This window comes from Pseudomonas sp. NPDC089408, assembly GCF_044749445.1.
GTDB lineage: Bacteria > Pseudomonadota > Gammaproteobacteria > Pseudomonadales > Pseudomonadaceae > Aquipseudomonas.
The window spans coordinates 139,778-251,867 of sequence record NZ_JBIVHY010000004.1; the positions used below are offsets into that span (position 1 = coordinate 139,778).

102 protein-coding genes and 1 pseudogene (1 of these 103 only partly in view) are annotated in these 112,090 nt (G+C 62.9%); 46 read left to right on the forward strand and 57 right to left on the reverse strand.

What is annotated here, in order from left to right:
• The 4 genes in view from ACIP02_RS08770 to ACIP02_RS08785 are tightly spaced (at most 13 nt apart) and all read right to left on the reverse strand, a layout consistent with a single transcriptional unit that may run on beyond the window.
• A protein-coding gene (locus tag ACIP02_RS08770) for a betaine/proline/choline family ABC transporter ATP-binding protein (RefSeq protein ID WP_400615283.1) crosses the window boundary here: on the reverse strand, positions 1–923 show its 5' portion. Its footprint begins 235 nt before the window's first position; the window shows 923 of its 1,158 coding nt (coding positions 1–923); its start codon is at positions 921–923; the stop codon falls past the left edge of the window.
• Complete coding sequence (locus ACIP02_RS08775) at positions 920–1,573, reverse strand: ABC transporter permease (protein ID WP_400615285.1); 654 nt, start codon at positions 1,571–1,573, stop codon at positions 920–922. The genes ACIP02_RS08770 and ACIP02_RS08775 overlap by 4 nt, the downstream gene beginning before the upstream one ends.
• Positions 1,570–2,484, reverse strand: a complete 915-nt coding sequence (locus ACIP02_RS08780; RefSeq protein WP_400615288.1) for a glycine betaine ABC transporter substrate-binding protein — start codon at positions 2,482–2,484, stop codon at positions 1,570–1,572. The genes ACIP02_RS08775 and ACIP02_RS08780 overlap by 4 nt, the downstream gene beginning before the upstream one ends.
• A 13-nt stretch (positions 2,485–2,497) precedes the next feature.
• Positions 2,498–3,211, reverse strand: a complete 714-nt coding sequence (locus tag ACIP02_RS08785; protein ID WP_400615290.1) for an ABC transporter permease — start codon at positions 3,209–3,211, stop codon at positions 2,498–2,500.
• A 547-nt stretch (positions 3,212–3,758) separates the two neighbouring features.
• On the opposite strand from ACIP02_RS08785, the gene ACIP02_RS08790 reads away from it, so the two are divergent.
• The gene (locus ACIP02_RS08790; protein ID WP_400615293.1) at positions 3,759–5,342 is read left to right on the forward strand and encodes a peptide chain release factor 3; all 1,584 of its coding nucleotides are present in this window, start codon (positions 3,759–3,761) and stop codon (positions 5,340–5,342) included.
• A gap of 468 nt (positions 5,343–5,810) precedes the next feature.
• On the opposite strand, the gene ACIP02_RS08795 is transcribed toward ACIP02_RS08790, so the two are convergent.
• Positions 5,811–7,217: an NAD(P)/FAD-dependent oxidoreductase gene (locus tag ACIP02_RS08795; RefSeq protein WP_400615296.1), complete on the reverse strand. Its 1,407-nt coding sequence runs from the start codon at positions 7,215–7,217 to the stop codon at positions 5,811–5,813.
• Positions 7,218–7,281: 64 nt separating this feature from the next.
• Positions 7,282–8,082, reverse strand: coding sequence for a helix-turn-helix domain-containing protein (locus ACIP02_RS08800; RefSeq protein ID WP_400615298.1), 801 nt, complete (start codon positions 8,080–8,082; stop codon positions 7,282–7,284).
• Between ACIP02_RS08800 and ACIP02_RS08805 the strand changes: the two genes are divergently transcribed.
• The 3 genes from ACIP02_RS08805 to ACIP02_RS08815 all read left to right on the forward strand — a co-directional run bounded on the left by ACIP02_RS08805 (position 8,081) and on the right by ACIP02_RS08815 (position 9,412).
• Positions 8,081–8,221 carry a hypothetical protein gene (locus ACIP02_RS08805; protein WP_400615300.1) on the forward strand — a complete coding sequence of 47 codons (141 nt, stop codon included), beginning with the start codon at positions 8,081–8,083 and terminating at the stop codon, positions 8,219–8,221. The two genes, ACIP02_RS08800 and ACIP02_RS08805, sit on opposite strands and share 2 nt — an antisense overlap.
• Positions 8,222–8,294: 73 nt before the next feature.
• Entirely contained in the window at positions 8,295–9,194 is a 900-nt protein-coding gene (locus ACIP02_RS08810) for a hypothetical protein (RefSeq protein WP_400615302.1), read from the forward strand.
• Positions 9,195–9,226: 32 nt separating this feature from the next.
• A complete protein-coding gene (locus tag ACIP02_RS08815) occupies positions 9,227–9,412 on the forward strand; it encodes a hypothetical protein (RefSeq protein ID WP_400615304.1) in 186 nt (61 codons plus the stop codon).
• A 121-nt stretch (positions 9,413–9,533) separates the two neighbouring features.
• Here the strand turns inward: ACIP02_RS08815 and ACIP02_RS08820 are convergent, their stop codons facing one another.
• The 9 genes from ACIP02_RS08820 to ACIP02_RS08860 form a co-directional block, all read right to left on the reverse strand.
• Complete coding sequence (locus tag ACIP02_RS08820) at positions 9,534–10,502, reverse strand: peptide ABC transporter ATP-binding protein (RefSeq protein ID WP_400615307.1); 969 nt, start codon at positions 10,500–10,502, stop codon at positions 9,534–9,536.
• Positions 10,502–11,470 (reverse strand): ABC transporter ATP-binding protein, encoded by a 969-nt coding sequence (locus ACIP02_RS08825; RefSeq protein WP_400615309.1) that lies wholly within the window; start codon positions 11,468–11,470, stop codon positions 10,502–10,504. Before ACIP02_RS08825 ends, ACIP02_RS08820 begins: the two co-directional genes overlap by 1 nt.
• 10 nt (positions 11,471–11,480) lie before the next feature.
• Positions 11,481–12,407, reverse strand: a complete 927-nt coding sequence (locus ACIP02_RS08830; RefSeq protein ID WP_201198679.1) for an ABC transporter permease subunit — start codon at positions 12,405–12,407, stop codon at positions 11,481–11,483.
• A gap of 10 nt (positions 12,408–12,417) precedes the next feature.
• Positions 12,418–13,428 (reverse strand): ABC transporter permease subunit, encoded by a 1,011-nt coding sequence (locus tag ACIP02_RS08835; RefSeq protein ID WP_201198680.1) that lies wholly within the window; start codon positions 13,426–13,428, stop codon positions 12,418–12,420.
• Positions 13,429–13,519: 91 nt separating this feature from the next.
• The gene (locus ACIP02_RS08840) at positions 13,520–15,130 is read right to left on the reverse strand and encodes an ABC transporter substrate-binding protein (protein WP_400615313.1); all 1,611 of its coding nucleotides are present in this window, start codon (positions 15,128–15,130) and stop codon (positions 13,520–13,522) included.
• Positions 15,131–15,207: 77 nt separating this feature from the next.
• On the reverse strand, positions 15,208–16,587 hold the full coding sequence (locus ACIP02_RS08845; RefSeq protein WP_400615315.1) for an OprD family porin: 1,380 nt from the start codon (positions 16,585–16,587) through the stop codon (positions 15,208–15,210).
• Between the two features lie 230 nt (positions 16,588–16,817).
• Positions 16,818–18,410 carry an ABC transporter substrate-binding protein gene (locus ACIP02_RS08850; protein WP_400615317.1) on the reverse strand — a complete coding sequence of 531 codons (1,593 nt, stop codon included), beginning with the start codon at positions 18,408–18,410 and terminating at the stop codon, positions 16,818–16,820.
• Between the two features lie 146 nt (positions 18,411–18,556).
• Positions 18,557–20,182 carry an ABC transporter substrate-binding protein gene (locus ACIP02_RS08855; RefSeq protein ID WP_400615319.1) on the reverse strand — a complete coding sequence of 542 codons (1,626 nt, stop codon included), beginning with the start codon at positions 20,180–20,182 and terminating at the stop codon, positions 18,557–18,559.
• Between the two features lie 399 nt (positions 20,183–20,581).
• On the reverse strand, positions 20,582–21,298 hold the full coding sequence (locus ACIP02_RS08860) for an SIMPL domain-containing protein (protein ID WP_400615322.1): 717 nt from the start codon (positions 21,296–21,298) through the stop codon (positions 20,582–20,584).
• 202 nt (positions 21,299–21,500) lie between these two features.
• On the opposite strand from ACIP02_RS08860, the gene ACIP02_RS08865 reads away from it, so the two are divergent.
• The 4 genes from ACIP02_RS08865 (at position 21,501) to ACIP02_RS08880 (ending at position 25,909) form a co-directional block, all read left to right on the forward strand.
• Entirely contained in the window at positions 21,501–22,757 is a 1,257-nt protein-coding gene (locus tag ACIP02_RS08865) for an ATP-binding protein (RefSeq protein WP_400615324.1), read from the forward strand.
• Positions 22,757–23,317 (forward strand): response regulator transcription factor, encoded by a 561-nt coding sequence (locus ACIP02_RS08870; RefSeq protein WP_400615326.1) that lies wholly within the window; start codon positions 22,757–22,759, stop codon positions 23,315–23,317. Before ACIP02_RS08865 ends, ACIP02_RS08870 begins: the two co-directional genes overlap by 1 nt.
• A 232-nt stretch (positions 23,318–23,549) precedes the next feature.
• A complete protein-coding gene (locus ACIP02_RS08875; protein WP_201198706.1) occupies positions 23,550–24,491 on the forward strand; it encodes an AEC family transporter in 942 nt (313 codons plus the stop codon).
• Positions 24,492–24,547: 56 nt separating this feature from the next.
• Positions 24,548–25,909, forward strand: coding sequence for an amino acid permease (locus ACIP02_RS08880; protein ID WP_400615328.1), 1,362 nt, complete (start codon positions 24,548–24,550; stop codon positions 25,907–25,909).
• A 331-nt stretch (positions 25,910–26,240) separates the two neighbouring features.
• On the opposite strand, the gene ACIP02_RS08885 is transcribed toward ACIP02_RS08880, so the two are convergent.
• The 5 genes from ACIP02_RS08885 to gatC all read right to left on the reverse strand — a co-directional run bounded on the left by ACIP02_RS08885 (position 26,241) and on the right by gatC (position 31,058).
• Positions 26,241–27,284, reverse strand: coding sequence for a calcium/sodium antiporter (locus ACIP02_RS08885; protein WP_400615733.1), 1,044 nt, complete (start codon positions 27,282–27,284; stop codon positions 26,241–26,243).
• A 60-nt stretch (positions 27,285–27,344) separates the two neighbouring features.
• Positions 27,345–27,719, reverse strand: coding sequence for a septal ring lytic transglycosylase RlpA family protein (locus ACIP02_RS08890; protein ID WP_400615330.1), 375 nt, complete (start codon positions 27,717–27,719; stop codon positions 27,345–27,347).
• A 127-nt stretch (positions 27,720–27,846) separates the two neighbouring features.
• On the reverse strand, positions 27,847–29,292 hold the full coding sequence (gatB, locus tag ACIP02_RS08895) for an Asp-tRNA(Asn)/Glu-tRNA(Gln) amidotransferase subunit GatB (protein WP_400615333.1): 1,446 nt from the start codon (positions 29,290–29,292) through the stop codon (positions 27,847–27,849).
• A gap of 11 nt (positions 29,293–29,303) precedes the next feature.
• Positions 29,304–30,755 (reverse strand): Asp-tRNA(Asn)/Glu-tRNA(Gln) amidotransferase subunit GatA, encoded by a 1,452-nt coding sequence (gene gatA / locus ACIP02_RS08900; protein ID WP_400615335.1) that lies wholly within the window; start codon positions 30,753–30,755, stop codon positions 29,304–29,306.
• Positions 30,756–30,770: 15 nt separating this feature from the next.
• Entirely contained in the window at positions 30,771–31,058 is a 288-nt protein-coding gene (gatC, locus tag ACIP02_RS08905) for an Asp-tRNA(Asn)/Glu-tRNA(Gln) amidotransferase subunit GatC (protein WP_400615337.1), read from the reverse strand.
• A 205-nt stretch (positions 31,059–31,263) separates the two neighbouring features.
• On the opposite strand from gatC, the gene mreB reads away from it, so the two are divergent.
• The 8 genes from mreB to tldD all read left to right on the forward strand — a co-directional run bounded on the left by mreB (position 31,264) and on the right by tldD (position 42,403).
• Positions 31,264–32,301: a rod shape-determining protein MreB gene (gene mreB, locus ACIP02_RS08910; RefSeq protein WP_003255163.1), complete on the forward strand. Its 1,038-nt coding sequence runs from the start codon at positions 31,264–31,266 to the stop codon at positions 32,299–32,301.
• Positions 32,302–32,467: 166 nt separating this feature from the next.
• On the forward strand, positions 32,468–33,520 hold the full coding sequence (gene mreC, locus ACIP02_RS08915) for a rod shape-determining protein MreC (RefSeq protein ID WP_400615735.1): 1,053 nt from the start codon (positions 32,468–32,470) through the stop codon (positions 33,518–33,520).
• Entirely contained in the window at positions 33,520–34,008 is a 489-nt protein-coding gene (gene mreD, locus ACIP02_RS08920) for a rod shape-determining protein MreD (protein WP_400615340.1), read from the forward strand. Before mreC ends, mreD begins: the two co-directional genes overlap by 1 nt.
• A 32-nt stretch (positions 34,009–34,040) precedes the next feature.
• Positions 34,041–34,673 (forward strand): Maf family protein, encoded by a 633-nt coding sequence (locus ACIP02_RS08925; RefSeq protein WP_400615342.1) that lies wholly within the window; start codon positions 34,041–34,043, stop codon positions 34,671–34,673.
• Between the two features lie 54 nt (positions 34,674–34,727).
• Positions 34,728–36,185, forward strand: coding sequence for a ribonuclease G (rng, locus tag ACIP02_RS08930; protein WP_201198720.1), 1,458 nt, complete (start codon positions 34,728–34,730; stop codon positions 36,183–36,185).
• Positions 36,186–36,273: 88 nt separating this feature from the next.
• A complete protein-coding gene (locus tag ACIP02_RS08935; RefSeq protein ID WP_400615345.1) occupies positions 36,274–40,101 on the forward strand; it encodes a YhdP family protein in 3,828 nt (1,275 codons plus the stop codon).
• 8 nt (positions 40,102–40,109) lie between these two features.
• Positions 40,110–40,961 carry a carbon-nitrogen hydrolase family protein gene (locus ACIP02_RS08940; RefSeq protein ID WP_400615347.1) on the forward strand — a complete coding sequence of 284 codons (852 nt, stop codon included), beginning with the start codon at positions 40,110–40,112 and terminating at the stop codon, positions 40,959–40,961.
• Between the two features lie 2 nt (positions 40,962–40,963).
• Positions 40,964–42,403 carry a metalloprotease TldD gene (gene tldD / locus ACIP02_RS08945; protein ID WP_400615349.1) on the forward strand — a complete coding sequence of 480 codons (1,440 nt, stop codon included), beginning with the start codon at positions 40,964–40,966 and terminating at the stop codon, positions 42,401–42,403.
• 126 nt (positions 42,404–42,529) lie between these two features.
• Here tldD and yjgA read toward each other — a convergent pair whose 3' ends face one another.
• Positions 42,530–43,051, reverse strand: a complete 522-nt coding sequence (gene yjgA / locus ACIP02_RS08950) for a ribosome biogenesis factor YjgA (protein WP_400615351.1) — start codon at positions 43,049–43,051, stop codon at positions 42,530–42,532.
• Positions 43,052–43,303: 252 nt separating this feature from the next.
• On the opposite strand from yjgA, the gene pmbA reads away from it, so the two are divergent.
• The 6 genes from pmbA to ACIP02_RS08980 all read left to right on the forward strand — a co-directional run bounded on the left by pmbA (position 43,304) and on the right by ACIP02_RS08980 (position 48,701).
• Positions 43,304–44,650 (forward strand): metalloprotease PmbA, encoded by a 1,347-nt coding sequence (gene pmbA / locus ACIP02_RS08955; RefSeq protein ID WP_400615353.1) that lies wholly within the window; start codon positions 43,304–43,306, stop codon positions 44,648–44,650.
• A gap of 273 nt (positions 44,651–44,923) precedes the next feature.
• Positions 44,924–45,325 carry a FagA protein gene (locus ACIP02_RS08960; protein WP_400615355.1) on the forward strand — a complete coding sequence of 134 codons (402 nt, stop codon included), beginning with the start codon at positions 44,924–44,926 and terminating at the stop codon, positions 45,323–45,325.
• The gene (locus tag ACIP02_RS08965; protein WP_400615357.1) at positions 45,318–46,694 is read left to right on the forward strand and encodes a class II fumarate hydratase; all 1,377 of its coding nucleotides are present in this window, start codon (positions 45,318–45,320) and stop codon (positions 46,692–46,694) included. Before ACIP02_RS08960 ends, ACIP02_RS08965 begins: the two co-directional genes overlap by 8 nt.
• 27 nt (positions 46,695–46,721) lie before the next feature.
• Entirely contained in the window at positions 46,722–47,183 is a 462-nt protein-coding gene (locus ACIP02_RS08970; protein ID WP_400615359.1) for a hypothetical protein, read from the forward strand.
• A gap of 1 nt (position 47,184) precedes the next feature.
• Positions 47,185–47,796 carry a superoxide dismutase gene (locus ACIP02_RS08975; protein WP_400615362.1) on the forward strand — a complete coding sequence of 204 codons (612 nt, stop codon included), beginning with the start codon at positions 47,185–47,187 and terminating at the stop codon, positions 47,794–47,796.
• An 11-nt stretch (positions 47,797–47,807) separates the two neighbouring features.
• Complete coding sequence (locus tag ACIP02_RS08980) at positions 47,808–48,701, forward strand: ZIP family metal transporter (protein ID WP_400615738.1); 894 nt, start codon at positions 47,808–47,810, stop codon at positions 48,699–48,701.
• Positions 48,702–49,001: 300 nt separating this feature from the next.
• Here ACIP02_RS08980 and ACIP02_RS08985 read toward each other — a convergent pair whose 3' ends face one another.
• From ACIP02_RS08985 to ACIP02_RS09030, 10 genes are all read right to left on the reverse strand, one after another.
• Positions 49,002–49,274, reverse strand: coding sequence for an HPr family phosphocarrier protein (locus ACIP02_RS08985; protein WP_056795941.1), 273 nt, complete (start codon positions 49,272–49,274; stop codon positions 49,002–49,004).
• A 19-nt stretch (positions 49,275–49,293) separates the two neighbouring features.
• The gene (gene rapZ, locus ACIP02_RS08990) at positions 49,294–50,148 is read right to left on the reverse strand and encodes an RNase adapter RapZ (RefSeq protein ID WP_201198743.1); all 855 of its coding nucleotides are present in this window, start codon (positions 50,146–50,148) and stop codon (positions 49,294–49,296) included.
• Between the two features lie 2 nt (positions 50,149–50,150).
• On the reverse strand, positions 50,151–50,615 hold the full coding sequence (gene ptsN, locus ACIP02_RS08995) for a PTS IIA-like nitrogen regulatory protein PtsN (RefSeq protein WP_201198746.1): 465 nt from the start codon (positions 50,613–50,615) through the stop codon (positions 50,151–50,153).
• Between the two features lie 12 nt (positions 50,616–50,627).
• Entirely contained in the window at positions 50,628–50,936 is a 309-nt protein-coding gene (hpf, locus tag ACIP02_RS09000; protein WP_003255135.1) for a ribosome hibernation-promoting factor, HPF/YfiA family, read from the reverse strand.
• 79 nt (positions 50,937–51,015) lie between these two features.
• Positions 51,016–52,509: an RNA polymerase factor sigma-54 gene (locus ACIP02_RS09005; protein WP_201198748.1), complete on the reverse strand. Its 1,494-nt coding sequence runs from the start codon at positions 52,507–52,509 to the stop codon at positions 51,016–51,018.
• A gap of 174 nt (positions 52,510–52,683) precedes the next feature.
• Positions 52,684–53,409, reverse strand: a complete 726-nt coding sequence (gene lptB, locus ACIP02_RS09010) for an LPS export ABC transporter ATP-binding protein (protein ID WP_027595607.1) — start codon at positions 53,407–53,409, stop codon at positions 52,684–52,686.
• Positions 53,410–53,934 (reverse strand): lipopolysaccharide transport periplasmic protein LptA, encoded by a 525-nt coding sequence (gene lptA / locus ACIP02_RS09015; RefSeq protein ID WP_029887549.1) that lies wholly within the window; start codon positions 53,932–53,934, stop codon positions 53,410–53,412.
• Entirely contained in the window at positions 53,921–54,493 is a 573-nt protein-coding gene (gene lptC / locus ACIP02_RS09020) for an LPS export ABC transporter periplasmic protein LptC (RefSeq protein WP_400615367.1), read from the reverse strand. The genes lptA and lptC overlap by 14 nt, the downstream gene beginning before the upstream one ends.
• 8 nt (positions 54,494–54,501) lie before the next feature.
• Entirely contained in the window at positions 54,502–55,026 is a 525-nt protein-coding gene (locus tag ACIP02_RS09025; RefSeq protein WP_201198754.1) for an HAD family hydrolase, read from the reverse strand.
• Positions 55,026–56,000, reverse strand: a complete 975-nt coding sequence (locus ACIP02_RS09030; protein ID WP_400615369.1) for a KpsF/GutQ family sugar-phosphate isomerase — start codon at positions 55,998–56,000, stop codon at positions 55,026–55,028. The genes ACIP02_RS09025 and ACIP02_RS09030 overlap by 1 nt, the downstream gene beginning before the upstream one ends.
• A gap of 245 nt (positions 56,001–56,245) precedes the next feature.
• Between ACIP02_RS09030 and ACIP02_RS09035 the strand changes: the two genes are divergently transcribed.
• The 10 genes from ACIP02_RS09035 to hisC all read left to right on the forward strand — a co-directional run bounded on the left by ACIP02_RS09035 (position 56,246) and on the right by hisC (position 64,175).
• Complete coding sequence (locus tag ACIP02_RS09035; protein WP_085623991.1) at positions 56,246–57,055, forward strand: ATP-binding cassette domain-containing protein; 810 nt, start codon at positions 56,246–56,248, stop codon at positions 57,053–57,055.
• Positions 57,055–57,852, forward strand: a complete 798-nt coding sequence (mlaE, locus tag ACIP02_RS09040; RefSeq protein WP_201198760.1) for a lipid asymmetry maintenance ABC transporter permease subunit MlaE — start codon at positions 57,055–57,057, stop codon at positions 57,850–57,852. Before ACIP02_RS09035 ends, mlaE begins: the two co-directional genes overlap by 1 nt.
• Entirely contained in the window at positions 57,852–58,337 is a 486-nt protein-coding gene (gene mlaD, locus ACIP02_RS09045; RefSeq protein WP_201198762.1) for an outer membrane lipid asymmetry maintenance protein MlaD, read from the forward strand. Before mlaE ends, mlaD begins: the two co-directional genes overlap by 1 nt.
• 9 nt (positions 58,338–58,346) lie before the next feature.
• Positions 58,347–58,994 (forward strand): phospholipid-binding protein MlaC, encoded by a 648-nt coding sequence (locus tag ACIP02_RS09050; RefSeq protein ID WP_400615374.1) that lies wholly within the window; start codon positions 58,347–58,349, stop codon positions 58,992–58,994.
• Complete coding sequence (locus ACIP02_RS09055) at positions 58,991–59,293, forward strand: lipid asymmetry maintenance protein MlaB (protein WP_400615376.1); 303 nt, start codon at positions 58,991–58,993, stop codon at positions 59,291–59,293. The genes ACIP02_RS09050 and ACIP02_RS09055 overlap by 4 nt, the downstream gene beginning before the upstream one ends.
• A 117-nt stretch (positions 59,294–59,410) precedes the next feature.
• Positions 59,411–59,650 (forward strand): BolA family protein, encoded by a 240-nt coding sequence (locus tag ACIP02_RS09060; RefSeq protein WP_003255121.1) that lies wholly within the window; start codon positions 59,411–59,413, stop codon positions 59,648–59,650.
• A 23-nt stretch (positions 59,651–59,673) separates the two neighbouring features.
• The gene (gene murA, locus ACIP02_RS09065) at positions 59,674–60,939 is read left to right on the forward strand and encodes a UDP-N-acetylglucosamine 1-carboxyvinyltransferase (protein WP_400615380.1); all 1,266 of its coding nucleotides are present in this window, start codon (positions 59,674–59,676) and stop codon (positions 60,937–60,939) included.
• Between the two features lie 91 nt (positions 60,940–61,030).
• Positions 61,031–61,666, forward strand: a complete 636-nt coding sequence (gene hisG, locus ACIP02_RS09070) for an ATP phosphoribosyltransferase (protein WP_346644887.1) — start codon at positions 61,031–61,033, stop codon at positions 61,664–61,666.
• 134 nt (positions 61,667–61,800) lie between these two features.
• Positions 61,801–63,126, forward strand: coding sequence for a histidinol dehydrogenase (gene hisD, locus ACIP02_RS09075; protein WP_400615383.1), 1,326 nt, complete (start codon positions 61,801–61,803; stop codon positions 63,124–63,126).
• Between the two features lie 2 nt (positions 63,127–63,128).
• The gene (gene hisC / locus ACIP02_RS09080) at positions 63,129–64,175 is read left to right on the forward strand and encodes a histidinol-phosphate transaminase (protein ID WP_400615386.1); all 1,047 of its coding nucleotides are present in this window, start codon (positions 63,129–63,131) and stop codon (positions 64,173–64,175) included.
• Positions 64,176–64,352: 177 nt separating this feature from the next.
• Here hisC and ACIP02_RS09085 read toward each other — a convergent pair whose 3' ends face one another.
• On the reverse strand, positions 64,353–65,549 hold the full coding sequence (locus ACIP02_RS09085; protein ID WP_400615388.1) for an alkaline phosphatase family protein: 1,197 nt from the start codon (positions 65,547–65,549) through the stop codon (positions 64,353–64,355).
• Positions 65,550–65,687: 138 nt separating this feature from the next.
• Here ACIP02_RS09085 and ACIP02_RS09090 point away from each other — a divergent pair, with 138 nt between their 5' ends.
• The 4 genes from ACIP02_RS09090 to ACIP02_RS09105 all read left to right on the forward strand — a co-directional run bounded on the left by ACIP02_RS09090 (position 65,688) and on the right by ACIP02_RS09105 (position 68,571).
• On the forward strand, positions 65,688–66,338 hold the full coding sequence (locus tag ACIP02_RS09090) for a FadR/GntR family transcriptional regulator (RefSeq protein WP_400615390.1): 651 nt from the start codon (positions 65,688–65,690) through the stop codon (positions 66,336–66,338).
• A 13-nt stretch (positions 66,339–66,351) separates the two neighbouring features.
• Positions 66,352–67,632 carry a CynX/NimT family MFS transporter gene (locus ACIP02_RS09095; protein ID WP_400615392.1) on the forward strand — a complete coding sequence of 427 codons (1,281 nt, stop codon included), beginning with the start codon at positions 66,352–66,354 and terminating at the stop codon, positions 67,630–67,632.
• A gap of 179 nt (positions 67,633–67,811) precedes the next feature.
• A complete protein-coding gene (locus tag ACIP02_RS09100; protein ID WP_400615395.1) occupies positions 67,812–68,288 on the forward strand; it encodes a nuclear transport factor 2 family protein in 477 nt (158 codons plus the stop codon).
• Positions 68,281–68,571 (forward strand): GIY-YIG nuclease family protein, encoded by a 291-nt coding sequence (locus ACIP02_RS09105; RefSeq protein WP_400615398.1) that lies wholly within the window; start codon positions 68,281–68,283, stop codon positions 68,569–68,571. Before ACIP02_RS09100 ends, ACIP02_RS09105 begins: the two co-directional genes overlap by 8 nt.
• Positions 68,572–68,702: 131 nt before the next feature.
• Here ACIP02_RS09105 and yejK read toward each other — a convergent pair whose 3' ends face one another.
• Positions 68,703–69,710: a nucleoid-associated protein YejK gene (gene yejK, locus ACIP02_RS09110; RefSeq protein WP_400615400.1), complete on the reverse strand. Its 1,008-nt coding sequence runs from the start codon at positions 69,708–69,710 to the stop codon at positions 68,703–68,705.
• Positions 69,711–70,080: 370 nt separating this feature from the next.
• Here yejK and ACIP02_RS09115 point away from each other — a divergent pair, with 370 nt between their 5' ends.
• The gene (locus tag ACIP02_RS09115; RefSeq protein ID WP_003255106.1) at positions 70,081–70,362 is read left to right on the forward strand and encodes an HU family DNA-binding protein; all 282 of its coding nucleotides are present in this window, start codon (positions 70,081–70,083) and stop codon (positions 70,360–70,362) included.
• A gap of 50 nt (positions 70,363–70,412) precedes the next feature.
• Here ACIP02_RS09115 and rlmF read toward each other — a convergent pair whose 3' ends face one another.
• From rlmF to ACIP02_RS09140, 5 genes are all read right to left on the reverse strand, one after another.
• A complete protein-coding gene (gene rlmF, locus ACIP02_RS09120) occupies positions 70,413–71,363 on the reverse strand; it encodes a 23S rRNA (adenine(1618)-N(6))-methyltransferase RlmF (RefSeq protein WP_400615403.1) in 951 nt (316 codons plus the stop codon).
• Between the two features lie 163 nt (positions 71,364–71,526).
• Entirely contained in the window at positions 71,527–74,373 is a 2,847-nt protein-coding gene (locus tag ACIP02_RS09125; RefSeq protein WP_400615405.1) for a valine--tRNA ligase, read from the reverse strand.
• A gap of 185 nt (positions 74,374–74,558) precedes the next feature.
• A complete protein-coding gene (locus ACIP02_RS09130; protein ID WP_400615407.1) occupies positions 74,559–74,924 on the reverse strand; it encodes a DNA polymerase III subunit chi in 366 nt (121 codons plus the stop codon).
• Between the two features lie 5 nt (positions 74,925–74,929).
• The gene (locus ACIP02_RS09135; RefSeq protein WP_400615409.1) at positions 74,930–75,358 is read right to left on the reverse strand and encodes a DNA polymerase III subunit chi; all 429 of its coding nucleotides are present in this window, start codon (positions 75,356–75,358) and stop codon (positions 74,930–74,932) included.
• Between the two features lie 50 nt (positions 75,359–75,408).
• A complete protein-coding gene (locus tag ACIP02_RS09140) occupies positions 75,409–76,902 on the reverse strand; it encodes a leucyl aminopeptidase (protein ID WP_400615412.1) in 1,494 nt (497 codons plus the stop codon).
• 301 nt (positions 76,903–77,203) lie between these two features.
• On the opposite strand from ACIP02_RS09140, the gene lptF reads away from it, so the two are divergent.
• Positions 77,204–78,319, forward strand: a complete 1,116-nt coding sequence (gene lptF / locus ACIP02_RS09145; protein WP_400615414.1) for an LPS export ABC transporter permease LptF — start codon at positions 77,204–77,206, stop codon at positions 78,317–78,319.
• Entirely contained in the window at positions 78,312–79,373 is a 1,062-nt protein-coding gene (lptG, locus tag ACIP02_RS09150) for an LPS export ABC transporter permease LptG (RefSeq protein WP_201200085.1), read from the forward strand. The genes lptF and lptG overlap by 8 nt, the downstream gene beginning before the upstream one ends.
• A gap of 184 nt (positions 79,374–79,557) precedes the next feature.
• Here the strand turns inward: lptG and ACIP02_RS09155 are convergent, their stop codons facing one another.
• From ACIP02_RS09155 to arcD (ACIP02_RS09215), 13 genes are all read right to left on the reverse strand, one after another.
• Positions 79,558–80,046 (reverse strand): RDD family protein, encoded by a 489-nt coding sequence (locus tag ACIP02_RS09155; RefSeq protein WP_400615417.1) that lies wholly within the window; start codon positions 80,044–80,046, stop codon positions 79,558–79,560.
• A 98-nt stretch (positions 80,047–80,144) separates the two neighbouring features.
• Positions 80,145–80,357, reverse strand: coding sequence for a cold-shock protein (locus ACIP02_RS09160; RefSeq protein ID WP_086979009.1), 213 nt, complete (start codon positions 80,355–80,357; stop codon positions 80,145–80,147).
• Positions 80,358–80,715: 358 nt separating this feature from the next.
• On the reverse strand, positions 80,716–81,837 hold the full coding sequence (gcvT, locus tag ACIP02_RS09165; RefSeq protein ID WP_400615420.1) for a glycine cleavage system aminomethyltransferase GcvT: 1,122 nt from the start codon (positions 81,835–81,837) through the stop codon (positions 80,716–80,718).
• A 27-nt stretch (positions 81,838–81,864) separates the two neighbouring features.
• Positions 81,865–83,241, reverse strand: a complete 1,377-nt coding sequence (locus ACIP02_RS09170) for an L-serine ammonia-lyase (RefSeq protein WP_400615423.1) — start codon at positions 83,239–83,241, stop codon at positions 81,865–81,867.
• Positions 83,242–83,386: 145 nt separating this feature from the next.
• Complete coding sequence (gene gcvP / locus ACIP02_RS09175) at positions 83,387–86,242, reverse strand: aminomethyl-transferring glycine dehydrogenase (protein WP_400615425.1); 2,856 nt, start codon at positions 86,240–86,242, stop codon at positions 83,387–83,389.
• Positions 86,243–86,253: 11 nt separating this feature from the next.
• Positions 86,254–86,637: a glycine cleavage system protein GcvH gene (gene gcvH, locus ACIP02_RS09180; protein ID WP_201200091.1), complete on the reverse strand. Its 384-nt coding sequence runs from the start codon at positions 86,635–86,637 to the stop codon at positions 86,254–86,256.
• Between the two features lie 384 nt (positions 86,638–87,021).
• Complete coding sequence (gene gltS / locus ACIP02_RS09185; protein WP_400615429.1) at positions 87,022–88,227, reverse strand: sodium/glutamate symporter; 1,206 nt, start codon at positions 88,225–88,227, stop codon at positions 87,022–87,024.
• Positions 88,228–88,393: 166 nt separating this feature from the next.
• Complete coding sequence (locus ACIP02_RS09190) at positions 88,394–89,902, reverse strand: sigma-54-dependent transcriptional regulator (RefSeq protein WP_400615431.1); 1,509 nt, start codon at positions 89,900–89,902, stop codon at positions 88,394–88,396.
• Between the two features lie 157 nt (positions 89,903–90,059).
• Positions 90,060–90,428, reverse strand: coding sequence for a DUF5064 family protein (locus ACIP02_RS09195; RefSeq protein WP_400615433.1), 369 nt, complete (start codon positions 90,426–90,428; stop codon positions 90,060–90,062).
• A 57-nt stretch (positions 90,429–90,485) separates the two neighbouring features.
• Positions 90,486–91,415 carry a carbamate kinase gene (arcC, locus tag ACIP02_RS09200; RefSeq protein WP_400615435.1) on the reverse strand — a complete coding sequence of 310 codons (930 nt, stop codon included), beginning with the start codon at positions 91,413–91,415 and terminating at the stop codon, positions 90,486–90,488.
• Positions 91,416–91,599: 184 nt separating this feature from the next.
• Positions 91,600–92,610, reverse strand: coding sequence for an ornithine carbamoyltransferase (locus ACIP02_RS09205; RefSeq protein WP_400615437.1), 1,011 nt, complete (start codon positions 92,608–92,610; stop codon positions 91,600–91,602).
• Between the two features lie 69 nt (positions 92,611–92,679).
• Positions 92,680–93,933, reverse strand: a complete 1,254-nt coding sequence (arcA, locus tag ACIP02_RS09210) for an arginine deiminase (RefSeq protein WP_400615439.1) — start codon at positions 93,931–93,933, stop codon at positions 92,680–92,682.
• A 33-nt stretch (positions 93,934–93,966) separates the two neighbouring features.
• Positions 93,967–95,394 (reverse strand): arginine-ornithine antiporter, encoded by a 1,428-nt coding sequence (gene arcD / locus ACIP02_RS09215; RefSeq protein WP_400615441.1) that lies wholly within the window; start codon positions 95,392–95,394, stop codon positions 93,967–93,969.
• A gap of 434 nt (positions 95,395–95,828) precedes the next feature.
• Between arcD (ACIP02_RS09215) and arcD (ACIP02_RS09220) the strand changes: the two genes are divergently transcribed.
• The gene (arcD, locus tag ACIP02_RS09220; RefSeq protein WP_400615443.1) at positions 95,829–97,256 is read left to right on the forward strand and encodes an arginine-ornithine antiporter; all 1,428 of its coding nucleotides are present in this window, start codon (positions 95,829–95,831) and stop codon (positions 97,254–97,256) included.
• Here the strand turns inward: arcD (ACIP02_RS09220) and ACIP02_RS09225 are convergent.
• From ACIP02_RS09225 to gap, 6 genes are all read right to left on the reverse strand, one after another.
• Positions 97,236–97,649: a YbaN family protein gene (locus ACIP02_RS09225; protein ID WP_201200104.1), complete on the reverse strand. Its 414-nt coding sequence runs from the start codon at positions 97,647–97,649 to the stop codon at positions 97,236–97,238. The two genes, arcD (ACIP02_RS09220) and ACIP02_RS09225, sit on opposite strands and share 21 nt — an antisense overlap.
• 54 nt (positions 97,650–97,703) lie before the next feature.
• Positions 97,704–98,297: a biliverdin-producing heme oxygenase gene (locus ACIP02_RS09230; RefSeq protein WP_400615445.1), complete on the reverse strand. Its 594-nt coding sequence runs from the start codon at positions 98,295–98,297 to the stop codon at positions 97,704–97,706.
• A 398-nt stretch (positions 98,298–98,695) separates the two neighbouring features.
• The gene (locus ACIP02_RS09235) at positions 98,696–101,284 is read right to left on the reverse strand and encodes a TonB-dependent receptor (RefSeq protein WP_400615447.1); all 2,589 of its coding nucleotides are present in this window, start codon (positions 101,282–101,284) and stop codon (positions 98,696–98,698) included.
• Positions 101,285–101,542: 258 nt separating this feature from the next.
• The gene (locus tag ACIP02_RS09240) at positions 101,543–102,505 is read right to left on the reverse strand and encodes a FecR family protein (protein WP_400615449.1); all 963 of its coding nucleotides are present in this window, start codon (positions 102,503–102,505) and stop codon (positions 101,543–101,545) included.
• Positions 102,506–102,593: 88 nt separating this feature from the next.
• Positions 102,594–103,106 carry an RNA polymerase sigma factor gene (locus tag ACIP02_RS09245; RefSeq protein WP_400615451.1) on the reverse strand — a complete coding sequence of 171 codons (513 nt, stop codon included), beginning with the start codon at positions 103,104–103,106 and terminating at the stop codon, positions 102,594–102,596.
• 248 nt (positions 103,107–103,354) lie between these two features.
• Positions 103,355–104,356: a type I glyceraldehyde-3-phosphate dehydrogenase gene (gene gap / locus ACIP02_RS09250; RefSeq protein ID WP_400615454.1), complete on the reverse strand. Its 1,002-nt coding sequence runs from the start codon at positions 104,354–104,356 to the stop codon at positions 103,355–103,357.
• 263 nt (positions 104,357–104,619) lie between these two features.
• Here gap and edd point away from each other — a divergent pair, with 263 nt between their 5' ends.
• From edd to ACIP02_RS09280, 6 genes and pseudogenes are all read left to right on the forward strand, one after another.
• The gene (gene edd / locus ACIP02_RS09255) at positions 104,620–106,446 is read left to right on the forward strand and encodes a phosphogluconate dehydratase (protein WP_400615456.1); all 1,827 of its coding nucleotides are present in this window, start codon (positions 104,620–104,622) and stop codon (positions 106,444–106,446) included.
• Positions 106,443–107,405, forward strand: coding sequence for a glucokinase (locus ACIP02_RS09260; RefSeq protein WP_400615458.1), 963 nt, complete (start codon positions 106,443–106,445; stop codon positions 107,403–107,405). The genes edd and ACIP02_RS09260 overlap by 4 nt, the downstream gene beginning before the upstream one ends.
• A gap of 188 nt (positions 107,406–107,593) precedes the next feature.
• Positions 107,594–108,319, forward strand: coding sequence for a two-component system response regulator GltR (gltR, locus tag ACIP02_RS09265; protein WP_400615460.1), 726 nt, complete (start codon positions 107,594–107,596; stop codon positions 108,317–108,319).
• Complete coding sequence (locus ACIP02_RS09270; RefSeq protein WP_400615463.1) at positions 108,300–109,769, forward strand: ATP-binding protein; 1,470 nt, start codon at positions 108,300–108,302, stop codon at positions 109,767–109,769. The genes gltR and ACIP02_RS09270 overlap by 20 nt, the downstream gene beginning before the upstream one ends.
• Positions 109,770–110,059: 290 nt before the next feature.
• A pseudogene (locus ACIP02_RS09275) lies at positions 110,060–110,596 on the forward strand (AGE family epimerase/isomerase); the annotation flags it as partial.
• A gap of 107 nt (positions 110,597–110,703) precedes the next feature.
• Positions 110,704–111,990 (forward strand): ABC transporter substrate-binding protein, encoded by a 1,287-nt coding sequence (locus ACIP02_RS09280; protein ID WP_400615465.1) that lies wholly within the window; start codon positions 110,704–110,706, stop codon positions 111,988–111,990.
• Positions 111,991–112,090: the final 100 nt, after the last annotated feature.

Consider the following 112,090-nt stretch of genomic DNA (forward strand, 5'->3'; position numbering starts at 1 on the left):
CCTTGCTGGCGATGCATATCACGCCGGCGTACATAACCCAGCGCTTTGTTCTGCGCATCGGTCACCACCACGTAGCGGCGGTCATGCTCGTCGAGCAGCTCCAGCGCATCGCCCACCGGCGTCTCCGGGCTTACCGACGGTGCGTTGTCTGCGGCATCTTCGGCGCGTACCAGCAGCAGGCGCTTCAGGGTGCTGTCCTGGCCAACGAAGTTGCTGACGAACTCATCCGCCGGGTGCGCCAGCAAGGTATCCGGGTGGTCCAGCTGCAGCAGCTTGCCGGCACGGAAGATGGCAATCTTGTCGCCCAGCTTGATCGCCTCGTCGATGTCGTGGCTGACCATGATCACGGTCTTGTTCAGCGCCCGCTGCATCTCGAAGAACTCGTTCTGGATCATTTCGCGGTTGATCGGGTCGACCGCACCAAACGGCTCATCCATCAACAGCACCGGCGCTTCTGCGGCCAAGGCGCGAATCACGCCGATACGCTGCTGCTGGCCACCGGACAGCTCGCGCGGGTAGCGCTGCAGGTACTGCTTGGGCTCCAGCTTGATCATGTGCATCAGCTCGCGGGCACGCTCGTGGCATTTCTGCTTGTCCCAGCCGAGCAGGCGCGGCACCACGGTGATGTTTTCCTCGATGGTCATGTTGGGGAACAGGCCAATCTGCTGGATCACGTAGCCGATGTGCCGGCGCAAGGTCACTTCGTCCAGGCCGGTGGTGTCTTCGCCATTGATGAACACCTGGCCGGAGGTTGGCGCGATCAGGCGGTTGATCATTTTCAGCGTGGTGCTTTTGCCGCAGCCCGAAGGACCGAGGAACACGCAGATTTCCCCTTCGTTGACGGTGAGGCTTACCGAGTCGACGGCTTTGACGTCCTTGCCGTTGACGTTGAAGGTTTTGCTGAGGTTCTTCAGTTCGATCATGAGCGCAGTCCTTCTGGAGTCAGGGCACGTTGCAGGGTTTGCAGCAGCAGGTCGGCGATGATCGCCAGCAGGCTGACCAGTACGGCGCCGACCAGCAGCATCGACATGTCGCTGCGGCTGATGGAGGTCAGAATCAGCACGCCAAGGCCGCCGGCGCCGATGGTGGCAGCAATGGTCATGACGCCGATGTTCATCACCACGGCGGTGCGCACGCCGGCGAGGATCACCGGCACGGCGATGGGCAGCTCGACCATGCGCAGGCGCTGGCCAAAGGTCATGCCGATACCGCGTGCGGCTTCACGGATGCCAGGCTCGACGTTGGTCAGGGCCAGGTAGGTGTTGCGCATGATCGGCAGCAGCGAATACAAAAACACTGCGGTAATCGCCGGCAACGGGCCAAGCCCTTGGCCAAACTTCGAATAGAACGGCAGCAACAGGCCGAACAGGGCAATCGAAGGGATGGTCAGCAGCACCGTGGCACTGGCCTGCAGCGGGCCGGCCAAGGCCGGGAAGCGGGTCATGAGGATGCCCAGCGGCACCCCGACCAGAATCGCCAGGCTCACGGCCACGCCAACCAGCATGATGTGCTGCCAGGTCAGTTGCAGCACCTGGGCCCAGTCCAGGTGGTTGAAAGTATCGATCAGGTTCATGGCTGGCCCTCGCTGTTCAATGGGTGCTCACGCAAGAAGGCGGCGGCCACGGCGGTCGGGTTCTGGTGCTCGACATCGACCTTGGCGTTGAGCTGGCGCATGGTTTCGTCGTCCAGTTGCTCGGCCAGCGGCTTGAGCAGACCGGCCAGTTGCGGGTTGGCGTCGAGCACGGCCTTGCGTACCACCGGCGCTGCGGTGTAGTCGGGGAAGTAGTGCTTGTCGTCTTCCAGCAGCTTGAGGTTGAACGCACTCAGGCGGCCGTCGGTGGTGTACACCAGGCCGGCGAATACCTGGTTGTTGCGCATGGCGGTGTAGACCAGCCCGCCATCCATCTGGCGGATATTGCGCCGGTCCAGCGGCAGCTTGTACATCTCGCGCAGGCCGACCAGGCCGTCTGGGCGGTTGGCGAACTCGGTGTCCAGCGCCACCAGGTGGGTGCGCTGGTTTTCGTCACGCAGTACCTGGTTGAGGTCGCTGATGGTGTTGATCTGCGGGTAGGCCTCGGCCACCTGCTTGGGCAAGCCCAGTGCGTAGGTATTGCTGAACTTCGACGGGGTCAGCCAGATCAGGTCTTTTTTCGCATCCAGCGCCTTCACCCGGGCAAAGGTGGCTTCGGCATTGGGCATGCGCTCGGCGATGTGGTTGTACGACACCAGCGACACACCGGTGTATTCCCACATCAGGTCGAGCTGGCCGGTTTCCTGGGCCTGGCGCGCGATGTTGCTGCCAAGGCCGGTGGTGACGCGCACATCGAAGCCGTTGGCACGCAAGTATTGCGCAGTGATTTCGGCGAGCACGGTCTGTTCGGTAAATACCCGTGCGCCGATGCGCACCAGCGGTTTTTCCGCTGCCTGGGCGAATCCTGCGAACAGCAGGGCCGCGCCCAGCAGCAAGGCGATTCTCTTCTTCATACGTTTCCTATCCTTATTGGGCCAGGCCACGTTCCAGCCAGCGCTTGCTGGAGAAACTCACCGCCGTATCCAGCACCAGTGCCAGCAGTGCGGTGCAGGCGGCACCCAGCAGCAGCTGTGGCTGGTTGTTCAGGGCGATGCCGGGGAAGATCAGGCTGCCCAGGCTGTTGGCGCCGATCAGGAACGCCAGCGGCGCGGTACCCACGTTCAACGCCAGGGCCACGCGAACGCCGCCGATGATGATCGGCACGGCGTTGGGCAATTCCACCTGCCAAAGTTGCTGGCGCGGGGTCATGCCGATGCCGGTGGCGGCTTCCTTGAGCGAGGCGGGGACGTTTTTCAGGCCTTCGTAGGTGTTGCGCACGATGGGCAGAAGGGAGGCGAGGAACAGCGCGAAGATCGCAGGCCCGGCGCCGATGCCCAGGATACTCAGGGCGATGGCCAGAACGGCCAGGGGGGGAATGGTGTTGCCAACGTTGAAGAACTGCATGAAGCGCTCGGCTTTGTCGACCCGGTGCGGTCGACTCAGCGCAATGCCGGCAGGGATGCCCACGGCCAGCGCCGCCGCCATCGAAGCCAGCACCAGTACCAGGTGCGCTTGCAGGTAGAACCCAAGATCGTCGCGATAACGCGCGATCGTGTCGATGCCGATCCAGTGGATCAGCAGGGCCAGGATGACGAGCACGGTGGCGCATCCCAACAGCCCTTTACCGTAGCGTTTAGCCACAGGCGGACTCCTTGTGTTGTCGGCGAGCACACTTCTTGGAAGCCGGCCAGTTTTGGCGGCGGGTGGTGTGTTCGCGAGTAGCAGCGTGATGCATGCCGAGGCTGCGATCAGGCCATGAGCCGAACCCCGTCGGGCCCGAAATTGCTGATGAAACCAGTCCCCAACCGAAGCGGGTTGCAGGGGAGTGGACGTCTCCGAGGGCGTAAAGGTTCCCATCTGAGGCGGCATTTGGCCAGCGTTAATCACTAGAGTGGTGGAAAATTGGCGAGAAAAAACAGCGGTTTAATGTGCTGCAGGCGTTGATTTAACTGCTCTGTGGCCTTTTGTCGTGATAAAGCGATTGTTTGATGAATGTGTTGTGGCAGGTCCGGCCCTTTCGCGGGTGAACCCGCTCCTACAAGGACCGCACGGCATTTGCAATCTGTGTAGGAGCGGGTTTACCCGCGAAAGGGCCGGAACAGGCGCCACTCATTCCTCAGGTTTTGGTCCAGGGCCAACTTCAGGTATGATATCGCCCCTTTTAAATCCCCCAGTCAGGCGATTTCCCATGACCAACCAGGCCGCCGAAGTCGCGAAGCGCCGCACTTTCGCAATCATTTCCCACCCCGACGCCGGTAAGACCACCATCACCGAGAAGCTGCTGCTGATGGGCAAGGCCATTGCCGTCGCCGGTACCGTGAAGTCGCGCAAGTCCGACCGCCACGCCACCTCCGACTGGATGGAAATGGAGAAGCAGCGCGGCATCTCCATCACCACTTCGGTGATGCAGTTCCCCTACCGCGAGCACATGATCAACCTGCTCGACACCCCCGGCCACGAAGACTTCTCGGAAGACACCTACCGCACCTTGACCGCGGTGGACTCGGCGCTGATGGTGCTCGACGGCGGTAAAGGGGTAGAGCCGCGGACCATCGCCCTGATGGACGTGTGCCGCCTGCGCGACACGCCAATCGTCAGCTTCATCAACAAACTCGACCGTGACATCCGCGACCCGATCGAACTGCTCGACGAGATCGAAGCCGTGCTGAAGATCAAGGCCGCGCCGATCACCTGGCCGATCGGTTGCTACCGCGACTTCAAGGGTGTGTACCACCTGCAAGGTGATTACATCATCGTCTACACCCCGGGCCATGGCCATGAGCGTACCGAGGTGAAGATCATCGAGAAGCTCGACTCCGATGAAGCCCGTGCCCACCTGGGCGACGAATATGATCGCTTCCTCGAACAGCTTGAGCTGGTACAGGGTGCATGTCATGAGTTCGATCAGGACGAATTCATCAATGGCCAACTGACGCCGGTATTCTTCGGTACTGCACTGGGCAACTTCGGTGTGGACCACGTGCTTGACGCTGTTGTCGATTGGGCTCCGCGCCCGTTGGCGCGGGTCGCTCATGAGCGCACTGTGGAGCCGGTGGAAGAGAAGTTCAGTGGTTTCGTGTTCAAGATCCAGGCGAACATGGACCCGAAACACCGCGACCGTATCGCCTTCATGCGCATTTGCTCGGGCAAATACGAGAAGGGCATGAAAATGCGCCACGTGCGCACCGGCAAAGACCTGCGCATCGGCGATGCGCTGACCTTCTTCTCTTCCGAGCGCGAGCAGCTGGAAGAGGCTTTTGCCGGCGACATCATCGGCCTGCACAACCACGGCACCATCCAGATCGGCGACACCTTCACCGAAGGCGAGGCGCTGGGCTTCACCGGTATCCCGCACTTCGCTCCGGAACTGTTCCGCCGCGTACGCCTTAAGGACCCGCTGAAATCCAAGCAGCTGCGTCAGGGCCTGCAGCAGCTGGCCGAAGAAGGCGCGACCCAGGTGTTCTTCCCCGAGCGCAGCAACGACATCATCCTCGGTGCGGTCGGTGTGCTGCAGTTCGACGTGGTCGCCAGCCGCCTGAAGGAGGAGTACAAGGTCGAGTGCGGCTACGAGCCAATCACCGTGTGGTCGGCACGCTGGATCAGCAGCGACGACAAGAAGAAACTTGAGGAATTCCAGACCAAGGCCATGGAAAACCTGGCCATCGACGGTGGCGGCCACCTGACCTACCTGGCGCCGACCCGGGTCAACCTGGCACTGATGGAAGAGCGCTGGCCGGACATCAAGTTCCGCGCTACCCGCGAGCACCACTAAGAGCAGCTACAAGTTTCAAGCTGCAAGCTACAAGAAAAAGCGGGCTCGGATTGGCCCGCTTTTTTCTTGCCGCTTGCAGCTTGAGGCTTTGCAACTGGCGAATGTCAGTTGCCTGCTTTGACCCCAGTCAGTTAAGAAAGGCGAGGTGTTCGGCGGGCATTCAACATCGCCTGTGAGATCGAGCGCCGCCCGCGCGACGCTTCGCGGGGCAAGCCCGCTCCCACATCTGTTTCGGGCCAGTCCCTCCTGTGAAGTCTCCACTGTCCGCCTTGTGTCCTCTTCAATATCGCAGGGGACGCCGCTGCTCTTCATCAGTGTCCAGTCGTTCATCCAAGAGTGCGCGCGCCAGAGGCACAGGAGTAATTGGCCCGAAACAAATGTGGGAGCGGGCTTGTCCCGCGAAGCGCCGCGCGGGCGGCGCTCGTTCTACCAGGCACTGCATCCCTCAAGGCAAGCACCTCCCCAAGGTCACCGCATGAAGCCTTCCATGAAGTCCGCAAGGTTACTGGCCAGGCGCCGCCTCCACGGCGCGCTGGCGGGGTTGGCGAGGGTCCGGTCCTCGTGGACGAAACTCTGGATGATCGCGTTGTAGCCCAACCAGCGGCAGGGTTCGGGCGGCCAGCTGGCCAGGCTCGAAACGGGGCGGTTGTCGAGTACCCAAGGTTGCGCGGTCAGTTCGTTGTGCTGGTTGAGGATCAGCGCTGCCAGGGTGCGCCCGCCCAGGTTGGTGGCACCAACGCCTTCGCCGCCGTAACCGCCGGCCAGGGCGATGCCGCGCTGGCGGTCGCAGAGCATGTGCGGGCGGAAGCGCCGCGCCATGCCCAGGTTGCCGCCCCACGAGTGGGTGATGCGCACGTGCTTCAGTTGCGGGAACAGCTCGCTGAACAGGTAGCGGCGCAGCTCGATTTCCTGCGCGTCGAGGTTGAAGTTTTCGCGCAGGCGACCCCCGAAGCGGTAGCCACCGCGGGCGCCGAACACCAGGCGGTTGTCGGCGGTGCGCTGGCCATAGGTGACCTGGCGGCTGCTTTCGCTGAAGGCCTGGCCCTGGCTCAGGCCGATCTGCTCCCAGGTGGATTCCGGCAATGGCTCGGTAGCCACCAGCAGGCTTTGTACAGGCAGTTGATGTTTGCCCAGTGGCGGCAGGCTGGCGGCGTAACCTTCGACAGCGGGCACACTCCACTGGCAGCGAATGCGCGCCAGCGGAGTACGTACTTCGCCGGGTTGCCAGTCGATTGCCGGGGTGTTCTCGTAGATCGGTACGCCCAGCGCTTCCACCGCCCGGGCCAGTTCGCGCACCAGCTTGGCCGGCTGGATGGTCGCGGTGTGCGGGCTGTAGATGGCGCCATAGGCATTGCTGACCCGCAGCTGGGCGTCCAGTTGCTCGGGGCGCAGCCAGCGGTAATCGTCCTCGGTCATGCCCTGGCGATACAGGTCGTCGAGGTAGGCGCGCAGGCTGCGCTCCTGTTCGGGGTAGCGTGCGGCGCAGTACAGCACGCCGCCTTTGCGGTAGTCGCAGTCGATGCCTTCGCGCTGCAGCACGCTGTGTACCTCATCGGGGATGCCGTGCAGCAGGTCGATGCTGGCGCGGCGCTGTTGCGGTGACAGGGTGGCGAGCAGGCGGTCTTCGCCGAGCAGGTTGCCCATCAGCCAGCCGCCGTTGCGCCCGGAGGCGCCGAAGCCGGCGATGTTGGCGTCGATGACCGCGATGTTCAGCTGAGGCGCCTGGCGCTTGAGGTAGTAAGCGGTCCACAGGCCGGTATAGCCGGCGCCGATAATGCACACATCGGCGTCGAGGTCGTCGCGCAGGGCCGGGCGGGCGCACAGCGGCTCGTCGAGCTGGTCCATCCACAGGCTGAGCGTGCGCAGGGGTTGCATCGGGTTCGGCTCCACATCCTTCAAGGTCTGTGGGCGATCCTAGTGCCGTCGGCGGGTGGCTGTCTTACGTGCGTGCACGCAGGGAAATTTGCTTCAGGTAGGCCTTGGGCGTGAGCCCGGTGTGTTCACGGAAGCACTTGTAGAACGCCGACAGCGAGTTGAAGCCGGCGTTGAAGGCCAGGTCGTCGATGGGGGCTTCGACGCTGTCGTCATCAAGGCTGGCCATCAGGTGCTGCAGGCGCGCCTGGTTGACGTAGCGGTAGAAGCTGTGCCCCAGCACCTGGTTCAGCAGGTAAGAGATCTGGTTGCGGCTATAGCCACTGGCCGCTGCTACCTGCTGCAGGTCCAGTTCCGGGTCCAGGTACGGGCGCTGGCGCTGGAAGTAGTGCTCCAGGTCCTGGGCCATGGTCGACAGCTGCCGAGGTGACAGGCCAAGGCGGCTGGTGGCCGGGCGGGGCCCGTTGCTGCCCGGCCCGTTGCCGTTCTGACGCACCAGGGTGGCGTATTCGTTGACCCGCCAGATCAGCCCATCCTTGACGGTGATCGCCTCGCTGGACTGGAACGCCACCAGGCCGTCGCCGCCTTGCACCGTGACCTGGTACTGGATGAACGCAGTGCAGCCGTCGACGCGGATGCGGTCACTGTGAACGATGTCTTCGCCGGCCTCATGGGGTAGGGAGGCGCGTACGTAGTCGCGCAGCTCTTGGTAGCCGAGTACGCGGTTCTGGAAAAAGTCGTGGTACTGGATATCGGGGTGGTACAGCGCGATGACGCCGTCGAGGTCGCGGTGCTTCCAGCACAGGTGGTAGCGCAGCACGGTTCTGGCGGTGAGCGGTGTCTGGGCAGTGTCATCGGCAAGCGTCATGACCGAATCATGCCTTGTCGGCTGGGCCCGTTACAAGAATGCAGAACACCTGATGGATTGGCAGCAGTCGCGCATTTTGCACGGTTCTGAATCAGCAGGGCTTTCTAAGGCATTGATTTTAATGGGTGTCATTTTTTGACACAACTGGCACAGCCCCTGCAATGGTCTCTGCGCGAATGGACTTCTCGCCCACAACATAAGGCTCACACATCATGATCACCCCTGCCGATTATCCCGTTGTCGATACGCAAAGCCGCTCAGGTGTTTCCTGGGCGGCAATCTTCGCTGGCGCGGCCGCCGCTGCGTCGGTGTCCCTGATACTTGTGGTATTGGGTGCCGGGTTGGGCTTTGCGGCTACCTCACCTTGGGCTGACGAGGGTGCGAGTGCAAAAGCCCTGGGCGTCTCTACCATCATCTGGTTGCTGGTAACCCAAATCATTGCCTCAGGCCTGGGCGGCTATATTGCCGGGCGCCTGCGGGTGAAATGGGCGAACCTGCATGGCGATGAAGTGTACTTCCGTGATACAGCGCATGGCTTCCTGTCGTGGGCCGTGGCGACGCTGGTAGCGGCGATGCTGGTACTGGGCGCTGCGGGCAATCTGATAGGTGCCGGAGCCAGCGCAGCTTCCCAGGCGGCTACCGTTTCGGTAGCGGCAGGTGGCGCTGCGGCAGCGGGCGACAATAACGATTCAATGGGCTATTTCGTCGATAGCCTGTTCCGTGGCGAAGGGCCGGCGCCGGTCAGCGACGATGCGGCCAACGGTGTAGCCGCGCGCATTCTGGCCAAAGGCGTTGCGGGCAACGGTGCACTGCCGGCGGAAGACCGCGCCTACCTGGCGCAGCTGGTAGCCCAGCGCACGCGTCTGAGCCAGGCCGAAGCCGAAGCCCGTGTCGACCAGGTGATGGCGCAGGTACAACAACTGAAAACCGATGCCAAGCAAGCGGCGGACACGGCTGCCAAGGTGGCTGCCTGGACTGCGCTGTGGACATTCATTGCCCTGCTGTGCGGCGCATTCTTCGCCAGCCTGGCAGCCCTTTACGGTGGCCGTCAGCGCGACCGTGTGCAGTGGCTTGAAGGCGACTATGTAGCCCATCGCACCCTTCAACGTTAAGCGAGGAGAACTGACATGCGCTCGATATTACTGTGGATGATTGGCGTACCGATTCCGGTCATCATCCTGATCGCGCTGTTCATGCATTGATTGAAGGAGGGGCGGCTTTGGCCGCCCTTCACTTTTTGCAGAAGGAGGAGAGCATGCGCTCGATATTGCTGTGGATGATTGGGGTGCCGATTCCGGTGATCATCCTGATCTGGTTGTTTATGCATTGAGACTTTGGGGCCGCTTTGCGGCCCTTCGCGGGTAAACCCGCTCCTACAGGGACCGTACAGATTTCGAATGCTGTGGAGGACCTGTGGGAGCGGGTTTACCCGCGAAGAAGCTCACACCGATCTAGAGAAACTGCTCGGCATAATGACAAGCCACCTGCCGAGTACTCACCTGCCGCAATGCCGGCACCTCCTTCGCACACCGCTCGGTCGCATACGGGCAACGCTTGTGAAACGCACACCCATCCGGCGGGTTCAGTGGGTTCGGTAATTCCCCGGCAATGCGAATCTTCGGCTTTAAAGGATCAGGGTGAATCGCCGGTGTCGCCGACAGCAGCGCCTGGGTATACGGGTGCAGCGGTTTCTCGTAGATGTCCTCCTTCGGCCCCATCTCCACCGGCCGCCCCAGGTACATCACCAGCACATGATCGGCCACATGCCGTACCACCGCCAGGTTGTGCGAAATGAACACGTAGGCGGTGTTGAACTCCTTCTGCAAGTCCATGAACAGGTTCAGCACCTGGGCCTGGATCGACACGTCCAGCGCCGAAGTCGGCTCATCTGCCACCAGCACCTTTGGCTGCAACATCATCGCCCTGGCCAGGGCAATCCGCTGGCGCTGACCGCCGGAGAACATGTGCGGGTAGCGCTGATAGTGTTCAGGCCGCAAGCCGACCTGTTCCATCATCTTCTGCACTTTCTCGCGGCGTTCTGCCTTGCTCAGCGAAGTATTGATCAGCAGCGGCTCGGCCAACTGGTCGCCAATCTTCTGCCGTGGGTTAAGCGAGGCGTAGGGGCTCTGGAACACCATCTGCACGTCGCGGCGCAGTTGCTTGCGCTCGGCCTTGCTGGCGCCTTTTACCTCGGTGCCGGCAATTTGCAACGAGCCGGACGAAGGTTCTTCGATCAGGGTCAGGGCGCGGGCCAGGGTCGACTTGCCGCAGCCGGACTCGCCTACCACGGCCAGGGTCTTGCCGGCCTCCAGTTCGAACGACACGCCATTCAGCGCACGCACCAGCGCATGGCCCTTGAACAGCCCGCGGGAGACTTCGTAATGCCGGGTCAGGTCCCGGGCGGATAGAACGACGGCCATTACGCCACCTCCTGGTTCAGCGGGTAGAAGCAACGCACCAGGCTGTGCGCCTGTGGCTCAAGGGGCGGGCGCTGGCGCCGGCAGTTGTCCTGCACGTAGGGGCAGCGCGGCGACAGCAGGCAGCCGACCGGGCGGTCGTAGCGGCCGGGGACGATGCCGGGCAGGGTGGCCAGGCGTTCGGCGCCGATGCTGTGTTCGGGGATCGCCGCCAACAGCGCTTCGCTGTAAGGGTGGGCGGGGACGTCGAACAGCTCCGGCACTTGGCCCACTTCCACGGCTTCGCCGGCGTACATCACGCACACCCGCTTGGCGGTTTCGGCAACCACGGCGAGGTCGTGAGTGATCAGGATGAGCGCCATGTTGCGCTCTTTCTGCAGGTTCACCAGCAGTTCCATGATCTGCGCCTGGATGGTCACGTCCAGCGCGGTGGTCGGCTCGTCGGCGATCAGCAGCTTGGGTTCGCCGGCAATCGCCATGGCAATGGCCACGCGCTGGCTCATGCCGCCGGACAGTTGGTGCGGGTAGGCATCCAGGCGGCTTTCCGCAGCCGGGATCTCGACTTTTTTCAGCAATTCCAGGGCCCGCTGGCGGGCAGCCTTGCCTTTCAGGCCCAGGTGCTGACGCAGCACTTCTTCTATCTGGTAGCCCACGGTGTAGCTGGGGTTAAGCGCGGTCATCGGGTCCTGGAAGACCATGGCGATGTCCTTGCCCACCACCTTGCGCCGCTGCCGGCCGCTGAGCTTGAGCATGTCGGTGCCGTCGAAGGTAAGGGCGTCGGCGGTGATGCGCCCGGGAGCGTCGATCAGGCCCATCAGGGCCATCATGGTGACCGATTTGCCAGAACCCGACTCGCCGACGATGGCCAGGATCTCGCCGGCCTCCACCGCCAGGTTCAGGCCATCGACCACCGGTACTGCGTTGGCGTCGCCGAAGCGCACATTCAGGTTGTTGATCTGCAACAGTGACATGGCGTTCTCCTCAGGCGGCGTTCTTGAGTTTCGGGTCCAGCGCATCGCGCAGGCCGTCGCCCATCAGGTTGATAGCCAGCACACTGAGCAGAATGGTCAGGCCGGGCAGGCTCACCACCCACCAGGCGCGCTCGATGTAGTCACGGGCCGAGGCCAGCATGGTGCCCCACTCGGGGGTGGGGGGTTGTACGCCGAGGCCGAGGAAGCCCAGCGCGGCGGCGTCGAGGATCGCCGAGGAAAAACTCAGGGTGGCCTGCACGATCAGCGGTGCCATGCAGTTGGGCAGCACGGTGACGAACATCAGCCGTGGCAGCCCGGCACCGGCCAGGCGGGCGGCAGTGACGTAGTCGCGGTTCAGCTCGACCATCACGGCGGCGCGGGTCAGGCGCACGTAGGAGGGCAGCGACACGATGGCGATGGCGATCACCGTGTTGATCAGGCCAGGGCCGAGGATGGCGACGATGGCGACCGCCAGCAGCAGCGACGGCAGGGCCAGCATCACGTCCATCAGGCGCATGATCGATGGGCCGAGCAATTGCGGGAAGAACCCGGCCAGCAGGCCCAGCAGGATACCCGGGATCAGCGACATCACCACCGACGACAGGCCGATCAGCAGCGACAGCCGTGCGCCCTGGATCAACCGCGAAAGCAGGTCGCGGCCGAGTTCGTCGGTGCCGAGGATGAACTGCCAGGTGCCGCCTTCCAGCCACACCGGCGGGGTCAGCAGGAAGTCGCGGTACTGCTCGCTTGGGTCATGCGGGGCCACCCACGGCGCGAACAGCGCGCAGAACACCACCAGGCTCATGAAAGCCAGGCCCATTACCGCGCCTTTGTTGCGCGCGAAGGCTTGCCAGAATTCTTTGTATGGCGAGGGATAGAGCAGGCTCTGGTCCACCGGGCTGGCCGGTGACACGGATTTCGGAATCGGGCTAGTCATGGCAAAGGCCTCAGCGCTGATGACGGATGCGTGGGTTGGCCAGGCCGTAGAGGATGTCCACGACGAAGTTGACCAGGATTACCAGGCAGGCGATCAACAGGATGCCGTTCTGGACCACGGGGTAGTCACGGGCGCCGATGGCTTCGATCAGCCATTTGCCGATGCCCGGCCAGGAGAAGATGGTTTCGGTCAGCACCGCACCGGCCAGCAGCGTGCCGACTTGCAGGCCGAACACGGTCAGTACCGGGATCAGCGCGTTGCGCAGGCCATGCACGAACACCACGCGGGCTGGCGACAGGCCTTTGGCACGGGCGGTGCGGATATAGTCTTCGCGCAGCACTTCAAGCATCGACGAGCGGGTCATGCGCGCGATCACCGCCAGCGGGATGGTGCCGAGCACGATAGCGGGCAGAATCAGGTGCATCACCGCGTCCTTGAATGAGCCTTCCTCATCACTGAGCAGGGTGTCGATAAGCATGAAGCCGGTTTTCGGCTCGATGTCGTAGAGCAGGTCGATGCGCCCGGACACCGGGGTCCAGCCCAGGCTCACCGAGAAGAACATGATCAGGATCAGGCCCCACCAGAAGATCGGCATCGAGTAGCCGGCCAGCGAGATACCCATCACCCCATGGTCGAACAGCGAACCGCGCTTGAGCGCGGCGATCACCCCGGCTAGCAGGCCGACGATGCCGGCGAACAACAGGGCGGCGAAAGCCAGTTCGAGGGTGGCCGGGAACAGGGTGAGGAACTCGGTCCACACGCTTTCGCGGGTACGCAGCGACTCACCAAGGTCGCCCTGGGCCAGCTTGCCGACGTAGTCCAGGTACTGGACCGGCAGTGGCTTGTTCAGGCCCAGGCGCTCCATGGCCTGGGCATGCATTTCGGGGTCGACCCTGCGCTCGCCCATCATCACTTCCACCGGGTCGCCGGGGATCAGGCGTATGAGCGCGAAGGTGAGCAAGGTGATGCCGAAAAAGGTCGGTATCAGCAGGCCAAGGCGCCGGGCAATAAAACTCAACATTGTCGGGGTTACCTCATCAGGCCGTGCGGCCAACAGCGCGCGACGGCAGTGCCGCCGGTCCCTGTGAGGGTTGCCGGCGGTCGTTGTTGTTCTACTTCACCTTGGTGGTGGCGAAGTTGTTTTTGGCCAGAGGGCTGATCACGTAGCCCTCCACGTTGTCACGCATGGCGGTGAACACCTTCGGATGGGCCATGCTGATCCAGGGTTGGTCGTCATCGTACACCTTCAATGCCTCGCTATAGAGCCTTGCGCGTTCGTCGTTGTCGATCACCTCGCGGGCGCGGCTGATCAGCTCCTGGAACTTAGGGTTGCACCAGCGCGCATAGTTCTCGCCGTTCCTGGCCGCCTCGCAACTGAGCAGTGGGGTGAGGAAGTTGTCCGGGTCGGCGTTGTCGCCGGCCCAGCCAGTGGACACCAGGTCGGCTTCGCCTTTCTTGGCGCGGCGCAGCATCTCGGCCCATTCCATCACGCGGATATCCAGCCGCAGGCCGATCTGCTTGAGGTCGGCTTGCAACATCTCGGCAGACAGGCGCGGGTTAGGGTTGGTCATGCCGCCGCCGTTGCGGGTGAACAGGGTGATGACCGTGCCCTCCGGTACGCCAGCCTCCTTGAGCAGGGCACGCGCCTTGTCGAGGTCTCGCGGCGGGTTCTGGTTGGCCTTGTTGTAGCCGATCATGGTCGGCGGGTAGGGGTTGACGCCCACCAGCGCATTGCCTTTGCCAAACAGCTGGTCGACGTGGGTCTGGCGGTCGAAGGCCATGTTGATGGCCTTACGCACGCGCACGTCGCTGAGGTATTTGTGCTGGGTGTTCATGGCGATGTAGCCAGTTACCAGTGCTTCGGTCTCGGCCACCTTGAGCCTGGAATCGGCCTTGATCGACGGCACGTCTTCCGGTTTGGGGTACACGGCGACCTGGCATTCGTTGGCGCGCAGCTTCTGCAGCCGCACATTGCTGTCGGTGGCTATAGCGAACACCAAGGCGTCCGCGGGTGGCTTGCCACGGAAATAGTCCGGGTTGGGTTTGAAGCGGACCTGGGCGTCCTTGTTGTAGCGCTGGAAAATGAACGGGCCGGTGCCGATGGGTTTGCTGTTCAGTTCGGCGGTTTTGCCGGCCTTGAGCAACTGGTCGCCGTATTCGGCGGAGTAGATCGAGGTAAATGCCATGGCCATGTCCCGTAGGAACGGCGCTTCCGGGCGGGTGAGGGTGATCACGACGGTGTGGTCGTCGGCCTTGTCCACCGACTTGAGCAAGCTCCTGAAGGCCATGCTTTCGAAATAGGGGTAACCGACGCTGGTCTTGTCGTGCCACGGGTGGGCCTTGTCGAGCTGGCGGCGCAGGCTCCACAGCACATCGTCGGCGTTGAATTCACGGGTGGGGGAAAAGTAGTCGGTGCTGTGGAATTTCACGCCTTGCCGCAAGTGGAAGGTATACGTCAGCCCGTCTGCCGAGATGTTCCAGCGTTCGGCCAGCGCCGGCTCGATGTCGGTGGTGCCAGGCTTGAAGTCGACCAGGCGGTTGAACAGCGTTTCTGCGGCGGCATCGAAGGTGACCCCGGTGGTGTACTGGACCACGTCGAACCCTTCCGGGCTGGCTTCGGTGCACACTACCAGCGGCTTGGCTGCCAGTTGCGTGGCGCTGCCGAGTACCAGCGCGGCCAGTGCCAGGCGTAGCGGTAGCCGTTTGATGAATGCTCTCTGCATGGGGTGAAGTCTCCCTGCTTGCATGGTTCCAGCGTAGCCGCCACGGCCCGCCGTGAAGCGGACCGTGGCGTCAACGGTCAGAGAATGTTGAATGGAATGGTGGTGACCACACGGAACTCATCCAGGCTGCCATCGCCCTGGGCCTTGCTGGCGCGGTGGGTGGTGTAGGTGGCGCGGATGCTGGTGTCTTTCAGTGGCCCGCTCTGTACCGCGTAGCTGGTGCCGATACCCCACTCGTAGTGGGTTTCGCCATCCAGGCCCTTCACGTCATAGGCCGTGCCACGGTAGTGGGTGCCGTCGATGCCCCAGCCGCGGGCGTTGTACAGGTTGAACTTGAGCCCCGGCACGCCATAGGGCGCCATGTTCAGCACGTAGGAGAGCTTCAGCGACTTCTCGTTGGGGCCGTTGAAGTCCGACAGCAGCGAGTTGGCCAGGTAGATGCCGTTGGTTTCGTGCAGGTAGTCGAAGTACTCGTTGCCGTTGACCTGCTGCCAAGAGGCGCCGAGGGTGTGGGCCTGGTGGGTCAGGTCGAGCGACAGGCTGTAGGTGTCGTTGTCGATCTTGCCCATCTTCTGGCTGCCGGCGTCGACCGTCTTGTAGTAGTTCAGGCCAGTGCTCAGGCTGAGCACTGCGCTGTCGCCGAGCACATGGTTGGCGCCGAAGTAGTACTGGTTCCAGAAGTCGTCGACCTTGGTCGCGTACAGGCTGGTGCTCAGGCTCTTGAGCGGCTGGTAGTTGATGCCGGCGGTGCTGGCGCGGTCTGTTTCCACGCCGGTGGCGCTGTACTCGCTGCGGAACTTGCTGAGGCTTTGTTCGGTACGTGGCGAGACGCGGTCGAAGGTACCCAGGTCGAGGCTGAGGTTGTCGAACTCGGCACTGTGCAAGAACGCGCCCTGGAAGCTGGACGGCAGGGCGCGGTTACCGATGTAGGCGATCATCGGCGTGTCCACTGTCTGGCGGCCGAGGGTGAGGGTGGTGTTGGACACGCGCGCCTTGATGTTACCCAGGCCCAGTTTGCTCCACTGGCCGATGGGGTCGCCATCGCTGTGGGTGAGCGTGCGGTTGTTGGGGCCGGCGATGGCTTCACGGCTTTGTTGCAGGGCGATGGCGTTGTAGCCGGCGGCCTCGACGGCGATGCCCACGGTACCTTCGGTGAAGCCGGAGCTATAGTTGAGGATGGTGCCCTGCACCCAGTTCTCGCGGCTATGGGTGTCGTGGCGGGTGCCGTCGTTCTTGTAGTAGCGCCAAAGCGGGGCGCGTGCGGCGCGTTCGCGGGCGTACCAGTTGCGGGTGCTGCCGGACACGCTCTGGCCGTCGATGAAGCCGCTGGCCTGGGCTTGTTCGCTGATGCCTTTGAGGGTGATGGGGATGAAGTCCTGGCTCTGTGGGTCGGCCTGGGCCACGGTGGAAAAGGCACTGATGGATAAGGCCAGTGCGGTCAAGGTGAATACTCTCAAGGTTGAAGCTCCCTTTCTTTTCTAGTTATGGCCGGCCTTGTGGGCCGGGTGCTTGCTGCGGTGTTGCCAGGGTTGCCGCGGGATCGCCGGGCAAAATTGGGGGAGTTGTGTTGGCTGTGCCGGCCTTTTCGCGGGTAAACCCGCTCCTACAGGGGCCTGCGTAGCCCCTGGCGTGTGGAGATCCTTGTAGGAGCGGGTTTACCCGCGAATAGGCCGCTACCGGTTAACGCTTAATCAACACTCACACCGGAAAAATCATTGCGCCCAAACGGGCTGACCTTGAACTGGGAAACCTTGACGCTAAGCGGCTGGTTCACCGTGGAATGGGCCACCGGGGTAATCGGCACCTGCTGCTTGAGCCGCTGCTGGGCCTGCTGGTACAGGGCGCTGCGTTGCGCCGGGTCGGTGATCTGCTTGGCCTGCTTGACCAGGCTGTCGTACTGCGGGTCGCACCACAGCGAGTAGTTGTTGCTGCCGATGGCGTCGCAGCTGTAGAGCGTGCCCAGCCAGTTGTCCGGGTCGCCGTTGTCTCCGGTCCAGCCGATCAGGGCGATGTCGTGCTCACCGCTTTTCATGCGCTTGATGTATTCGCCCCATTCATAACTGATGATGCGCACCTTGAAGCCGAGCTTGTTCCAGTCGGACTGGAGCATTTCAGCCATCAGCTTGGCGTTGGGGTTGTAAGGGCGTTGCACCGGCATGGCCCACAGGGTGACCTCGGTACCCGGCTTGACCCCGGCCTGCTGCAGTAGCTGTTTGGCCTTTTCCGGGTCGTAGGGCGCGTCCTTGAGGGTTTCGTCATAGGACCACTGGGTCGGTGGCATGGCGTTGACTGCCAGCTGGCCAGAGTCCTGGTACACCGCCTGGATGATGGCTTTCTTGTTCACCGCCATGTCCATCGCCTGGCGCACTTCCAGGCGGTCGAACGGTGGGTGCTGGGTGTTGTAGGCGATGTAGCCGAGGTTGAAGCCTGGTTGCTGCAGCACCTGCAGTTTGCTGTCGGCCTTGAGCGCCGGCAGGTCGGCCGGGCGCGGGTGCAGGGTGACCTGGCATTCGTTGCGGCGCAGCTTCTGGATGCGCACCGAAGGGTCGACGTTGATCGAGAACACCAGGTTGTCGATTTTCACCTGGTCCGGCGCCCAATAGGCCTTGTTGCCCTTGTAGCGGATCTGCGAGTCCTTCTGGTAGCGCTGGAACACGAATGGCCCGGTGCCGATCGGTTGCTGGTTGATGTCGCTGGGGCGACCGCTGGCTAGCAGCTTGCCGGCGTATTCGGCAGAGAGAATCGACGCGAAGCTCATGGCCAGGTTCTGGATGAACGCGGCATCGACCGTGTTCAGGGTGAAGACCACGGTCAGCGGGTCGGCTTTCTCGACCCGGGCGATGTTCTTGTCCAGGCCCATGCTGATGAAGTAGGGGAACTCGGTGGGGTAGGCCTGGCGGAACGGGTGGCCCTTGTCGAGCATGCGGTTGAAGGTGAACAGCACGTCGTCGGCGTTGAAGTTGCGGGTCGGGGTAAAGAATTTGTTGCTGTGAAACTTCACCCCTTCACGCAGGTGGAAGGTGTAGCGCAGGCCGTCTTCGGAAACCTCCCAGCGGCTTGCCAGGGCGGGGTGCACGGCGGTACCGCCACGCTCGAACTCGACCAGGCGGTTGTAGATGGGCTCGGCGGCGTCGTTGTCGGTGGCAGTGGTGTATTGGGCGGTGTCGAAACCGGCGGGGCTGCCTTCGGAGCAGAACACCAGGTTGTTGGCCTGCACGGCTGGAGACTGGCTAAGCAGGCCCAGGGCCAGCAGGGCGGAAAGGTGGGTAGCGTGGCGCATGGCAAATCCTTTTTCATCTGTTTGCACCGCTTCGGGGTACGAATGGCGGCAACAGTTCGCCGACCCCGCAGCGGATGGCCGCAGGACGACATGAAGAGGTGGTGAGAGTGAAGGGCACCCGCCGCTTGACGGGTGCCGGGGTTACCCTATTTGTCCACGCTGACGCCGTAGAAAGAGTTCAGCGCGAACGGGCTGATCTTGAAGTCCTTCACCTTGGCGCTCATGGGCTGGTACACGGTGGAGTGGGCGATCGGGGTGATCGGTACCTGCTCCTTGAGGATGTGCTGTGCCTTCTGGTACAGCTCGGTGCGCTTGGCCTGATCGGAGGTGGCCTTGGCTTGCTTGATCAGGTCGTCGTAGGGCTTGAAGCACCACTTGGAGAAGTTGTTGCCGTCGATGGCATCACAACCGTAGAGGGTGCCCAGCCAGTTGTCCGGGTCACCGTTGTCGCCGCTCCAGCCAATCAGCATGGCGCCCTGTTCGCCGCCTTTGGAGCGTTTGATGTATTCGCCCCATTCGTAGCTGACGATTTTCGCCTTGATGCCGATCTTGGCCCAGTCGGACTGGAGCATTTCAGCCATCAGCTTGGCATTGGGGTTGTAAGGGCGCTGCACCGGCATGGCCCACAGGGTGATTTCGGTGCCGTCCTTGACGCCGGCTTCCTTGAGCAGCTGTTTGGCCTTCTCAGGGTCGAAGGGGGAGTCCTTGATACTGTCGTCATAGGACCACTGGGTTGGCGGCATGGCGTTGACCGCCAGCTGGCCGGCGCCCTGGTAGACCGACTCGATGATCTTCTTCTTGTCCACGGCCATGTCCAGCGCCTGGCGCACCTTCAACTGGGCCATGGGGTTGGGCTCGTTGCTGCCCTTGATCTTGTCCATCACGTTGTACGCAATGTAGCCGAGGTTGAAGCCTGCTTGCTGCGGCATCTGCAGGTTCTTGTCGGCCTTCAGCGGCGCGATGTCGGCCGGGCGCGGGAACAGGGTGACCTGGCACTCGTTCTTCTTCAGCTTCTGCATGCGCACCGAAGCGTCGGTGGTGATGGCGAAGATCAGGTTGTCGATCTTCACGTCAGCGGGCTGCCAGTAGTCCTTGTTGCCCTTGAAGCGGATCTGCGCGTCCTTCTGGTACTTGCTGAACACGAACGGGCCGGTGCCGATCGGCTTCTGGTTGATGTCGGCTGCCTTGCCGCCCTTGAGCAACTGGTCGGCGTATTCGGCGGACTGGATCGAGGCAAAACTCATGGCCAGGTTCTGGATGAACGCGGCGTCGACTTCGTTGAGGGTGAACTTGACCGTGTATTCGTCCAGCTTCTCCAGCTTGGCGATGTTCTTGTCCATGCCCATGTCGGTGAAGTACGGGAACTCGGTGGGGTAGGCCTTGCGGAACGGGTGGTCCTTGTCGAGCATGCGGTTGAAGGTGAACAGTACGTCGTCGGCGTTGAATGTGCGGGTTGGCTTGAAGTAGTCGGTGGTGTGGAACTTTACCCCTTCGCGCAGGTGGAAGGTGTAGGCCTTGCCGTCGTCGGACACTTCCCATTTGGTCGCCAGGCCCGGGATCACCGCAGTGCCGCCGCGCTCGAACTGGGTCAGGCGGTTGAACACGGTCTCGGCGGAGGCGTCGAAGTCGGTGCCGGTGGTGTACTGCCCCGGGTCGAAGCCGGCCGGGCTGCCTTCGGAGCAGAACACCAGGTTTGAGGCGGCTAGTGCCGACGGTGCACCGGTGAGCAAGCCTGCACCTAGCAGGAACGGAATGACTGCGTGTTTGAGCATGGTGGCCTCATTGTTGTCATTTTTCGGATGAGGTGGCCTCGTGAGCCGACCTGCGGATACTTATGCAGGGGGTGTTCCCAATGCAATACACACAAGGATAGTTGGCGCCAGAAAAGTGGTACGAGCGTACATGGATGTCGCATTGGTATAACTTTCAGCGAAGTTAAACGTTTGCGCAGGCAAAATGATGGCTTTTTGCAGGATGTTTCGGGGAGGGGGAATTTGTAGGAAGCACCCTGGTGGTGCGTAGGAAAGGTCTGAAACTGCGTAATTGGGGCTGCTTTGCAGCCCATCGCGACGCAAGGCCGCTCCTACATCAAGCGTGTGCTCAAGTCTGGCGCGGTCCCCTGTAGGAGCGGCCTTGTGTCGCGATAGGGGCGCGAAGCGCCCCCAAGGGCCTCAAGGCATCTGCACTTCGATCAACCCATCCGCATTCATGCTCACTTCACTGGTCCCGGCTTCAATATCCGGCGCCGGTGCCGCTTCATCCCCCGCCATGGCCTTCATCGCCATCGGCGCGCTACGCATGTACGGGCGCGGGTAACCGCTGCTGTTCAGGTTCAGGCTGACCACCTTGTAGCCCTTGCCACCCAGCGCCTCGGTGGCCAGTTGCGCGCGCGCCTTGAAGGCATCCACTGCATCCTTGAGCAGTGCATCTTCGCTGGACTTGCGCGTGGCCGGGGCGATGGAGAAGTCCATGCCACCCATTTTCAGCGCTTGCAGCAGGTCGGCGGTAAGCTGCGACAGGGCCGGGAAGTTGGCGCTTTCTAGGCGCAGTTCGGCACGCTCGCGCCAGCCGGTGATCTTCTGGCCTTTGCTGTCATACACCGGGTAACTGTTGCGGCTGCCCTGGCTGATCTTCACGTCTTTGACCTGGCGCGACTGCTCCACGGCCTTGTTCATGGTTTCGGTGATCTGTTTGGCGAGCTTGCCCGGGTCGGTGTTCTGCGCTTCGCTGTACAGGGTCACGACCATCAGGTCGCGCGCCACTTCCTTGCTGACTTCGGCACGCAGCGATACCTGGTTGTAGCGCGGTTCATCGGCAGCCAGCGCCGGCAGGCTGGCGAGCAGGCCGCAGGACATGAGCAGGGCGGCGCCGCGACGTGGGATTTGCATGGGTTACTCCTTGGCAATAAAAGGCGTGGGCTCTGGTCATCCATGCCACGCATGGGCCATCAGACCGGGAACAGTGTAGTGGGTTCAAAAGTGCCACCATCACTGTGTGACAAAGTGTGGCGCTTTGCCGCATCGCTGCAGCAGGGCGCCCGGCTTCGGTATACTCCAGCCGATTTTTCTGGAGCACTCATCAGGAGAGCTCATGCTCGCTGCCGTACAACCGCTGTCCGCTACCCGCCAGAACCTGTGGCGCCTGACCGTCATCCGGGTCCTGGTCCTGGCTGCCCAGGCCGGCTCGGTGGGCGTTGCCTACTGGACCGAACTGCTGCCGTTACCCTGGCTGTCGCTGGCCGGCACCTTGGCGTTGTCATCGCTGCTGTGCGCCTTCACGGCCCTACGCCTGCGCCTGTCGGTACCGGTCACCGAAATGGAATACGCCCTGCAGCTAGCCTGTGACCTGCTGATCCACAGCGCCTTGCTGTATTACTCCGGTGGTTCGACCAACCCGTTCGTGTCGTACTACCTGGTACCGCTGGCGATTGCTGCGGTAACCCTGCCGTGGCTGTATTCGCTGATCCTTTCCGGTATTGCCCTGACCGCCTACAGCCTGCTGCTGGTGCAGTTCTACCCGCTCGAAGGCCTGCCGATGGCGCGGGACAAGATGCAGGTCTACGGCATGTGGCTGAGTATTGCCCTGGCTGCGGCGGTGATCACCTTCTTTGCTGCGCGCATGGCCGAAGAGTTGCGCCGCCAGGAGCAGCTGCGTTCCGAGCGGCGTGAAGAAAGCCTGCGCGACGAGCAGTTGCTGGCCGTGGCCACCCAGGCCGCCGGCGCCGCCCATGAACTGGGCACGCCGCTGGCGACCATGAGCGTGCTGATCAACGAAATGCGCCAGGACCACACCGACCCGCTGTTACAGGAAGACCTGCAGATCCTTCAGGACCAGGTAAAACTGTGCAAAGAGACCCTGCAGCAGCTGGTGCGCGCAGCCGAAGCCAACCGCCGCCTGGCGATCGTGGAGCAGGATGTGACCGCCTGGCTGGACGAAGCGCTGAACCGCTGGCACCTGATGCGCCCGGAAGCCAGCTACCGCTTCCAGCGCCTGCGCGACGGCAAGGTGCCACGCCTTACCCCGCCGCCCGACCTGACCCAGGCGCTGCTGAACCTGTTGAACAATGCAGCCGATGCCTGCCCCGATGACCTTGAAGTGCGCCTGGACTGGGACGCCCAGGACATCGTCATCAGTATCCGCGACCATGGCCCCGGCGTGCCGCCGGCCATTGCCGAAGCCATCGGCAAACCCTTCATTACCACCAAAGGCAAAGGCTTCGGCCTGGGCCTGTTCTTGAGCAAGGCCAGCGTGACCCGTGCGGGCGGTTCGGTGAAACTCTATAGTCATGAACAGGGTGGCACCCTGACCGAACTGCGCCTGCCCTATGGCAAGCGAGGAGATGAATGATGAGCGATGAAAACCAGGTCGAAAGCGAAGAGCTGCCGCACCTGCTGCTGGTGGATGATGATGCCACCTTTACCCGGGTCATGGCCCGGGCCATGAGCCGCCGCGGTTTCCGCGTGAGCACGGCCAGTTCGGCCGAGGAAGGCTTGATTCTGGCCCAGCAGGATCTGCCGGACTACGCCACGCTGGACCTGAAGATGGACGGCGACTCCGGCCTGGTGCTTTTGCCCAAGCTGCTGGAGCTGGACCCGGAAATGCGCGTGGTGATCCTGACCGGTTACTCGAGCATTGCCACCGCGGTGGAAGCGGTCAAGCGCGGCGCCTGCAACTACCTGTGCAAGCCGGCTGATGCCGATGATGTGCTGGCGGCGCTGCTGTCGGAACACACCGACCTGGATACCCTGGTGCCGGAAAACCCGATGTCGGTTGACCGCCTGCAGTGGGAGCACATCCAGCGCGTGCTGAACGAGCACGAGGGCAACATCTCGGCGACTGCCCGGGCGTTGGGCATGCACCGCCGGACCTTGCAGCGCAAATTGCAGAAGCGGCCGGTTCGGCGCTGATTATCTGCTGGCAATGCCGGCCCTTTCGCGGCGGTTCGACGCCTCGATGAACCCGCTCCCACAGGTATTTCACAGGCCTCAACGCCTGCGCGGTACCTGTGGGAGCGGGTTCACCCGCGAAGAGGCCGGTACTGACAGAAATTTCTCTATAACATTCCGCGATCCCCGCAAATCCCGGCTGTTGGCGTATCATTAGCCGCCTAACGGCAACCCCCTCCAGGATCGCTTGCGCATGCTCGCCCTTCTTATCCAGACACTGAACATCACGGCACCAGTCTTCGCCATGTTGTTCATGGGCATACTGCTCAAACGCATCCGCCTGATCGACGACAACTTCAACCGCGTCGCCTCGCAGCTGGTGTTCAACGTGTGCATGCCGGCGCTGCTGTTCCTTGGCATTTACCACGCTGACCTGGCCGCCGCGGTCAAACCCGGCGTCATCCTCTATTTCATCGTCGCCACCCTGGTCGGCTTCGCCATAGCCTGGGGCTTGGCCATCTGGCGCAGCCCGCTGGCCGACCGCGGCATCTATACCCAGGGCGCGTTTCGCGGCAACAACGGCGTAATCGGCTTGGCCTTGGCTGCCAGCCTGTACGGTGACTACGGTATATCCTTGGGGGCGGTGCTCGCCGGCCTGGTCATCCTTATGTACAACTCGCTGTCGGCGGTGGTGCTGGCGGTGTACAGCCCGGACCTCAAGTCCGACCCGTGGAGCATTTGCAAGAGCATCTTCAGCAACCCGCTGATCATCAGCGTGCTGGTGGCCACGCCAATGGCCTACGGCCAGGTGCCGCTGCCCAACTGGCTGCTGACTTCAGGCGACTACCTGGCGCAGATGACCCTGCCACTGGCGCTGATCTGCATTGGTGGCACATTGTCGCTGGCGGCGCTGCGTGACAGTGGCCGGCTGGCCTTCGATGCCAGCCTGGTGAAGATGGTCTGGTTGCCGCTGGTGGGTACCCTTGGCGCCTGGTTGTGCGGTTTCCGCGGTGCGGAGCTGGGCATCCTGTTCCTGTACATCGGTAGCCCGACCGCAGCAGCCAGCTACGTGATGGCGCGGGCGGCCAATGGCAACCACCAGCTGGCTGCGTCGATCATCGTGATTACCACGCTAATGGCGGCGATCACCACCAACATCGGTATTTTCATCTTGCAGTGGGGCGGATGGATCTAGATCCTTGACTGCAAACAACAGCAACAACACTGCCTCACTGAGCCAAAGGACACTTCATGCAAGACCAGAGCACGCCCGAGCCGTTACAGCGCGGGCTGAAGAATCGCCATATCCAGCTGATCGCGCTGGGCGGGGCCATCGGTACCGGGTTGTTCCTGGGCATTGCCCAGACCATCCAGCTGGCCGGCCCCTCCGTGCTGCTGGGCTACGCTATCGCCGGCCTGATGGCCTTCCTGATCATGCGCCAGCTGGGCGAAATGGTGGTGGAAGAGCCGGTTGCCGGCAGCTTCAGCCACTTTGCCCACCAGTACTGGAGCGAGTTCGCCGGTTTTGTCTCGGGCTGGAACTACTGGGTGGTGTATGTGCTGGTCGGCATGGCCGAGCTGACGGCGGTGGGCATCTACGTGCAGTACTGGTGGCCAGAGTTCCCGACCTGGGCCACCGCGGCGATCTTCTTTGTGGTGATCAACCTGATCAACCTGACCCAGGTGAAGGTCTACGGCGAAATGGAGTTCTGGTTCGCCCTGGTCAAGGTGGTGGCGATCGTCAGCATGATCGGCTTTGGCGCCTGGCTGCTGAGCAGCGGCCACGGCGGCCCGGATGCCAGCGTGGCCAACCTGTGGCAGTACGGCGGCTTCTTCCCTAACGGCGTCAGCGGCCTGGTGATGGCCCTGGCGGTGATCATGTTCTCGTTTGGTGGCCTGGAGCTGGTGGGTATCACCGCTGCAGAGGCTGACAACCCACGCCAGAGCATCCCCAAGGCCACCAACCAGGTGGTGTACCGCATCCTGATCTTCTACATCGGCGCGCTGGCGGTGCTGCTGTCGTTGTACCCCTGGCAGAAGGTCGTACAGGGCGGTAGCCCGTTCGTGATGATTTTCCATGAACTGGACAGCGACCTGGTGGCAACCATCCTCAACATCGTGGTGCTCACTGCTGCGCTGTCGGTGTACAACAGCTGCGTGTACGCCAACAGCCGCATGCTGTTCGGCCTGGCCAGCCAGGGCGATGCGCCACGCCAGTTGCTGAAGGTGAGCCGCAGCGGCGTGCCGCTGACGGCGCTGGGTGTATCGGCGTTCGCCACAGGCCTGTGTGTGGTGATCAACTACCTGATGCCGGGTGAGGCCTTTGGCTTGCTGATGGCGCTGGCGGTGTCGGCGCTGGTGATCAACTGGGCGAGCATCAGCATTACGCACCTGAAGTTCCGCAAGGCCAAGCTGGCCGCCGGGATTACCCCCTTCTACAAGAGCCTGGGGCACCCGCTGACCAACTACCTGTGCCTGGCCTTCATCGTGCTGATCCTGGTGGTGATGTACCTGACCCCGCCGATCCGCATTTCGGTGATGCTGATCCCGGCGTGGATTGCCGTGTTGTGGGTGGCTTTCAGGTTGAAGAAGGCGCGGCAGGCCAAGGGCTGAGTCAGGGTTGTTCTTGAGGGGTATGCCGTTAGGTTTTCGGCGCCTGTGAGATCGAGCGCCGCCCGCGCGGCGCTTCGCGGGGCAAGCCCGCTCCCACATCTGTTCGGGCCAATCAATCCTGTAATTCCATCGCTGTCCGCCTTGTTTGTACGACTCGATATCGAGCCATACGCATAGGTGCGCGCGCAAATGTCATAGGAGTAACTGGCCAGAAACAGATGTGGGAGCGGGCTTGCCCCGCGAAGCGCCGCGCGGGCGGCGCTCGATCTCACAGGCGATGAAAGTGTAAAGGCATGCGCCTGGCGGCCCTGACGCGCTCACCTTACACCCCTCAATGCTGCCGCCGCCATGCCCGCACCGTCGTGTACAACAACACAAACGCAAGCACCGGCAGCACATAAAACAGCATCAACTTTTCCAGCCGGCCAGCCAGCGGCAAGCCCATGGTAAATGCCGCCACGTGCAGGCCGTACGCCAGGTACAAGCACAGGAACACCAGCCCTTCGGCACGGGTGATGCGGTACCCGGAATAGAACACCGGTAGGCTCAGAACAGCAACGCCAAGCATCACTGGCAGGTCAAAAGACAGCGCATTGGGTGAAATCGACAGTGGCTCGGGTGTCACCAGTGCAGTCAGGCCCAGTACGCCCAATAGGTTGAACAGGTTGCTGCCGATCACCGTACCCACGGCAATCTCCCGTTCGCCACGCAGGGCGGCGATCAACGCGGCGGCCAGCTCCGGCAGTGAAGTGCAGATGGCAACCACCGTCAGGCCGATGATGCGCTCGGACAGGCCCAGGTCGGTGGCCACCTCGGTGGCGGCCTCCAGCAGCAAGTGGCCTGCCAGGCTCAGCAGGGCAAAGCCGGCCAGCACCTGCAGCAGCGTGCCAGTCCAGAAGCGCCCGGCGCTGGCCCGGGCGGCATCCGGGGCAGGGTAGGTACGGGCATAGTGGCGCGACTGGTGCCAGAGCATGGCCAGGTAACCGGCCAGGCCAAGCAGCAGCAGTACCCCCTCGACCCGGCCCAGGTGGCCGTTGGCGGACAGCGCATAGACCAGCCCGCTGGCGACGATCAGCAGGGGTATGTCCAGGCGTACCAGTTGGCGTGACACCCGCAAGGGGATGATCAGCGCGGCCAGGCCGAGAATGACCAGTACGTTGAAGATATTGCTGCCGACCACGCTGCCGACCGCCACATCGGGTGCGCCTTGGTAGGCGGCCTGCAGGCTCACGGTCAGTTGTGGCGCAGTGCTGCCGAAGGCCACCAGGCTCAGGCCGATGATCAGCGGGCGTACGTGCAGGCGCTGCGCCAGGCGCAAGGCTGCGCGCACCAGCAGTTCGGCACCGCCGACCAGCAACAGCAGGGCAATGCCCAGTTGCAGCAGGCTAAAGGTGGGGAGGGTGGCCAGGTCGAAAATGGTCGGACTCCTGTCGCGTCAATCGCTAAGCCCTTGTACTCGCACGCGCGCCGTTCCGCTACGGAGCATGCCGATTTTTTCTGCGGCGGCGCGTGACAGGTCAATCAGGCGGCCGCGGGTATGCGGGCCACGGTCGTTGATGCGCACCACTACGCTGCGCTGGTTGGCCATGTTGGTAACCAGGACGCGGCTGCCGAACGGCAGGCTGCGGTGGGCGGCGGTCAGGCCGTGCTGGTTGAACGGTTCGCCGCTGGCGGTGCGTTTGCCGTGGTGGCGTGAGCCGTAATAGGAAGCGGTGCCCGTCTGGTCATAGCCGCGCGGGTCGACGTCATGGCTGGCGCAGCCGGCCAGGAAGGAAAACAGGGCCAGGGTGCCGAGGGATCGTTTTAGCAAGTCAGGTGCTCTCCTGGGGCGGCCATTCGCGGGTAAACCCGCTCCTACAAGTACAGTGCAACCCTGTAGGAGCGGCTTTAGCCGCGAACGAGGGCGAAGCCCTCGCAGCATTACGGGGGTAAAAGAATCACCCTTCGAGCTTGGCTTTGAGCAATTGGTTCACCTGCCCCGGGTTGGCCTTGCCTTTGGAGGCTTTCATGGCCTGGCCGACGAAGAAGCCGAACATTTTGCCACGCTTGGCTTCATCGGCCGCACGGTACTGTTCGACCTGCTCGGCGTTGGCAGCCAGCATTTCGTCGAGCATCTTGTCGATCGCACCGCTATCGGTGACCTGTTTCAGGCCTTTGCTCTCGATGATGCTGTCAGCATCGCCTTCACCGGCAGCCATGGCCTCGAACACGGTCTTGGCGATCTTGCCGCTGATGGTGTTGTCGCGGATGCGCAGCAGCATGCCACCCAGTTGCGCAGCGCTGACCGGCGCCTGGTCGATTTCCACGCCCAGTTTGTTCAGCAGGCTGCCCAGCTCGACCATGACCCAGTTGGCGGCCAGCTTGGCATCGCCACCGGTTTTCACCACTTCTTCAAAGTAATCCGCCTGTTCGCGGCTGGACGCCAGCACGTTGGCGTCGTAGGCCGAGAGGCCGTATTGGCTCTGGAAGCGCTCGACCTTCTGCGGCGGCAGCTCGGGCAGGCCGGCACGGATGGTTGCCAGGTAGCTGTCCTCAATCACCACCGGCAGCAGGTCAGGGTCGGGGAAGTAACGGTAGTCGTTGGCTTCCTCCTTGCTGCGCATGGAACGGGTCTCGTCCTTGTTCGGGTCGTACAGGCGGGTTTCCTGCACCACCTTGCCGCCGTCTTCGATCAGGTCGATCTGGCGCTGGATCTCGCTGTTGATCGCGCGCTCGATGAAGCGGAACGAGTTGACGTTCTTGATCTCGCAGCGGGTGCCGAACTCGGTCTGGCCTTTCGGCCGAATCGACACGTTGCAGTCGCAACGCAGCGAGCCTTCGGCCATGTTGCCGTCGCAGATGCCCAGGTAGCGCACCAGGGCGTGGATCGCCTTGACGTAGGCCACGGCTTCCTTGGCGCTGCGCATGTCAGGCTCGGAGACGATTTCCAGCAGCGGGGTGCCGGCGCGGTTCAAGTCGATACCGGTCGAGCCGCTGAAGTCTTCGTGCAGGCTTTTGCCGGCATCTTCTTCCAGGTGCGCACGGGTAACCCCGATGCGCTTGATGGTGCCGTCTTCCAGGGCGATGTCCAGGTGGCCCTTGCCGACGATCGGCAAGTCCATCTGGCTGATCTGGTAGCCCTTGGGCAGGTCCGGGTAGAAGTAGTTCTTGCGCGCGAACACGTTGCGCTTGCCGATCTCGGCATCGATGGCCAGGCCGAACATGCACGCCATGCGCACGGCTTCCTGGTTCAGCACCGGCAGTACGCCGGGCATGCCAAGGTCAACCAGGCTGGCCTGGGTGTTCGGCTCGGAGCCGAAGGTGGTAGCGCTGCCGGAGAAGATCTTCGACTGGGTGGCGAGCTGAGTGTGGATTTCCAGCCCGATCACAACTTCCCATTGCATGTGTGAACTCCTCAGAAGCCGTTGGGGGCACGGGTGTGCCAGTCGGTCACTTGCTGGTAGCGGTGCGCGACGTTGAGCAGGCGGCCTTCCTGGAAGTACGGCGCCAGCAGCTGCACGCCGACCGGCAGGCCGTCGACGAAGCCGGCTGGCATCGACAGGCCCGGCAGGCCCGCCAGGTTGGCGGTAATGGTGTAGACGTCTTCCAGGTAGGCGGCGACCGGGTCGCTGCTCTTGGCGCCAAGCTTCCAGGCCGGGTTTGGCGTGGTTGGGCCGAGGATCAGGTCGACATCGTTGAAGGCAGCCATGAAGTCGTTCTTGATCAGGCGACGGATCTGCTGCGCCTTCACGTAGTAGGCGTCGTAGTAGCCGGCCGACAGGGCGTAGGTGCCGACCATGATGCGACGCTGCACTTCAACACCGAAACCTTCGCCGCGCGAACGCTTGTACAGGTCGGTGAGGTCTTTCGGTGCTTCGCAGCGATAACCGAAGCGCACGCCGTCAAAGCGCGACAGGTTGGAGGACGCTTCAGCCGGGGCGATCACGTAGTAGGCCGGAATGGCGTGCTGCATGCTCGGCAGGCTGATTTCCTTGACCACGGCACCGAGCTTTTCCAGCTCTTTGACGCTGGCCTGGACCAGCTCGGCAATGCGCGGGTCGAGGCCGGCACCGAAGTATTCCTTCGGCAGGCCAATGCGCAGGCCCTGCAAGGACGCGTTGAGGTTGGCGCTGTAGTCCGGCACCGGTTCTTCGATGCTGGTGGAGTCCTTGGCATCGAAACCGGCCATGCCTTGCAGCAGCAGGGCACAGTCCTCGGCAGTACGGGCCAGTGGGCCACCCTGGTCGAGGCTGGAGGCGTAGGCGATCATGCCCCAGCGCGAAACACGACCGTACGTCGGTTTCAGGCCGGTGAGGTTGGTCAGTGCCGCCGGCTGGCGGATCGAGCCGCCGGTGTCGGTACCGGTGGTGGCCGGCAGCAGGCGCGCAGCCACGGCCGCAGCCGAACCACCCGACGAACCGCCTGGTACGTGCTCGAGGTTCCACGGGTTCTTCACCGCGCCGTAGTGGCTGGATTCGTTGGCCGAACCCATGGCGAATTCGTCCATGTTGGTCTTGCCCAGGGTGACCATGCCGGCTTCGGCCAGCTTGGCGACCACGGTGGCGTCATACGGCGCCTTGAAGTTGTCGAGCATCTTCGAGCCGCAGCTGGTGCGCATGCCGTTGGTGCAGAACAGGTCCTTGTGGGCGATGGGCGCACCCAGCAGCGCGCCGGTCTCGCCGGCGGCGCGACGGGCGTCGGCGGCACGCGCCTGGCCCAGGGCCAGGTCTTCGGTGACGCTGATGAAGCTGTTGATCTGCGGGTCGAGCTGCTTGATGCGCGCCAGCAGGGCGCCGGTCAGCTCTTCGGAGGAAAACGACTTGTCGGCGAGTCCGCGGGCGATCTCGGCCAGGGTCAATTGATGCATGGCAGGCTCTATCCCTTACTCGATGACTTTGGGAACCAGGTACAGACCGCTTTCGGTCGATGGCGCGATCGCCTGGTAGGTGTCGCGCTGGTTGCTTTCGGTGACCTGGTCGGGACGCAGGCGCTGGCTGGCCTCCAGCGGGTGGGCCAGGGGCTCGATGCCAGTGGTATCAACCGCTTGCATCTGGTCGACCAGCCCGAGAATGCTGTTCAGGGCGTCGGTAATGCGTGGCAAATCGCCATCATTCAGGCCCAGGCGGGCCAGATGGGCGATCTTCTCCACGTCGCAGCGTTCAAGCGCCATGAGGATCTCCAAGGGAAACAAAGAACGGAATTTGGGTCCGCAGTGAGGAACATGTCAGCTTTCTGGCGGTCTAACGGCCGCGAATTTCTGCTGGCGTGCTCGGAAAAACAGCCAATTTAACATATTGGCTCCTTGCCCAAAATCCCTGCCATTGTTAGAGTTTGCCGCACTTTTTTACCCACGCTTTCCCCAGGGTCACTTTCCCATGTTCAAGAAACTGCGTGGCATGTTTTCCAGCGATCTTTCCATCGACCTGGGTACTGCCAACACCCTTATTTACGTGCGTGAGCGCGGTATCGTCCTGAATGAGCCCTCGGTTGTTGCCATCCGTACCCATGGCAACCAGAAAAGCGTCGTCGCCGTCGGTACCGAAGCCAAACGCATGCTGGGCCGTACGCCTGGCAACATTGCAGCCATTCGTCCGATGAAGGACGGCGTCATCGCCGACTTCAGCGTCTGCGAAAAAATGTTGCAATATTTTATCAACAAGGTTCACGAGAACAGCTTCCTGCAGCCAAGCCCGCGCGTACTGATCTGCGTGCCGTGCAAATCGACCCAGGTAGAGCGCCGCGCCATTCGCGAGTCGGCCCTGGGTGCTGGTGCCCGTGAAGTGTTCCTGATCGAAGAGCCGATGGCCGCTGCCATTGGTGCCGGCCTGCCGGTCGAAGAAGCCCGCGGTTCGATGGTCGTCGATATCGGCGGCGGTACCACTGAAATCGCCCTGATCTCGCTGAACGGCGTGGTCTATGCCGAATCGGTTCGCGTCGGCGGCGACCGCTTCGATGAAGCCATCGTCACTTACGTGCGTCGCAACTACGGCAGCCTGATCGGCGAATCCACCGCCGAGCGCATCAAGCAGGAAATCGGTACTGCCTACCCGGGCGGCGAAGTCCGTGAAGTCGACGTACGTGGCCGTAACCTGGCCGAAGGCGTACCGCGTGCCTTCACCTTGAACTCCAACGAAGTGCTTGAAGCGCTGCAGGAATCGCTGGCGACCATCGTCCAGGCGGTCAAGAGCGCACTTGAGCAATCGCCGCCAGAGCTGGCCTCGGACATTGCCGAGCGTGGCTTGGTGCTGACCGGTGGTGGCGCGCTGCTGCGTGACCTCGACAAGCTGCTGGCCCAGGAAACCGGCCTGCCGGTGATCGTTGCCGAGGACCCGCTGACCTGTGTCGCCCGTGGCGGCGGTCGCGCCCTGGAGATGATGGACAAGCACGCGATGGACCTGCTCTCCAGCGAGTGATCCCGCTCGCTGTTCACGAGCGCCCGGTTTACAGGTAGTACGCACAGTGCTACCTGTATGTGCCGGGCTGGCGCCCGTTCCGGGCGCCGTATCCATCAATCCGCAACCAGGCTGGTGCGTTGTCCCATGTCCAATGACCTCCTGAGTCGTCCACGAGGAACGGCCCATTAAACCGCTTTTCTCCAAGGGCCCTTCGCTGGGCGTTCGCCTGCTCGTTCTGGTAGTGATGTCGGTCGCGTTGATGGTTGTCGACGCGCGCTTCGACGTGCTCAAGCCCGTGCGCAGCCAGATGGGCCTGGTGCTGATGGAGTCGTACTGGATCACTGACCTGCCGCAGCGCGCCTGGCAGGGCGTGGCCGGCCAGTTCGGTAGCCGCACCGAGCTGATCGCCGAAAACGAGAAGCTCAAGACCGAGGCCCTGCTGTTGCAGGGGCGCCTGCAAAAGCTGGCGGCCCTGACCGAACAGAACGTGCGCCTGCGCGAGTTGCTCAACTCCTCGGCACTGGTCAACGAAAAGGTCGAAGTGGCCGAGCTGATCGGTGTCGACCCGAATCCGTTCACCCACCGCATCCTGATCAACAAGGGCGAGCGTGATGGTGTGTTCCTCGGCCAGCCGGTGCTCGATGCCCGTGGCTTGATGGGCCAGGTGGTCGAGTTGATGCCCTATACCTCGCGGGTGCTGCTGCTGACCGATACCACCCACAGCATTCCGGTACAGGTCAACCGCAACGGCCTGCGCGCTATCGCCAGCGGCACCGGCAACCCGGAGCGCCTGGAATTGCGCCATGTGGCCGATACTGCTGACATCAAGGAAGGCGACCTGCTGGTCAGCTCCGGCATGGGCCAGCGTTTCCCGGCCGGTTACCCGGTGGCCACGGTCAACGAGGTGATCCACGACTCTGGCCAGCCGTTCGCCATCGTTCGCGCCATCCCCACCGCCGCGCTCAACCGCAGCCGCTACATGCTGCTGGTGTTCAGTGACCGGCGTACCCCGGAGCAGCGCGCCACGGAGGCGGCCATCGCCCAGGAAGAGGCTGACCGCAAGGGCGCTGCGACTGTCGGCCAGCCGGCCACCAGTGGCGAGCAGGCAACGCCAGCGACGGCTACACCTGCCGCGCCGGCCACCCCGGCAGCTCCGGTCACCCCGGCTACCCCGGCCGCGCAGCCCGCAGCCCCGGCTGCCGCACCTGCTGCCCCCGTTCCCCCCCGGAGACAATGATGGCTGCATCACGCCGCAACAATGGCTGGGTCATCTGGCTGACTTTCGCCATCGGCCTGCTGCTTAGCGTCTCGCCCATGCCGCAGTTCATGGAAGTGTTCCGGCCCATGTGGCTGGCCTTGCTGGTGTCGTTCTGGACCCTGGCGGTGCCGAACAAGGTCGGCATGACCACGGCGTTCGTGCTGGGCCTGGCCGAGGACGTGCTGTACGGCACGCTGCTGGGGCAGAACGCACTGATCCTTACCCTCATCACTTTCCTGGTGTTGTCGCTGCAGCAGCGCCTGCGCATGTTCCCCATGTGGCAGCAAAGCCTGGTCATCCTGGTGATCTTCGGTATCGCCCAGCTGATCCAGCTGTGGCTCAGCGCCCTGACCGGCAACCGCCTGCCGACCCTGGCGCTGGTCTGGTCAGCGGTGATCAGTGCCTTGCTCTGGCCGTGGATCAGCTTCGCCCTGCGCGACCTGCGCCGCCGCTTGCGTATCAACTGACGGCGATACGCCACTGACAGGGAGATGTCTGCATGAACCCGCTATACCTGGCCTCCGGCTCGCCCCGCCGTCGTGAACTGCTGACCCAGATCGGCGTGCCGTTCAGCCTCGTCAGCGCCCCCATCGATGAAACCCCACTGCCCGGCGAAAGCGCCCCGGCCTACGTCGAGCGCCTGGCGCGGGCCAAGGCGGCTGCCGGCCTGGCCAGCCTGGGCGTGCCCGCGAAGGCCCCGGAGGGGCACGCTGTGGTGCTTGGCGCAGACACTGCGGTGGTGCTCGATGGTCGTATTCTCGGCAAGCCGGAAAACCGCGAAGATGCCCTGGCCATGCTGGCTGACCTGTCAGGCCGTGAGCATCAGGTACTGACGGCAGTTGCCCTTGACGATGGCCAGCGCGTGCACAGCCTGTGTGTCACCAGCAAAGTAAGTTTCCGCGCGATCAGCGCTGACGAAGCGCAACGCTACTGGGCCAGCGGCGAGCCTGCCGACAAGGCCGGCAGCTATGCCATCCAGGGCCTGGGTGCGGTGTTCGTCACCGGCCTTGTCGGCAGTTACTCGGCAGTGGTCGGCTTACCGCTCAGTGAAACGGCCGATTTGCTTGGCCAGTTCGGCATCGCCTGCTGGCAGTCGCTCGCGCATACGCCTGAGGTAACAAACCCGCAGTAGCCAGCATTGCTTACGCCATCCATCATTAGAAAAAACCTTTGACGAGAGCCTGCCATGAGTGAAGAGATCCTGATCAACATCACGCCGATGGAGTCACGCGTGGCGGTGGTGGAAAACGGGGTACTGCAGGAAGTGCACGTCGAGCGCACCCAGCGCCGTGGCATCGTCGGCAATATCTACAAGGGCAAGGTGGTACGTGTGCTGCCAGGCATGCAGGCGGCCTTCGTCGACATTGGCCTGGAGCGTGCAGCGTTCATCCATGCCTCGGAAATCTCCCAGCGCGAAGGTTCGGCGGTGGAGAACATCACGGCACTGGTGCACGAGGGCCAAGCCCTGGTGGTGCAAGTGACCAAGGACCCTATCGGCAGCAAGGGCGCGCGCCTGACCACCCAGCTGTCGATCCCGTCGCGCTACCTGGTGTACATGCCGCGCAGCAGCCATGTCGGCATTTCGCTGAAGATCGAGGATGAAGCCGAGCGCGAGCGCCTCAAGCAGGTGGTCAGCAACTGTATGGAGAGCGAAAACATCAAGGATGCCGGCGGGTTTATCCTGCGTACTGCGGCCGAGGGCGCGCGTGCCGAGGAAATCCTTCAGGACATCCGCTACCTGCGTCGCCTGTGGGAGCAGATCGGCACCCAGATCAAGACCTGCGGTGCACCTACGGTCATTTATGAAGACCTGGGCCTGGCCCTGCGAACCCTGCGCGACCTGGTCAACCCGAAGATCGAGAAAATCCGCATCGACTCGCGGGAAACCTTCCAGAAGACCACGCAGTTCGTCGGCGAACTGATGCCGGAAATCGCCGACCGCCTCGAACATTACCCTGGCGAACGCCCGATCTTCGACCTGTACGGCGTCGAGGACGAGATCCAGCGTGCCCTGGAGCGCAAGGTACCGTTGAAGTCCGGCGGCTACCTGGTGGTGGACCCGGCCGAAGCGATGACCACCATCGACGTCAACACCGGGGCTTTCGTCGGCCACCGCAACCTCGAAGAGACCATCTTCAAGACCAACCTCGAGGCCGCCACTGCCATCGCCCGGCAATTACGACTGCGCAATATCGGCGGCATCATCATCATCGACTTCATCGACATGGAAGATGAAGAGCACCAGCGCCAGGTGCTGCGCACCCTGGAAAAACAGCTGGAGCGCGATCACGCCAAGACCAATATCATCGGCATTACCGAGCTGGGCCTGGTGCAGATGACCCGCAAGCGCACGCGGGAAAGCCTGGAACAGGTGCTGTGCGAGCCATGCCTGGCCTGCCAGGGCCGCGGCAAGCTTAAAACCCCCGAGACCATCTGCTACGAAATTTTCCGCGAAATCCTGCGTGAAGCCCGCGCCTACCAGGCCGAAGGTTATCGTGTGCTGGCCAACCAGAAGGTGGTCGACCGCCTGCTGGATGAAGAGTCGGGCAACGTCGCAGAACTGGAGGCCTTCATCGGTCGAACCATTCGCTTCCAGGTCGAGTCGATGTATTCGCAGGAACAATACGACGTGGTGCTGCTCTGAGGCCTTCTGAAACACGCGGCTGCATCGTCGCGCTGGCAAAACCTGCGCGACGGGCCATCATGGATAAACGACTTGGAGGGCCACGGCCATGGGACGTCTGACCCGCGTTCTTGTCGCCTTGACCCGCTGGGGGTTGGGCATATGTGCCCTGTTGGCGGTATTGGTGGCGCTGTATGTCAGCCTTGGCCGCGAACTGGTGCCGCTGGTCGCCGAGTACCGTGCCGACGTAGAGAGCAAGGCCGAGCAGGCGCTGGGCTTGCCCGTGCATGTTGGTGCGCTGGAAGGCCGCTGGAGCGGGCTGGCGCCGGTGCTGCGAGTGCGCGACCTGCAATTGGGCGAGGGTGCTACGGCGCTGCGCCTGGACGAGGTCATGGTGGTGCCCGATGTCTGGGCCAGCCTTACCGCTCGTGAAGTGCGCCTGGCGCGCATTCAGCTGGGCGGCCTGCAACTGATCCTGCGTCAGAACGAGCAGGGCGCCTGGAACCTTGAAGGGCTGCCGAAGAAAGACGACACGCCGCTGGACCCTGCCGACCTGTTGCAGCGCTTGCGCCAGCTGGGCCGGGTTGATGTGTTCGACAGCCAGATTACCCTGCACCCCTGGCAGCGCGACCCGCTGACCCTGACTTATGTGAGTGCCGGCCTGCAGGCCGGTGCCTCGCGCCAGGCTTTGGACTTGCGGGCAACCCTGCCCGATGGCCAGCCCTTGGCGCTGAACCTGCGCAGCCGTGTATCAGCCAAGGCCTGGCGTGATGGCCAAGTCGAGGCTTACCTGAGCCTGCCGCAAAGTGATTGGTCGCACTGGTTACCGCCCGCTTTGCTGGGGCAATGGCACGCCGAAGCCTTGCGCGCCGGCGGTGAGTTCTGGGTCGACTGGGGCAAAGGGCAGTTGCAGCAGGCCGTGGTCCGGCTCAATGCGCCTGAACTGAAGGGCGCCTACAGTGGGCGCAAGGCGGCCACCCTGAACAACCTGGCCCTGGGCGCCTGGTTCCAGCGTCGGGAGCAAGGTTTCGATGTTGTTGTCGACTCCCTGGCCATGGACATCGGCAAGTCCCGTTGGGAATCGCACCTGCAGCTGCAGCAACGCACTGGCCAGAGCGACGCCGAGGAAAGCTGGAAGGTGCAGGCCGATCGGCTCCACCTGACGCCGCTGACCCCGTTGATCGACGCCCTGGCGCCGTTGCCGGAAAACGTCATGGCCGTGGTCGATGGCCTCAATGTGACGGGTGCACTGCGCAATGTGCGGCTGGAGGCCCGGCCCAAGGCGGAAGGTGACCAGCGCCTGCAGTTTGAAGCCAACCTGGAAAAGGTCGGTTTCGATGCCTATCACAGTGCCCCGGCAGCCGGTAACGTCAGTGGCAGCATCAGTGGCGACCTGGGCCACGGCGAGCTGCGCCTGGATACCGATGCGTTCATGTTGCACCTGTACCCGATCTTCGCCAAACCCTGGCATTACCAGAAGGCTAATGCACGGCTGACCTGGGCACTGGACAAGGAGGGCTTCACCTTGGTCGCGCCCTACCTCAAGGTACTGGGCGAAGAGGGCAAGATCGCCGGTGACTTCCTGATCCGCCTGTTGTTCAAGGAAGGCCGCGAAGACTACATGGACCTGCGCGTCGGCCTGACCGACGGCGATGGTCGCTACACCGCCAAGTACTTGCCCGAAGTACTCAGCCCGGCGCTCGACGAGTGGCTGCGCAGTGCCATCGTCAAAGGTGCGGTGGACGAAGGCTATTTCCAGTACCAGGGCTCGCTGAACCATGGCGCTGCGCCAGAGGCGCGCAGCATCAGCCTGTTCTTCAAGGTGCATGACGCTGCGCTGGACTTCCAGCCTGGCTGGCCGCAGGTACAGCATGTGGATGGCGATGTGTTCATCGAAGACAGTGGCGTGCGCATCAAGGCCCAGCGCGGCGTGCTGCTGGACACCAAGGTCAGCGATGTGAAGGTCGACATCCCGCATGTCGACGAGGGCCAGCACAGCCACCTGTTCCTTGATGGCAGCTTCGACGGCAGCCTGGGTGATGGCCTGAAGATTCTCAAGGAGGCGCCAATCGGCACGGGTGAGATCTTCGCCGGCTGGGAGGGCGAGGGGCCGCTGAAGGGCAAGGTCAAGCTCGATATTCCGCTGGAACATGGGCAGCGACCGAAAGTGCAGGTGGACTTCGCCACCCGCGATGCGCGTTTGAAGGTCGCCCCGCCAAGCCTTGAGTTGAGCCGCCTGAAGGGTGATTTCAGCTTCGACTTCGACAAGGGCCTGAGCGGCAAAGCCATCAGCCTGCAGGCCTTTGGCAAACCGGTTACGGCGCAAATCACTGCTGAAGGCCAGGCTGGGCAAATGCAGACCCGCATCGACGCCAATGGCCAGGTATCACTCAAGGCGTTGACCGAGTGGCTGCAGTTCAGCCAGGCCCTGCCGGCTTCCGGTGACCTGCCGTACCAGTTGCAGCTGAGCCTGGGTAGCCGGGACAACCGCCTGAGCGTCACTTCCAGCCTCAAGGGCTTGGCCATCGACCTGCCTGCGCCGTTCGGCAAGGCTGCCGCAGAAACCCGCGACAGCCGTTTCAGCATGAGCCTGCAGGGGCCGGAGCGGCGTTTCGATGCGGGTTACAGCGACCTGGCCCGCTTTGCCTACGCGGCCCCGGCCGACAAGTTGCTGCAGGGGCGTGGCGAGTTGCTGCTGGGTACAGGGGACGCTCAGGTGCCAGCCGGTCAGGGCCTGCGGGTACGTGGGCGTCTGGACACGCTGGACCTGGCCCCGTGGCAAGAACAGGCGGAACGCCTGGGCGGTAACGACCCAGGCGGAAGTGCCCGGCAGAACCTGCAGAGCGTCGACCTGAGCATCGGCCAGTTGAAAGCCTTTGGCATGGACCTGAACCAGGCTGTGGTGCGGCTGGCCCGAGGCGGCCCGGCTTGGGACCTGCGCCTCGACAGCAAGGAAGTCATCGGCAATGCGCGGGTGCCGGATGCCAAGGGCGCGCCAATGGTCGTGCGCATGCAGACCCTGCGCCTGCCGGCGCCCAGCCCGGCCGAAAAACAGGCCGAGGAACGGGCGGAGGATGGCCCAGACCCACTGGCCTCGTTCGATCCGCGCAAGGTTCCGGCACTGGACCTGAGCATCGACAAGCTGTACCGCGGTGACGACCTGTTCGGCAGTGCCTCGATCAAGCTGCGGCCTACCGCACGGGGTGTTACCGCCAGCGATATCGACCTCGACTTCAAAGGCCTACGCATTGACGGTGGCGGAGGCTGGGAAGGCGAAGTGGGCAACACCAGCAGTTGGTACAAGGGGCGCCTGGACGGCAAGAACCTGGGCGACGTGCTCAAGGCCTGGGGTTTTGCTCCGACCGTGACCAGCCGTGACTTCCGCCTGGACGTGGACGGGCGCTGGCCGGGTTCGCCGGCTGCGGTGAGCCTGACGCGCTTCTCGGGCAGCATGAACGCGGCGCTGCGCACTGGCCAGTTTGTCGAGGTCGAGGGCGGTGCCCAGGCGTTGCGGGTATTTGGCCTGCTCAACTTCAACTCGATTGGCCGGCGCCTGCGTCTGGACTTTTCCGACCTGTTCGACAAGGGCCTGGCCTATGACCGGGTCAAGGGCCTGCTGGTGGCGAGCAGCGGGGTCTACGTGACCCGTGAGCCGATCAGCGTAACCGGCCCGTCGAGCAACTTCGAGCTGGATGGCACCCTTGACCTGGTCCGTGACCGGGTCGATGCCAACCTGCAGGTCAGCCTGCCGGTCACCAACAACCTGCCGTTGGCGGCGCTGATCGTGGGTGCGCCGGCGGTGGGTGGGGCGCTGTTCCTGGTCGACCGGCTGATCGGTGACCGCGTGTCGCGCTTTGCCAGCGTGCATTACCGTGTCGAAGGTCCAGTGAAAGAGCCTAGAATCACATTTGTGAAACCTTTCGAAAAATCCCGTTAGGAGCGCCCATGAAGGCAGCGGTTATCCAGATGGTCAGCCAGGACGATGTGCTGGCCAACCTGCAGCGTGCCGGTGCCCTGTTGCATCAGGCTGCCTTGGGCGGCGCGAGGCTGGCGGTACTGCCGGAAAACTTTGCCGCCATGGGCCGCAAGGACGCTGCGGCGATCGGCCGTGCCGAAGCCTTGGGTGAAGGGCCGATCCTGCCCTGGTTGAAACGCACCGCCCGCGACCTCAAGTTATGGATAGTCGCCGGTACCTTGCCCTTGCCACCGGTCGGCCAGCCTGACGCCAAGGTCCATGCCTGTTCGCTGCTGATCGACGAACACGGCGAGGTGGCGGCACGTTATGACAAGCTGCACCTGTTCGACGTGGACGTTACCGACAACCGCGGTCGCTACCGTGAGTCGGATGACTATGCCCATGGCGCGCAGGTGGTGGTAGCGGATACGCCGGTCGGGCGGCTGGGCTTGAGCGTGTGTTACGACCTGCGCTTTCCCGAGCTTTACAGCGCACTGCGTGCAGCCGGCGCGGAACTGATCACCGCACCGGCTGCCTTTACTGCAGTGACCGGGGCGGCACATTGGGAGGTGCTGGTGCGCGCCCGGGCCATCGAAACCCAGTGCTACCTGCTGGCGGCGGCGCAGGGCGGCACCCACCCAGGCCCACGGGAGACCCATGGCCATGCGGCGATCGTCGACCCTTGGGGGCGTATCGTCGCAGAACAGGCGCGAGGCGAAGCGGTATTGCTCGCCGAGCGCGACATTGATGAACAGGCGTCCATCCGGGCGCGCATGCCGGTGGTATCGCACCGGCGCTTTTTCTCGCAGGGCGCGTTGCGGCCTGCGCACACCTCGGAGTGACTATGAGCCAGATGTTATCCACCGTCAGTGAGCAGCTCCTGGCCCCAGGCGGCTTGACCCTGGACAGCCTGCAGAGCGTGCTGGGTGAGTTGGCCGGCCCTGGTATCGATGCTGCCGACCTGTATTTCCAGGGGCAGATCTCGGAAACCTGGGCACTTGAAGACGGCATTGTCAAAGAGGGCAGTTTCAACCTCGACCAAGGCGTCGGCGTGCGTGCCCAGTCCGGTGAAAAAACCGGCTTCGCCTACAGCAATGCGATCAACCTCGAAGCGCTGACTTCGGCAGCCCGCGCTGCCCGTTCGATTTCCCGTGCCGGACAGAACGGCACGGTGCAGGCCTTCCGCAGCCAGGAAGTGACCGCGCTGTACGCCGCGGACAACCCGCTCGATGTGCTCAGCCGTGCCGAAAAGGTCGAACTGCTCAAGCGTGTCGATGCGGCCACCCGTGCGCTCGACCCACGTATCCAGCAGGTCAGCGTGAGCATGGCCGGCGTCTGGGAGCGCATCCTGATTGCTGCCGCCGATGGCAGCCTGGCCGCCGATGTGCGCCCTCTGGTGCGCTTCAATGTCAGCGTCATCGTCGAGCAGAACGGCCGCCGCGAGCGCGGCGGGCAGGGCGGTGGCGGGCGTACCGACTACCGCTTCTTCACCGAAGAGCGGGTCATGGGCTATGCCCGCGAAGCATTGCGCCAGGCACTGGTGAACCTGGAAGCCGTCCCGGCACCGGCCGGTACCTTGCCGGTGGTACTGGGTTCGGGCTGGTCGGGTGTGCTGCTGCACGAGGCCGTCGGCCATGGCCTGGAAGGTGACTTCAACCGCAAGGGCAGCTCGGCGTTCAGTGGCCGCATTGGCGAAAAAGTGGCATCGAGCCTGTGCACCATTGTCGACGATGGCACCCTCGAAGGCCGCCGTGGCTCGCTGAGCGTGGACGACGAAGGCACCCCGACCGAGTGCACCACGCTGATCGAGAACGGCGTGCTCAAGGGCTACATGCAGGACAAGCTGAACGCGCGCCTGATGGGCATGGCAGTCACCGGCAACGGCCGCCGCGAATCCTACGCGCACCTGCCGATGCCACGCATGACCAATACCTACATGCGTGCCGGTGAAAGCGACCCGGAGGAAATCATCCGTTCGGTGAAAAAAGGCATCTACTGCGCCAACCTCGGCGGTGGCCAGGTGGATATCACCAGCGGCAAGTTCGTGTTCTCGACCAGTGAGGCCTACCTGATCGAAGACGGCAAGATTACCGCGCCAGTGAAGGGCGCGACCCTGATCGGCAATGGTCCGGAGGCGATGAGCCGGGTGTCGATGGTCGGTAACGACCTGGCACTGGACAGCGGGGTAGGGACGTGTGGCAAGGACGGGCAGTCAGTGCCGGTCGGGGTCGGGCAGCCTACCTTGAAGCTGGATGCGATTACCGTGGGTGGTACCGGGGCTTGATGACCTTGGGGACCATTGTGGGAGCGGGCTTGTCCCGCGAACACCGGCGAAGCCGGTGCCAGCTGGCACCGCATCGCCTGCTTCGCGGGACAAGCCCGCTCCCACAGCAGGCCCCCTTAGCAGAACTCAGCGCAAGCCGCGCTGCAGCTCGTCGAGGTCGCGAATGTACTTGAACACCTTGCGCGCGGCGGCCGGCGGTTTGTTCCGCGCCTTTTCGTGCTGGGCATGGCGTATCAGCGAGCGCAGTTGCTGGCGGTCGGTGTCGGGGTACTCGTTGACGAAGCGCTCGAGGTCTTCGTCGGTGCCGTCGATCAACCGGTCGCGCCAGCGTTCCAGGCCGTGGAAGCGTTCGTTGTACTGGCGGGTCGAGCTGTCCATCTGCTCGAGCAAGGCGTGGATAGCATCCAGGTCCTGTACCCGCATCAGCTTGCCGACAAACGACATGTGGCGTTTGCGGGCACCATGAGCGGTGTGCTTGCTGGCCTCGGCCAGGGCCTTGCGCAGCTCGTCGGTCAACGGCAGGCGCGCCAGGGTGTCGGCCTTGAGCGTGGTAAGGCGCTCGCCGAGTTCGACCAGCGCATGCAGCTCGCGCTTGATCTGGGTTTTGCTTTTTTCGCCGTCGAAGGCGTCGTCGTTTGAATCAACCATGGTGGCAGTCCGCTTGGGTTTTTATGAAAAGTCGCCGAGCGGCGATCAGGCAAGGCGAAAACAGGCGAGGAAGCGGAGTTTACAAATTGTAAATGAGCATTCCGAGCCTGTTTTCAACGCAGCATGATCGTCGCGCAGGCACTTTTCGTACAAAGCATAGAAATCGCCGCCATGATAACCAGCCGGGGGCCGCTTGTCCGGCCCGGTCGTAGAATGACCCTCGCCGAACGCAGAATTTGAGTGGAGAGAACCATGAGTGCAGTCCAGAGCGTAGGTCCGAAAGACCTGCCAGCATTGCAGGAGCAGGTCGAGGCAATCATCGCCGAGGCGCGCCGCCAAGGGGCCAGTGCCTGCGAAGTGGCAGTATCGCTGGAGCAGGGCCTGTCCACCACAGTACGCCAGCGCGAGGTCGAAACGGTCGAGTTCAACCGCGACCAAGGCTTCGGTATCACCCTCTATGCTGGCCAGCGCAAAGGCTCGGCCAGCACCTCGGCCAGTGGCCCGGAAGCGATCCGCGAAACCGTCGCCGCTGCGCTGGCGATTGCCAAGCATACGTCGGAAGACGAATGCTCCGGCCTAGCCGACGCGGCGCTGATGGCCCGTGAGATCCCGGACCTGGACCTGTACCACGACTGGGACATCGAGCCCGAAAAGGCCATCGAGATGGCCTTGGCCTGCGAGGCGGCGGCGTTCGACGCCGACCCGCGCATCCTCAACGCTGACGGCACTACCCTCAACACCCACCAAGGCTGTCGCGTGTATGGCAACAGCCACGGTTTCATCGGTGGCTACGCCTCGACCCGGCACAGCCTGAGCTGCGTGATGATCGCCGAAGGTGACGGGCAGATGCAGCGTGATTACTGGTATGACGTGAACCGCCAGGGCAACCTGCTGGCCGACCCGCGCAGCATTGGCGTGCGGGCTGCCCAGCGTGCCGCCAGCCGCCTTGGCGCACGCCCGGTGCCGACGTGCGAGGTGCCGGTGCTGTTCTCGGCCGAGCTGGCCGGCGGCCTGTTCGGCAGCTTCCTGTCGGCCATCTCCGGTGGCAACCTGTACCGCAAGTCGTCGTTCCTTGAGGGCACCATTGGCCAGCGCCTTTTCCCTTCCTGGCTGACCCTCGACGAGCGCCCGCACATTCCGCGCGCGCTGGGCAGCGCCGCGTTCGACGGTGATGGCCTGGCCACCTACGCCAAACCGTTCGTCGACAAAGGCGAGCTGGTGTCGTACCTGCTGGGGACGTATTCGGGGCGCAAGCTTGGGCTACCGAGCACGGCCAACTCGGGCGGTGTGCACAACCTGTTCGTCAGCCATGGTGTTGAAGACCAGGCTGCACTGATCCGCCGCATGGGCCGTGGGCTGCTGGTGACCGAGCTGATGGGGCATGGCCTGAACATGGTGACCGGGGATTACTCCCGTGGTGCGGCAGGGTTCTGGGTCGAGAATGGCGAGATCCAGCACGCGGTGCAGGAAGTGACCATTGCCGGCAATATGAAAGACATGTTCCAGCAGATTGTGGCGATTGGCAGCGATCTTGAAACCCGCAGCAATATCCATACAGGCTCGGTGCTGATCGAGCGGATGACGGTGGCGGGTAGCTGACTGTTAGCCTGCTCTGGCCTCTTCGCGGCGGTTCGACGCCTCGATAAACCCGCTCCTACAAGGACCGCGTCAGCATTGAAGGCTGTCCAGTCCTTTGTAGGAGCGGGTTTATCGAAGCGTCGAACCGCCGCGAATGGGCCAGTGCAGGCAACAGAGAATTCTCAGTGAAACAAACAACCCGGCCCCCACGCCGGGTTTTTTATTCATCACCTTTTTCTTGAAGTGATTCTGTTTATCACTTAATAATGAATATCATTATCCAGTAACCCGGCGATGATGTTCATGAAACCCGTCCTCCGCGAACTGCCCTACCTGGAAAACTGGCGCTGGCTCAGCCGGCGCATCCGCTGCGCGCTCGAACCCGACGAGCCGCGCCTGATCGAGCATTACCTGGCCGAAGGCCGCTATCTGGTGTGCTGTACCGAAACTTCGCCATGGACTGTGGCGCTGACCGCCTTCCGCCTGCTGCTGGATACCGCCTGCGACCGCATGCTGCCCTGGCATTGGCGCTGCCTATGCCTGGACCAGGCCTGGCGGCCGCTGCTGGACTTGCGCAACCTCGACCGCCAGGAACAGAACCAGCGATGGCAGACCTACGCCCTGCAGTTGGCCAATTGCCGACTGCTGCCGTCGATTTCCCCCGATGAACTGATGCAAGGATTTGATGATGAGTGATACCCGTATCGAGCGTGACAGCATGGGTGAGCTGCAGGTGCCGGCCCAGGCCCTGTACGGCGCCCAGACCCAGCGCGCGGTCGACAACTTCCCGATCAGCGGCCAGCGCATGCCGGCCCAGTTCATTCGCGCCTTGCTGCTGGCCAAGGCCGCTGCGGCCAAGGCCAACGTCGAGCTGGAGCAGCTGTCTGCCGCGCAGGGCCAGGCCATCGCCAAGGCCGTCGAGCAACTGCTGGCCGAGGATTTCATCCAGCACTTCCCGGTGGATGTGTTCCAGACCGGCTCCGGCACCAGCTCGAACATGAACGCCAACGAGGTGATCGCCACCCTGGCCAGCCGTGTACTGGGCGAGGCGGTCAACGCCAATGACCACGTCAACTGTGGTCAGAGCAGCAACGACATTATCCCGACCACCATTCACGTCAGTGCCGCGTTGGCCTTGCACGAGCAACTGCTGCCGGCGCTGAGCCACCTGGTGCAGGTGATCGAGACCAAATCGGCGCAGGTGCACCAGTACGTGAAGACCGGCCGTACCCACCTGATGGATGCCATGCCGGTGCGCATGAGCCAGGTGCTGGATGGCTGGGCAGCGCAGGTCAACGGTGCCAAGGCACACATCGAAGCCACCCTGCCCAGCCTGCAGGCGCTGGCCCAGGGCGGTACTGCCGTGGGTACCGGCATCAATGCCCACCCACAGTTCGCTGCCGGCTTCGCCCGCCAGCTCAGCGGCCTGACCAAGGTCGAGTTCACGCCAGGGCAGAACCTGTTCGCCCTGATTGGCTCGCAGGACACTGCCGTGGCCCTGTCTGGGCAGCTCAAGACCACCGCCGTGGCGCTGATGAAAATCGCCAACGACTTGCGCTGGATGAACTCCGGCCCGCTGGCTGGCCTGGGTGAAATCGAGCTGCAAGGGCTGCAGCCAGGCTCCTCGATCATGCCCGGCAAGGTCAACCCGGTGATCCCGGAGGCTACTGCCATGGTCGCCGCCCAGGTAATCGGCAACGACACTACCATCGCAATTGCGGGCCAGTCCGGCAACTTCGAGCTGAACGTGATGCTGCCGGTGATCGCCCGCAACCTGCTGGAAAGCATCGAGCTGATGGCCAACGTCAGCCGCCTGCTGGCCGACAAGGCCATCGCCAGCTTCAAGGTCAACGAGGGCAAGCTCAAGGAAGCCCTGGCGCGCAACCCGATCCTGGTCACTGCGCTGAACCCGATCATCGGCTACCTGAAGGCCGCCGAAATCGCCAAGACCGCCTACAAGCAAGGCCGCCCGGTCATCGATGTGGCGCTGGAGCACACCGACCTGTCGCGTGACCAGCTGGAAGCCCTCTTGGACCCGGAAAAACTCACCGCCGGCGGTATCTGACCCTGTGTCACCGCGAAGGAGGCCACCATGCAGCACTGGAAACGCACCACGGAAACCGCCAACCGCCTGTTCGAACAGGGCGAGCTGGTCGACGCCCGGGAACACTACCTGCAAGCCCTGGCGCTGGCACAGGTGCTGTTCGAGCGCTGGCATGACGTCGACGAAGCGGTGGCTGCATTCGTCATCGCCCACCACAACCTGGCCGACCTGCACCTTCGCCTGAACCAGCCGCAGGAAAGCGCGGATTACCTTTGCGCCGCGCATCAGCGGCTGCTACAGGCCAGCCAGGAGGCGCGCTTGCCGCAGGCGCTGCGTGACGCCTCCTTGCGCCACAGTGGGCGAACCTACACCGAACTGCTCAGTTTCATCGCCGAGTACGGCCAGTACCCGCGTACCGAACGCCTGCTCAACCGCCACAGTGCCGGGGCCAGCGAGCTCGCTGCCCAGCCGGACGTGGCACCTAGAACCCAAGCCTACGGAATTCACTGACATGCCCCATACCTTGCCTGCATTGCCTTACGCTTATGACGCGCTGGAGCCGCACATCGACGCCCAGACCATGGAAATTCACCACACCAAGCACCACCAGACCTACGTCAACGGCCTCAATGCTGCCGTCGAAGGCACCGAATGGGCCGAGTGGCCGGTGGAAAAACTGGTCGGCGCCGTCAAACAGCTGCCGGAAAACCTGCGTGGCGCAGTGACCAACCACGGCGGCGGGCACGCCAACCACAGCCTGTTCTGGACCGTGATGTCGCCGCAGGGTGGCGGTGAGCCTGTCGGCCAGCTGGCACAAGCTGTGACTGCGCAATTGGGCGGTTTCGAGGCGTTCAAGGACGCCTTCACCAAGGCTGCACTGACGCGTTTCGGCAGCGGTTGGGCCTGGCTCAGCGTGACCCCGCAGAAAACCCTGGTGGTGGAGAGCAGTGGCAACCAGGACAGCCCGCTGATGCATGGCAACACGCCGATCCTCGGCCTGGACGTGTGGGAGCATGCTTACTACCTGAAGTATCAGAACCGCCGTCCGGAATACATTGGTGCCTTCTACAACGTCATTGACTGGGCGGAAGTGGAACGCCGTTACCTCGAAGCCCTGAAGTGAGTCGGACCGGTATGCGCTCAGAGGTGATGTCTGTCAGCAGTGTGCGCCTGTTCCGTCTGGCGCTTGGGACTTTGCTGTTGCTGGCTGGCAGCGCGTTACTGGCGGCCCGTGGCCTCGCCTGGCTGGACCTGGAACCGCGCATGCTGCGCGCCCTGGAGGGCGGCGCGTTATGCGCACTGGGCACGGCGCTGGGCGCAGTACCGGTACTGGTGATTCGCAACATGCCGGTGGCGTTGGCTGATACCCTGCTGGGTTTCGGCGCCGGGGTGATGCTGGCGGCGACCGCATTTTCCCTGATCATCCCGGGGCTGGATGCAGCCCAGTCCATCGGCTTCAGCCCATGGGGCGCGGGTGGCCTGATCAGTTTCGGCCTGATGTTCGGTGCACTGTGCCTGTTCCTGGTCGACCTCAAGGTCTCCGGCGCCTCACCGGAAGCCCTGGTTGGCAGCGAGAACCAGCCGGTGATTGCCGCGCGCATCTGGCTGTTCGTCATTGCCATCATTGCCCACAACATCCCCGAAGGCATGGCCATCGGCGTGTCGGCCGGTGGTGGCATGGCCGACGCCGACAGCCTGGCCATGGGTATCGCCTTGCAGGATGTTCCCGAGGGGCTGGTGATTGCGCTGGTGCTGGCGGGGGCGGGCATGCCGCGCTTCAAGGCCTTCCTGATCGGCGCGGCTTCAGGCCTGGTCGAGCCGGTGGCTGCGGTCATTTGTGCCTGGCTGGTGAATGTTGCCGAGCTCTTGCTGCCGCTGGGCCTGGCCTGTGCGGCGGGGGCGATGCTGCTGGTGGTAACCCAGGAAATCATCCCCGAATCGCGCAGCAACGGCCATCACCGCCTGGCCAGCCTGGGGCTGTGTATCGGCTTTTGCCTGATGATGGTGATGGATACGGCGATGTCCTGATTTTTGTGCTGCTGTTCGCCGAGATATTTTTTGCGCCTGTGAGATCGAGCGCCGCCCGCGCGGCGCTTCGCGGCTAAAGCCGCTCCTACGTTTGTTTCGGGCCAGTTCATCCTGTGCCAGGCGCGCGCGACCGCCTTGTTTGTACGGCGCGATATCGAGCCATGCGCCAAGGCGTTCGCGCGCAAATCCCACAGGCATAATTGGCCCGAAACAAATGTAGGAGCGGCTTTAGCCGCGAAGCGCCGCGCGGGCGGCGCTCGATCTCACAGGCGCTGAAAAAGTCATGTCGGGCCCGGCAGCTTACTCGCCTTCGTCGAAGAAGTTGTTGATCAGCTCGACCAGCGCATCCATGGCATCGGTGTCCTGTTCACCTTCGGTATGCAGGTGCACCTGGGTGCCTTTGCCCGCTGCCAGCATCATCACCGCCATGATGCTCTTGCCATCCACCAATTTGTCCGGCGCGCGGCCAACCCGCACCTGGCAGGGGAAGCGGCCGGCTACGCCGACGAACTTGGCTGCCGCCCGGGCATGCAGGCCCAGCTTGTTGATGATGGTGATTTCGCGGGCGGGCATGGTGGGGCGGATCCTTGGGCTAGAGGTCGCGGTGGCGAACCTGGACGTTTTTCAGGGACTGTTGCAGCAACTGGCCGAGGCGTTCGGTGATGTACACCGAGCGGTGGTGGCCACCGGTGCAGCCAATGGCAATGGTGACGTAGGCGCGGTTGCTGGCGGCGAAGCGGGGTAGCCACTTGAGCAGGTAGCTGGAAATGTCGTTGAACATGTCTTCGACATCCGGCTGCGTGGCCAGGTAGTCGATCACCGGCTGTTCCAGGCCGGAGTGTTCACGCAGTTCGGGCTTCCAGTACGGGTTGGGCAGGCAGCGCACATCGAACACCAGGTCGGCATCGACCGGCATCCCGCGCTTGAAACCGAACGACTCGACCAGAAACGCCGTGCCAGGCTCGGGCTTGTTGAGCAGGCGCAACTTGATCGAATCACGCAGTTGGTAAAGGTTCAGGCTGGTGGTGTCGATTTTCAGGTCTGCCAGGTCGGCGATCGGCCCCAGCAGCTCGCTTTCCACACGAATGGCCTCTGCCAGCGAGCGGTCGGCATTGGTCAGGGGGTGGCGGCGGCGGGTTTCCGAAAAACGCTTGAGCAGGGTGTCTTCATCGGCATCCAGGTACAGCACGTCGCACTTGATGTGGCGGGCGCGGGCCTCCGAGAGCAGCTCGGGGAAGCGCGACAGGTGGCTGGGCAGGTTGCGTGCGTCGATCGACACGGCCACCTTGGGTTGCAGCAGCTCGGTGTTGATCAGTGCATTTTCCGCGAGCTGCGGCAGCAGCCCGGCGGGCAGGTTGTCGATGCAGTAGAAACCATTGTCTTCCAGGACATCGAGGGCGGTGCTCTTGCCGGAGCCGGACCGGCCGCTAACGATGATCAGGTGCATGTTCAGTGCTCGTTCTGTACGTCCAGGACTACCTGGAACAGGGCCTCGTTGCTAGTGGCCGCACGCAGGCGATCACGGACGTCCTTGCGATCGAGCATGCTGGCAATCTGGCGCAGCAGTTCCAGGTGGGCATCGGTGGCGGCTTCAGGTACCAGCAGGACGAACAACAGGTCCACCGGCGCGCCATCGATGGCATCGTAATCGATGGGGGCTTCCAGGTGCAGCAGGGCGCTGACTGGAGCGGAGCAGCCTTCAAGCCGGCAGTGCGGAATGGCGATTCCATTGCCAAAACCGGTCGACCCGAGTTTTTCCCGGGCGACCAGTTTTTCGAAGACGTCTTGCATCTCCAGTTCCGGCACTTGTTCGGCGATGACGGTGGCGACCTTTTCAAGGGCGCGCTTCTTGCTGCCGCCCGGCACGTTCACGAGGGAACGGCCGGGGGTCAGGATGGTTTCAAGTCGGATCATGGATGAGTGGGATCAGCGGGCAGCTGCACCTTGCAGCAGGCTTTGCTGTTTTTCCTTGTGTTTTTTCAGTTGGCGGTCGAGCTTGTCGGCCAAGGCGTCGATCGCTGCATACATGTCTTCGTGTTCGGCGTTGGCTACCACTTCGCCGCCGGGAATCTGCAGGGTCGCCTCGACCTTCTGTTGCAGCTTCTCGACCTTCATGATGACCTGCACGTTGGTGATCTTGTCGAAGTGACTCTCCACGCGGGCGAGCTTTTCAAGCACGTAATCGCGCAGTGGCTGGGTGACTTCTACATGCTGTCCACTGATATTGACTTGCATACAGCTTCTCCTTTGTTGCCCGTGCATAAAGAGGCAGGTCTTGCACCTGCCCCACAAACGCTGTGGCACATCTCAGGGGCTACATCAGTCGCTTGCGCTCGCTCGACGGTGCGATGCCGAGGGACTCGCGGTACTTGGCGACGGTGCGACGGGCTACCTGGATGCCTTGTGCCTCCAGTAAACCAGCGATCTTGCTGTCACTCAATGGCTTTTTCTGATTTTCCGCTGCAACCAGTTTCTTGATGATCGCGCGGATCGCCGTAGACGAGCATTCTCCGCCTTCGGAGGTGCTGACGTGGCTGGAGAAAAAGTATTTCAGTTCGTAGATGCCACGCGGCGTGTGCATGTATTTCTGCGTGGTTACCCGCGAAATGGTCGACTCGTGCATGCCTACCGCTTCGGCAATGTCATGCAGTACCAGCGGCTTCATCGCTTCGTCCCCGTGGTCGAGGAAACCGCGCTGGTGCTCGACGATCTGCGTAGCGACCTTCATCAGGGTTTCGTTACGGCTTTGCAGGCTCTTGATGAACCAGCGCGCTTCCTGCAGCTGGTTGCGCATGAAGGTGTTGTCGGCGCTGGTGTCGGCGCGACGCACGAAACCGGCGTACTGCGGGTTGACGCGCAGGCGCGGGATGGCTTCCTGGTTCAGCTCCACCAGCCAGCGCTCGCTGTCCTTGCGCACGATGACGTCAGGCACCACGTACTCGGGTTCGCTGGATTCGATCTGCGAGCCGGGCCGCGGGTTGAGGCTTTGCACCAGTTCGATGACCTGGCGCAGCTCGTCTTCCTTGATTTTCATGCGGCGCATCAGCTGGCTGTAGTCGCGGCTGCCGAGCAAATCGATGAAATCACTGACCAGGCGCTTGGCCTCGGCCATCCACGGGGTGCTGGCGGGCAGCTGGCGCAGTTGCAGCAGCAGGCATTCGCCGAGGGTGCGGGCACCGACACCGGCCGGTTCGAACTGCTGGATGCGGTGCAGCACCGCCTCGACCTCGTCCAGCTCGATATCCAGCTCCGGGTCGAAGCCGGCGCAGATCTCCTCAAGGGTGTCTTCGAGGTAGCCCTGGCCGTTGATGCTGTCGATCAGGGTGACGGCGATCAGGCGGTCGGTGTCGGACATCGGCGCCAGGTTCAGCTGCCACAGCAGATGGCTTTGCAGGCTTTCGCCGGCCGATGTGCGGGTGGTGAAATCCCACTCGTCGTCATCGTTGCTCGGCAGGCTGCTGGCGCTGGTCTGGTAGATGTCTTCCCAGGCGGTATCGACCGGAAGCTCGTTGGGGATGCGCTCGCTCCATTCACCGTCTTCCAGGTTGTCGGCACTGGCAGTGCTTTCCTGGAAGCTGTTGTCCTGGACTTCGGCGGCCGGCTTGTTCTCGGCGTTGTCCGCCATCGGGTCGCTGTTATCGAAGTCGTCGCCGTCTTCCTGACGTTCGAGCATCGGGTTCGACTCCAGCGCTTCCTGGATTTCCTGTTGGAGATCCAGGGTGGAAAGCTGGAGCAGGCGGATGGCCTGTTGCAACTGCGGTGTCATCGTCAGTTGCTGGCCCATTTTTAGGACGAGCGATGGTTTCATGGCTGGGGCTTAATACCTTGTTCGCCGGCGCGCATGCGCCATCCACTACACGAGGGCGCCGGGGCGCCAGATCAAGCAAGTTTTATGCCTTAAATTGTAGCGTTTGCCTAGAGTACGTAACAACTTTACCCCTGGTTTCAGGGCTTTTAGCCAGTGCTCCAGGCGCGTGCCGGGTCAGAGCCGGAACTCGTGACCCAGGTAAACCTCTTTGACCAGTTCGTTAGCCAGGATGGTTTCGGCGTCACCTTCGGCGATCAGCCGGCCATCGTTGACGATGTAAGCGGTTTCGCAGATGTCCAGGGTCTCTCGCACGTTGTGGTCGGTGATCAGTACGCCGATACCCTTGGCCTTGAGGTGGTGGATGATCTGCTTGATGTCACCGACCGAGATCGGGTCGACACCGGCGAACGGTTCGTCCAGCAGGATGAACTTGGGGGCGGTCGCCAGGGCGCGGGCAATCTCGACGCGGCGGCGTTCGCCACCGGACAGGCTCATGCCAAGGTTGTCGCGGATATGGCTGATGTGGAACTCCTGCAGCAGGCTTTCCAGTTCCTTGCGTCGGCCGTCGCGGTCGAGCTCCTTGCGGGTCTCGAGGATGGCCATGATGTTGTCGGCCACCGACAGCTTGCGAAAGATCGAGGCTTCCTGCGGCAGGTAGCCGATGCCAGCGCGGGCGCGGCCGTGCATGGGCTGGTGACTGACGTCGAGGTTGTCGATCAGTACGCGACCCTGCTCGGCCTGGACCAGGCCGACGATCATGTAGAAGCAGGTGGTCTTGCCGGCACCGTTGGGGCCAAGCAAACCGACGATCTGGCCACTGTCGATCGACAGGCTGACATCACGCACGACCTGGCGCCCCTTGTAGCTTTTGGCCAGGTGCTGGGCTTTGAGGGTTGCCATTTACTCGGCCTTCTTCTTGGGCTGGATCACCATGTCGATACGCTGACGTGGCTGGGTCACGTTGCCACCGCGGCCGGCGGTTGCCACCTGCGACTTGGTGTTGTAGACGATCTTCTCGCCTTCGGTGGTGTTGCCCTCGTTCTCGACCTTGGCGCGGTCGGTGAGGATCACGGTGTCTTTCTGCGCTTGGTACTGGATAGTCACGGCCCAGCCTTTCATCTTGTCGGGCTTGGCGGCGCTCTGCTGCTGCTCGAAGTAGGCCAGGTTACCAACCGAGGTGACCACGTCGATGTCGCCGTTGGCGGCGCGCGTCATGGTCACGGTGTTGCCTTTGATCATCATCGAGCCTTGGGTGATGATGACGTCACCGGTATAGGTCGCGACACCCTGCTTGTCGTCCAGATGCGCGTTGTCGGCCTGGATGCGGATCGGCTGGTCACGGTCATTCGGCAGGGCGAAGGCGCTCGCGCTTCCCAGTGCTGCGCTCAGGCTGAGCAAAAGGGGGAGGGTTTTAACGAGCCTCATACTGTCCTCTTACGTTAGAGAGCAAGTCCATCTTGCCTTCTTTCAAATACGCTTTCATGCCCTTGCCCGTGGTTGTGCCACCGGCGCCGTCGATTCTAACGGCTTGCTCGGTCTGCGCATATTGCTTCTGCGGGAATACGGTCATGCGTGAGCTGGTGATAATGGTATCGCGCTGCTTTTCGTCGGTGCGGGCAACGCGTACCTGGTTGATCAGTTCGACCTCGCTGCCGTCCGGGCTTACCTCGGCGCGCTCGCTCTGGACGTGCCAGGGGTACTCGGTGCCGCGGTACATGTGCAAGTTCGGCGTGGTGACCAGGGTTACTTCAGTGGCCTTCAGGTGCTCGACCTTGTCAGCGGTCATTTCGTACTGCAGCTTGCCGTCCGGCAAGAACTGCACGCTATGCGCGTTGATCGCATAGTAGTCGATTGCGCTCTCATCGACCTGCGCCACAGGCTGGTCGAGGAAGCTCTCCGGGCTGACATTCCAGTAGCCGATGGCTGCGAGCACGGCGGCGGTGACCGCCAGCAGCGCGATATTGCGGACTTTCTTGCTGAGCATGGGCAGCCTTACAGGTAGTTGGCGTTGGCAGAATCCAGGGTGCCCTGGGCCTGCATGATCAGTTCGCAGAATTCGCGGGCAGCACCTTCACCGCCCCGTGCCTGGGTCACGCCATGGGCGTGCTGGCGAACGAAGGGCGCGGCATTGGCCACTGCCATGCCCAGGCCGACCCGGCGAATCACCGGCAGGTCGGGCAGGTCGTCACCCAGGTAGGCGACCTGTTCATAGCTTAGGCCGAGTTCGGCGAGCAGGCCGTCAAGCACCACCAATTTGTCTTCGCGGCCCTGGTAAAGGTGCGGGATGCCGAGGTTTCTGGCCCGGCGTTCAACCACCGGGGTCTTGCGCCCACTGATGATCGCGGTGGTCACGCCCGATGCCATGAGCATCTTGATTCCCTGGCCATCGAGGGTGTTGAAGGTCTTGAACTCGCTGCCGTCTTCAAGGAAGTACAGGCGGCCATCAGTCAGGACACCGTCGACATCGAACACCGCCAGTTTGATGGCCTTGCCACGTTGCATGAGGTTCTGGCTCATCACATTACTCCGGCACGCAACAGGTCGTGCATGTTCAGGGCGCCGGTTGGCCGGTCTTCCTGGTCGACGACCACCAGTGCGTTGATCTTGTGGTCTTCCATGATTTTCAGTGCCTCGGCAGCGAGCATCTCGGCGCGGGCAGTCTTGCCGTGTACGGTCATCACCTGGTCGATCAGCGTGGTGTGCACGTCGATGTTGCGGTCCAGGCTGCGGCGCAGGTCGCCGTCGGTGAAAATTCCGGCCAGCTTGCCATTCGGTTCGAGGATGGCGGTCATGCCCAGGCCCTTGCGTGACATTTCCAGCAGTGCGTCCTTGAGCAGCGTGCCGCGCAATACCTTGGGCAGCTCGTCGCCGGCATGCATCACATGCTCGACCTTCAGCAGCAGGCGCCGCCCAAGTGCACCGCCCGGGTGCGAAAAGGCGAAGTCTTCGGCCGTGAAACCGCGGGCTTCGAGCAGGGCAATGGCCAGCGCGTCACCCAGCACCAGGGCAGCCGTGGTCGAGGAGGTGGGGGCAAGGTTCAGCGGGCAAGCCTCCTGTGCGACCCGGGCATCGAGGTTGACCTCTGCCGCCTGGGCCAGGGTGGAATCCGGGTTGCCGGTGAGGCTGATGAGCGTAATGCCCAGGCGCTTGATCAGCGGCAGCAACGTGACGATCTCGGCCGTACTGCCCGAGTTGGACAGCGCCAGGATGATATCGTTGCGGGTGATCATGCCCATGTCGCCATGGCTGGCTTCGGCCGGGTGCACGAAAAATGCCGGTGTGCCGGTGCTGGCCAGGGTGGCGGCGATCTTGTTGCCGATATGCCCGGACTTGCCCATGCCGAGCACGACCACCCGGCCCTGGCTGGCCAGGATCAGTTTGCAGGCTTTGACAAAATGCTTGTCGATGCGCGCCAGCAGGCCCTCGACGGCCTCGAGTTCCAGGCGCACGGTGCGCTGCGCGGATTGAATCAGCTCGCTGGATTGGCTCATGTCGATAAAGCAGTGCCTGATGAAAAGGCGGCGATTATAGCCGCAATGAAAGAAACCCTCACCATTTCCATTAGCCCCGCAATGCCCCACAGCCTGTCTCAGAGCTGAACGAAGCCTGCATGGCCTTGGGGCGGCGTGCTGAGCGGTGCTATAGTTCGCCGCTATTCGGCCTGCCTGGGGCGTGTGTGCCTTCCGGATGGAGGCCGGCGTCCATATGGACGAGGCTGCATTAGCAAGGAGTCTAGATGAGTGTGGATAGCGCCTACGCGGTCGAGTTGAAGGGGGTAACCTTCAAACGCGGTTCGCGCAGCATTTTCAGCAACGTCGACATTCGCATCCCGCGCGGCAAGGTCACCGGCATCATGGGGCCATCGGGTTGCGGCAAGACCACGTTGCTCCGCCTGATGGGTGCGCAGTTGCGCCCCGCCAGCGGTGAGGTATGGGTTGCCGGTCAGAACCTGCCGACGCTGTCGCGCAGTGACCTGTTCGATGCCCGCAAGCAGATGGGGGTGCTGTTCCAGAGCGGCGCGCTGTTCACCGACCTCGATGTGTTCGAGAACGTCGCGTTCCCGCTGCGCGTGCATACCCAGCTGTCGGACGAAATGATCCGTGACATCGTGTTGATGAAGCTGCAGGCCGTGGGCCTGCGCGGTGCCATCGACCTGATGCCCGACGAGCTGTCCGGTGGCATGAAGCGCCGCGTGGCGCTGGCCCGGGCAATTGCCCTGGACCCACAGATCCTCATGTACGACGAACCGTTCGTCGGCCAGGACCCGATCGCCATGGGGGTACTGGTGCGACTTATCCGTCTGCTCAACGATGCCCTGGGTATCACCAGTATCGTGGTTTCCCATGACCTGGCAGAAACCGCCAGCATCGCCGACTACATCTACGTGGTAGGTGACGGCCAGGTGCTGGGCCAGGGCACGCCCGATGAGCTGATGGGTTCGGACAACCCGCGGATTCGCCAGTTCATGAAGGGCGACCCGGATGGCCCGGTTCCCTTCCACTTTCCCGCGCCTGATTACCGCGCCGACCTGCTGGGGGCGCGTTGATGCGCAGAAAATCCTTACTCGAACGTGTCCGCCTGCTGGGCCGTTCGGCCATCGACGTGCTGGCGGTGCTGGGGCGTTCCTGCCTGTTTCTGTTCCATGCGCTGGTCGGTCGCGGTGGCATTGGCGGCGGCTTCCAGCTGCTGACCAAGCAGCTCTACTCGGTAGGTGTGCTGTCGCTGGCAATCGTTGTCGTGTCCGGGGTGTTTATCGGCATGGTGCTGGCGCTGCAGGGCTACAGCATCCTGACCAAGTACGGTTCCGAACAGGCGGTAGGGCAGATGGTTGCCCTGACCCTGCTGCGTGAGCTTGGCCCGGTGGTGACGGCGTTGCTGTTTGCCGGCCGTGCCGGTTCTGCGCTGACTGCCGAAATCGGCAACATGAAATCCACCGAGCAGCTGTCGAGCCTTGAAATGATCGGCGTCGACCCGCTCAAGTACATCGTTGCGCCACGCCTGTGGGCCGGTTTCATCTCGCTGCCGCTGCTGGCGCTGATCTTCAGCGTGGTCGGTATCTGGGGGGGCTCGTGGGTCGCAGTGGACTGGCTGGGCGTTTACGAAGGCTCGTTCTGGGCCAACATGCAGAACAGTGTTTCTTTCACTGACGACGTGCTCAATGGGCTGATCAAGAGCCTGGTGTTCGCTTTCGTCTCGACCTGGATCGCCGTATTCCAGGGGTACGACTGTGAGCCCACCTCAGAAGGGATCAGCCGTGCCACCACCAAGACCGTGGTCTATGCCTCGTTGGCAGTGCTGGGTCTGGACTTTATTCTGACCGCCTTGATGTTTGGAGATTTCTGATGCAAAACCGCACCCTGGAAATCGGTGTCGGCCTGTTCCTCCTGGCCGGGATCCTGGCGCTGCTGCTGCTGGCCCTGCGTGTCAGCGGGCTGTCGGCCAGCCCGAGCAGCGATACCTATAAAGTTTATGCCTACTTCGACAATATTGCCGGTTTGACGGTCAGAGCTAAAGTGACCATGGCCGGTGTAACCATCGGCAAGGTCACCGCCATCGATCTGGACCGTGATTCCTACACCGGTCGGGTGACGTTGCAGCTGGACAAGTCGGTGGACAACCTGCCGACCGATTCCACGGCCTCGATCCTGACCGCCGGTCTGCTTGGCGAGAAGTACATCGGCATCAGCGTGGGCGGTGAAGAAGAGGTGCTCAAGGAGGGTGCGACCATCCATGACACCCAGTCGGCACTGGTGCTGGAAGATCTGATTGGCAAGTTCCTGCTCAACTCCGTTGGCAAGGAACCGAAAGAAGCACAACCGGCTAATTAAGGAGTTTCCATGATTTCGATCCTGCGACGTGGCCTGCTGGTTCTGCTGGCGGCTTTCCCCCTGATGGCACTGGCGGCGCAGTCGCCGCACGACGTGGTGCAGAGCACCACCACCGAGCTGCTGGGTGAGCTCAAGGCGAACAAGGAGCAGTACAAAGCCAACCCGCAAGCGTTCTACGATACCCTTGACCGGATTCTCGCGCCGGTGGTCGATGCCGACGGTATTTCCAGAAGCATCATGACCGTCAAGTACTCGCGCAAGGCCACGCCCGAGCAGATGCAGCGCTTCCAGGAAAACTTCAAGCGCAGCCTGTTCCAGTTCTACGGTAACGCGCTGCTGGAGTACAACAACCAGGGTATCGTTGTAGACCCGGCCAAGGCCGATGACGGCAAGCGGGCCTCCGTAGGCATGAAGGTCACCGGCAATAATGGCGCCGTGTATCCGGTGCAGTACACCCTTGAAAACCTGGGTGGCGAATGGAAAGTGCGTAACGTGATCGTCAACGGCATCAACATCGGCAAGCTGTTCCGCGACCAGTTCGCTGATGCCATGCAGCGCAACGGCAACGACCTGGACAAGACCATCGACGGCTGGGCCGGCGAAGTGGCCAAGGCCAAGCAGGCTGCCGACAGCTCGCCAGAGAAGACCGTCAAATGAGTGAGGCCGCCGTGAGCATGGCCGAGCCGGGCGTACTGCGCCTGGCTGGCGTGCTGGACTACCGCAGCGGCCCGGCCCTGCGCAAACAGGGCAAGGCGCTGATCGACAGTTCGCGTGAGCCGCGCCTGGTGCTTGATTGCTCGGCGGTTGAGAAGTCGTCGAGTGTCGGCCTGTCGCTATTGCTTGCGTACATTCGTGATGGTCAAGCCACCGGCAAGGCATGCGAAGTACGCGGGATGCCCGACGACATGCGGGAAATTGCCGAGGTCTACGACCTCGATGAAGTGCTGGCAACCTGATGGCCCGGCACGGATGATGGCCCCTCGGTCAGCGAAGCCCTCGTTGGGCTTCGCAGGCGAGGGGCTTTTTTGTATGATGGCCGACCCGTGCGCATCGGGCGCCGATTGAGGTTGAGCATGCAGGCCGTAGAAGTTAAAAGCTTCCTTGAAGAGAAATTGCCGGGTTCCCGGGTCGAAGTTGAAGGCGAAGGCTGCAACTTCCAGTTGAACGTGATCAGCGATGAGTTGGCTGGCCTGAGCCCGGTCAAACGTCAGCAGGCAATCTATGCTCACCTGAATCCGTGGATCGCCAATGGCAGCATCCATGCGGTAACCATGAAATTTTTCAGCAGCGCAGCCTGGGCTGAGCGCACCTGAGCCAACGTGGCGGCGAGACTCCAATGGACAAACTGATTATTACTGGCGGCCCTCGTCTTGATGGCGAGATCCGCATTTCGGGCGCGAAAAACGCAGCCCTGCCGATTCTGGCGGCGACCCTGCTGGCCGATGGCCCGGTCACCGTGGGCAACCTGCCGCACCTGCACGACATCACCACCATGATCGAGCTGTTCGGGCGCATGGGCATCGAGCCTGTGATCGATGAAAAGCTGGCGGTGGAAATCGACCCTCGCACCATCAAGACCCTGGTCGCGCCTTACGAGCTGGTCAAGACCATGCGCGCCTCGATCCTGGTGCTGGGCCCGATGGTTGCCCGTTTCGGCGAGGCCGAAGTGGCCCTGCCTGGCGGTTGCGCCATTGGTTCGCGCCCGGTCGACCTGCACATCCGTGGCCTCGAAGCCATGGGCGCGAAGATCGAAGTCGAAGGCGGTTACATCAAGGCCAAGGCGCCTGAAGGTGGCCTGCGCGGTGCGCACTTCTTCTTCGATACCGTCAGCGTGACCGGTACCGAGAACATCATGATGGCCGCTGCCCTGGCCAAAGGCCGCAGCGTGCTGCAGAACGCTGCGCGTGAGCCGGAAGTGGTCGACCTGGCCAACTTCATCAACGCCATGGGCGGTAAGGTTCAGGGTGCTGGCACCGACACCATTACCATCGACGGCGTCGAGCGCCTGGCTTCGGCCACCTACCGCGTGATGCCGGACCGTATCGAAACCGGTACCTACCTGGTTGCTGCTGCCGTGACCGGTGGCCGCGTCAAGGTCAAGGACACCGACCCGACCATCCTTGAAGCCGTACTGGAAAAACTCAAGGAAGCCGGTGCCGACATCACCACCGGTGAAGACTGGATCGAACTGGACATGCACGGCAAGCGGCCAAAAGCCGTCAACCTGCGTACCGCGCCGTACCCGGCATTCCCGACCGACATGCAGGCGCAGTTCATCTCGCTGAACGCCATTGCCGAAGGCACGGGCGCAGTCATCGAGACCATCTTCGAAAACCGCTTCATGCACGTTTACGAAATGCACCGCATGGGCGCGCAGATTCAGGTCGAAGGCAATACCGCCATCGTCACCGGCGTCCCGGCGCTCAAAGGTGCTCCGGTCATGGCCACCGACCTGCGCGCTTCTGCCAGCCTGGTGCTGTCGGCACTGGTTGCCGAAGGCGATACCCTGATCGATCGCATTTACCACATCGACCGTGGCTACGAGTGCATCGAAGAGAAACTGCAGATGCTCGGCGCGAAAATCCGCCGCGTACCGGGCTAATGGCCCACGGGTGCATGGATGGACCCTTCGAATTGAATGCGGCCAGGTCGATGACCTGGCCGGCAGTAGCCGCTTAAGGACCGACGTTCCAATGTTGACCATCGCGCTTTCCAAAGGCCGTATTCTCGACGATACCTTGCCGTTGCTGGCCGAGGCCGGCATCGTGCCGACCGAGAACCCGGACAAGAGCCGCAAACTGATCATCCCTACCACGCAGGAAGACGTGCGCCTGCTGATCGTGCGTGCCACCGACGTGCCGACCTATGTCGAGCATGGTGCCGCCGACCTGGGTGTGGCCGGCAAGGACGTGCTGATGGAGTACGGCGGCCAAGGCCTGTACGAGCCGCTGGACCTGCAGATTGCCCAGTGCAAGCTGATGACCGCGGGTGCGGTCGGTGCAGCCGAACCCAAGGGCCGCCTGCGCGTGGCTACCAAGTTCGTCAACGTAGCCAAACGCTATTACGCTGAACAAGGCCGCCAGGTCGACATCATCAAGCTGTACGGCTCGATGGAGCTGGCACCGCTGATCAACCTCGCCGACAAGATCATCGACGTGGTCGACACCGGCAATACCCTGCGTGCCAACGGCCTGGAACCCCAGGAACTGATCGCCACGATCAGCTCGCGCCTGGTGGTCAACAAGGCCTCCATGAAAATGCAGCACGCCCGCATCCAGAGCCTGATCGACACGCTGCGCCAAGCGGTCGAATCGCGACACCGCGGCTGACTCTCTACCGACTGCGCGCGGCCTTCGCTGTCGCGCCCGTCTATCCGCGTCATAGCCACTTTTCTCGGGTGCCCGCGCGGATGGACTGGTAGCCTTGGGCGCCTGAGCATTCGCTAATAATCGAGGCCCTCGCCATGACCGTGTCCACTGCAATTGCCCGTCTCAACGCTGCTGATCCGGATTTCGCCCGACATCTGGACCATCTGCTGAGCTGGGAAAGTGTGTCCGATGACGCGGTCAACCAGCGCGTGCTCGACATCATCAAGGCCGTGCGCGAGCGTGGCGATGCAGCACTGGTAGAATTCACCCAGCGTTTCGACGGTGTCGATGCCAAGTCGATTGACGACCTGATCCTCAACCGCGAGCGCCTGGAGCTGGCGCTGACCCGCATTACCCCGGTCCAGCGTGAAGCCCTGGAAAAGGCCGCCAACCGTGTGCGCATCTACCACGAGCGGCAGAAGCAGGATTCCTGGCAGTACACCGAGGCCGATGGCACGGTATTGGGCCAGAAAGTCACTCCGCTGGACCGTGCCGGCCTGTATGTACCCGGCGGCAAGGCATCGTACCCGTCCTCGGTCCTGATGAACGCCATCCCGGCCAAGGTTGCCGGCGTGACTGAAGTGGTGATGGTGGTGCCGACCCCGCGTGGCGAGGTCAACGAGCTGGTGCTGGCGGCTGCCTGCATCGCCGGTGTCGACCGTGTATTCACCGTCGGCGGTGCCCAGGCCGTGGCGGCACTGGCTTATGGCACTGAAAGCGTGCCACAGGTGGACAAGATCGTCGGTCCCGGCAACATCTATGTGGCCACCGCCAAACGCCATGTATTCGGCCAGGTCGGCATCGACATGATCGCCGGCCCGTCGGAAATCCTCGTGGTGTGCGACGGCCAGACCGACCCGGACTGGATCGCCATGGACCTGTTCTCCCAGGCCGAGCACGACGAAGACGCCCAGGCGATCCTGGTCAGCCCGGATGCCGCCTTCCTCGACCGCGTTGCCGCCAGCATTAACAAGCTGCTGCCGACCATGGAGCGTGCCGAGATCATCGAGAAGTCGATCAACGGCCGTGGCGCACTGATTCAGGTGCGCGACATGCAGCAGGCCATCGAAGTGGCCAACCGCATCGCCCCGGAGCACCTGGAGCTGTCGGTGGCCGACCCGCAGGCCTGGTTGCCGCAGATTCGCCACGCCGGCGCGATCTTCATGGGGCGCCACACCAGCGAAGCGCTGGGTGACTACTGCGCTGGCCCTAACCACGTGCTGCCGACCTCCGGCACCGCGCGTTTCTCGTCGCCGCTGGGGGTGTATGACTTCCAGAAGCGTTCGTCGATCATTTTCTGCTCCGAACTGGGCGCGTCCGAACTGGGCCACACGGCTTCGGTCCTGGCCCGTGGCGAGTCGCTGACTGCCCACGCCCGTAGCGCTGAATACCGTATCCTGACCCAAGAGAAGGGGAACTGAGCATGAGTCGTTTCTGGAGCCCCTTCGTCAAGGACCTGGTGCCTTACGTGCCGGGCGAGCAGCCGAAACTGGCCCGCCTGGTCAAGCTGAACACCAACGAAAACCCTTATGGCCCATCGCCCAAGGCGCTGGAAGCCATGCGCGCCGAGCTCAACGACAACCTGCGCCTTTACCCGGACCCGAACGGTGACCGGTTAAAGCAGGCCGTTGCCGAGTACTACGGCGTAACCCCAGCGCAAGTGTTTGTCGGCAACGGTTCGGACGAGGTGCTGGCGCACATCTTCCACGGCCTGTTCCAGCACGATGCCCCGCTGTTGTTCCCGGATATCAGCTACAGCTTCTATCCGGTCTATTGCGGGCTGTACGGCATTGCCTTCGAGCAGGTGGCGCTGGACGAGCAGTTCCAGATTCGCATTGAGGATTACAGCAAGCCCAACGCCGGCATCATCTTCCCCAACCCCAACGCGCCGACGGGCTGCCTGATGCCGTTGCAGGCGGTGGAGCAGTTGCTGCAGGCCAACCGTGATTCGGTGGTGGTGGTGGATGAAGCCTACATTGATTTCGGTGGCGAAACGGCCATCAGCCTGGTGGACCGCTACGACAACCTGCTGGTTACCCAGACCTTGTCGAAGTCGCGCTCGCTGGCAGGCCTGCGCGTTGGCCTGGCAGTCGGCCACCCCGACCTGATCGAGGCGCTGGAGCGGATCAAGAACAGCTTCAACTCCTACCCGCTGGACCGCGCAGCGATTGTCGGTGCAGCAGTTGCGTTCGAAGACCGTGCGTACTTCGAGGACACTTGCCGCAAGGTGATCGACAGCCGCGAGGCGTTGGTTGGCCAGTTGCAGGCCAAGGGCTTTGAAGTGTTGCCATCGGCAGCCAACTTCATCTTCGCCCGCCACCCGCAACAGGACGCCGCCGAACTGGCAGCGCGCCTGCGCGAGCAGGGCGTGATCGTGCGCCACTTCAAGCAGGCACGCATTGCCCAGTTCCTGCGCATCACCATCGGCACGCCGGAGATGAACCAGGCGCTGCTGGATGCGCTGAACTGACCCACAACGCTATTTGCTGTTACGCGGTCCTTGTAGGAGCGGCCTTGTGTCGCGAGCGGGCCGCGCAGCGGCCCCAGTATTTCAGCGTTAAGGCAAAAATGGCTGGGGCCGCTTTGCGGCCCGATCCGACCGGTCCGGCGCCCCGGCAAGGCCGCTCCTACAAAAAGCGCATTCCGCTTAGTAACTGCTTTCCTCTATGACAAACGCCTTGGCCGCCGGCCTGTTGCGCACCGCTGTCGGCGTACCCTCAAGCATCAGCACATAATCATTCTGCTGCGCCATCCCGTCCGGATCTGTCCATTGCCCGTCCCTGGCGGCAACCTGGGCAACCACATGCCCGTTTTTCAGTATCGTCAGGTAACCCTTGGCCTCGCTGTTCCAGCGCAGCCGCCCTTTGCTTTCATCGACCCGCGCCTTGCGCACGCCGGTATCACCTAGCAAGGGTGTACCATCCAGCAGCCAGTCCGGCTGCAGCTTGAGGCCCATGTGGCGCAGGATGGTGGGGGCCACCGAGGTCTGTGCGGGGAGCCCGTACAGGTTGTCCGGCCCCGGCATTTCCGCCGGAATGCTCGGCTTGGTCAGCTCCTCATTCATTGGCTTGTTGCTGGCAATGAAAATGGTTTTTTCCTGCTCCGAAGCACTGCCATGGCCCTTGCCCCAATAGTCGCGGCCATGATCGGTGCTGACGATCACCAGCCAGTCCTCCAGCGGAAACATACGGCCTCTTTGCTCCACTTTGTCCAGCAGCCGACCGATCTCGCTGTCGGCCTTGCGCAAGGCCTGCTGATAGCGATTGTTGCCGCCCTCGCCATAACCCTGCTGGTGGCCGACCTGATCAGGTTCGTCGAGTTGAATGAAGGTGAAGTCAGCGGGCGTGTTGCCAAGGATCTGCAATGTGCGCTCAACCACCTGATCATCGGACAAGCCACTCTCGCGTACGTCGGCACCATGGGCGTCCTCCAGCAGATAGGCCGTGTTGATGGGGGGCCAGTTGACGATGCTGGAGAGGTAGGCATTGGGCAGGGCCAGGCGCAGGCGTTTGAACAGGCTGGGAAACGTCGGGTTGGCACGCAGCGACTCGGCGTCGGAAACAACGCCATGTTTGTCGCTCCATACACCTGTCAGCAAGGTGACCCAGCCGGGGGCGCTTAATGTGGCTTGCTCACTGGCTTTACCGTTGATACCGCCCGCGTAGGCTTTGCCATAGTACAGCCGCTGTTTCAGGTGGGTGGCGTCGCCCAGTGTCAGGTATTGCTCCAACTGCACCCCGTCCAGGCCAATGAACAAGGCCTTGGGCCGGCTTGGTGGTTGAGCGGGATCACACCCCGGCAGCAGGGCCAGGAACAGCAGTAACAACAGGCTCACTAGTCGCATGTAGAGGCATCCTTGAAGTACGCCACGAGGGTTGCAACAAAGCGAGTTGCCAACAACTGGCAGAAATGACAGGTGGTTTACGGCGCCGCTTACCATCCGGTAAGCTGCATTAATTCATCGGATGATTGGTTGAGTCGAATGAGTACAGAGCTGACCAGGCGTTCCTTGGTCGAATTGGCGGTTGAGCGCATGCGCGAGCGTATCGTGCTGGGCGATTGGCAGGTCGGCCAGCGCCTGCCCACCGAACCGGAACTGGCCCTGCAGCTGGGCATTAGCCGCAACACCGTGCGCGAGGCCATGCGTGTACTGGCTTTCAGCGGCCTGGTAGAGATACGCCAAGGTGATGGCAGCTACCTGCGTACCGCCCAGGACCCGCTGCAAGCGGTGCAGGCAATGTCCCGCTGTACCGCCGAGCAGGCCCGTGAAACCCGCCACATTCTTGAGACCGAGGCCATTGGCCTGGCCGCGCTGCGGCGTACCGAAATTGACCTGCAAGGGCTGCGAGATGCCCTGGCCGGCAGTGCCGGGCATTTTCATGGGGATGTCGACACCTATGTAACGTGCGACCTGGTGTTTCACCAGCGGCTGGTCGATGCCGCGCACAACCCTGCGCTCAGCGAGCTGTACCGTTATTTCTCTGGCGTGGTGGCGGCGGCGCTGCAGCACAACATGGCGACGGTGCCACGCTGTCAGGCTACGTTCGATCTGCACGGGCAGATCCTCGACGCCATCGAGCAACGTGACGCGGAGCGGGCCAAACGCCTGAGCCGTACCCTCATCGAATCCTGAACCCGAGAAGGCCATGGCTGAATCCATCACCCGTAATACCCCGTCGCACCAGCGGGACCTCGATGAGTTGCTGATCGACGCCGAAGCTGACGACGAGCAAGTGCAGCAACAGCCCGTGCAACTGCGCCGGCCCTGGTTGCTGTTGCTCGGCCTGGTACTGGTGGCACTGAACCTGCGCCCGGCGCTGTCGAGCATGGCGCCGGTGCTGGGCCAGGTATCCGATGGCCTGGGGCTCAATGCCTCGCAGGCCGGCTTGCTGACCACCTTGCCGGTGTTGTGCCTGGGGCTGTTTGCGCCACTGGCGCCGCTGCTGGCACGGCGTTTTGGCAGCGAACGGGTGATCGTCGGCATCCTCGTCACGCTGGCACTGGGCATTGTGGTGCGCAGCAGCTTTGGCGTTGCCGGGGTGTTCCTTGGCAGCCTGATGGCGGGGGCCAGTATCGGCATTATCGGTGTGTTGTTGCCGGGTATCGTCAAGCGCGACTTCCCCCAGCACGCTGGCACGCTGACCGGCGTGTACACCATGGCCCTGTGCCTGGGCGCAGCGATGGCGGCGGGTGCCACCGTACCGTTGGCCAGGTATTTCGATGAAAGCTGGGCACTGGGCCTGGGTTTCTGGGTGCTACCGGCCGTGCTGGCCATGCTGGTGTGGCTGCCGCAAGCCCGACAAGGGCATGGCCTGCACAAGGTGGCTTACCGCGTGCGCGGCTTGTGGCGTGACCCGCTGGCCTGGCAGGTGACGCTGTACATGGGGCTGCAGTCGTCACTGGCCTACATTGTATTTGGCTGGTTGCCTTCGATCCTGATCGGGCGTGGCCTGAGCCCGACCGAGGCGGGTCTGGTGCTGTCGGGATCGGTGATCGTGCAATTGGTCAGCTCGCTCAGCGCGCCGTGGCTGGCCACCCGCGGCAAGGACCAACGCCTGGCGATCGTGGTGGTCATGCTGATCACCCTGGCAGGGCTGTTTGGCTGCCTGTATGCACCGCTTTCCGGGCTGTGGGGCTGGGCGGTGGTGCTGGGCTTGGGGCAGGGCGGCACCTTTGCCCTGGCGCTGACCTTGATAGTGCTGCGCTCGAAGGACGCGCATGTGGCAGCGAACCTGTCGAGCATGGCCCAAGGGGTGGGTTATACCCTGGCGTCGATGGGGCCGTTTGCGGTGGGCCTTGTGCATGACCTGACCGGGGGCTGGGCGGCGGTGGGCTGGATTTTTGCCGTGCTGGGGATTGGCGCCATCGTGTTCGGGCTGGGTGCCGGGCGGGCATTGCATGTTCAGGTGAGCAGCGAAAAAGTCTGAGGGTGTTTCTTCGCAGTGCCGGCCTCTTCGCGGGCACGCCCGCTCCCACAGGAAAACCACAGGTCCGAAGCTTGTATAAATCCTGTGGGAGCGGGTTCACCCGCGAAGAGGCCGGTACTGGCATATGCACCCAGGGCAGATTATCGTGCTGCTTTCGACCCCAGGACGGACCAGCCCCCATGAGCGACTGCAACCGCGACTTGATCACACGCTTCTATCAGGCCTTCCAGCGCCTGGACGCCGAGGCGATGATCGCCTGCTACAGCGACGATATCGTTTTCAGTGACCCGGTGTTCGGCATCCTGCGCGGCCGGGACGCGGGCGACATGTGGCGGATGCTCACTACCCGTGCCAAGGATTTCACCCTGTCGTTCGACAATGTCCGCGCCGATGAGCGCGGTGGCGCTGCGCACTGGGTGGCGACCTACCTGTTCAGCCAGACCGGCCGGGTGGTGGTCAACGACATCCAGGCGCGCTTCGTCATTCGTGATGGGCTGATCTGCCAGCACGACGACACCTTCGACCTGTGGCGCTGGTCGCGACAGGCGTTGGGCGTGCCTGGTGTATTGCTGGGCTGGTCGCCGCTGGTGCAGAACAAGGTGCGCTCGCAGGCATTCAAGGGACTACGTGCGTTTCAGCAGGCCCGAGGTGAGTGAAATCGTCGAAGTGGTTGTCGGCAAGCCTTGGTACGTCTATCTGGTAAGGGCGGCCAATGGTTCGTTGTATTGCGGCATCAGCGATGACCCGCAGCGGCGTTTTGTGGCGCATCAGAAAGGGCAGGGCGCGCGTTACTTCAAGACCAGCCCGGCGCAGGCGCTGGTGTATGTGGAGCAGTGGCCGGACAAGGGCGAGGCTTTGCGCCAGGAGCGGTTGGTAAAACGGCTGCGCAAGTCGGCGAAGGAGGCGCTGGTGGCGTCTTACCTGGTCGGCTCGGCTTGAGGTTGCCGGGGCCGCTTTGCGGCCCTTTCGCGACACAAGGCCGCTCCTACAGGGAATCGCGATGCCTGTAGGAGCGGCCTTGCCGGGGCGCCGGACCGGTCGGATGGGCTGCAAAGCAGCCCCCAGGGCCATTAGTCCTTGCGCCGCTTCAACTGGTCCACCAAGGTGGTCGGCAGCCCTTTGATGATCAAGGTCCCGGCTTCCTCGTCATATTCCACCTTGTCCCCCAGCAGGTGCGCCTCGAAGCTGATCGACAGCCCCTCGGCACGCCCGGTGAAGCGGCGGAACTGGTTCAGGGTGCGTTTGTCCGCCGGGATTTCCGGCGACAGGCCGTAGTCCTTGTTGCGGATGTGGTCGTAGAACGCCTTGGGCCGGTCCTCGTCGATCAAGCTGGACAATTCTTCCAGCGTCACCGGTTCGCCCAGCTTGGTCTGGGTGGTGGCGTATTCGACCAGGGTCTGGGTCTTTTCGCGGGCCGACTCTTCCGGCAAGTCCTCGCTCTCTACGAAGTCGCTGAAGGCTTTGAGCAGGGTGCGGGTTTCACCCGGGCCATCAACGCCTTCCTGGCAGCCGATGAAGTCGCGGAAATAATCCGAAACCTTCTTGCCGTTCTTGCCCTTGATGAACGAAATGTACTGCTTGGAGTTCTGGTTGTTCTTCCACTCCGACAGGTTGATGCGCGCCGCCAGGTGCAACTGGCCAAGGTCGAGGTGGCGGGAAGGGGTGACGTCGAGTTCGGCATTCACTGCCACGCCTTCGCTGTGGTGCAGCAGGGCGATCGCCAGGTACTCCGTCATGCCTTGCTGGTAGTGGGCAAACAGGATGTGGCCGCCGGTGGACAGGTTGGACTCTTCCATCAGCTTCTGCAGGTGCTCGACGGCAATGCGGCTGAAGGCAGTGAAGTCCTTCTCGGCATCCAGGTACTGCTTCAGCCAGCCGCTCAGCGGGTAGGCACCCGACTCGCCGTGGAAAAAGCCCCAGGCCTTGCCTTGCTTGGCGTTATAGCTGTCGTTGAGGTCGGCCAGCAGGTTTTCGATGGCGTCGGAAGCGGCCAGTTCGCAGTCACGGGCATGCAGTACGGCGGGGCTGCCATCGGGCTTTTTGTCGATCAGGTGAACGATGCAATGTCGGATTGGCATGGAATTCTCGGCGAGCTGCAAAAGTCGTCCAGTTTAACCCAGACACCAGGTGATGCAGTGGCCGTATGTTGGCAGAAATGCCGGTTGTTTGTTTTTTGTTCAGTTTTGTGCGTTTTAAGCTAAAACCCCCGAAAAACCTGCATTAAATCGAAGTGCGCAGCGGATATTTATCCATTCCTGTGGTAGCTTTGCGCGGTCTTGTGCCCCTCGTGTGGCGCATTGCTGGCAGCTTGCTGTCGTCGTGTCGAACCAAACGCCGATTTACGTATCTACATACGCGATTGGCGCGGCCCTCCACTTCAAGGGGCTGGCCCGATAACGTCGTAGTTCGCTGCATAACCATCGAATTTGATAGGGAAGGAACACCACCATGGCATTGACCAAAGACCAACTGATTGCCGACATCGCCGAATCGATCGCCGCGCCAAAAGCCACCGCCAAGAACGCTCTGGAGCAACTGGGCCAGATCGTTGCCGACCAACTGGAAAACGGCGCTGAAATCACCCTGCCAGGCATCGGCAAGCTGAAAGTCTCCGAGCGTCCTGCCCGTACCGGCCGCAACCCTTCGACTGGCGCTGCCATCGAAATCGCTGCCAAGAAAGTCGTCAAGTTCGTTCCAGCCAAAGTGCTGACCGACGCCATCAACAAGTAATTGTTGAAGCTTTGACGAAACCGCGCCCGGCTTGCCCGGGCGCGGTTTTTTCATGCCTGTGATTTACGCTGGGCGTGCCAGGCCTGGCGCGCTGCATCGTCGTGGAAGCTCCAGGCGACCATGCGGCTCTGCTTCTGCCCCTGGCCCATTTCGATGATGCGCACGGCCTTGGCGCCGGCCTTGTTCAGCGCGGCTTCAATCCCCGGCAGGTTGCTGGCCTTGGACACCAGGCTGGTAAACCACAGTACTTGCTCGGCGTAGTGCACGCTTTCGCCGACCAGTTGAGTGACAAAGCGGATTTCGCCGCCCTCGCACCACAGTTCGTTGTTCTGGCCACCAAAATTCAGCACCGGCAGCTTGCGCTTGGGGTCCTGCTTGCCAAGGTTCTTCCATTTGCGCTGGCTGCCGCGTGTGGCTTCGTCGCGTGAGGCATGGAAGGGCGGGTTGCACAGGGTCAGGTCGAAGCGTTCGCCCTCCTGCAGCAGCCCACTGAGGATGTGTGCCCGGTTGGCCTGCTGGCGCAGGGTGATGGCCTTGCCCAGGCCGTTGGCCTGGACGATCGCCTTGGCCGAGGCCAGGGCTACCGGGTCGATGTCCGAGCCAAGGAAGCGCCAGCGGTAGTCGCTGTGGCCCAACAGCGGATAGATGCAGTTGGCGCCCACGCCGATGTCCAGCGCACGCACCTGGGCGCCCTTGGGAACTTCGCCGGCATTGTCTGTTGCCAGCAGGTCGGCGGCTACGTGGATGTAGTCGGCGCGGCCGGGAATGGGCGGGCACAGGTAGTCGGCGGGAATGTCCCAGTGCTGGATGCCGTATTGGGCCTTGAGCAGGGCACGGTTGAACACCCGCACGGCTTCGGGGTTGGCGAAGTCGATGCTGGGTTTGCCGTGGGGGTTGGTGATAGTGAAGCGCGCCAGGTCAGGGTGGGCCTTGATCAGGCTGGGGAAGTCGTAGCGGCCCTGGTGGCGGTTGCGCGGGTGCAGGGTGGGTTTGTCGGTCATGGTCGAATCCGGTGTTGCAGGCCTTGGGGCTGCTTTGCAGCCCTATCGCGACACAAGGCCGCTCCTACAGGATAGCGGCGCCTGTCAAACCGGCGCCGTCCCTGTAGGAGCGGCCTTGTGTCGCGATAGGGCCGCACAGCGGCCCCTGCGGTCTAGCAGATTGTTACAGCGCTGCAATCCGCGCATGTTGCTCGGTGAAGTTGGCCAGGGCCTGTTCGGACTCGGCCAGCTTGGCGCGTTCCTTCTCGATCACCGCAGGCGGGGCCTTGTCGACGAAGGCAGCATTGGACAGCTTGCCACCCACACGTGCGACTTCACCCTGCAAGCGCTGGATTTCCTTGTGCAGGCGCGCCAGCTCGGCATCCTTGTCGATCAACCCGGCCATAGGCACCAGCACTTGCAGGTCACCGACCAGGGCGGTGGCCGACAGTGGCGCTTCGTCGGCGTCGCTCAGGACGGTGAACGATTCGACCTTGGCCAGCTTCTTCAGCAGGGCTTCGTTTTCCTGCAGGCGGCGCTGGTCATCGGCGTTGGCGTTCTTCAGGAACAGCGGCAGCGGCTTGCCCGGGCCGATGTTCATCTCGGCGCGGATGTTGCGCAGGCCGACCATCAGCTCTTTCAGCCACTCGATGTCACCTTCGGCAGCGGCGTCGATGCGCGCCTCAACGGCCACCGGCCACGGCTGCAGCATGATGGTCTTGCCCTCGATACCGGCCAGCGGCGCGATGCGCTGCCAGATTTCTTCGGTGATGAACGGCATGAACGGGTGCGCCAGGCGCAGTGCCACTTCCAGCACGCGTACCAGAGTGCGGCGGGTGCCACGGGCGCGCTCGACCGGGGCGTTTTCGTCCCACAGTACCGGCTTGGACAGCTCCAGGTACCAGTCGCAGTACTGGTTCCAGATGAACTCGTACAGCGCCTGGCTGGCCAGGTCGAAGCGGAACTGCTCCAGCTGGCGGGTTACTTCGGCTTCGGTGCGCTGCAGCTGCGAAATGATCCAGCGGTCAGCCAGCGACAGCTCGTAGGCTTCGCCGTTCTGGCCGCAGTCCTCGCCCTTGTCCAGCACGTAGCGGGCAGCGTTCCAGATCTTGTTGCAGAAGTTGCGGTAGCCTTCTACGCGGCCCATGTCGAACTTGATGTCGCGGCCGGTCGAGGCCAACGAGCAGAAGGTGAAGCGCAGGGCGTCGGTGCCGTAGCTGGCGATACCTTCGGGGAACTCGGCCTTGGTCTGCTTGGCGATCTTTTCGGCAAGCTTGGGCTGCATCATGCCGCTGGTGCGTTTTTCCAGCAGGGCGTCGAGGGTGATGCCGTCGACGATGTCCAGCGGGTCGAGCACGTTGCCCTTGGACTTGGACATCTTCTGGCCCTGGCCGTCACGCACCAGGCCGTGCACGTACACGGTCTTGAACGGTACCTGCGGGGTGCCGTCCTCGTTCTTGATCAGGTGCATGGTCAGCATGATCATGCGCGCAACCCAGAAGAAGATGATGTCGAAGCCCGTCACCAGTACGTCGGTGGAGTGGAACTTCTTGAGGAATTCGGTCTGCTCCGGCCAGCCCAGGGTGGAGAAGGTCCACAAGCCCGAACTGAACCAGGTGTCGAGCACGTCGTCGTCCTGGCGCAGGACCACGTCGGCACCCAGCTTGTGCTTGGCGCGCACTTCTTCCTCGTTGCGGCCAACATAGACCTGGCCGGCCTCGTCGTACCACGCCGGAATGCGGTGGCCCCACCACAGCTGGCGGCTGATGCACCAGTCCTGGATGTCGCGCATCCAGGAGAAGTACATGTTTTCGTACTGCTTGGGCACGAACTGGATGCGACCGTCTTCCACGGCGGCAATGGCAGGTTCTGCCAGCGGCTTGGTGGAGACGTACCACTGGTCGGTCAGCCACGGCTCGATGATGGTGCCGGAGCGGTCGCCCTTCGGCACTTTCAGCGCGTGGTCGTCGATGCTGACCAGCAAGCCCTGGGCGTCCAGGTCGGCAACGATCTGCTTGCGCGCGACAAAGCGGTCGAGGTTGGCGTACTGGGCCGGCAGCTGGGTGTCGACCTGCTCGTTGACGCTGCCGTCGAGGTTGAAGGCCTGGGCGCTGGCCAGTACGAAGGCGTTCTTGTCGAAGATGTTCAGCAGCGGCAGATTGTGGCGCTTGCCGACTTCGTAGTCGTTGAAGTCGTGGGCCGGGGTGATCTTCACGCAGCCGGTACCGAACGCTGGGTCGCAGTAGTCGTCGGCGATGATCGGGATGCGGCGGCCGACCAGCGGCAGTTCGACGAACTTGCCAATCAACGCCTGGTAGCGCTCGTCGTTCGGGTTGACCGCAACGGCGGCGTCACCCAGCAGGGTTTCCGGGCGGGTGGTGGCAACTACCAGGTAGTCCTGGCCTTCGGCGGTCTTGGCGCCGTCGGCCAGCGGGTAGCGCAGGTTCCACAAGTGGCCCTTCTCGTCGTGGTTCTCCACTTCGAGGTCGGAAATGGCCGTGTGCAGCTTGGTGTCCCAGTTGACCAGGCGCTTGCCGCGGTAGATCAGGCCGTCCTCATGCAGGCGCACGAAGGCTTCCTTGACCGCTTCGGACAAGCCGTCATCCATGGTGAAGCGCTCGCGGCTCCAGTCTACCGACGAGCCCAGGCGGCGGATCTGGCGGCTGATGTTGCCACCCGACTGATCCTTCCATTCCCAGACTTTTTCCAGGAACTGTTCGCGGCCCAGGTCATGGCGGTTCTGGCCCTTGGCTTCGAGCTGGCGTTCCACCAGCATCTGCGTGGCGATACCGGCGTGGTCGGTACCTGGCTGCCACAGGGTGTCGCGGCCTTGCATGCGGCGGAAACGGATCAGGGCGTCCATGATCGCGTTGTTGAACCCGTGGCCCATGTGCAGGCTGCCGGTCACGTTCGGCGGCGGGATCATGATGGTGTAGGACTCGCCTGCACCTTGTGGGGCGAAATAGTTCTCGGACTCCCAGGTGTTGTACCAGGAAGTTTCGATAGCGTGCGGCTGGTAGGTCTTATCCATGCGCGGCGGGACCCTGTGCATTTATTCGGGAAAGCCGAAAAGTATAACGAAGGCACAGGGTTTAGGCGACAGGCCGGGGGCTGCTTTGCAGCCCTTTCGCGACACAAGGCCGCTCCTACAGGACTATGCGATCCCTGTAGGAGCGGCCTTGTGTCGCGAAAGGGCCGCGTAGCGGCCCCGGGGGTTTACTCCGAACGCTTGATCAACCGCTCGATCCGCGCATCCAGGCGGCGCTTGATCTCGTTCTCGATATGCGGGGTAAAGTCGTTGATCACGTCCTGCATGATCATCTGCGCCGCAGCGCGCAGTTCGCTTTCCAGGTGCAGCAGGGTGTCCTGGCGGCGCGTCTGCGGGTCTTCCTCGGGCTCGACCGCTGCGGGTCGCGCAGCAGGCGCAGGGTTGCCGGCGGGCTCGTCGAGCAATAACGGGATCTGCTCCACCGTTTCGGTCAGCAGCGGTGGTTGCAGGTCGGCGTCGCCCAGCAACTGGCGGATCGACTCAAGGTCGTCGAGCAGATGGGCGGAGTCGGGCAGGGGAGAGTGCTTGTCCATCGTCGTCAAAGTCGCTGTAAGCGGTGGTCTTGCAGAGCATAGCCCTGTTCGCGGTAGAAACGGAATCGCTCTCGGGCCGATTGGCGAATGCCGGGCTCCTCGACGACAATTTCCGCCACCCGTTCGAACTGGCCGACAAAGCCCGGCACACCGGCACCCAGGTTGATCAGCAGGTCATGGTGGTCACCGGCATTGTCAGCCAGGCCCAGGGCCACGCCAGCATCGGCGTGCACCTCGGCCAGGTCGTGGGGTACGAAGGCTTCGCCCTTGAAGCGCCACAGGCGCAGGTCCAGCTCGTCGCGCTGCTCGGCGTCCTGGCAATGCAGATAGACCCGGTGGCCGAGGCGCCAGGCCTTCTCGCACAGCTTGCAGGCGAAATCGAGCCGCGCCGACAACGAGTCGGTTGGCAGTATGTAGAAGTCGACTTTGCTCATGATCGGTATCGCCGGCCGGCGGTGCGCAAGGCACCACCGGCATCACGGCGTCAGGCGCTGGCGCGGTCCAGCAGGTACTGGGTTAGCAGCGGGACCGGGCGACCAGTGGCGCCCTTGTCCTTGCCACCGCTGATCCAGGCGGTACCGGCGATGTCCATGTGCGCCCAGTTGTAGGCCTTGGCGAAGCGCGACAGGAAGCAACCGGCGGTAATGGTGCCGGCTTTTGGCCCACCGATGTTGCCCATGTCGGCAAACGGGCTGTCCAACTGCTCCTGGTACTCATCGAACAGCGGCAGCTGCCAGGCGCGGTCGTCAGCGCGCTTGCCGGCGTCGAGCAACTGGCCGACCAGGTCGTCGTTGTTGCCCATCAGGCCGGTGGTGTGGCTGCCCAAGGCGACGATGCAGGCGCCGGTCAGGGTGGCGATGTCGATCACGGCCTGTGGCTTGAAGCGCTCGGCGTAGGTCAGGGTGTCGCACAGCACCAGGCGGCCTTCGGCGTCGGTGTTGAGGATTTCCACGGTCTGGCCGCTCATGGTGGTGACGATGTCACCCGGGCGGGTGGCGCCGCCGCTCGGCATGTTCTCGGCACAGGCCAGCAGGCACACCAGGTTGATCGGCAGTTGCAGCTCGAGCACGGCACGCAGGGTGCCCAGCACGCTGGCGGCACCGCACATGTCGTACTTCATTTCGTCCATGCCGGCGCCAGGCTTGAGGCTGATGCCGCCGGTGTCGAAGGTGATGCCCTTGCCAACCAGCACGAATGGCTTGTCAGCCTTCTTGCCGCCCTGGTAGTTGAGCACGATCAGGCGTGGCGGCTGGTCGCTGCCCTGGCCCACGGCGTAGAACGCGCCCATGCCCAGGTCCTTGATCTTTTTCTCGTCCAGTACTTCAACCTTCAGCGCCTTGTGAGCCTTGCCCAGGTCTTTGGCCTGCTCGGCGAGGAAGCTTGGGTGGCACACGTTTGGCGGCAGGTTGCCGAGGTCGCGGGTAAAGGCCATGCCGGTGGCGATGGCGCTGGCGTGCTTGACCGCACGCTCGACTTCGGCCTGGCTGGCCTGGTCCACCAGCAGGGTGACTTTTTTCAGGGCGCGCGGCTCTGCCTTCTGGCTCTTGTAACGGTCGAACACATATTCGCCGTCCTGCAAGGTTTCGGCCAGCAGGCGGTATTTGCCGTAATGGGCATCGCGGTTGCTGACACCAATATCGTCCAGGGCCAGCACGGCGTCTGCGCCATTCAGGCCCTTGAGCACGCCGGCGACGCTGGCGACCAGCTTGCGCCAGGCGCGGTCGCCCAGGGCCTCATCCTTGCCGCTGCCTACCAGCAGCACGCGCTCGGCCTTCAGGCCCGGGAGGTTTTGCAGCAGCAGGGTCTGGCCTGGCTTGCCGGCCAGGTCGCCGCGCTTGAGTACCGCGCTGATGGCGCCTTCGCTGGCCTGGTCGACGGCCTTGGCAACGGCGCCAAGTTTGCGGCTTTCACCTACCGGAATGACCAGAGTGGCGGTTTTTACGGATGCAGCAGCTACGCTTTTTACAACCAGTTCCATGTCAGGATCCCCGAATGATCGATACGTATGGCGCTGTGTGCTCCAGCGCTCTGGACGGGCCTGGCCGCGTCGACGCGTGCCAGCGGAAAAGCAGCCAGTTTGAGCCTGCGGCAAGCGTGCTGACAACCCCGTTGTGCACCTTCATGCGCGGCCAAGTGACAGGGGCAGTCAATCACAGGATAATGCGCGCACTTTACATGGAGGTTCGCCTTTGGCGAACCGGCATTGGTCTTGGATGTACTAAGTCATTGTTTGGCGCCATTTCATGGCAGTCCGCCCTGACAACCCAGGAGTGTCTGGTTTGATCGTCTTTCGTTATCTGTCCCGCGAGGTCCTGGTGACCTTGAGCGCCGTCAGCGCCGTGCTGCTGGTGATCATCATGAGCGGGCGCTTCATCAAGTACCTGGCCCAGGCCGCCCAGGGCGTGCTCGACCCGGGGGTATTGTTCCTTATCATGGGCTTTCGCCTGCCGGGCTTCCTGCAGCTGATCCTGCCCTTGGGGCTGTTCCTCGGCATTCTCCTGGCTTACGGGCGCCTTTACCTGGAAAGCGAGATGACCGTGCTGTCGGCCACCGGCATGAGCCAGCAGCGCCTGCTGGGCCTGACCATGGTCCCGGCGGCACTGGTTGCCCTAATGGTGGCCTGGCTGAGCCTGAGCCTGGCACCACTGGGCGTTGCCCAAGTGCAGCAGATCATCGCCCAGCAGGACACCCTGACCGAGTTCGACACGCTGGTGCCGGGCCGCTTCCAGACCTTGCGTGACGGTTCGCGGGTGACCTACACCGAGCAGCTGTCGGACGACCGCGTCAAGCTCGGTGGTGTGTTCATCTCCGAAAAACGCTTCAACCAGGATAAAACCAAGGACCGTGCCCCGTCGGTGCTGGTCGCCGAGAAGGGCCATCAGGAAATCCAGGCCGATGGCAATCGGTACCTGGTGCTGGAAAACGGCTACCGCTACGACGGTAACCCCGGCCAGGCCGATTACCGTGCGATCAAGTACGACACCTATGGCGTGCTGCTGCCCAAGCCGGAAGTCGCCGAGGAAGTCACCGAGCGTGAAGCCATCCCGACCCTCGACCTGTTCGGCAAGACCGACCTGCGCGAGCGCGCCGAGCTGCAATGGCGGCTGTCGCTGCCCATCCTGGTGTTCGTGGTGACGCTGCTGGCGGTGCCATTGTCCCGGGTCAACCCGCGCCAGGGCCGCTTCCTCAAGCTGCTGCCCGCAATTCTTCTGTACATGGCTTACCTGACAATGCTGATTTCCGTACGCGGCGCCCTCGAGAAGGGCAAGCTGCCGATTGCCTTGGGCATGTGGTGGGTCCATGGCCTGTTCCTGCTGATCGGCCTTGGCCTGATGTACTGGGAGCCATTGCGCCTCAAGCGCGCCGCCCGCCGTGCGGAGGTGGCCCATGGCTAAGCTCGATCGCTACATCGGCCAGAGCGTGCTGCTGGCCATCCTGGCCGTGCTGGGGATCATCCTCGGCCTGGCTTCGCTGTTCGCCTTCATCGACGAGATGAGCGACCTGAGTGACACCTACACGGTGATGGAAGCAGGCAACTACGTGCTGCTGACCGCACCGCGGCGCCTGTACGACATGCTGCCGATGGCCGCGCTGATCGGCTGCCTGATTGGCCTGGGCAGCCTGGCCAGCAGCAGTGAACTGACCATCATGCGTGCCGCCGGGGTTTCTATCGGCCGCATTGTCTGGGCAGTGATGAAACCGATGCTGGTACTGATGCTGGTTGGCCTGCTGATCGGCGAGTACGTGGCTCCGGTGACCGAGAACAAGGCCCAGGCCGACCGTTCCCTGGCCCAGGGCGGTGGTGAGGCGCAGAGCTCCAAGCGTGGTATGTGGCACCGCCAGGGCGAGGAGTTCGTGCACATCAACGCCGTGCAGCCCAACGGCCTGCTGCTGGGGGTAACCCGCTACCGCTTCGACAGCGAGCGCAAAATCCAGACATCCAGCTTTGCTCGCCGTGCCCAGTACAATGACGATCACTGGTTGCTCAGCGATGTCAGCACCACCTTCTTCCGCGGTGACCACACCGAGGTGGTGAAGGCCCCAAGCGAGCGCTGGGATGTATCGCTGACCCCGCAGTTGCTCAATACCGTGATCCTGGCGCCGGAGTCGCTGTCGATCACCGGCCTGTGGGACTACATCCACTACCTGTCTGACCAAGGCCTGAACAATGCCCGTTACTGGCTGGCGTTCTGGACCAAGGTACTGCAACCGATGGTTACTGCGGCGCTGGTGCTGATGGCGATTTCATTCATCTTTGGTCCGCTGCGTTCGGTGACCCTTGGCCAGCGCGTGTTCACCGGTGTGCTGGTGGGCTTCGTTTTCCGTATCGGGCAGGACCTGCTCGGGCCTTCGAGCCAGGTGTTCGGCTTCCCGCCGTTGCTGGCGGTGGTGATCCCGGCGGGTATCTGTGCCTTGGCCGGTGTGTGGTTGTTGCGCCGGGCAGGTTGATGACCTGCGCTGCACAAGAAAGCCGACCTCAGGGTCGGCTTTTTCATGGGTAGTGACCTGTGAGGGCCTCTTCGCGGGTAAACCCGCTCCTACAAGGGGCGCGCCGCTCTTGAGGCATGTGCTGAACCTTGTAGGAGCGGGTTCACCCGCGAAGAGGCCCCCAAAGGCAACACAAATCCCTGCCTTATTTCTTCTGCTTCGGCACCCGCACCAACTGGCTTTCCGAATAAATGTCATGCCAGCCACGCTTGCGTTTGTCGATCAGCACCCAGAAGAACCCCAGCCCAAAACACAGCCACGACGCAATCGACACCACAAAGCGCAGCAGCGCCTGCCACAGGCTGATGGCCGAGCCATCGGCGTTCTGCACCCGCACGCCCCACACTTGCATGCCCAGGGTCTGCCCGCCATGGGTCCAGAACTTGGCAAAGAAGCCGAACAAGGCAAACAGCAATACCGTCGACAGTAGCGGGTCGCCGTCCAGTGCGCCGACCTCGGTCAGCTCGCGCATGCGTGCTTCGCCGATGATCGCCATCTGGATCATCTTGTACGCGCCGGCGGTCACGATCAGCAGTGCAGTACAAAGCAGGAAGTCGTAGAACATGGCGGCCAGCCGTCGGCCCAGGCCAGCGGGGGGGAAGTCACCCTGAGGATTAAGGTAAGGCTTGGGCATCGCTTGGGCAGCTCCAGAGGGAGAAAAGGCTCATTCTATGGAATTGCAAGCAAAAAAAAGCCCCTGCGCGTCAACGCAGGGGCTCTTTTTTAGAAGTATCAGGCTTCTGGCTGGACTTCGTCAGCCTGCATGCCTTTTTGGCCTTGTACAGCGACGAAGGTCACTTTCTGGCCTTCTTTCAGGCTCTTGAAGCCGTTGCCTTGGATGGCGCGGAAGTGCACGAACAGATCCGGACCGCTTTCTGGGGTGATGAAGCCGTAACCTTTTTCGTCATTGAACCACTTGACGGTACCGTTCTGACGCTCAGCCATTGTCTTATTTCCTATGAAGCTTAAATTGTGATGACAGTTACTTTCGCACTTTTTTGTAAGCGAAAGATTACTGGGCTGTTTTGCAGGAAAGTAAGAGACGTCGAACGGGTTGTAGCAAATCTCGGCTACTGGCCCAGGTCACGAACTGTTGCGACCCATGCAAACACAGTGCAGTGAATGTACGCCAACTCCTGAGCGAAAAACAAGCCCTTGGTCGTATGGAAAATCGGCCGTTTGCCGATAACCGACCGCTTTGTCGGAAACGGCATGGCGCCTGGCCTGGCGCTATGTTCAAAAGTTATTGGGCAGGTTCGAAAACGAATATGGAGCGCCTGCCCTTAACCTTCATAAAGCTGTTTCAACCACGGTAGTAACGTTGTGCCACAAAAGGCATTTTGCTGACTTTCAAGGCAACCTTTTTGCCGCGCACCACGGCAAACAGCGCGGTGTCGACTGCGGCATGTTCACTATCGATATAACCCATTGCAACCGGTGCGCCGAGTGTCGGGCCAAAACCACCACTGCACACTTTGCCGACCGGTTTATCGTTGGCATCGACAATGTCCGCGCCTTCACGCACGGGCGTGCGCTCTTGCGGCAACAGGCCGACACGTTTGCGCGCGACACCGTCGCGCTGGTGAGCAAAGATTGCCTCGGCGCCCGGGAAGCCGGCCGCACGTTCGCCGTCGGCGCGGCGCACCTTGGAAATTGCCCACAGCAGGCTGGCTTCGACCGGCGTGGTCTCGCTGTTCATGTCGTGGCCATACAGGCACAGGCCCGCTTCCAGGCGCAGCGAATCGCGAGCGCCCAGGCCAATCGGCTGTACCTCGGGCTCGGCCAGCAGGCGGCGGGCCAGGGCGTCGGCGGCGTGGGCCGGTACCGAGATCTCGTAGCCATCTTCGCCGGTGTAGCCCGAGCGGCTGACGAAGCAGTCTTCACCCAGCAGTTTCACCGGGCGGAACTGCATGAAGGTCATGCTTGCCACTTCCGGGGCCAGGCGCTCCAGCACCTTGACCGCAGCCGGGCCTTGCAGGGCCAGCAGGGCACGTTCCTCGAACAGCGGCTGCACTTCACAGCGGCTACCGATGTGCGTTTGCAGGTGAGCCAGGTCCTGGTCCTTGCAGGCGGCGTTGACCACCAGAAATAGCGTGTCGTCGCCCAGGTTGGCGACCATCAGGTCATCAAGGATGCCGCCTTGCTCGTTGGTGAACATGGCATAGCGCTGCATGCCCACCGGCAAGTCGATGATGTCCACCGGCACCAGGCTTTCCAGAGCCTTGGCCGCATCTGCGCCGCGCAGCGTGATCTGGCCCATGTGCGAGACATCGAACAGGCCGGCCTGCTCGCGGGTGTGCAGGTGTTCCTTGAGCACGCCCAGCGGGTACTGTACCGGCATGTCGTAGCCGGCGAACGGCACCATGCGCGCACCCAGTTCCAGGTGCAGGGCATGCAGTGGGGTCTTGAGCAGTGTTTCGGACATCGGTGACTCCTTGCTGTTGTTGTAGGGTCAACATTCGATGATGTTGACGGCCAGGCCGCCACGGGCGGTCTCTTTGTATTTGCTTTTCATGTCGGCGCCGGTCTGGCGCATGGTGCGGATGACCTTGTCGAGCGACACAAAGTGTTGCCCGTCGCCGCGCAAGGCCATACGAACCGCGTTGATCGCCTTCACCGAACCCATGGCGTTGCGCTCGATGCAGGGCACCTGGACCAGCCCGCCGATCGGGTCGCAGGTCAGGCCCAGGTTGTGTTCCATACCGATTTCAGCGGCGTTCTCCACCTGTTGCACGCTACCGCCCATCACTTCGCACAGCGCCCCGGCGGCCATCGAGCAGGCCACGCCAACCTCGCCCTGGCAGCCCACCTCGGCGCCAGAGATGGAGGCGTTTTCCTTGTACAGGATGCCGATGGCGGCGGCGGTGAGCAGAAAGCGCACCACCCCGTCCTCGCTGGCGCCCGGTACGAAGCGCATGTAGTAGTGCAACACCGCCGGGACGATACCTGCGGCGCCGTTGGTGGGTGCGGTAACCACCCGCCCGCCGTAGGCGTTTTCCTCGTTTACCGCCAGGGCGTAGAGGTTGACCCAGTCGAGCACCGATAGCGCATCACGCAGGCTGGCTTCCGGGTGGCGGCTCAGCTGGCGATACAGGGCCGGTGCCCGGCGCTTGACCTTGAGCCCGCCAGGCAGGATGCCTTCATGCTGGCAGCCGGCTTCGACGCAATCCTGCATCACTTGCCAGATGCGCAGCAGCCCGGCGCGGGTTTCGGCTTCCGGGCGCCAGGCCGCCTCGTTGGCCAGCATCACCTGGCTCACCGACAGGTTTTGCGCGGTGCAGTGGCCGAGCAGTTCCTTGGCGGTCTTGAACGGGTAGGCCAGCACGGTGCTGTCCTCGACGATGCGGTCGTGGCCGGCGGCGTCCTCATCGACCACAAAGCCTCCACCCACCGAGTAGTACTCGCGGCTACGGATTTGCAGGCCGGCGTCGTCGAAGGCGCGGAAGATCATGCCGTTGGGGTGGAAGTCCAGCGGCTTGCGGATCATCGCCAGGTGCTGCTTTTCGATAAAGGCAATGCTGTGCTCGCCGAGCAAATTGATGCGGCCGCTGTCGCGGATGGCCTGCAGGCGGGCGGGGATGCTGTCGGTCTCGATGAGGTCGGGGTGTTCGCCTTCAAGGCCCAGTAGCACGGCCTTGTCACTGCCGTGGCCCTTGCCGGTGGCGCCCAGCGAGCCATACAGCTCGGCCTTGACGCTGGCAGTGCGCGCCAGCAGGCCGTCACGCCGCAGGCCTTCGGCAAACCGGGCCGCGGCACGCATCGGGCCGACCGTGTGTGAACTGGAGGGGCCGATGCCGATCTTGAACAGGTCGAAGACGCTCAGTGACATGGTGGTTCCTCCTGAGGATTTTGGGGCTGCTGCGCAGCCCAATCGCGACACAAGGCCGCTCCCACAAAGAGCGGCGCGGTCCCTGTGGGAGCGGCCTTGTGTCGCGATTGGGCCGCAAAGCGGCCCCAGCTACCTAAAGGCCGGATCAGGCGTCCTGATAGCTCTCGATCGACGGGCAGGCGCACACCAGGTTGCGGTCGCCGAACACGTTGTCGACCCGGCCGACCGGCGGCCAGTACTTGCCTTCCACCAGGCTCGGCAGCGGGTACACCGCCTGCTCGCGGCTGTAGCCGTGGGCCCATTCGCCCACCAGCTCGGCCGCCGTGTGCGGGGCATTTTTCAGCGGGTTGTCGTCCTTGTCCAGGCTACCGTTCTCGACCGCGCGGATTTCTTCGCGGATCTGGATCATCGCGTTGCAGAAGCGGTCCAGTTCTTCCTTGGACTCACTTTCGGTCGGTTCGATCATCAGCGTGCCGGCCACCGGGAAGGACATGGTCGGGGCATGGAAGCCGAAGTCGATCAGGCGCTTGGCCACGTCGTCGACGCTGATGCCGCTGGTGTCCTTCAGCGGGCGCAGGTCGAGGATGCACTCGTGGGCCACCAGGCCATTGCCACCGGTATACAGGACAGGATAGTGCTCTTCCAGGCGGCGGGCGATGTAGTTTGCGTTGAGGATCGCCATCTGCGAGGCACGCTTGAGGCCGGCACCGCCCATCATGCGGATGTACATCCAGGTAATCGGCAGGATGCTGGCGCTACCGAACGGCGCAGCGCACACCGCGCCCTGGGTGTTTTCCAGCTGCGCATGGCCTGGCAGGAACGGCGCCAGGTGCGACTTGACGCCAATCGGGCCGACGCCCGGGCCACCACCGCCGTGCGGAATGCAGAAGGTCTTGTGCAGGTTCAGGTGGGAAACGTCGCCGCCGAACTTGCCCGGGGCGCACAAGCCGACCATGGCGTTCATGTTGGCACCGTCGATGTACACCTGGCCACCGTTGTCGTGAATGATCGCGCAGATTTCGCCGATCGCTTCCTCGAACACGCCGTGGGTCGACGGGTAGGTGATCATGATCGCGGCCAGGCGCTCACGGTGCTCGATGGCCTTGGCGCGCAGGTCCTCGACATCGACGTTGCCGCGGGCGTCACAGGCGGTGACCACCACGCGCATGCCGGCCATGTTCGCGGTGGCCGGGTTGGTGCCGTGGGCCGACGACGGGATCAGGCAGATGTCACGGTGGCCTTCGCCACGGCTGCGGTGGTACGCGCGGATGGCCAGCAGGCCTGCGTACTCGCCCTGCGAGCCGGCGTTGGGTTGCAGCGACACGGCGTCATAGCCGGTAGCAGCGCAAAGCATGGCTTCCAGCTCGGTGGTCATCTGCAGGTAGCCCTGGCTCTGCTCGGCCGGGGCGAACGGGTGCAGGTTGCCGAACTCGGCCCAGGTGACCGGGATCATTTCGCTGGCAGCGTTCAGCTTCATGGTGCACGAGCCAAGCGGGATCATGCTGCGGTCCAGCGCCAAGTCCTTGTCGGCCAGGCGGCGCAGGTAGCGCATCAGCTCGGTTTCGCTGTGGTAGCGGTTGAACACCGGGTGTTCGAGGATGGCCGACTGGCGCAGCAGGGCGGCAGGCAGGCGTGAGCCGGTGCTGGCGGCCAGGGCGGCAAAATCAGGTTGAACCTGGTCAGCGCCAAACAGCTGCCAGAGGGCTTCGACGTCAGCCTGAGTGCTGGTTTCGTCGAGCGACAGGCCCAGGTGAGCGGCGTCGATCTGGCGCAGGTTGATACGCTGGCTGCGAGCCTTGTCGTGCAGGCTGGCAGTGGCGTTGCCGGTAACCAGGGTCAGGGTGTCGAAGGCGGTTTCACCGACCACTTCCAGGCCGAGGGTTTTCAACCCGGCAGCGAGAATCGCTGTCAGCGCGTGGGTGCGTTCGGCAATGCGCTTGAGGCCGGCCGGGCCGTGGTAGACGGCGAACATGCTGGCGATGTTGGCCAGCAGCACTTGGGCGGTGCAGATGTTGCTGGTGGCCTTTTCGCGGCGGATGTGCTGCTCACGCGTTTGCATGGCCAGGCGCAGGGCCGTCTTGCCAAAGCGGTCGATCGATACGCCGACCAGGCGGCCAGGCATGTCGCGCTTGAACGCGTCACGGGTGGCGAAGTACGCCGCGTGCGGGCCGCCGAAGCCCAGTGGCACGCCAAAGCGCTGGGCGCTGCCGATGGCCACGTCGGCCTCGAATTCGCCCGGTGGGGTCAGCAGGGTCAGGGCCAGCAGGTCGGCAGCCACGGCCACCAGCGCGTTGGCGGCATGGAAGCGCTGTACCACTTCGCGGTAGTCGAACACGTCACCGTTGCTGGCTGGGTATTGCAGCAGCGCGCCGAAGAAGGCGCTGACATCACCCAGTTCGCGCTCGTCACCGACCACCACTTCGATACCCAGCGGCTCGGCACGGGTACGCAGCACGTCGAGGGTTTGCGGGTGGCAATGTACCGAGGCGAAGAAGGCGTGGCTGGCCTTGTTCTTCGACAGGCGCTTGCAGAAGGTCATGGCCTCGGCGGCAGCGGTCGCTTCGTCGAGCAGCGAGGCGTTGGCGATCGGCAGGCCGGTCAGGTCGCTGATCAGGGTCTGGAAGTTCAGCAGTGCTTCAAGGCGGCCTTGGGAAATTTCAGGCTGGTACGGGGTGTAGGCGGTGTACCAGGCCGGGTTTTCCAGCAGGTTGCGCAGGATCGGCGCCGGGGTGTGGGTGTTGTAGTAACCCTGGCCGATGTAGCTCTTGAACAGCTGGTTCTTGCCGGCGATGGCCTTGAGTGCGGCCAGTGCATCGGCTTCACTCTGGCCGTCGTGTGAACCGAGCACGCTGGTGCCTTTGATGCTGTCGGGGATGACCGCAGCGGTCATGGCTTCCAGCGAGTCAAAGCCGAGGGCGGCGAGCATAGCCTGCTCGTCAGCGGCGCGCGGGCCGATGTGGCGGGCGATGAATTCGTTGGCGGTGCCGAGGTTGATGGTCATGGCGGGGTTCCTCAGGCGTCGTCGTTGGCTTTGAGCAGGCGGTCGTAGGCGTCCTGATCGAGCAGGGCGCTGACGGCGGCGGCATCGGCTGGCTTGAAGCGGAAGAACCAGCCTTCGCCCATCGGGTCTTCGTTGACCAGTTCCGGGCTGTCTTCAAGCTGTGCGTTGACCTCGACCACTTCGCCGGTCAGCGGCATGTACACGCCACTGGCGGCTTTTACCGACTCGACGGTGGATGCTTCGCTGCCTTTCTCATACTGCTGCAACTCTGGCAGCTGCACGAAAACCACGTCGCCAAGGGCATTCTGGGCGTAGGCGGTAATGCCCACGGTGACGCTGCCATCGGCTTCGACGCGCAGCCATTCGTGATCTTCAGTGAAACGCAACTCGCTCATGGGGAATCCTCGGGAAGCAGGGCGTTGGGCGCGGTGGCTCCGCGCTCTTGGGGTTAGGATTCCCTTAGCAAAAAAGCGGCCAATCTATAAAAAGTCTGTTAAATCAAACATTTAAGGATTTGGCGTAATCACTTGGTCATGCTTTTGGAATGAAATCGCTACAACGGGAGGAATATGGAAAAGGGTTTGGGGATCAAACCCTTGCGTAAACGCACTGGAATGGTTTTGTATTGATTTCGGTACGGTGTATTTAAATCATTACATTGCCTGCGCTGGCCCTATCGCCGGCAAGCCAGCTCACACAGGAATTATGCAATGCTGAAGGTTGCACTCATCCTGTGGGAACTGGCTTGCCGGCGATGGGCCAGTGCAGGAGAAAATCGCTTAACCCGCGACAAACATCGGTAATGCCAGGTACAACTTGATCACGATGACATTGATGATATCGATGAAGAATGCCCCCACCATCGGCACCACCAGGAAGGCGATATGCGAGGCGCCGTAGCGCTGGGTCACCGCCTGCATGTTGGCGATCGCGGTGGGCGTAGCGCCCAGGCCAAAGCCACAGTGCCCGGCAGCCAGCACCGCTGCATCATAGTTCCGGCCCATGACCCGGAACGTTACGAAGATCGCAAACAGTGCCATGACCAACGTCTGTGCGCCGAGCAATACAAAGAATGGCAAGGCGAGTGCCGCCAGGTCCCACAGTTTCAGCGACATCAAGGCAATAGCCAGGAACAATGACAAACTGACGTTGCCCAGTACCGAGACTTCGCGCTCGAACACATGATAAAAGCCGAAGGCCGAGAGCCCGTTGCGCAGCAATACACCGACGAACAACACACAAACGAATGTTGGCAGTTCGAATGCGGTGCCCTTCAACACGCCATTGAGTAACGAGCCAGCGAGCAAACTGACCGCGATCAGCGCCAGTGTTTCGACAAATGAAAACGAGGTGATCAGGCGCTCTTTGTCGGGGCGCTCGAAGCCCTTGGGCAGTTGCGGAACTTCTTCTTCAAGGCCGAGTGTTTTGACCCGCTTGATCAGCAGCCGCGCGACGGGGCCGCCAATCAGGCCACCCAGTACCAGGCCGAAGGTGGCAGAAGCCATTGCCAGTTCGGAGGCCGAGGCCAGGCCAAACTTCTCGCTGAACGTTGCTCCCCAGGCCGCCCCGGTGCCGTGGCCGCCGGACAAAGTGATCGAGCCGGCCAGCAGGCCCATCAACGGGTCGAGCCCCAGTGCCGTGGCCAGGCCGATGCCCATGCCGTTCTGTACCAGCAGCAGGCCGGTGACCACCAGCAGGAACACGCTGACTACGCGGCCGCCCTTTTTCAGGCTGGCGAAGTCCGCGCTCAAGCCGATGGTGGCGAAGAACGCTAGCATCAAGGGGGTTTGCAGCGAGGTATCAAACTGCACGTGTACCTCGAAACTGCGCATCGCCAGCAGTGCCAAGGCGACTACCAGGCCGCCGGCAACCGGTTCTGGAATGTTGTAAGTGCGCAAGAAACCAATGCGTGCGACCAGGCCGCGTCCTAGTAACAGCACTAAAGAGGCGGCTACAAGTGTCCCGTAAAAATCGAGTTCAAACATCAGGTGCTCTCGTTATATCCAGTAGCGAACCACCCTCCGTTCTGCGGCGGATAAGTGGGGTGACAGGTGGGATTACACTGTCACCATTCTACGAGGCATGCGTGGGCGAGTATCTTTCACTGGTGTAGGAAAAGCCCGAATAACAACCGGGCTTTTACAACAGCTATTAGCCTTTACCCGGTATTCCGTATTTACGCAGGCGCTGGGCAATGGCGGTGTGCGATGTTTGCAGGCGCCCGGCCAGTTGCCTTGTCGACGGGTAGCTGGCATACAAGCGCTGCAACAACTCGCGCTCGAAGTCGCCCACGGCCTGTTCCAGGCTGGCTACTTCGCCCTCTTGCCCACGGGCCATCGAGGTGCCGGCAATGTCCAGGTCGTCGATGTCCACCAGGTTGCCTTCACAGATGGCGGCCGCGCGGAAAATCACGTTCTGCAATTGGCGCACATTGCCCGGCCATGGGTTGGCCAGCAATGCCGAATGGGTGGCCGGCGTCAACCGGCAGGCTGGGCGCTGGATCTGCGTGCAGGCCTGCTGCATGAAGAAATGCGCCAGCATCAGGATGTCCTGGCCACGGTCGCGTAGCGGCGGTACCTGCAGGTTGAGCACGTTGAGGCGATAGAACAGGTCTTCGCGGAAGCTGCCTTCGGCAACCATGCGCTCCAGGTCGCGGTGGGTGGCGCTGATGATGCGCACATCCACCTTCACTTCGCGGTCGCCGCCTACCCGGCGGAAGCTGCCATCGCTGAGAAAACGCAGCAGCTTGGCCTGCAGGTACGGCGACATTTCGCCAATTTCATCCAGGAACACCGTGCCCTGGTTGGCCAATTCCATCAGCCCGGGCTTGCCACCGCGTTGCGCACCGGTGAAGGCACCTGGGGCATAGCCGAACAGCTCGCTCTCGGCCAGGCTCTCAGGCAATGCCGCACAGTTCAGGGCCAGGAACGGTGCCGAGTGACGGCTGCTGATGGCATGGCAGGCACGGGCCACCAGCTCTTTGCCGGTGCCGGTTTCACCATGCACCAGCAGCGGCGCGTCCAGTGCTGCCACGCGCAGGGCGCGGGCCTTGAGGGTGCGGATGGCCGGCGACTCGCCGAGCAAGGCATCGAAACCTTCGGCGTGGTCGTGGTGTAGGGCGGACAGGCGTTCACCCATGCGGGTCGGCGGGTACAGCGTCAGCAGGCCACCGGCGTTGGTGATCGGCATGGCGTCCAGCAACAGGCTCTGGCCGTTCAGCTGCATCTCGCGCATCGGCAGGTGAAAATTGCTGTCCAGCAGCGCTTGCAGCAGCGCCGGGTCGTCGAACAGCTCGCCTACCGAGCGCCCGGCCGATTCGCGGCCGCACAGTTCAATCAGCGCCGGGTTGGCCAGCAGTACCTTGCCAGCGCTGTCCACCGCCAGTACCGGGTCGCTCATGGCGGCCAGCAGGGCATCGAGCTGCAGGTGACGGCGCTGGCCGGGGAGGATGTCGACCACGTCCACCGACTGCACGCCATGCACTTCGAACAGCGCGTCGTGCAGCTCTTCAAGTACGGCGGGGCTTAGGGTGGGGGCGTCGATGTAGACGTTCGGCGGGACCATCTCCACGGCGTCCAGGTTGAGGTTGCGGGCACCGAGCAAGGCGAGGACTTCCTGGGTGATGCCGACGCGGTCGATGAAGCTGACGTGGATGCGCATGAGGGACGGTGAAGTGGTGGCCGGGGAGGGCGGTAGTATGCCTTAACATCGCCGGGGCCGCTGTGCGGCCCATCGCGACGCAAGGCCGCTCCTACACTGAGCCTGTGGGAGCGGCCTTGTGCCGCGAATGGGCTGCAAAGCAGCCCTTGAATCTAAACTACTCCAGATGCTCAGGCTTGATCGGGTCGCCCGACTTCACATCAAGCTTGTCACGGATGTCCGCAAACATATGGTCATAAAGCTTGTGCGGCGAACTCAGGCTCTCGAACTTTTTCGGCGGTGCCAGGTACGACTGGGCCTTGCGGGTCAGCTGCATGAGAAAGCTGGGCAGTACCTGGTCCTTGGCCAGGAAGAACTTTTCCTCCACCGGCTTGCCCTCGATGCTGCCATGCATGTTGAACTGGATACCTCTACCTTCCTTGGGGTCCGACACTGCTTCGTATTCGATGTTCAGGTCATAGCTGTGGTCGTTCTTGTTCAGCGCAGTGCGCTCGATGTGTACATGACCGGGGTGGTACTGGGCCATGGCAAGCTCCTTTGGAAGGGTTTAAAACAGCGGGCCGCACAGGCCCGCCCACTGCATTCAACGGTAGCTGATCCCCGGCTTCGCGGTAGAAACCCGTGTGCCGGCGGTGCCTTTGACGATCTCTTCAATGTTCTCCAGTGAACTGATCACTGCCACTTTGCCGGTGTTGCGAGCGAAATCGCTGGCCGCCTGCACTTTCGGCCCCATCGAGCCGGCAGCAAAGCCTAGCCTTTCGAGTTCGTCGGGGTGCGCCTGGGCGATGGCTTTCTGGGTCGGTTTGCCCCAGTCAATGTACGCCGCATCGACGTCGGTGGCGATTATCAGAAGGTCGGCATCCAGTTGCTCTGCGAGCAAGGCCGAGCACAGGTCCTTGTCGATGACCGCCTCGATGCCCTTGAGCTTGCGGTTTTCGTCGTACAGGGTGGGGATGCCGCCGCCGCCGGCGCAAATGACGATGCTGTTCTTTTCCAGCAGCCATTTGATCGGGCGGATTTCAAAGATGCGCTTGGGTTTCGGGCTGGCCACCACGCGGCGATACTTGTCGCCGTCAGGCTTGACCACCCAACCCTTTTCCTTGGCCAGGCGTTCGGCCTCGTCCTTGGCATAGACCGGGCCGATGAACTTGGTCGGGTCCTTGAAGGCCGGGTCGTTGGCGTCCACTTCGACCTGGGTCAGCAGGGTAGCGAACGGGACTTCGAAGTCCAGCAGGTTGCCCAGTTCCTGTTCGATCATGTAGCCGATCATGCCTTCTGTCTCAGCGCCCAGCACGTCCAGCGGGTAGGCTTCGTCGGGCTTGTAGGACAGGCCCTGCAGCGACAGCAGGCCAACCTGCGGGCCGTTGCCGTGGGCGATGACCAGCTCGTTGCCGGGGTGGATCTTGGCAATCTGTTCGGTGGCGGTGCGGATATTGGCGCGCTGGTTGTCAGCGGTCATGGGCTCGCCGCGACGTAGCAGGGCGTTGCCGCCCAATGCAACAACGATACGCATGGGGAATGTCCTTTAACGAAAGAAGGGGGAGCGTTGCTCTCAGGCCGCGCCGCTCCCTGTGTAGGAGCGGGTTTACCCGCGAATGCGTCGGCAGCACCAGCATCTCAACCAGGGCTGACGCCTTCGCGGGTGAACCCGCTCCTACACAGGGGAGCGGGGGGGGGCCGCGCTATCGGGTCAGCCCTTACAAGTCAGCCAGAGTCGAAACCAGGATCGCCTTGATCGTGTGCATGCGGTTTTCCGCTTGCTCGAAGGCGATGCAGGCCGGCGACTCGAACACGTCGTCGGTCACTTCGATGCCATTGGCCAGGTCCGGGTACTGTTCGGCGATCTGCTTGCCGACCTTGGTATCGGAGTTGTGGAACGCCGGCAGGCAGTGCATGAACTTGGTCCGTGGGTTGCCGGTGGACTTCATCAGCTGCGCATTCACCTGGTAAGGCTTCAGCTGCTTGATGCGCTCGCCCCAGGCTTCGATCGGCTCACCCATCGATACCCACACGTCGGTGTGCACGAAGTCCACGCCCTTGACCGCGGCAACCGGGTCTTCGGTGAGGGTGATGCGCGCGCCGCTTTCTTCCGCGTATTGCTTGCAGCGCTCGACCAGGTCGTCATGTGGCCACAGTGCCTTGGGTGCGGCGATGCGTACGTCCATGCCCAGCTTGGCGCCGATCAGCAGCAGCGAGTTGCCCATGTTGTTGCGGGCGTCGCCCAGGTAGGCATAGCTGATGTCGTGCAGCGGTTTATCGCTGTGTTCACGCATGGTCAGCACGTCGGCGATCATCTGGGTCGGGTGGTATTCGTCGGTCAGGCCGTTGAACACCGGCACCCCGGCAAACTTGGCCAGCTCTTCGACGATTTCCTGCTTGAAGCCACGGTATTCGATGGCGTCGTACATGCGCCCGAGCACGCGGGCGGTGTCCTTCATGCTTTCCTTGTGGCCGATCTGCGAAGAATTCGGGTCGATGTAGGTGACGTTGGCGCCCTGGTCATAGGCGGCCACTTCGAAGGCGCAGCGGGTACGGGTGGAGGTTTTTTCGAAGATCAGGGCAATGTTGTTGCCCTTCAGGTGCTGTTGTTCGGTGCCGGTGTACTTGGCGCGCTTGAGGTCGCGGGACAGGTCCAGCAGGTAGCGCAACTCGCGGGTGGTGTGATGTTCCAGGCTCAGCAGGTTGCGGTTGTGAATGTTGAACGCCATGACATGTTCTCCTTGAGTTCGGTAGTGTCCCGGCCGCCGCCTCGTGGGCCCGGCCGGGTGCAATGGTCGTTAGTAATCGATTGGGTCGCGCACGATCGGGCAGGTCATGCAGTGGCCGCCGCCACGGCCCCGGCCCAGTTCGCCGGCGCTGATGGTGATGACTTCGATGCCGGCCTTGCGCAGCAGGGTATTGGTGTAGGTGTTGCGGTCGTAGCCGATGACCACCCCCGGCTCGATGGCCACCACGTTGTTACCGTCATCCCACTGTTCGCGCTCGGCGGCGAAGCTGTTGCCGCCGGTCTCGACGACGCGCAGCTTGACCCCAAGCTGCTCACCGACCACTTCGATGAACGACTTGTTGATGCGGCGCACGTCCATGCCGTAGGGCTTGCCTTCGTCCGGGCGGATGATGAACGGCACAATCTCTTTCACCACTTCCGGGAAGACCGTGACCAGGTCGCGGTCGCAGAAGCTGAACACGGTGTCCAGGTGCATGGCCGCGCGGGACTTCGGCAGGCCGGCAACGATCACTTCCTTGACCGCGCCCTTGGCGAACAGGTTCTGCGCCAGCTGGCCGATGGCCTGGCGCGAGGTACGCTCGCCCATGCCGATCAGTACGATGCCATTGCCGATCGGCATCACGTCACCGCCTTCAAGCGTGGCGTTGCCGTGCTCCTTGTCCGGGTCGCCGTACCACACCTGGAAGTCGGCGCCGGTGAACTCCTTGTGGAACTTGTAGATGGCGGTGGTCAGCAGGGTTTCCTGGCGACGTGCCGGCCAGTACATCGGGTTCAGCGTGACGCCGCCGTAGATCCAGCAAGTGGTGTCGCGGGTGAACTGGGTATTGGGCAGCGGCGGCAGGATGAAGCTGGAGTGGCCCAGGTAGTCGTTGTACATCTTGACCACATCGGCGCCTTCGCTCTGTGGCAGGTCCTGGCCGGCCACACCGCCGATCAGGAACTCGGCCAGGTGGCGCGGATCAAGGCCTTCGAGCCAGCTGCGCACTTCATTGGTCAGGCCGACACCCACGGTGTCGGGGGTGATCTTGCGATCAAGGATCCACTTCAGGGCTTCTGGTTGCTGGACGATGTCGGTCAGCAGGTTGTGCATCTCCAGCACATCCACACCGCGCTCGCGCATCTTGGTGACAAAGTCGAAGTGGTCACGCTTGGCCTGGTCGACCCAGATCACATCGTCGAACAGCAGTTCGTCACAGTTGCTCGGCGTCAGGCGCTTGTGCGCCAGGCCCGGGGCGCAAACCATCACCTTGCGCAGTTTGCCGGCTTCGGAGTGGACACCGTACTTCTGTTTTTCAGCGGACATGGTTTCATTCCTCCAATTGAACGAAGACGTGGGTCAAAGGGTCAGGAAGCCGTCGTACAGGCCAAAGGCTGCCACCAGGGCGCCAATGACCACGGCTGCGAAGATCAGTTTTTCCACGTTGGTGAAGACAGGTTGGCCAACCTCACGCTTGGCCTTGGCGAACAGGATCGCGCCAGGTGCGTAGAGCAGGGCCGAGAGCAGCAGGTATTTCACGCCGCCGGCGTACAGCAGCCAGATGGCGTACAACAGGGCGATACCGCCGATGATCAGGTCTTTCTTGCGTTCGGCCAGGGCCTGTTCGTAGGTTTCGCTGCGCCATGCCAGCAGGAAGGCGTAGGCCGCCGACCACAGGTAAGGCACCAGGATCATCGAGGTGGCAAGGTAGATCAGCGACAGGTAGGTGCTGTTGGAGAACAGCGTGATCACCAGGAAGATCTGCACCATGGCGTTGGTCAGCCACAGGGCGTTGGCCGGTACCTGGTTGGCGTTCTCGCGGCGCAGGAACTCCGGCATGGTGTGGTCCTTGGCGGCGGCGAACATGATCTCGGCGCACAGCAGTACCCACGACAGAAGGGCCCCGAGCAGCGAGATGATCAGGCCGACGCTGATCAGCACCGCCCCCCAATGGCCGACCACATGCTCCAGCACGGCGGCCATCGACGGGTTCTGCAGCTTGGCCAGTTCCGGTTGGGTCATGATGCCCAGCGACAGCACGTTGACCAGTACCAGGAACAGCAGCACGGTGACGAAGCCGATGACCGTGGCCTTGCCCACGTCAGAGCGTTTTTCCGCCCGTGACGAGAAGATACTCGCGCCCTCGATGCCGATGAACACCCACACGGTGACCAGCATCATGTTGCGCACCTGGTTCATCACGCTGCCAAGCTCGGGTGTGCCTACCGCCCAGATGTCGGCGGTGAAGATGTCGAGCTTGAAGGCGAACAGGCAGATCAGGGCGAACAGCACCAGTGGTACCACCTTGGCCACGGTGGTGACCAGGTTGATGAACGCCGCTTCCTTGATACCGCGCAGCACCAGGAAGTGCACCGCCCACAGCAGCACCGACGCACCAATAATGGCGGCGGGGGTGTTGCCTTCGCCGAAGATCGGGAAGAAGTAACCCAAGGTGCTGAACAGCAGCACGAAGTAGCCGACGTTGCCCAGCCAGGCACTGATCCAGTACCCCCAGGCTGAGGAGAAGCCCATGTAGTCGCCAAAACCGGCCTTGGCGTAGGCATATACCCCGCCGTCCAGGTCCGGCTTGCGGTTGGCAAGGGTCTGGAACACGAAGGCCAGGGTCAGCATACCGACCGCCGTAATGGCCCAGCCGATCAGCACTGCGCCAACCCCCGCGCTGGCGGCCATGTTTTGCGGCAGCGAGAAGATCCCGCCACCAATCATCGAACCGACTACGAGTGCAACTAACGCGCCGAGCTTTAGTTTTCCGGATGAATCAGACATTTAACAACTCCTGCCAGGAGAAAGTTGACGACAGAATAAATCCGACGCCTGGGCCAGCGACTGACTTGCGTCAGTTTATGGCTACGTGAAGTAGGAAAATTCCTCCACGTGAGCTCCTGGAGAGTGCCGACAGCTCTGCTGCAGGCCTTGCACGCTGGCACCTCCATGTCCTTCTAGAGCAAACGCTCTGTTCGGCCTGCGATGCTTGAAGCTAGCCGCTTTTGCCGCTTTCGCAAATTTTTCACAAGAATTTTCAGTTTTAACGGGAACTTTTCTAGTGGCTGTCGAGCTGCTAATTTTTAAGGAAGTCTGCATAGACAAAACAGTTATGAGTGCTATAGCTTCAATGGCTGTAACTCTTATAAGTCGCAGCATTTATATGGCCCGCAAGGCTGTTTCAAAGGCATGACTGCGGGCAAAAAATTGGGGGATGCATGAGCGAACCGGGACAGAAGCTGCGCCTGGGCGCGCTGATCGCGCTGGTGGTCGGCTCGATGATTGGTGGCGGGATCTTCTCCTTGCCGCAGAACATGGCGGCGCGCGCTGATGTCGGTGCGGTGCTGATCGGTTGGGCCATTACTGCAGTCGGCATGTTGGCGCTGGCGTTCGTATTCCAGACCCTGGCCAACCGCAAGCCGGAGCTGGACTCGGGGGTGTATGCCTATGCCAAGGCCGGTTTTGGCGAGTACATGGGGTTTTCCTCGGCCTGGGGCTACTGGATCAGCGCCTGGCTGGGCAACGTCGGTTACTTTGTGTTGCTGTTCAGCACCCTGGGCTTCTATTTCCCGGTTTTTGGCGAGGGGAACACGCCAATCGCCATCGGCTGTGCCTCGCTGTTGCTGTGGGCCGTGCACTTTCTGGTACTGCGTGGCATCAAGGAGGCGGCGTTCATCAACCAGGTGACCACTGTGGCCAAGGTGGTGCCGCTGCTGATTTTCGTGGTCATTGCCGCATTTGCCTTTCGCGCCGATATCTTCACCCGCGATATCTGGGGCCTGAGCAACCCACAGTTCGGTAGCGTGCTGGAGCAGGTGCGCAACATGATGCTGGTGACCGTATTCGTGTTCATCGGCATCGAGGGCGCCAGCGTGTACTCCGGGCGTGCCCAGCGCCGCTCGGACGTGGGCAAGGCCACCGTCATCGGCTTTCTTGGCGTGCTGGCGCTGCTGGTGCTGGTCAACGTGCTGTCGCTGGGGGTAATGACCCAGCCCGAACTGGCCGGGCTGCAGAACCCGTCACTGGCCTCGGTGCTGGAGCATATCGTCGGCCCGTGGGGCGCCTTGCTGATCAGCCTGGGGCTGGCAGTTTCGTTGCTCGGCGCCCTGCTGTCGTGGGCGCTGCTGTGTGCCGAGATTCTCTACGCCACGGCCCGCGACAAGACCATGCCGCGCTTTCTGGCCAAGGAAAACGCCAACCAGGTGCCAGCCAATGCCCTGTGGCTGACCAACTGTATGATCCAGGGCTTCCTGCTGATTACGCTGTTCTCGGCCGGCACTTACACCAGCCTGATCTACCTGGCGTCGTCGATGATCCTGGTGCCCTACCTGTGGTCGGCGGCCTATGCGGTGCTGCTGGCCGTACGTGGCGAGAGCTATGCCGGGCAGCCGGGCCTGCGGCGCAAGGACCTGCTGGTGGCAGTGGTCGCCTTGCTGTACGCCATCTGGCTGTTGTACGCCGGTGGGCTCAAGTACCTGCTGTTGTCTGCGCTGTTATATGCCCCGGGGGTAATCCTGTTTGCCAGGGCCAAGCACGAGCAGGGGCAAACGCTGTTCACCACCTGGGAAAAGCTGATTTTTGCCGCTGTGCTGGCCGGGGCGGCGTTGGCAGCCTACGCCCTGTACTCAGGGCTGCTGAGCTTGTGACGGTGCAGGGCAGGCGTGCTCCGGGCGCGACCAGATCCACAGGTTGCCCAGAGTCATGCCGGCGATGGCCAGGAACACGGGCCAGTGGTGTTCCAGGAAGGTCAGCATCAGGCCTGCGCACAGCAGCATGCTGAGGGTGGCGCTGACCTTTGCTCGACGCTGGATCACCTTGCCATTGCGCCAGTTGTACAGGATCGGCCCAAACAGCCGGTGGTTTTCCAGCCAGGCCGAGAGGCGCGGCGAACTGCGGGTTGCCGCCCAAGCGGCCAGCAGGATGAATTCGGTGGTCGGCAGGCCAGGGATAACGATCGCGACCAAACCCACCCCCAGGCTCACGTAAGCCAGTATTCCATACAGCAGGCGGGCGAGTTTCGAGCGGGCGGGTCGGGTCATGGTCTCACTGCATAAAACGGTGCGGCCACCGGAAGGGTGGCCGGCTATGGCGTATCAAACCAGCGCGGCATCTGCAGCATAGGCGTGCTTGAGCAGCTCGGTGAAGCGTTCGAAGGCGGCAACTGCACCGCGCTCGGCAGCGGCTTCCTCTTCGGCCGACAGCTCCAGGCCATCAAGGATGCGGGTGAACTGCTTCCAGCCTTCGGCACGGCCACCGGCCGGTTCGCCCAGGTGACGGGCACCGAAGCTGTCGGACAGTTCCAGCGCCACGGCACGCTTGATCAGAAACGCAGCGCCCAGTTTGGAGCCTTCGGAGACGAAGATCCAGCCCATTGCCTCGCCCAGGCCTGGTTTGCCCAGCGCACCTGGCACGGCGGCCGGTACTTCGGCGTCGAGGTCGGCGAGGTCCAGGCGGGCCTGCTCGGCCCGGCAGCGCTCGGCCAGGTCGGGAACGATCGCGATCAGTTGCGGATCGTTGTAGAGCGCCTGCAGTTCGGACTGGAACAGGTACTGAGCGACAACGAAGCGGGCGAAGCTTTCGCGGCTGTCGAACGGCTTGTGGGATTTGACCAGGGCATCCAGCTCGGCGTGCGGGGCGTGGGTGATCTGGTTCAGGCGCTGGGAGCGCAGGGCTGGGCGGTCGGTCATGGGGCAGTCCTTGGAAAAAAGGGGCGTCTAGGTACAAGACGAAACAGCGGGGGCGGGACAGTAAAAAAACTGGGTATTTACAGGTTGGTTGTTGCAGCGCCTGGGAGATCGAGCGCCGCAGCGTTCGCCTTGACACATTCAGCGCCTGCGAAATCGAGCGCCGCCCGCGCGGCGCTTCGCGGCTAAAGCCGCTCCTACATTTGTTTCGGGCCAGTCCATCCTGTGCCAGCCGCGCGCGACCGCCTTGTTTGTACGACACGATATCGAGCCATGCGCCAAGGCGTCCGCGCGCGAATCCCACAGGCATAACTGGCCCGAAACAAACGTAGGAGCGGCTTTAGCCGCGAAGCGCCGCGCGGGCGGCGCTCGATCTCACAGGCGGTGCAAATCCAGAACGGTCAGATATCCCACACCACATTGATACCGAAGTTGCGCCCCGGCATGCTCAGGCGGTCGATGTTGGCTGGCTGGGTCACAGCCGCTTCACCCTGGCCGTCGTAGCTGCGTACCGAGTCCCACTGCCAGTACTTCTTGTCGGTGAGGTTGTACAGGCCAGCGTTGATGGTGACGTCGTCGGTAACCTTGTAGAAGCCGGTAAGGTCCAGCACGCCGTAGCCCGGGGTGCGGAACTTCGAGGTCGAGCCGTCGGGCGAATAGAAGGTGCTGTCGTCGACACGGGTCTTGCGTTTGACCAGCGTCCAGCTCAGCAGGCCGCCGTAATTCTGCTGCTCGTAGCCCAGGCCGAATACGCCCTTCAGCGGGTTGACGGTGTTCAGCGGTTCGCCGGTATCGTCGTTGCGGCCATAGGTGTAGGCAATCGAACCCTGGGTGTACAGGCCCTGCGGCGCACCGAAGTGATCGAGGTTAAGGCGGCCTTTGACCTCGGCGCCCTTGATGGTGGCGTGCTTGATGTTGTTGGCCTGGAAGGTTTGCTCCAGGTTGGCACCCTGCACGGCGTCTTCGTCGATGAAGTCGCGGTACTTGTTGTAGAACACCGCCACGTCGAAGTTGCCGGCGTCAAAGTTGCCACGCAGGCCGGTTTCGTAGCTTTTGCTCTTCTCCGGCTCAAGGTTCGGGTTGCCTTCCACGCGGTAGCCTTGCTCGATGTTCTCGAAGCGGCCATACATCGCCTTGGCTGTCGGGGTGCGGAAACCTTCGGCGTATTGGCCGTACCAGGTGTAGTTGTCATTGAAGGCATAGGTCAGGCCGAACTTGGGCGAAACGCGGTGCCACTTCTTGTCCGAGTCGTCCTGCGAGGTGGGCGCCGTGCCGGTGGACTCCAGGCCACGCAGGAATTCTTCGGTGAACTTCGGTTCCATGCGCGTGTAGTCGTAGCGGGCGCCGGGCATGAAGGTCCAGTTGTTCCAGCGGATCTCGTCCTGGACGAACAGGCTGTAGGTATTCACGGTCGGGTCCGGGAAGTCGCTGACCAGGGCCTGACCGTCAGCCGGGCGCTCGGCGCCGGCGGCAGAGCAACCGGAGCCCAGGGCCAGGCAGGTGCCGGTGCCGCTGCGCGAACCGGTGACCTTCTCGTGCTTGAGCGTGGTGCCGTAGGTCAGCAGGTGGTCGGTGGCACCGATGCTGAAGGCCTTGTCCAGCTGGGCGTCGAATACCCACTGGCGGTCCTTGTAGGTGGTGTCGCGGGTACGCAGCACTTGGCGGCCAGGCGGCGCATAGACTTCTTCGGTGTGCTGGTCGGTCTTGGCGATCTGGTAGTTCAGGCTCCACTTCACATGGTCGGCGACCAGCGAATCGAGGCCGAACTCATGGTTGATACCGTAACGCTCGCGGGTGATGGTGTCGTTACCGGTACGGGCCTTGTAGTAACCCATGCCACCAAAGCCAGGAATGAACGGCCCACCCACCGCGCTGAGGATATTCTGGTCACGGTCATCCTTGTAGTGCTCGTAGGTAAAACCCAGGCGCGCGTCGTTTGCGTAGTCCCAGCCGAGCTTGGCCAACACGTTGGTGGTGCGTGCGTCCATCGGGTTGGCTTCGGTACGCGACAGGCCATCACCACTGTGGTGGCCGTGGGTTTCGGTCTCGTGGCCGTTGCGCTGGCTCAGGTGCAGCAGGCCATCGAAGTCGCCCTCGCGACCGGCGACGGTGGCCGAGGTCAGCCAGCTTTCGTCAGCCGAGCTGTAGCCGGTCTTCAGGCGTGCACCGACATCCTTGCCGGGCTTGATGACGTCGTCCGGGTCGAGGGTGAAGTAGCTCACCGCGCCGCCGATGGCGTTGCTGCCGTACAGCACCGAGGCCGGGCCGCGGAGGATTTCCACGCGCTTGATGATTTCCGGGTCGACATAGTTGCGCTGGGTTTGCGCATAAGGGCCGTAGAAGAAGCTGTCGGGGATCGACACGCCGTCGACCTGGGTAAGGATCCGCTCGCCGTCGATACCGCGGATGTTGTAGCCGTTCAGGCCGCTGCGCTGGCCGGTGCCGGATACCGACACGCCTGGCTCGTAGCGCACCAGGTCCTGGATGTTGTTGACGTTCTGCCGGTCCAGTTGCTCGCGGGTCTGCACGCTGACGGTGCTGGGTACCTGGCTGACGTCCTGGGCGCTACGGGTGGCGCTGACGGTTACCTGTTGCAGCGCGATCACGTTGCTGCCGGTCTGGCGCTCGAGGACCACATTGCCGTTGCTGATCTTGCGAAAGCTCAGGCCAGTGCCGTGCAGCAGGCGCTTGAGTGCGGCATCTGGCGGCAGCGAGCCCTGTACCCCTGGCGACGCCACGCCGTCGGCCAGTTCGGCACTGAAGCCGACCTGCCAGCCGGTGACCTGGCTGAAGGCGTTGATTGCCGACACCAGCGGCTGCTGGCCGATGCTGAAGCGGTAATCGCCCATGCGTGGGCTGCTGGCCTGGGCCGGTTCGGCGGCCAGCGCCGGCAGGCTGCAGGCGCCGCTGGCGAGCAGGGCCAGGGTCAGAAGAGACAGTTGCCCTGTACGGCGGGAAAGGGGGGACGAGCGGGTAGGACCTGTGGACATCGGAAGCGCTCCCAGACGCGCGAACTGTTATAAGTGATGGCTGTTCTCGTTTTCAAACAAGAATCAGTTGCATTGGCTATAACGAGACGGGTGGGAGGGCGTGACCGCGTAAAAATAGTTTGGAAGATTATTGCAGGCAGTCTGCGAACCCTGTGGGAGCGGCTTTAGCCGCGAAGAATCCAGCGCTGTGCATGGCACCGGCTTTGCCGGTGTTCGCGGCTTAAGCCGCTCCTACAACGATGTGTGTGGCTGATGCGGTCAGTTCAGGATCACCAGCGCCGGGTACTCATGCAGCTGTGCCGAGGTGATGTGGGCCAGCGCACGCAGGGTTTCCAGCGGCTGGTCAAGGCGGTAGTTGCCGGTGACGGCAACATCTTGCAATTGCGCATTGCGGTTGATGATCCAGCCCGGGTAGTAACGCCGCACCTCGGCCAGCACCTGGCTCAGCGGGCAGTTCTCGAACACCAGGCGGCCGTCGATCCAGGCCAGGTCTTTGTGCATGTCGGGGCGCTGGCGCTGGCCAAAGCCCTGTGGGCCGACGCTGATGCTGTCGCCAGCGCTCAGGCGAATGCGCTGGTCGCGCGCGCCCTGCAGGTCGACATCGCCGCGCTGCACCCGCACCTGTGCTTCGCCGTCGAGGTAGCGCACGGCAAAGTCGGTGTCGCGTACCTGCGCACGCAATGGCCCAGCCTCTACCTCCAGCGGCAACAGCGCGCCAGCGGAAACCTGGAAGTACGCCTCGCCCTGCAGCAAGCGGGCGACCTGGCGGCCGTCACGACGGTCGCTGGCAAACGCCGAGTTGGTGTTGAGCAGTACTTTTGCGCCGTCCTCCAGCTGCAGGCGCTGGCGCTCACCGACCACGGTCAGGTGGTCGGCCTGCAGGCGCGTGGGCAAGTTGCCGACGGTGAACAGCCCAACCAGCAGCACAGCTGCAGTGGCCAGGGGTTTCCAGTGGCTGCGCAGGCGCCCGCGCCACGAGCGGCGCTGCTGTCGGTGCAGTTGCGTGGCCACCTGGTGCAGCGGCGTACCGTTCCACAGCGCTTCGGCCTCGACGTAGGCCTCGGCGTTTTCCGGTGCGGCGCTCAACCACGCTTCAAATGCCTGGGTGTCTTCGGCATCGGCACATTGCAGGCGCACCAGCCAGTCCAGCGCCTCGTCCATGGCACGAGCACGGGCGCTGGGCCCGGCAGGTGACGGGCGAGGGGCAGGGCGGTCGGTCACGGTGAATCCTTGAGTGGGTTTTTGCGAATGATCAAGGCTCGGGCAGGGTGTGGCAAGCGCTTTGCGCTACCGCTCGCCTGTTCGCGGCTCACTTGAGGCGATCGGCTACACCCAGGCAGATGGCCATGATCAGTTTCAGTTCCTTCTGTACCGTGCTGGCCGAAACATTCAGTTGTTCGGCAATTTCCAGGTAGGTGGCGCCATGCAGGCGGCTGAGGATGAAGATGCGCTGCTGGCGCTCGCTCAACTGGTTGAGGCTGACGCTGAGGTGCCTGAGCAACTGTTCGGCATGGGCAGCATCCTCGCTGCTGCTGGCGGGCGCGGCCACGCTGTGCAGCACCTCGTCGGGCACGTCGTCGACCAGCATGCGCGCCTGTACCCGGCGCGCGCGCAGGTGGTCGAGCGCGAGGTTGCGCGCCGTCTGGAACACAAACGGCTCGATATGCTCGATCGGCCGCTCGCCCAGGGCACGGGACACCCGCAGGTAGGTTTCCTGCAGCAGGTCTTCGGCCGTGCTGGGGTTGCCGACCATGCGCTGCAGGGTGCGCAGCAGGGTAAGGCGCTGAACGAGGAAGACAGAGTTGAACCGGGACTGACTCACGGGGGGACCTGGCCGACGAAAGGTTAATGATAATGCTTATCATCCATATCGAAGGTCAAGTGTGGAAATGTTAGGAAAAGGTAAAGATTGTGAGCCTGCAGGCCCTGCGCGGTCACTGTAGGAGCGGCCTTGCGTCGCGATGGGCTGCAAAGCAGCCCCAGAAATCTATGCCCAAAGGCTGAAATCCAGGGGCCGCTTTGCGGCCCATCGCGACGCAAGGCCGCTCCTACAAGGGAGCGTGCCAAGGCTTAGCGCGCGCTGCACAGCGCCAAACAGTTATCCAGCATCCGGTTGCTGAACCCCCACTCGTTGTCATACCACGCCAGCACCTTGAGCATGCGCCCATTGGCCCGGGTATGGTTGGCATCGAAGATCGACGACAGCGGGTTGTGGTTGAAATCGCAGGAAACCAATGGCAAGGCGTTGTAGCCCAATACCTTGGAATGCTTGCTGGCCTCGAGGAACAGTTGGTTGACCTGCTCGGTCGTGGCCTCGCGCTTGAGGTTGACGGTGAGGTCCATCAGCGACACGTTGATCACCGGCACACGCACCGCCATGCCGGTCAGCTTGCCGGCCAGCTCCGGCAGCACCAGGCCCACGGCTTCGGCCGCACCGGTCTTGCTCGGGATCATCGACTGGGTGGCCGAACGCGCGCGGTACGGGTCGCCGTGGTACACGTCGGTCAACACCTGGTCGTTGGTGTAGGCGTGAATGGTGGTCATCAGGCCCTGCTCGATACCGAACTCGCGGTGCAGCACCTGGGCAATCGGCGCCAGGCAGTTGGTGGTGCAGGAGGCGTTGGAAATGACCTGGTGGGAAGCCCGCAGGATGTCATGGTTGACCCCGTACACCACCGTGGCATCGACACCCTTGCCCGGCGCCGAGACAATCACCTTGCTCGCCCCGGCGGCCAGGTGGGCGGCAGCCTTGGCGCGCTCGGTGAACAACCCGGTGCACTCGAACACCACGTCGATGGCTTCGGCCTTCCAAGGCAGTTCGGCCGGGTTGCGAATGGCACTGACCGCGATGCGGTCACCATTGACCGTGATGCTTTCGTGGTCGGCCTCTACCGTGGCGTCGAAGGCGCCGTGCACGCTGTCGTACTTGAGCAGGTGGGCATTCATGGCGCTGTCGCCCAGGTCGTTGATGGCGACGACCTGCAGGTCCTGGCGGTAGCCTTGGGTATACAGTGCGCGCAGGACGTTGCGCCCGATGCGGCCGAATCCATTGATGGCGATACGTAGGGTCATGGCAGTACCTCTGGCAGTCCGAGTGAAACCTGTGGCACAAAGGAGCTTCACTGAAACGGTTTTGTTGTTGGAATTACAAGATTATTCACTGGCAGATAGAAAACAAGCCTTTTTAGTGGCAGTATTTTGTTTAAACATACAACGAGTGGTTGGGCGATGTGCCTCCGCCGATGCAGCGGGCTCCTTACCTTGAGCCTAGGCCGCAATCGTTTGGAGGGGAAATGCCCGTAAACCGCCCTTACAATTAGCCTGGAGTCCAGTACATGCATCCGCGCATCCTTGAGGTCACCCAGCGGCTGATCGAACGCAGCCGTGCCACCCGCGAACGCTATCTGCAGCTGATTCGCGGCGCGGCCAGTGACGGGCCTATGCGTGCCAGCCTGCAGTGCGCCAACTTCGCCCACGGCGTGGCCGGTTGCGGCAGCGACGACAAGCAGGCCCTGCGCCTGATGAACGCGGCCAACGTGGCCATCGTCTCGGCCTACAACGACATGCTGTCGGCCCATCAGCCGTACCTGCACTTCCCTGAGCAGATCAAGCAGGCGCTGCGCGAGGTCGGTTCGGTCGGCCAGTTCGCCGGTGGCGTGCCGGCCATGTGCGATGGTGTGACCCAAGGCGAGCCCGGCATGGAGCTGGCCATCGCAAGCCGCGAAGTCATCGCCATGTCCACTGCGGTAGCGCTGTCGCACAACATGTTCGACGCCGCGCTGATGCTGGGCATCTGCGACAAGATCGTCCCCGGCCTGATGATGGGGGCGCTGCGCTTCGGCCATTTGCCGACCATCTTCGTCCCGGGTGGGCCGATGGTTTCCGGCATTTCCAACAAGCAGAAGGCCGACGTGCGCCAACGCTATGCCGAAGGCAAAGCCAGCCGCGAAGAGCTGCTGGAATCGGAAATGAAGTCTTACCACAGCCCTGGCACCTGCACGTTCTACGGCACCGCCAACACCAACCAGCTGGTGATGGAAGTCATGGGCCTGCACTTGCCGGGCGCCTCGTTCGTCAACCCGTATACCCCACTGCGCGACGCGCTCACCGCCGAGGCCGCGCAGCAGGTCACGCGCATGACCAAGGCCAGCGGCAGCTTCATGCCACTGGGCGAAATCGTCGACGAGAAGGCCCTGGTCAACTCCATCGTCGCCTTGCACGCCACCGGTGGCTCGACCAACCACACCCTGCACATCCCGGCGATTGCACAGGCGGCGGGTATCCAGCTGACTTGGCAAGACATGGCCGACCTCTCCGAAGTGGTGCCGACCCTGTCGCACGTCTACCCCAATGGCAAGGCCGACATCAACCACTTCCAGGCGGCTGGCGGCATGGCCTTCCTGATCCGCGAGCTGCTCGACGCGGGGCTGCTGCACGAAGACGTCAACACCGTCGCCGGCCATGGCCTGCGCCGCTACACCCAGGAACCGTTCCTCGACAATGGCAAGCTGGTGTGGCGCGAAGGGCCGCAGCACAGCCTGGACGAAAGCATCCTGCGCCCGGTGGCGCGGCCGTTCTCGGCCGAAGGCGGCCTGCGGGTGATGGAAGGCAACCTCGGCCGTGGCGTGATGAAAGTGTCGGCCGTCGCCGCCGAGCACCAGGTGGTCGAGGCCCCGGCGCGGGTGTTCCACGATCAGCAGTCGCTGGCCGATGCGTTCAAGGCCGGTGAGCTGGAGTGCGATTTTGTCGCCGTGGTGCGTTTCCAGGGGCCACGTTGCAACGGGATGCCGGAACTGCACAAGCTCACGCCGTTCCTCGGCGTGTTGCAGGACCGTGGCTTCAAGGTGGCGCTGGTGACCGACGGGCGCATGTCCGGTGCCTCGGGCAAGATCCCGGCGGCCATCCACGTTTGCCCAGAAGCTTATGACGGCGGCCCGCTGGCGCGGGTGCGCGATGGTGATATCGTGCGGGTCGATGGTGTCGAAGGCACGCTGCGGGTGATGGTGTCGGCCGAAGAACTGGCCAGCCGAGATCTGCCGCCGGCGCCCCAGGGCAACGACCTGGGCTGCGGGCGCGAGCTGTTCGGCTTCATGCGCATGGCGTTCAGCCCGGCAGAGCAGGGCGCCAGTGCCTTTACCTCGGCCCTGGAGAAGCTCAAATGAAGGACCTGCTGGTTGGCGACATCGGCGGCACCAATGCCCGTTTTGCGTTGTGGCGTGACAACCAGCTGCATGAGGTAAAAGTCTTCGCCACCGCGGACTACACCAGCCCGGAGCAGGCCATCGAGGCCTACCTGCATGGCCAGGGTATCGCCCGTGGCGGCCTGGCGGCGGTGTGCCTGGCGGTGGCCGGGCCGGTCGATGGCGATGAGTTTCGCTTTACCAACAACCACTGGCGCCTGAGCCGTAGTGCTTTCTGCAAGACCTTGCAGGTCGAGCGGCTGTTACTGATCAACGACTTCACCGCCATGGCGCTGGGCATGACCCGCCTGCGCGAGGGTGAGTTCCGCGAAGTGTGCCCCGGCCAGGCCGACCCGGCGCGACCGGCGCTGGTCATCGGGCCAGGTACCGGCCTGGGCGTGGGCTCGCTGTTGCGCCTTGGCGAGCAGCACTGGCAGGCTTTGCCAGGGGAGGGCGGGCATGTCGACCTGCCCGTGGGCAATGCCCGCGAAGCGGCGATTCACCAGCAGATTCACGGGCAGATCGGCCATGTCAGTGCCGAGACCGTGCTCAGTGGCGGCGGCCTGGTGCGGCTGTACCAGGCGATGTGCGCGCTGGACGGTGACATACCTCGGCACACTTCCCCGGCGCAGATCACCGATGCTGCGCTGGGCGGCGAGCCGCGGGCGCTGGCGGTGGTTGAGCAGTTCTGCCGGTTTCTCGGCCGAGTCGCTGGTAACAATGTGCTCACGCTGGGCGCGCGGGGCGGGGTCTATATTGTCGGCGGGGTGATCCCGCGCTTTGCCGAGCTGTTCCTGCGCAGCGGGTTTGCCGCAAGCTTTGCCGACAAGGGTTGCATGAGTGGCTATTTCGCTGGCGTGCCGGTGTGGCTGGTGACGGCGGAGTTTTCCGGGTTGCTGGGGGCCGGGGTGGCTTTGCAGCAGGCTTTGGATCACGGATAGCTGACAAGGGGCCGCTGCGCGGCCCATCGCGACACAAGGCCGCTCCTACAGGGGACCGCAGATATTTCTGGCATTGCGCGGTCCCTGTAGGAGCGGCCTTGGCGGGGCGCCGGACCGGTCGGACGGGGCGCGAAGCGGCCCCAATAACAGGCAACCAAGACCTGTAATCAACAAGAGGAAGGACCACCTTGAGCACTGCCGGCAAATCGATCCTGATGGTCGACGACGACCAGGAAATCCGCGAACTGCTGCAAACCTACCTGAGCCGCTCCGGCTTCCAGGTGCATGCCGAGGCCGATGGCGCCGGCTTTCGCCGCGCGCTGGAAAGCACCCCCTGTGACCTGGTCATTCTCGACGTCATGCTCCCCGACGAAGACGGTTTCAGCCTGTGCCGCTGGATCCGCCAGCACCCGCGCCAGGCCCGCGTGCCAATCATCATGCTCACCGCCAGCTCCGACGAAGCCGACCGGGTCATCGGCCTGGAACTGGGCGCCGACGATTACCTGGGCAAACCCTTCAGCCCGCGCGAGCTGCAAGCGCGGATCAAGGCCCTGCTGCGCCGCGCCGAGTTTGGTCAGGCGGCGCCGGGCAGTGCCGTGCTGGCCTTCGATGACTGGCGCCTGGATACGGTCAGCCACCGGCTGTTTCATCGTGATGGTGAGGAAGTGATCCTCTCTGGCGCCGACTTTGCCCTGCTCAAGCTGTTCCTCGACCACCCGCAACAGATCCTCGACCGCGACACCATCGGCAACGCTACCCGTGGCCGCGAGCCGATGCCGCTGGACCGTATCGTCGACATGGCGGTCAGCCGCCTGCGCCAGCGCCTGCGTGATACCGACAAGCCTCCCCGGCTGATCCGCACCGTGCGCGGCAGTGGCTACCTGCTGGCGGCACATGTCTGCTGTGCGCCCTGAGCGGCGCTGGCGCCTGCTGCCGCGCTCGCTGCTGCCGCGCTCGCTGCTGGGGCGCATGCTGCTGCTGACCCTGCTGGTCGTGCTGCTGGCCCAAGGCTTGTCCAGCATCATCTGGGTGTCGCAATTGCGCGCCAGTCAATTGCAAGGCCTGCGTGCCAGTGCCAGCAGCCTGGCCCATTCGATGAGCGCCAGCGTCAGTTACTTCCGCTCGCTGCCTGTGGGCTATCGGCCGTTGGTGCTCGACCAGTTGCGCAGCATGGGCGGCACGCGGTTTTTCGTGTCGCTCAACGCCACGCCGCTGGACATGCAGGCACTGCCCGTCACCCCGCGCAAGCAGGCGGTGATCGATGTGTTCCAGCAGGTATTGCACGAGCGGCTGGGTTCACAGATGGAAATTTCCGTGGAGTTTGTCGGGCCAGACGACCTGCGCATCTTCAACAGCGGCCTCAAGCTCGACGAGTTGCCACGTTCATGGGCGCATTACTCGCTGACCCTGGAACCGCTGAAACCACCGGTACTGGTGACGCAGATCCGCCTGGGGAAGGGCGAGTGGCTGTACATTGCCTCGCTGTTGCCCGAGCCGTACACCAGCCTGGAAACCGAACGCCTGCCGCGCCAGCAGATCGGTTTCATCGTGCTGACCACGGCCTTGTTGCTGTTGTTCATCGGCTTGCTGGTGCACTGGCAAAGCTGGCCACTCAAACGCCTGGCGCGGGCCGCGCGGGAGATGTCACTGGGTGCCGATGTGGCGCCCGTGGCCGAAGGTGGCGGCAGCGAAGTGGTCGAGGTCAGCCGGGCATTCAACAGCATGCGCGAGCGCATCAGCCGCTACCTCACCGAACGCAGCCAGCTGTTCAGCGCTATTTCCCATGACCTGCGTACGCCGATCACCCGCTTGCGCCTGCGTGTCGAACTGCTGGAGGACGAGCGCCTGCAGGCCAAGTTCAGCCAGGACCTCGACGAGCTGGAGCTGCTGGTCAAAGGCGCGTTGCAGTGCGTGAAGGACACCGACATCCACGAGAACATCGAGCCGGTCGACCTCAACCAGGTGCTGGAAATCCTGGCCGAACCTTACCTGGGCGATGGCCGCATCACGGTCGACGGCCGGGCTCTGGCGCCATACCCAGGCAAGCCGTTGGCGCTGCGGCGCTGCATCGGCAACCTGATCGACAACGCCATCAAGTATGGCGAGCGGGCACGGTTGCGCATCATCGACGGGGTCGAGGGCTTTGTGCTGCAAGTGGACGACCAGGGGCCGGGGGTGCCGCAGCAGCAGCTGGAGCAGGTGTTCGAGCCGCATTTCCGTCTGGCCGGGCAGCAGCAGGGGTACGGTCTGGGGTTGGGGATTGCGCGCAACATTGCCCATAGCCATGGCGGTGAGGTGAGCTTGCTGAACCTGCGTGAGGGCGGGTTACGGGTGACCTTGTACCTGCCGCGGGGTATGGACTGATTTTCTGTGTTGCCTGTTGGGGCCTCTTCGCGGGTAAACCCGCTCCTACAACGACCGTGTAAGCAATGCACTGTACATGTAGGAGCGGGTTTACCCGCGAAGAGGCCAGCACAGGCATCCGAAATGTCACTGCCCAGTGACAATCCCACCGTCCTTCGTGACATCCCCCCAAACCCCGCTGGCTAGAATTCGCAAACGACTGGCAAGGATCAAGCTGGCCCATGAACACCCTCAACCTGCCCCCTACCAGCTGGCTCAATGCCCCGGCCCACAGCGACTGGCGCCAGGCGCAGGACGCCAGCTACGGCGGCTGGTTCGCCCACCCCGGTGGCCAGCAAGACAGTGGCAAGGCCGCCTACCTGCACGCCTTCGTCGCCCTTGCCGCCAGCTCGGCCGTGGTGGCCGGCGCAGCCGCTGCCCACGCCTTGCTGGCAGACGCCATCCAGGTGATCGAAACGCACTTCTGGAGCGAAGCCGAAGGCGCCCTTCGGGAAAGCTTTTCCCGCGCCTGGCAACTGCCTGAGCCGTACCGAGGCGCCATCAGCAACATGCACGCGACCGAGGCCTTCCTGGCCCTGGCAGATGTCACCGGCAACAGCCTGTGGTTGGAGCAGTGGTACCGCAACTGCTGGGGCTTCATCGCCAACCACTTCATCGACCCTGTCGCTGGCAGCTGGCACCACGAACTCGATGCCCACACTCGGCCAGCCGGGACCCTCTGGCCGGGCAAACCCGACCTGTATCACGCCTATCAGGCGCTGCTGCTGCCAGGCTTGCCGCTTGCTCTCAGCCTGGCCAGCAACCTGGCCGGCAATGTAACCAGATGATGACATTCACGCATCGCTTCGTTACCTGGCGAAGCGGGCTCGCTGTTTAGACTCCATGCTACGCAAGCGATCGACTTGCACGGCATAACAACAAGAAAGGTGCTTCGATGAATTCCACGCTCCGTCTCGCTGCCGCTATATCCTTGGCCTCTTTACTCCCGCTCGGCGCCCAGGCTGCCGAATCCAAAGGCAGTGTCGAAGTGGTGCACTGGTGGACTTCCGGCGGTGAAAAAGCGGCGGTCGATGTGCTCAAGGCACAGGTCGAAAAAGACGGTTTCACCTGGAAGGACGGCGCCGTTGCCGGTGGTGGCGGTGCCACGGCCATGACCGTACTCAAGAGCCGCGCCGTCGCTGGCAACCCGCCAGGTGTGGCGCAGATCAAAGGCCCGGACATCCAGGACTGGGCGGCCACCGGCCTGCTCGACGCCGATGTGCTCAAGGATGTGGCCAAGCAAGAAAAATGGGACTCGCTGCTCGACAAGAAGGTCGCTGACACCGTGAAGTACGACGGTGACTACGTCGCCGTTCCGGTGAATATCCACCGCATCAACTGGCTGTGGATCAACCCCGGAGTCTTCAAGAAGGCCGGCATCGACAAGGCGCCCACCACACTCGACGAATTCTACGCCGCTGCCGACAAGCTCAAGGCCGCCGGCTTCATCCCGCTGGCCCACGGTGGCCAGCCGTGGCAGGACAGCACTGTGTTCGAAAGCGTGGTGCTGGCGGTGATGGGCGCCGATGGCTACAAAAAGGCCATGGTCGACCTCGACAGCGCGACCCTGACCGGCCCACAGATGGTCAAGGCGTTGACCGAGCTGAAAAAGGTTGCCACCTACATGGACCCGGATGGCAAAGGCCAGGACTGGAACCTGGAAGCGGCCAAGGTCATCAACGGCAAGGCCGGCATGCAGATCATGGGCGACTGGGCCAAGAGCGAGTGGACCCTGGCGAAGAAAACTGCCGGCAAGGATTACCAGTGCGTGCCATTCCCCGGTACCGACAAGGCCTTCCTGTACAACATTGACTCGCTGGTGGTGTTCAAGCAGAACAATGCCGGCACCTCTGCCGGTCAGCAGGACATCGCGCGCAAGGTGCTGGGCGAAGACTTCCAGAAGGTCTTCAGCACGAATAAAGGCTCGATCCCGGTGCGCAACGACATGCTTGCCGACATGGGCAAGTACGGCTTCGACGCCTGCGCGCAAACCTCCGCCAAGGACTTCCTCGCCGACGCCAAAACCGGCGGCCTGCAGCCGAGCATGGCGCACAACATGGCCACCACGCTGGCCGTGCAGGGTGCGTTCTTCGATGTGGTGACCAACTACATCAACGACCCCAAGGCCGACCCGGCCGATGCGGCGAAGAAGCTGGCAGCGGCGATCAAGGCTGCCCAGTAAGGGCTGACGCAATCCCGTTGTAGGAGCGGCCTTGCGTCGCGATGGGCTGCGCAGCAGCCCCAAAACCTGCGCACTCGATCTTTCAGGTAGGTGTTGATCT

What these genes read in the sequence shown, in the direction of transcription:
- lptA (WP_029887549.1), bottom strand. Translation starts at nt 53,934, where the DNA reads ATGAGGCTCGTTAAAACCCTCCCCCTTTTGCTCAGCCTGAGCGCAGCA.
- ACIP02_RS09230 (WP_400615445.1), bottom strand. Translation starts at nt 98,297, where the DNA reads ATGACCGACCGCCCAGCCCTGCGCTCCCAGCGCCTGAACCAGATCACC.
- ACIP02_RS08865 (WP_400615324.1), top strand. Translation starts at nt 21,501, where the DNA reads ATGCTCGCTGCCGTACAACCGCTGTCCGCTACCCGCCAGAACCTGTGG.
- ACIP02_RS09205 (WP_400615437.1), bottom strand. Translation starts at nt 92,610, where the DNA reads ATGGCGTTCAACATTCACAACCGCAACCTGCTGAGCCTGGAACATCAC.
- ACIP02_RS08800 (WP_400615298.1), bottom strand. Translation starts at nt 8,082, where the DNA reads ATGACGCTTGCCGATGACACTGCCCAGACACCGCTCACCGCCAGAACC.
- ACIP02_RS08965 (WP_400615357.1), top strand. Translation starts at nt 45,318, where the DNA reads ATGAGTGATACCCGTATCGAGCGTGACAGCATGGGTGAGCTGCAGGTG.
- hisD (WP_400615383.1), top strand. Translation starts at nt 61,801, where the DNA reads ATGACCGTGTCCACTGCAATTGCCCGTCTCAACGCTGCTGATCCGGAT.
- mlaE (WP_201198760.1), top strand. Translation starts at nt 57,055, where the DNA reads ATGCGCAGAAAATCCTTACTCGAACGTGTCCGCCTGCTGGGCCGTTCG.
- ACIP02_RS08835 (WP_201198680.1), bottom strand. Translation starts at nt 13,428, where the DNA reads ATGTTGAGTTTTATTGCCCGGCGCCTTGGCCTGCTGATACCGACCTTT.
- ACIP02_RS08875 (WP_201198706.1), top strand. Translation starts at nt 23,550, where the DNA reads ATGCTCGCCCTTCTTATCCAGACACTGAACATCACGGCACCAGTCTTC.
- ACIP02_RS08810 (WP_400615302.1), top strand. Translation starts at nt 8,295, where the DNA reads ATGATCACCCCTGCCGATTATCCCGTTGTCGATACGCAAAGCCGCTCA.
- ACIP02_RS08860 (WP_400615322.1), bottom strand. Translation starts at nt 21,298, where the DNA reads ATGCAAATCCCACGTCGCGGCGCCGCCCTGCTCATGTCCTGCGGCCTG.
- mreD (WP_400615340.1), top strand. Translation starts at nt 33,520, where the DNA reads ATGGCTGCATCACGCCGCAACAATGGCTGGGTCATCTGGCTGACTTTC.
- ACIP02_RS09035 (WP_085623991.1), top strand. Translation starts at nt 56,246, where the DNA reads ATGAGTGTGGATAGCGCCTACGCGGTCGAGTTGAAGGGGGTAACCTTC.
- ACIP02_RS08855 (WP_400615319.1), bottom strand. Translation starts at nt 20,182, where the DNA reads ATGCTCAAACACGCAGTCATTCCGTTCCTGCTAGGTGCAGGCTTGCTC.
- ACIP02_RS08970 (WP_400615359.1), top strand. Translation starts at nt 46,722, where the DNA reads ATGCAGCACTGGAAACGCACCACGGAAACCGCCAACCGCCTGTTCGAA.
- ACIP02_RS08985 (WP_056795941.1), bottom strand. Translation starts at nt 49,274, where the DNA reads ATGCCCGCCCGCGAAATCACCATCATCAACAAGCTGGGCCTGCATGCC.
- arcC (WP_400615435.1), bottom strand. Translation starts at nt 91,415, where the DNA reads ATGCGTATCGTTGTTGCATTGGGCGGCAACGCCCTGCTACGTCGCGGC.
- ACIP02_RS09225 (WP_201200104.1), bottom strand. Translation starts at nt 97,649, where the DNA reads ATGACCCGACCCGCCCGCTCGAAACTCGCCCGCCTGCTGTATGGAATA.
- gatC (WP_400615337.1), bottom strand. Translation starts at nt 31,058, where the DNA reads ATGGCGCTTGAACGCTGCGACGTGGAGAAGATCGCCCATCTGGCCCGC.
- ACIP02_RS09170 (WP_400615423.1), bottom strand. Translation starts at nt 83,241, where the DNA reads ATGTCACTGAGCGTCTTCGACCTGTTCAAGATCGGCATCGGCCCCTCC.
- hpf (WP_003255135.1), bottom strand. Translation starts at nt 50,936, where the DNA reads ATGCAAGTCAATATCAGTGGACAGCATGTAGAAGTCACCCAGCCACTG.
- ACIP02_RS08935 (WP_400615345.1), top strand. Translation starts at nt 36,274, where the DNA reads ATGGGACGTCTGACCCGCGTTCTTGTCGCCTTGACCCGCTGGGGGTTG.
- mlaD (WP_201198762.1), top strand. Translation starts at nt 57,852, where the DNA reads ATGCAAAACCGCACCCTGGAAATCGGTGTCGGCCTGTTCCTCCTGGCC.
- ACIP02_RS08850 (WP_400615317.1), bottom strand. Translation starts at nt 18,410, where the DNA reads ATGCGCCACGCTACCCACCTTTCCGCCCTGCTGGCCCTGGGCCTGCTT.
- ACIP02_RS08880 (WP_400615328.1), top strand. Translation starts at nt 24,548, where the DNA reads ATGCAAGACCAGAGCACGCCCGAGCCGTTACAGCGCGGGCTGAAGAAT.
- ACIP02_RS09100 (WP_400615395.1), top strand. Translation starts at nt 67,812, where the DNA reads ATGAGCGACTGCAACCGCGACTTGATCACACGCTTCTATCAGGCCTTC.
- ACIP02_RS08870 (WP_400615326.1), top strand. Translation starts at nt 22,757, where the DNA reads ATGAGCGATGAAAACCAGGTCGAAAGCGAAGAGCTGCCGCACCTGCTG.
- murA (WP_400615380.1), top strand. Translation starts at nt 59,674, where the DNA reads ATGGACAAACTGATTATTACTGGCGGCCCTCGTCTTGATGGCGAGATC.
- ACIP02_RS09090 (WP_400615390.1), top strand. Translation starts at nt 65,688, where the DNA reads ATGAGTACAGAGCTGACCAGGCGTTCCTTGGTCGAATTGGCGGTTGAG.
- lptG (WP_201200085.1), top strand. Translation starts at nt 78,312, where the DNA reads ATGGCTAAGCTCGATCGCTACATCGGCCAGAGCGTGCTGCTGGCCATC.
- ACIP02_RS09260 (WP_400615458.1), top strand. Translation starts at nt 106,443, where the DNA reads ATGAAGGACCTGCTGGTTGGCGACATCGGCGGCACCAATGCCCGTTTT.
- ACIP02_RS09195 (WP_400615433.1), bottom strand. Translation starts at nt 90,428, where the DNA reads ATGGCCCAGTACCACCCCGGTCATGTACACATCGAGCGCACTGCGCTG.
- ACIP02_RS08775 (WP_400615285.1), bottom strand. Translation starts at nt 1,573, where the DNA reads ATGAACCTGATCGATACTTTCAACCACCTGGACTGGGCCCAGGTGCTG.
- ACIP02_RS09025 (WP_201198754.1), bottom strand. Translation starts at nt 55,026, where the DNA reads ATGAGCCAGAACCTCATGCAACGTGGCAAGGCCATCAAACTGGCGGTG.
- ACIP02_RS08795 (WP_400615296.1), bottom strand. Translation starts at nt 7,217, where the DNA reads ATGCAACCCCTGCGCACGCTCAGCCTGTGGATGGACCAGCTCGACGAG.
- ACIP02_RS09060 (WP_003255121.1), top strand. Translation starts at nt 59,411, where the DNA reads ATGCAGGCCGTAGAAGTTAAAAGCTTCCTTGAAGAGAAATTGCCGGGT.
- gatB (WP_400615333.1), bottom strand. Translation starts at nt 29,292, where the DNA reads ATGCAATGGGAAGTTGTGATCGGGCTGGAAATCCACACTCAGCTCGCC.
- rlmF (WP_400615403.1), bottom strand. Translation starts at nt 71,363, where the DNA reads ATGACCGACAAACCCACCCTGCACCCGCGCAACCGCCACCAGGGCCGC.
- tldD (WP_400615349.1), top strand. Translation starts at nt 40,964, where the DNA reads ATGAGCCAGATGTTATCCACCGTCAGTGAGCAGCTCCTGGCCCCAGGC.
- ACIP02_RS09125 (WP_400615405.1), bottom strand. Translation starts at nt 74,373, where the DNA reads ATGGATAAGACCTACCAGCCGCACGCTATCGAAACTTCCTGGTACAAC.
- hisC (WP_400615386.1), top strand. Translation starts at nt 63,129, where the DNA reads ATGAGTCGTTTCTGGAGCCCCTTCGTCAAGGACCTGGTGCCTTACGTG.
- ACIP02_RS09085 (WP_400615388.1), bottom strand. Translation starts at nt 65,549, where the DNA reads ATGCGACTAGTGAGCCTGTTGTTACTGCTGTTCCTGGCCCTGCTGCCG.
- lptB (WP_027595607.1), bottom strand. Translation starts at nt 53,409, where the DNA reads ATGGCAACCCTCAAAGCCCAGCACCTGGCCAAAAGCTACAAGGGGCGC.
- rapZ (WP_201198743.1), bottom strand. Translation starts at nt 50,148, where the DNA reads ATGCACCTGATCATCGTTAGCGGCCGGTCCGGCTCCGGCAAGAGCACC.
- edd (WP_400615456.1), top strand. Translation starts at nt 104,620, where the DNA reads ATGCATCCGCGCATCCTTGAGGTCACCCAGCGGCTGATCGAACGCAGC.
- gcvT (WP_400615420.1), bottom strand. Translation starts at nt 81,837, where the DNA reads ATGTCCGAAACACTGCTCAAGACCCCACTGCATGCCCTGCACCTGGAA.
- pmbA (WP_400615353.1), top strand. Translation starts at nt 43,304, where the DNA reads ATGAGTGCAGTCCAGAGCGTAGGTCCGAAAGACCTGCCAGCATTGCAG.
- ACIP02_RS08830 (WP_201198679.1), bottom strand. Translation starts at nt 12,407, where the DNA reads ATGACTAGCCCGATTCCGAAATCCGTGTCACCGGCCAGCCCGGTGGAC.
- ACIP02_RS08975 (WP_400615362.1), top strand. Translation starts at nt 47,185, where the DNA reads ATGCCCCATACCTTGCCTGCATTGCCTTACGCTTATGACGCGCTGGAG.
- ACIP02_RS08940 (WP_400615347.1), top strand. Translation starts at nt 40,110, where the DNA reads ATGAAGGCAGCGGTTATCCAGATGGTCAGCCAGGACGATGTGCTGGCC.
- ACIP02_RS09135 (WP_400615409.1), bottom strand. Translation starts at nt 75,358, where the DNA reads ATGAGCAAAGTCGACTTCTACATACTGCCAACCGACTCGTTGTCGGCG.
- ACIP02_RS08820 (WP_400615307.1), bottom strand. Translation starts at nt 10,502, where the DNA reads ATGGCCGTCGTTCTATCCGCCCGGGACCTGACCCGGCATTACGAAGTC.
- ACIP02_RS09155 (WP_400615417.1), bottom strand. Translation starts at nt 80,046, where the DNA reads ATGCCCAAGCCTTACCTTAATCCTCAGGGTGACTTCCCCCCCGCTGGC.
- ACIP02_RS08790 (WP_400615293.1), top strand. Translation starts at nt 3,759, where the DNA reads ATGACCAACCAGGCCGCCGAAGTCGCGAAGCGCCGCACTTTCGCAATC.
- gap (WP_400615454.1), bottom strand. Translation starts at nt 104,356, where the DNA reads ATGACCCTACGTATCGCCATCAATGGATTCGGCCGCATCGGGCGCAAC.
- arcD (WP_400615443.1), top strand. Translation starts at nt 95,829, where the DNA reads ATGAGCGAACCGGGACAGAAGCTGCGCCTGGGCGCGCTGATCGCGCTG.
- gcvH (WP_201200091.1), bottom strand. Translation starts at nt 86,637, where the DNA reads ATGAGCGAGTTGCGTTTCACTGAAGATCACGAATGGCTGCGCGTCGAA.
- ACIP02_RS09095 (WP_400615392.1), top strand. Translation starts at nt 66,352, where the DNA reads ATGGCTGAATCCATCACCCGTAATACCCCGTCGCACCAGCGGGACCTC.
- ACIP02_RS08980 (WP_400615738.1), top strand. Translation starts at nt 47,808, where the DNA reads ATGCGCTCAGAGGTGATGTCTGTCAGCAGTGTGCGCCTGTTCCGTCTG.
- ACIP02_RS08840 (WP_400615313.1), bottom strand. Translation starts at nt 15,130, where the DNA reads ATGCAGAGAGCATTCATCAAACGGCTACCGCTACGCCTGGCACTGGCC.
- ACIP02_RS08825 (WP_400615309.1), bottom strand. Translation starts at nt 11,470, where the DNA reads ATGTCACTGTTGCAGATCAACAACCTGAATGTGCGCTTCGGCGACGCC.
- ACIP02_RS09030 (WP_400615369.1), bottom strand. Translation starts at nt 56,000, where the DNA reads ATGAGCCAATCCAGCGAGCTGATTCAATCCGCGCAGCGCACCGTGCGC.
- ACIP02_RS09190 (WP_400615431.1), bottom strand. Translation starts at nt 89,902, where the DNA reads ATGCGCATCCACGTCAGCTTCATCGACCGCGTCGGCATCACCCAGGAA.
- gcvP (WP_400615425.1), bottom strand. Translation starts at nt 86,242, where the DNA reads ATGACCATCAACCTCGGCACCGCCAACGAATTCATCGCCCGCCACATC.
- ACIP02_RS09270 (WP_400615463.1), top strand. Translation starts at nt 108,300, where the DNA reads ATGTCTGCTGTGCGCCCTGAGCGGCGCTGGCGCCTGCTGCCGCGCTCG.
- hisG (WP_346644887.1), top strand. Translation starts at nt 61,031, where the DNA reads ATGTTGACCATCGCGCTTTCCAAAGGCCGTATTCTCGACGATACCTTG.
- ACIP02_RS09005 (WP_201198748.1), bottom strand. Translation starts at nt 52,509, where the DNA reads ATGAAACCATCGCTCGTCCTAAAAATGGGCCAGCAACTGACGATGACA.
- ACIP02_RS08780 (WP_400615288.1), bottom strand. Translation starts at nt 2,484, where the DNA reads ATGAAGAAGAGAATCGCCTTGCTGCTGGGCGCGGCCCTGCTGTTCGCA.
- ACIP02_RS09235 (WP_400615447.1), bottom strand. Translation starts at nt 101,284, where the DNA reads ATGTCCACAGGTCCTACCCGCTCGTCCCCCCTTTCCCGCCGTACAGGG.
- mreB (WP_003255163.1), top strand. Translation starts at nt 31,264, where the DNA reads ATGTTCAAGAAACTGCGTGGCATGTTTTCCAGCGATCTTTCCATCGAC.
- ACIP02_RS09055 (WP_400615376.1), top strand. Translation starts at nt 58,991, where the DNA reads ATGAGTGAGGCCGCCGTGAGCATGGCCGAGCCGGGCGTACTGCGCCTG.
- arcA (WP_400615439.1), bottom strand. Translation starts at nt 93,933, where the DNA reads ATGTCCGCTGAAAAACAGAAGTACGGTGTCCACTCCGAAGCCGGCAAA.
- yejK (WP_400615400.1), bottom strand. Translation starts at nt 69,710, where the DNA reads ATGCCAATCCGACATTGCATCGTTCACCTGATCGACAAAAAGCCCGAT.
- lptC (WP_400615367.1), bottom strand. Translation starts at nt 54,493, where the DNA reads ATGCTCAGCAAGAAAGTCCGCAATATCGCGCTGCTGGCGGTCACCGCC.
- ptsN (WP_201198746.1), bottom strand. Translation starts at nt 50,615, where the DNA reads ATGATCCGACTTGAAACCATCCTGACCCCCGGCCGTTCCCTCGTGAAC.
- rng (WP_201198720.1), top strand. Translation starts at nt 34,728, where the DNA reads ATGAGTGAAGAGATCCTGATCAACATCACGCCGATGGAGTCACGCGTG.
- gltS (WP_400615429.1), bottom strand. Translation starts at nt 88,227, where the DNA reads ATGTTTGAACTCGATTTTTACGGGACACTTGTAGCCGCCTCTTTAGTG.
- ACIP02_RS08925 (WP_400615342.1), top strand. Translation starts at nt 34,041, where the DNA reads ATGAACCCGCTATACCTGGCCTCCGGCTCGCCCCGCCGTCGTGAACTG.
- ACIP02_RS08805 (WP_400615300.1), top strand. Translation starts at nt 8,081, where the DNA reads ATGACCGAATCATGCCTTGTCGGCTGGGCCCGTTACAAGAATGCAGAA.
- ACIP02_RS09160 (WP_086979009.1), bottom strand. Translation starts at nt 80,357, where the DNA reads ATGGCTGAGCGTCAGAACGGTACCGTCAAGTGGTTCAATGACGAAAAA.
- ACIP02_RS09280 (WP_400615465.1), top strand. Translation starts at nt 110,704, where the DNA reads ATGAATTCCACGCTCCGTCTCGCTGCCGCTATATCCTTGGCCTCTTTA.
- yjgA (WP_400615351.1), bottom strand. Translation starts at nt 43,051, where the DNA reads ATGGTTGATTCAAACGACGACGCCTTCGACGGCGAAAAAAGCAAAACC.
- gatA (WP_400615335.1), bottom strand. Translation starts at nt 30,755, where the DNA reads ATGCATCAATTGACCCTGGCCGAGATCGCCCGCGGACTCGCCGACAAG.
- ACIP02_RS09115 (WP_003255106.1), top strand. Translation starts at nt 70,081, where the DNA reads ATGGCATTGACCAAAGACCAACTGATTGCCGACATCGCCGAATCGATC.
- ACIP02_RS09140 (WP_400615412.1), bottom strand. Translation starts at nt 76,902, where the DNA reads ATGGAACTGGTTGTAAAAAGCGTAGCTGCTGCATCCGTAAAAACCGCC.
- ACIP02_RS09050 (WP_400615374.1), top strand. Translation starts at nt 58,347, where the DNA reads ATGATTTCGATCCTGCGACGTGGCCTGCTGGTTCTGCTGGCGGCTTTC.
- ACIP02_RS08960 (WP_400615355.1), top strand. Translation starts at nt 44,924, where the DNA reads ATGATGTTCATGAAACCCGTCCTCCGCGAACTGCCCTACCTGGAAAAC.
- ACIP02_RS09130 (WP_400615407.1), bottom strand. Translation starts at nt 74,924, where the DNA reads ATGGACAAGCACTCTCCCCTGCCCGACTCCGCCCATCTGCTCGACGAC.
- arcD (WP_400615441.1), bottom strand. Translation starts at nt 95,394, where the DNA reads ATGTCTGATTCATCCGGAAAACTAAAGCTCGGCGCGTTAGTTGCACTC.